Raw genomic sequence first — 109,879 nt, 5'->3', positions numbered from 1 at the left:
ACTGCGCCTTTTTCCCGTATTCATTACGCCCTCCTGAGAATCGGTCAGAAGGTGTAAACCTTATTCAGGACGGGACACGGGCACAAAAAAGGGCGCCGATTCAGCGCCCTTTCTTTTTGCTCAAGCCTTCTCTACTTCAAGAATCAGCTCGGCATGTTGCGCGCGTAGAAGATCTCGAGCATTTCGTGTTTCACACGCTCGGTCACCTGGGCACGCTGTTCCGTCGACAGGTTGCTGGTAGCGTCGCCGAACAGGTAGTTATCCAGTTCGAAGTCCTTGAGCAGCATCTTGGTGTGGAACATGTTTTCCTGATACACGTTCACGTCGGTCATCTGGTAACCGTCGCGGGTATCGTCGGAAAGGTAGTTCTGGATCGAGTTGATCTCGTGATCGATGAAGTGCTTCTTGCCTTCGACATCACGGGTAAAGCCACGAACGCGGTAATCCACGGTGACGATATCCGACTCGAACTGGTGAATCAGGAAGTTGAGCGCCTTAAGCGGTGAAATGACCCCGCACGTCGACACGTCGATATCCACACGGAAAGTTGCAATACCGTCCACCGGATGGATTTCCGGGTAGGTGTGCACCGTGATGTGGCTCTTGTCGAGGTGGGCCAGGATGATTTCGGGTATCGGACCCGGCGACTCTTCGATCTGGCTCTCGGTGGGCGTCACCGGTTCCTCGGAGATCAGAATGGTCACGCTGGCGCCTTGGGGATCGTAATCCTGACGGGCGATGTTCAGGATGTTGGCACCAATGATATCGACAACTTCCGTGAGGATCTGCGTGAGACGTTCGGCGTCGTACATCTGGTTGATGTATTCGACATACGCCTGCTGGTCTTGCGGGGTTTCCGCGTAGCAGATGTCATAGATGTTGAAGCTCAAGGTCTTTGTCAGGTTATTGAACCCATGGAGCTTGAGTTTGCTTTTCACCGTTTAAAAACTCTCTGTGTATGCGGCCCGGCCGCGTGATCAAGCATGCCCGTCAGATGCGAACAACGCACCTGCGTAGGACGGTTAACACCTCTTCGCGATGGCGATTTTGGTTGTCTGTTCGGGTGGGTGACCTGTCGACCGACCGATCACTGCCCTGAAAAAAGTGGCGCATTATGCAGACCTGGGCCAGTGATCGCCAGAGTCTGCACTGCTTTTATGATAGTTGAATGTCGATTCAACCCAACTCGATGATTTCGTAGTCGTGGGTGATGGCAACGCCGGCCGCACCGAGCATGATCGAGGCCGAGCAATACTTCTCGGCCGACAGCTCGATAGCGCGCTTGACCTGGGCTTCTTTCAGCGCCCGGCCCTTGACCACGAAATGCATGTGGATCTTGGTGAAGACTTTCGGATCTTCAGTCGCGCGCTCGGCTTCCAGGAACGCCTCGCAACTTTCCACGGCCTGGCGAGACTTTTTCAGAATGCTGACCACGTCGAAATTGCTGCAACCACCAACACCGAGCAGGAGCATTTCCATCGGCCGAACGCCCAGGTTACGACCACCGGCCTCGGGCGGACCGTCCATGACCACCACGTGACCGCTGCCGGATTCACCGAGGAACATGGCTTCGCCAGCCCATTGGATGCGTGCCTTCATCGCCCAGACTCCACTGTAAAAAAAGGGTCGCCAGCTTAGCACAGGGCCTTCGATTGGCAGCCGCCGGCTTGAGCGCCTGCACGACGCCATCGTGATTGATAAATTCTCGAATAACGACGGAATGCGTCTGGTAAGCTGGCGCCAAATCACTGACGCCCGACCCGCCTTTGAGCGATCGTCATCCGCGGCACATAAAAAAAACACACCACACCGTGAAGTCTTTTCGGGATACAACCATGGTTGCTGTTACCCCAACACCCAAAATCAAGAACCTCGACAAACTGTTGATGCATTGCCAGCGCCGTCGCTACCAGGCCAAGAGCAACATCATTTGCGCCGGCGATCGTTCCGACACCTTGTTCTTCATCATCAAGGGTTCAGTGACCATCCTGATCGAGGATGATGATGGGCGGGAAATGATCATCGCCTACCTCAACGCAGGGGACTTCTTCGGGGAACTGGGGCTGTTCGAGCAAGCAGGCCATGAGCAGGAACGCAGCGCCTGGGTTCGCGTCAAGGTCGAGTGCGAAGTGGCCGAGATCAGCTACTGCAAATTCCGCGAGTTGTCCCAGCAAGATCCGGACATTCTGTACGTGCTCAGCGGTCAGATTGCCCAACGCCTGCGCAATACCACCCGCAAGGTCGGCGACCTGGCGTTCTTCGACGTCACGGGCCGGGTTGCCCGTTGCCTGCTGGAGTTGTGCAAACAACCCGACGCCATGACCCACCCTGACGGTATGCAGATCAAAGTCACCCGCCAGGAAATCGGGCGCATCGTCGGTTGCTCGCGGGAAATGGTCGGGCGCGTGCTCAAGGACCTGGAAGAGCGCAACCTGGTCGACGTCAAAGGTAAAACCATGGTCGTGTTCGGCACCCGTTAAGCGGGTAGCATTTCGGCCAGCATCTCCCGGTACAGACTGTCCAGGCGCTCGACCGCATGGGGCGCGGCGAAGTGTTCGTGCAGGGCGATGTGACTCTGCGCTCGCACCCGCTGCTCCAGGCCGCAGACTTCGTTGAAGCGGTTTACCGCCGCCACCATCGACTCGCGTTCGTCGTCCAGCAACAACGCCCCATGCACCAACCCGACCGGACGTTGCCCGCCCTTGCTCTGGCGCCAGCGCTGAGCCGTGCCAACCATCTTGCGCCCGTCGAGATTGACGTTGAAACGCCCGTCACAGAAAGCGCCCTCGACTTCACCCAGCGATGCATGGCCACCCAATTCCGTCAGCAACTGGCAAATCGGATCGCACAACCGCCGATAAGCCGTTTCGATACGCCCATGATCCCCTTCACTGCGCGGCGGCGCGTAGACCAGTGCGATGTTGATGGTCGCCGCCGACTGTGGCACCGGTTCACCACCGGTTTCGCGCAGCAGCACCGGCCAGCCATTCGCCGCCGACGCCTGGCATGCCACGTCGAACCCCGGCAAGCGACTCAAGCGCCTGGGCATGACCAGCGCACGATCACTCGGCTGCCAAAACAACAAGCCGAACTCCTGGGCGCCGGCACACACCGTCGCCAACAGGTCCTGCTCAGCTTGCAGGCCGGCTTCGACGGTCAAGGCAATGGGTTGAGTCATGGCAGTGAGAATCCTTGTCTGTGGCTACAAAAAAGCCGGCATCGCCGGCTTCTTGATTGAGTCAGGTTCAGTCGAGTGTAGAGCCGCTGACGGGCACGCCACGCTCCGGAAAGAACAAGCGCTGCAGTTCAGCGCCCGGATTCTCGGCGCGCATGAAGGCTTCGCCCACCAGGAACGAGTACACCTCGCTGATTTCCATCAGCTCGACATCGGCGCGGTTGAGGATGCCACTTTCGGTGATGACCAGGCGATCACGCGGGATGCGCGGCAACAGGTCAAGGGTGGTTTCCAGACTGACGTCAAAGGTGTGCAGGTTGCGGTTGTTCACCCCGACCAGCGGTGTATCGAGCACTTTCAATGCCCGCTCCAGCTCATCACCGTCGTGAACTTCCACCAGCACGTCGAGCCCCACACCTTTGGCGACAGAGGCGAGCTCGGCCATTTTCACGTCGTCCAGCGCGGCAACGATCAACAGCACGCAATCGGCGCCCAGTGCGCGGGCTTCAACGATCTGGTACGGATCGATCATGAAGTCCTTGCGGATGACCGGCAGCGTGCACGCGGCGCGAGCCTGTTGCAGGTAGATGTCCGCGCCCTGGAAGTAGTCGATATCGGTGAGCACCGACAAGCAGGTCGCGCCGCCCTTCTCATAGCTGCGGGCAATTTCTGCCGGTACGAAATTCTCGCGAATCACGCCCTTGCTGGGTGAAGCCTTCTTGATTTCGGCAATCACCGCTGGTTGCTTGAGCCTGGCCTGGGCCAGCAATGCCTGGGCAAAACCACGAGGCGCATCCGCGGCCTTGGCCAGCACTTCGACCTCGGCCAGTGTCACGCGCGCAATGCGCTCGGCCACTTCCTCAACTTTGCGGGCAAGAATCTTTTCCAGCACCGTCGGTATACTCATGCCTCATTCTCCATTCTGAATACCGCGGTAAACGCACCCAATTCTTCAAGCTTTTCTCGTGCAAGGCCCGTATGCAGAGCGTCGTGAGCCAGGGCCACGCCCTCTCTCAGGCTACTCGCATGATCAGCCGCGTACAGGGCGGCACCGGCATTGAGCACGATCATTTCTGCGGCTTTCTGTCCATTCTCGGTTTTGCGGCGCCCCAGCGCATCGCGGATCAGTTCCAGCGAGGCTGCCGGGCTTTCCACCGCCAGGCCGTGCAGGCTCTGGCTCTTCATGCCCAAATCCTCTGGTTCGACCCAGTACTCGCTGATCCGGTCGTCTTTCAGTTCCGCGACAAAGGTCGGGGCTGCCAGGCTGAACTCGTCCAGGCCGTCCTTCGAGTGCACCACCAGCACATGTTTGCTGCCCAGGCGTTGCAAGACCTCGGCCAACGGCCGGCACAACGCCTGACTGAACACACCCACGACCTGATGCTTTACACCGGCCGGATTCGTAAGCGGGCCGAGCATGTTGAACAGTGTGCGCAGACCCAGATCGCGGCGTGGACCTGCGGCGTATTTCATCGCACTGTGATGGGATTGGGCAAACATAAAACCAATACCAACGTTGTCGATGCAGCGTGCCACTTGCACAGGCGTCAGGTTCAGGTAGATCCCGGCTGCTTCCAGCAGGTCGGCGCTGCCGCTCTTGCCAGAAACTGCACGGTTACCGTGCTTGGCGACGGTGCAACCGGCTGCGGCCACCACAAAGGAGGAGGCGGTCGAAACGTTGAAGATGTTCGCACCGTCGCCGCCAGTGCCCACTACGTCGACAACGCCGTCGAGGGTTTTCAGCTCGACCTTGTCTGCCAGTTCGCGCATGACCGATACCGCACCGACGATCTCGTCGATGCTCTCGCTTTTCATCCGCATGGCCATCATGAACGCGCCAATCTGCGCATCCGAGCATTGCCCGGTCATGATTTCGCGCATCACATCGCGCATTTCCTCAGTGCTCAGGTCCAGATGGCCGACGATACGGCTCAGGGCAGTCTTGATATCCATGGAAAGTCCTTAGCGCGTGCCGCCGGTTTGTTTGAGGAAATTGGCAAACAGTTCATGCCCTTGCTCGGTGAGAATCGACTCAGGGTGAAATTGCACCCCTTCGATGTTCAAGGTCTTGTGGCGCAGGCCCATGATTTCATCGACCGAGCCATCTTCGAACTGGGTCCAGGCGGTCAGCTCCAGGCAATCGGGCAGGGTTTCGCGTTTGACAATCAACGAATGATAACGGGTAACGGTCAGCGGACGGTTAAGCCCCGCGAACACACCCTTGTCCTCGTGGAATACCGGACTAGTCTTACCGTGCATCACTTGGCGGGCCCGTACCACGTCTCCACCAAACGCCTGGCCGATGGACTGATGCCCCAGGCAGACACCGAGGATTGGCAGCTTGCCGGCGAAATACTTGATGGCTTCGATCGACACGCCGGCTTCGGTCGGGGTGCATGGGCCAGGGGATACCACGATACGCTCCGGCTTGAGCGCTTCGATCTGGGCAATGGTGAGCTCGTCGTTGCGCACGACCTTGACCTCGGCGCCTAGCTCGCCAAGGTATTGCACAACGTTGTAGGTAAAGGAGTCGTAGTTATCAATCATCAGCAACATGGCTGGAACCTCTTGAATTCACTGACTTTTAAGACAGCCTTCGAATGATTGACCCGCAGTCACGCTACACACGGTCAGTTGCTGGCATTCAGCAAAAGCGGTCGTTCATACGGGTAAAGAAGGCAAAACGGTACAGGTCCGGCCAGGCCGGCAGAGAAAGTTCAGGCGCGCCAACGCCAACGGGCGTGTGCCTTGACGACTTGATCCAGGAGTTTGCTGACGATCAACACGGGGAAGGTCTCATTCATACGTTCCAGCACAGTAACTTAGCTGAGCAGAGGGTGCAATATGGCGCAGCGCACGCAACGGATGCGGCCTTTGGCCATAGCAAAAGCGCAAAAGTTTTTGGTACTGTCGTTTCGTTCAATACAACAATAAATAAACGGACTTGATCATGATCAAACAGACGCTGTTTGTACCGCTGGCGGGTTGTCTTCTTGCAATGGCCTGCGCCCAGGCGAATGCCGCCCCAACCCCTTTCTCGAACTTCATTGTATTTGGCGACAGCCTCAACGACGCGGGGCAATTTGCCGACTCGGGCGGCCCGGCAGGCGCGACACAGCGCTTCACCAACCGCACAGGCCCGACTTACAAGGACGGCACCGGGGAAGAGCGCTCCGCCAACTCGACACAGTTGCTGGGGGGCAAACTGGGGTTTTCCGCCGACGACACGGCGGCCTCGACCTCGGCCACCCGTGCCAGCCAGGGCCTGCCAGACGGCAACAACTGGGCCGTTGGCGGCTACCGTACCGACCAGATCCTTGACTCGATCACCAGCACATCAAGCGCCGGCGAGCGCACCAAGCCTGGCTATCTACCGACCAACGGCTTTCGCGCCGACCCGAACGCGCTCTACTACCTCTCCGGTGGCGGTAACGATTTCCTTCAAGGCCGGGTACTCAATCCAGTACAGGCCAGTGCCGCCGCCGATCGACTGGTCGACAGCGTGCAAACCCTGCAAGGTGCAGGCGCCAAGTACATCATGGTCTGGTTGCTGCCAGACATCGGCCTGACGCCGGCCATCAACGGCAGTCCGCTGCAGGCCTTTACCTCCCAGCTCAGCGCCCAGTTCAACAGCGAACTGGTACGGCAACTGCAAACTGTCGACGCCGAGGTCATTCCCCTCAATATTCCAGTGCTGCTCAATGAGGCCTTTGCCGATCCGGCGCAGTTCGGCCTGGCCACTGACCAGAACCTCACTGCCACCTGCTTCAGCGGCATCGGCTGCACGGAAAACGCCACATACGGCATCAACAGTGCCACCCCCGATCCCAGCAAGCTGATCTACAACGACTCGGTGCACCCGACCGAAGCCGGACAGCGCCTGATTGCCGACTATGCCTACTCCCTGCTGGCGGCCCCCTGGGAACTGACACTGCTGCCAGAAATGGCCCACGGGACACTGCGCGCGCATCAGGATGAATTGCGTAACCAATGGCAGGCGGACTGGGAAAACTGGCAGGGTGTCGGCCAATGGCGAGCCATCGTCGCCGGCGGTGGCCAGCACCTGGATTTTGACGATCAGAACAGCGCCGCCAGTGGTGACGGCAACGGCTACAACCTGAACATCGGTGGCAGCTATCGCCTTAACGACGCGTGGCGCGTAGGTGTCGCGGCCGGCTTCTATCGCCAGGACCTGGAGGCCGGCAACAACGATTCGGACTACAAGCTCAACACCTACATGGGCACCGCATTCGCCCAGTACCAGCAAAACCGCTGGTGGGCCGACGGCGCCCTGACTGCTGGGCATCTGGACTATGACAGCCTCAAACGCAAGTTCGACCTGGGCGCCAACCAGCGAGGCGAAAAAGGCGATACCAGCGGTACCGTGCTGGCTGCCAGCGGCCGAATCGGTTACGACATCGCGCAACAGGCAAGCAGCCCTTGGCACCTGTCGCCGTTCGTCAGCGCGGACTTTGCCAAGGTCGAAGTCGATGGCTACTCGGAGGACGGTAACGACGCCACGGCCCTGACCTACGACGACCAGAAGCGTAACTCAAGACGCCTGGGTATCGGCCTGCAAGGCAAGTATCAGTTCACCCCGAAAACCCAGGTGTACGGCGAGTACGCCAACGAACGCGAGTATGAAGACGACACCCAGGACGTGACCATGAACCTCAACAGCCTCCCGGACAACCATTACACCCTGGAAGGCTATACCCCGCAGTCCCATACCAACCGCCTGAACCTGGGCGTCAGCCACAAACTGACCGCCGACCTGGCGTTGCGTGCCGGCTACAACATCCGCAAGGATGACGACTTCACCCAGCAAGCCATCAATGTAGGGCTCGCACTGGACTTCTGAAGCGACGGGCAATAAAAAACGCTGCCTCCTCGCGGGGGCAGCGTTTTTTTATGGTCACAGCTTTTGTGGCGAGGGCGCTTGCTCCCGCTGACCTGCAAAGCAGGCCCATCGTGGCGACTGCTTCGCAGCCGAGCGCGAGCAAGCTCGCTCGCCACAACAAGCTCTCTTACCGCAGGATCAGCCTTGCGGTGTTTGTTCGGCCAGGGCCACTGCGCGGAACATCGCGCGGCGCTTGTTCAGGGTCTCTTCCCATTCCAGCGCAGGCACAGAGTCGGCAACGATGCCGCCTCCCGCTTGCACATGAAGCTCGCCGTTCTTGATCACGGCGGTACGAATGGCAATGGCAGTATCCATGTTGCCGTTCCAGGCGAAATAGCCCACCGCACCACCGTAGACACCCCGCTTGACCGGTTCCAGTTCGTCGATGATTTCCATCGCCCGAATCTTCGGTGCGCCCGACAGCGTGCCAGCCGGCAGAATCGCCCGCAGCGCGTCCATTGCCGTCAAGCCGGCTTTCAGTTGCCCGGTGACGTTGGACACGATGTGCATCACGTTGGAATAACGCTCGATCACCATTTTCTCGGTGAGTTTCACCGAGCCGATTTCCGAGACGCGACCGGTGTCGTTGCGGCCCAGGTCAATCAGCATCAAGTGCTCGGCGATTTCCTTGTCATCCGACAGCAGGTCTTCTTCCAGCGCCTGATCCGCCTCCTCGTTGGCGCCCCGTGGGCGAGTGCCAGCAATCGGGCGCACGGTGATCAGGTTGTCTTCGACCCGCACCAGCACTTCCGGTGAACTGCCAACGACGTGGAAGTCGCCGAAGTTGAAGAAGTACATATAAGGCGTCGGGTTGAAGCAGCGCAGCGCACGGTACAGATCGATCGGCGCGGCCTTGAAGTCGATGGACATCCGTTGCGACGGCACCACTTGCATACAGTCACCGGCGAGGATGTACTCCTTGATGGTGTCCACCGCACGCTCGTAATCATCCTGGGTGAAGCTGGAGCGGAACACCGGGTCCGCCGCCTGCTGCTGGCTGAAATCCAGGCCACGGCGCGGGGTAATCGGTTGACGGAGTTTTTCCAGCAACTCCTCAAGACGCGCCTGGCCTTGCTCAAAGGCGCTTTCCTGCGAAGGATCCGCCAGCACGATCGCGTGCATCTTGCCGGCAAGGTTGTCGAACACCACCACTGCGTCGGACACCATCAGCAGAATATCCGGCACCCCCAGCGGATCCGGGTTCGGGCACTTGCCCAGGCGCTTCTCCACGTAACGCACGCAGTCGTAACCGAAGTAGCCCACCAGACCACCGTTGAATCGCGGCAGACCGGCGATGGTCGGCACGTTGTAACGGGCTTTGAACGCTTCGACGAACGCCAGCGGGTCTTCGACATCGTGGCTTTCCACCTCAACGCCATCAACGGTCACGCTGACATGGTGATCATGCACCCGCAGCACCGTGCGACACGGCAGGCCGATGATCGAGTAACGGCCCCATTTCTCTCCGCCCTGTACCGATTCCAGCAGGTAGGAGTTGGGCTGATCGGCCAGTTTCAGGTAGATCGACAGTGGTGTATCGAAGTCGGCAAGGGTTTCGCAGGCCAGCGGGATACGGTTGTAGCCGGCAGCGGCCAAACGCAGGAATTCTTCGCGGATCATGAGGTGCCTCGTGGCGTGAGGGTCAAACAGTCAGGTGTGCAAACGCGCCGGATAGCCGGCCAGGATCACGTCAGGCGCGCCAACGCCAGCGGGCCAGAGCCTTGATGACTTTCATCCAGAGTTTGCGAGTGACCACCACGATGGAATTTCCAGGAGGGGATTGAACAGCGTCGGGCAACGTTATCTCAGCGGCCGGGTCCAGGCAACCGGGAATTAGCGTGCGCAGATCGTCGATCACCAGTGCCGGCGATTCTTCGGCAATCGGCCGGCCATGGTTATAGCCGTAGCTCAACGCCACACACTGCACGCCCGCCGCCTTGGCCGCCTGCACGTCGCTGCGCGAGTCACCGATGAACAAGGATTGCGAGGCCGGGACGTTGGCCATTTTCATCACGAAAAACAGCGCGGCCGGATCGGGTTTTTTCTGCGGCAGGGTGTCACCGCCAATGATCCACTTGAAGTAGCGGCCGATTTTCATCTGGTCCAGCAGTGGCGCGACAAAGCGCTCCGGCTTGTTGGTGATCAACGCCATCTCGACGCCCTGTTTGTATAACCACTTCAGGGTGTCGCGTACGCCGGGGTAGACCACCGTCAACTCATGGCCGTCCGCGTAGGCCTCCATGAAAATCGCCAGGGCGTGCTCGGCCTCGCCATCATCGACGCGGCTGTGGTCGATACTACCCGCCAGCGCGCGCCGCACCAGCACCGGCGCACCGTTGCCAACCCACTCGCGCACCGCGGCCAGACCGGCCGGTTCACGCCCCAGTTTGAGCAGCATGTTATCCACAGCCACTGCCAGGTCCGGGACGGAATCGATCAAAGTGCCATCCAGATCGAACATCACCAACCGCGGCAGGCGCCCCGGGAACAGCTGCTCAAACCCGCTCATGGGCGAGCCAGGGCCAGTTCGGAGCGCATCTTCTCAATCACTTCCTGGTAGTTCGGCGCGTTGAAGATCGCAGAACCGGCCACGAAGGTGTCGGCGCCCGCCGCAGCGATTTCGCGAATGTTGTTCACGTTCACGCCACCATCGATTTCCAGGCGGATATCACGGCCCGACGCGTCGATCAGTGCACGGGCTTCGCGCAGCTTGTCGAGGGTCGCCGGAATGAACGTCTGCCCGCCGAAGCCTGGGTTGACGCTCATCAGCAGGATCATGTCGACCTTGTCCATCACGTACTTGAGCACGTCCAGCGGGGTCGCCGGGTTGAACACCAGGCCCGCCTTGCAACCGCCTTCGCGGATCATTTGCAGGGAACGGTCGACGTGGGTCGAGGCGTCCGGGTGGAAGGTGATGTAGGTCGCGCCGGCTTCGATGAAGTCACCGATGATGCGGTCTACCGGGGAGACCATCAGGTGCGCGTCGATCGGCGCGGTCACGCCATACTTGCGCAAAGCCGAACAGACCATCGGCCCGATAGTCAGGTTTGGCACATAGTGGTTGTCCATGACATCGAAGTGAACGATGTCGGCACCCGCGGCCAGAACGTTGTCCACTTCTTCACCCAGGCGGGCGAAGTCGGCGGAGAGAATCGACGGAGCAATTGCGAAGGGCTGCATGACGCACCTTTTTTGAGCAGGATCACGATGGCGCGCATTGTATACCTCATGCTTTGACGCGCACACCGTGAGTGCAATGATCAGTAGGCAGCCCGGTAAATCTTCTCGATATCAACAACGCTCAACTGGCGCGGATTGTTGCGCATCAATCGCTCGATTCCCGCGGCCTCCACGGCCATCGCCGGGATCGCGTCCTCCGGCACCCCGAAACTGCGCAAGCCTTGAGGGATCTCCACTGCGGCACAGAGTCGCGCCATGGCCTCAACCGCCTGGTCCGCCGCTTCCTGCACACTCAAGTGCGCCGTCTTCACGCCAAATGCCTCGGCGATGTCCTGCATACGTTCCACACAGGCCATCTTGTTCCAGGTCATGACATGGGGCAGCAACAGGGCATTGCTCACACCGTGGGCAATGTTGAAACGCCCACCCAGCGGATACGCCAGGGCATGCACCGCGCCGACACCCGCGTTGCCGAAGGCCATGCCGGCCATCAGGCTGGCGGTAGCCATGTCCTCACGGGCCTGCAGGTTCGAGGGGTTGGCATAGGCCTTGGGCAACGCATTGGCGATCAACCTGATTGCGCCAATGGCCAAGGCGTCGGTAATGGGCGATGCGTTGACCGACAGATAGGACTCCACCGCGTGCACCAACGCATCAACACCACTGGCGGCGGTCACGCTGCGCGGGCAGGTCAGGGTCATTTGCGGGCTGACCAGGGCCACATCGGGCAACAGGTAATCGCTGACGATGCCTTTTTTGAGTTGCGCCACCTTGTCGGACAGGATCGCCACATTGGTGACTTCCGATCCGGTACCGGCGGTGGTCGGGATGGCGATCAGCGGTGGACCCTTGCGTGGCACCTGGTCGACACCGAACAGATCCTCAAGCGCCCCGTGATAACCGGCGTAGGCCGCCACGCTTTTGGCGATGTCGATGGCACTGCCGCCACCCAGGCCGATCAGGCCGTCATGCCCGCCTTCGCGATAGACGCGCATGCAGTCTTCGACGATGGCGATTTCCGGGTCGGGTAGCACCCGGTCGAAAATTTCGAAGGTACGCCCACCCAATTGGGCCAACGCCAGCTCGACCGTACCGGATTTGACCAGTGCCGCATCGGTAACAATCAATGGGTGATCGACATCCAGGCGGGTCAGCTCAGCGGCCAGTTGCTCGATGGCGCTCGTGCCGGTGAGCAATTTGTGAGCGATTTTGAAAGAGGAAAGACTCATGTGCGCAGCCTCTTATAGATAGGGGAGCTGGGCACAATAGTAGCTATGGATTCGGGTTTGTCTGTTATTCAGCCAATGAATGGGCGGATGCCCTGCTACCCGTGGCGAGGGAGCTTGCTCCCGCTGGGCTGCGAAGCAGCCCTAAGAGAGCGCCTGCTGCGCAGTCGAACGGGAGCAAGCTCCCTCGCCACAAAGCAATCCGTCAGGCCTGGGCCGTACGCAATTTCTCGCTACGCCCACGCAACCACTCCAGGGTCAGCAACAGGATCACCGAGAAAGCGATCAGCAGCGTCGCGGCGGCGGCGATGGTCGGGCTGAGGTTTTCACGGATGCCGCTGAACATCTGCCGTGGCAAGGTCGCTTGCTCGGGGCCGGCGAGGAACAGCGTCACCACCACTTCATCGAACGAGGTGGCGAAGGCAAACAGAGCGCCGGAAATCACGCCAGGCGCGATCAGCGGCAAGGTTACTCGACGGAATGCCGTCAGTGGCGAAGCTCCCAGGCTGGCCGCTGCACGCACCAGGTTGTGGTTAAACCCCTGCAAGGTGGCCGACACTGTGATGATCACAAACGGTACACCCAGCACCGCATGCACCACGATCAGCGAGAAGAAGCTGTTGCCCAGGCCCAGTGGAGCGAAGAACAGGTAGCTCGCCACACCGATGATCACCACCGGCACCACCATGGGCGAAATCACCAGCGCCATCACCAGCGCCTTGCCGGGGAAGTCACCACGGGTCAGGCCGATCGCCGCCAGCGTACCGAAGACCATCGCCAGAACGGTGGCCGCCGGAGCAACGATGATGCTGTTCTTCAACGCCCGCATCCATTCGGCGGAGGCGAAGAAGTCCTGATACCAATGCAACGAGAAACCTTGCAGCGGGTACACCAGGAAACTCCCCGAGTTGAACGACAACGGGATGATGACCAGTACCGGCAGAATCAGGAACAACAGGATCAGCCCGCAGAGAATGCGCAAGCTGTAGAACCACACCCGCTCGACGGGCGACATATACGGACTCAGCATTTCGATTCTCCCCTTAGCTCAGGCGCAGGCGGCTCGCGCCTACCAGCCAGCTGTAAATCAGATAGAGCACCACCGTGGCCAGTAACAGCAGCCCACCGAGCGCGGTCGCCATGCCCCAGTTGATGCTGGTGTTGGTGTAGAACGCGACGAAGTAGCTGACCATCTGATCGTTCGGACTGCCCAGCAGCGCCGGGGTGATGTAGTAACCAATCGCCAGGATGAACACCAACAGGCAACCGGCACCGACACCGGCATAGGTCTGCGGGAAGTACACCCGCCAGAAGCTGGCGAACGGATGGCAACCCAGGGAAATCGCCGCACGCATGTAGGTCGGCGAGATCCCCTTCATCACGCTGTAGATCGGCAGAATCATGAACGGCAACAGGATGTGCACCATCGAGATGTAAACCCCGACGCGGTTGAATACCAGTTCCAGCGGTTTATCGATGATGCCCATGGCCATCAAGGCGCTGTTGATCAGGCCACCGGACTGCAGCAAGACAATCCACGCCGCCACTCGCACCAGAATCGAGGTCCAGAACGGTAGCAGGACCAGAATCATCAGCAGGTTGCTTTGCCGTGACGGCAGGTTGGCCAGCAAGTAGGCCAGGGGATAGGCCAGCACCAGGCAGATCGCGGTGATGACCAGGCCCATCCAGAAGGTTCGGGCAAAGATATCGAGGTAAATGGCTTGATCGGGAGTTGCCGGAGCGATTTCGCCCAGATCGTCGATCCGATGGTCGACTGCCGCCAACAGGTAATAAGGGGTGATGCTGCTGGTGTTGCGACGGACGGCCTGCCAGTAGGCCGGATCCCCCCAACGCTCATCCAGGGCTTCGAGCGCTTCCTTATAAGAAGCCGGCTCGGTCTTGAACGGCAGCGCGCGGGCGGTTTTGGTCAGCAGGCTGCGATAGCCGGCCAACTCCATGTTCAGTCGCTTGGACAGATCGCCCAGGGTTTGATGCTTGCGGGCTTCAGCCAGGTCTTCGCTGGCGGCCTTGTAGACCGGATCCGCCGGCAGGCCTCGGCCATCCCAGGACGCAATGGCGGCCACAGTACGCGGCATGCCACCGACCACTTCCGGGTTACCGACACTTTTGTAGAGCAGCGCCACGATCGGCACCAGGAACACCAGCAACAGAAACAGCACCAGGGGGGCGATCAGGGCTTGCGCCTTCCAGCGGTTGACCCGCTCGGCACGCGCCAGGCGCTGCTTCAAGGTGCTTTGGGTGCCCTCGTTCAAGGGAACGGCGATGGCCATGGCGAACTCCGAAATTCTTGGATCAATCGTTAATGTGGGAGCGAGCTTTTGTGGCGAGCGAGCTTGCTCGCGCGCCACAAAAGCTCACCCCCGCAGGTGGGCGAGCCCACCTGCACAGGGTGGTGGTTACTTCGCAGCCCACGAGTTGAAGCGCTGCTCCAGTTGCTCACCGTTGTCAGCCCAGAAGCTGACGTCGATCTGCACCTGATTGGCGATGTTTTCCGGAGTGGTCGGCATGTCTTTCAGGACGTCCTGAGCCAACAGCGGTACGGCTTGGGTATTGGCCGGGCCGTAAGCGATGTTTTCCGAGTAGGTCTTCTGCTGCTGCGGCTGCACCGAGAAAGCGATGAATTTCTTCGCGGCTTCGGCGCGGGTTTTGTCCAGGCCTTTTGGAATGGCCCAGGCGTCAAAGTCGTAGATGCCGCCGTTCCATACCACTTTCAGGTTGCTTTCTTTCTGCACGGCAGCGATTCGACCGTTGTAGGCCGAGCTCATGACCACGTCACCGGAAGCCAGGTACTGCGGCGGTTGCGCGCCGGCTTCCCACCACTGAATGCTTGGCTTGAGCTCATCGAGCTTCTTGAAGGCGCGGTCCTGACCGTCCTTGCCGGCCAGCACTTTGTAGACGTCCTTCGGTGCAACACCGTCGGCCATCAAGGCGAATTCCAGGGTGTACTTGGCCCCTTTACGCAGCCCACGCTTGCCCGGGAAGTTCTTGGTGTCCCAGAAATCGACCCAACTGGTCGGTGCGGTTTTCAGCTTGTCGGCGTTGTAGGCCAGCACGGTCGACCACACAAAGAAGCCCACGCCACATGGCTGGATCGCGCCCTTGACGTAGTCTTCGGTCTTGCCGAATAGCGCAGGGTCCAGTTGCTCGAACATGTCTTCGTCACAACCACGGGACAGCTCAGGCGACTCGACTTCTACCAGGTCCCAGGACACGCTCTTGGTGTCGACCATGGCTTTGACCTTGGCCATTTCACCGTTGTACTCACCGGCGATGATCTTGCCATGGCCCGCGGCTTCCCAAGGTGCATAGAAGGCCTTGGCCTGTGCCGCCTTGTTCGCGCCACCAAACGACACCACGGTCAGGTCCGGGCCCGCCGCCATCGCGTGCGCCGCACCCAGCATGCCCACGACCAGGGCGGTGAATTTCAGGGATTTCGACATTTATTGTTCTCTCCACGTGCAGGGTTGGTGAAGCAGGGGGCGATCAGTTCGCCTCTAGAAGTGGGTCAAGCGCACGAACGTGCTCGACCTGCCAGCCAAGCGGAACCACGTCTCCAACGGCCAGCGCCGGATCCAGCTCGGCGATGGGCTGTTTCACGAAGAAGTCGGTCTTGCCACAGACTTCCAGGCGTACCCGGACGTGGTCGCCCAGATAGATGAATTCCGCCACCCGCCCGGAGAAGCGGTTGACGCATGACTCACTGGAGCCGTTGAGGCTCACGCGCTCCGGACGAATGGACAAGGTCACCGGCTCGCCGGTCTTGCCGACATTCACCGCCAGCGCTTCCACTTTCTCACCACGCCCCAGCTCGACCACGCAGCGGTCGCCGTTCTGGCTGTGCAGACGGCCGTTGAGACGATTGTTCTCACCGATGAAGTTGGCGACAAAGGTATTCTTCGGCTCTTCATACAACATGCGCGGTGGGGCGATCTGCTGGATTTCGCCTTGGTGGAATACCGCGACGCGGTCCGACATGGTCAGGGCTTCGCCCTGGTCGTGGGTCACATAGACCACCGTCACGCCGAGGCGCTGGTGCAGGTGTTTGATTTCCATCTGCATGTGTTCACGCAGTTGTTTGTCCAGTGCCCCCAGCGGTTCATCCATCAGCACCAGTTGCGGCTCGAACACCAACGCCCGGGCCAGGGCCACACGCTGTTGCTGGCCACCGGAGAGCTGCGCCGGATAACGCTGGGCGAACTTATCGAGTTGAACCATGCCCAGTACGCGCTTGACCCGGTCGCTGACGTCGCTTTTGTTCAACCCGCGAACGGTCAGCGGGAACGCCAGGTTCTCGGCCACCGTCATGTGCGGGAACAATGCGTAGTTCTGGAACACCATGCCGATGTCGCGCTTGTGCGGCGGCACGTTGTTGATCGAACGGCCGGCCAGCAGGATCTCGCCCGCCGTCGGCGTTTCAAAGCCGGCGAGCATCATCAGACTGGTGGTCTTGCCGGAGCCGGACGGCCCGAGCAAGGTGAGGAATTCGCCTTTGCGAATGTCCAGGTTGAGGTCTTTGACGATCAGGTTCTCGCCGTCGTAGCTCTTTTGCACGCCACGAAAGCTGACCAGTACATCATTCGCCCCAGCGCTTGAATCAACCTCGCTCATACCCGCACCTTTGTATTCTTTATATGTAGGACTGCTGAGGACTAAGCCTAGTGGAGCCTTAAGACCACGCAAATCGGGGCGCAGGAGAGAATCGCCTCAGCCGGATGGAAGGCTGGGGGTAGGGATTGCCCTACAAGGATGGCGCGTTTTGACAAACGCAGAGGCCGGCTGTCAGCTACAAGCCGCAAGAATGGGCAGCCGCGATATCGCCAGCTGTCGTAAATGGATATGTCACGCTGCTCCCACATCGGAGAACCCGTGGAGCGGTTGTGTCAGAGGAGTTTATGTTCCATCGCGTACTTCACCAGTTCCGCCAGGGAGGTGATGTTGAGTTTCTGCATCAGCCGCGCCTTGTGGGTACTGATGGTCTTGCTGCTCAACGCCAGTTGCTGGGCGATATCGTTGACGTTGGCCCCCTGCGCCAGGCGCTCGAACACCGAGAACTCACGCTCTGACAGCAGCGAATGCAACGGCCGCGAATCCGTCAGGCCGACCTCGAAGACCATGCGGTCCGCCAGTTCCGGATCAATGTAACGCCCCCCCGACGCCACCTTGCGGATAGCGGTCAATAGCAGCGCCGGGTCGCTGTCCTTGGTGGCATAGCCGGCAGCCCCCACCTTCAATGCCCGGGCAGCCATTTGCGCCTCGTCATGCATCGACAGCACCAGAATGGCCGGTGGATTGTTCAGCGCGCGAATCCGCGGGATGGCCTCCAGCCCATTGACGCCTGGCATGGAGATATCGAGCAGCACCACTTCGCAGGGAACGTGACGCAAGGTATCCAGCAGTTGCTCGCCATTACTCGCCTCCCCCACCACAAGCAAGTCCTTGGCCAGGCCGATCAACTGCTTGATGCCCTCACGGACGATGGTGTGGTCTTCGGCTACCAGTACACGGATCACAGATTTCTCCAGAAAAAACAGCGTCAGGCTTCAAGCAACGGTACGCGGACCTTGAGGGTTGTGCCTTCACCCGGCTCGCTGTCCAGGATCAACTGCCCTCCCATGATCAACACCCGCTCACGCATGCCTACCAACCCAAAAGACGTTGACCTGCCCGTAGGGGCGACAAAACCTATACCATCATCGCTGATCGTCAGGCATAACTCGTCGTCTTCCAGCACCAGCGTCAGCTCTACAGTATGCGCCTGAGCATGGCGCATGACATTGGTCAGTGCTTCCTGCAGTATCCGGAACAGGCCAATGGCCTTGGCATCGCTGAGGCTCGGCAGATTATCCGGTACCTGCACCAGGCACGGTATATGCGTGCGCGCTTCGAAGCGCCGAGCCTGCCACTCGATCGCCGAAGCGATCCCGGCGTCGAGAATCGGCGGACGCAATGCCGTGGCGACGTCGCGCACCAACTGGAACAGCTGGGCGATCAGGCGCTTCATGCTATTGAGGCGCTCCCCCAAGCCCGGATCCAGATCGGCGTAGGCCAGTTCACACATCGATGTTTCCAGCTTGAGCACGGTCAGCATCTGCCCCAGCTCATCGTGAACCTCGCGAGCAATCCGCGCTTTTTCCTCTTCGCGAACACTTTCCAGGTGCGCCGACAGCTCACGCAATTGCTCCCGCGAACTGGCCAGCTCCAGTTCGATGCGCTTGCTCTCGCTGATGTCCCAGACAATGCCGTCCCAGACAAAGGCACCGTCGTCGAGGCGGCGGGTGATGGCTTTGATTTCCGCCCAGCGCTGCTGGCCCTGGCGGGTGACGATTCGCCCCTGCCACGACCAGTCGCTGTCGGTGTCCAGGGCGTGGTCCTGGGTCTGGTGATAACTGGCCTTGTCATCCGGATGCACCAGGCTGCGCAGGCCCATGTCGCGATGGCTCAAGGTCGCGGGCGAGTACCCCACCAGGCTTTCGCTGCCTTCGCTGATGTAGGCAAAGTCGATTTGCCCGGTCACTGGCGCCCGCTCCAGCCGAAACACCAGCCCGGGAACGTTGGCGGCGATCCCCTGCAACCGTGCCTCGCTTTCTCGCAAGGCGGCCAAGGCCCGACGCCGCTCGGTGACATCATTGAGGTAAACCACCAGGTATTCGCTGTCGCGAAAGCGCAGGAAACTCAACGACACGTCGGCCGGCAAAATACTGCCATCGGCGCGCACGCAGTTGGTTTCGAAACTTTGTGCCCCCTCTTCACTGGCCCGGGCACGCTTCCAGAGGTTCAACCAACGATCCATGTGCAGGCCGGGTTCAAAGTCGATCAGCGGCCGATCGATAACGCCGCCCGGTGCATAACCAAGCATGTTCTCGGCGGCACGGTTGGCGTAACGCACATGACTGTCCCAATTGACCCAAAGGATTCCGACGGTACTTTGATCGATTGAAAACTGGGTCAGGCGCAACGCTTCTTCGCTGGCTTCGCGCCGTGCAATGTTCTCCCTAGCGGCCAGCAAGCGCTGCTCCAACAGGTGTTGCTGACGACGCTGCCAGATCACGATGGCCATGGCACCGAGCACCATCACCACCAGCAGCAGGCAGAGGTTTTGCCAGAACCCCGGTGACTCCGACAACTGCGGGTACTTGGGTTGTAGCCAGCGTGCGTGCAGTTGCTCCAGATCCTTGGCCGGTATCGCATGCAACGCACTTTCGACAATGCCGGCCAACTCCGGCCAATCGCGACGCGTCGCGACCCTCAACAACTGCGGCAGCCCGATATCGCCAACCACGACCAACCCGGCAAACTCAGGTTCGGCAGACAACCGACTCAGTTGGGCCTCATCGACGATGGCATAGCGCGCCTGCTGAGTCAGCAGCAACTGCAGGGCCTGACGCTCCAGCGGTACGCCTTGCAGGTTGAGATTGGCGTAATTGCTGCGCAAATAATCGGCGATTGCACTCGGCATTCGCACCGCGACCCGCGATTGACTGTCGAGTTTTTCCAGCTCCACCGCCCCTGCGGTTTTCTGCTCGCCCACCACCAGTTGCGGCACACGCATGTAGGGGTCGGTGAATTGCCACAGCCGCAAGCCTGCAGGGGTTTGCGTCAGGCCAGGGGCGACGTCGACCTCACCTTCGCGCGCCGCGGCCTCCAGTTGCGTCAGATCGGAAAAATGACGCCAGGTCAGCTCGACGTTCAGTGCGCCGGCCAACCACTGCATCAACTCGATATTGGCCCCGGACAAACGCTGCAAGCGCCGGTCGTACTGGGCATAAGGCGCTTGCAGGACCACCCCCACACGCAACTCGCCGTGCTGCGCCAGCCATTGACGCTGGTCACTGCTCAGCGGTACGACGCGCGCAGGTGGTACGGCGATCGCCCACGCCATCAAGGGAAGCCAACAACAGCCGATAACCAACAGGCAGCGAAAACGCATCATCCGAAGTCTCACACACTGACAAATACTGACCAACCCATTAGGCTGCCGGGATTACTTCTGGCCTGGAATATCCGATGCCCCCTGTCTACCGCTCGGCACTGCCAGCATTGTGCCTGTCGCTGATACTGCCTTGTGCCTTTTCAGTTCAGGCTGCCGACCCGGCGCCCGCGACACCTGAAAAAACAGCCGAAGAAAAAACCCTGGAGCGCCAGCCACTGCCTGAGCGTAGCCAAGAAGACGCTGCCGCTCTCGAGCGCACGGTCCCCGCCCAGGAGCAACAACGGTTGCAGGCGGGCAGCGAGACCTTTCTGGCACTCTGGAAACCGGCCAACACCAGTGACCCCAAGGGTGCCGTGATTATCCTCCCGGGCGCTGGTGAAACGGCTGACTGGCCTCAAGCAATCGGTCCTTTGCGGCAAAAGTTGCCCGATGCCGACTGGGGCAGCCTGAGTCTTACCCTGCCAGACCTGCAAAGCAATGCCCCACAGCCACGTATCGTCGAGGCCCCACCACCCGCCGCCGAGACGCAGAGCAAGGACGCCAGTACGGCGGCGCCCATCGAACAAGTGGCAGGAGGCGAAGGGGACATTGCCGATCGCCCGATCGCCGAAACCGGTGAAGAGCGACTCAAGGCCGATGCCGAGCGGATCTACGCACGCATCGATGCCGCGATTGACTTCGCCGAGCAACAGAGTGTGCGCAGCATTGTCTTGCTAGGCCACGGCACTGGGGCCTACTGGGCCGCACGCTACCTGAGCGAAAGACAACCGGCACAGATTGATAAGTTGGTGATGATTGCGGCCCGGGCACCTGCTCCGCGGCCCGACTTGAGCGAACTGACGACCCAGCTGAAGCTGGCAACGCTGGACCTCTACTACAAGGACAAAGTGACCGATCAGAACGCGGCCCAGGAGCGTTTGAAGGCGAGCAGGCGCCTGAAAGAGTCAACCTTCAGGCAAATCCCCCTCAAGACACTGCCGGGGAACAGTGCGGCCCAGCAGGAGCAACTGTTCCGCCGCGTGCGTGGCTGGTTGAGTCCACAGAGTGCACAAAGCTGATCGAGCCCGGACCTCACCACCGGTCGACCTTCAGGCCGCTCGATTAACGGAAGTCTCGCCGCTGACGAATCAACGTGTAAGCGTTGTGCAACTCCCGGGTCTTTTCTGTCGCCTCGCGAACCTGAGACGGCGTCGCGCCACTGCCGGCGATTTTATCCGGATGGTGGCGACTGAGCAGGCGACGATACGCACGCTTGATCTGTGATGGCTCACTGGTGACAGACACCCCCAGCAGGCGCATCGCCTCCTGATACGCCTCGCCACTGTTGGGCCGCGCTCGCTTGTGCGGCTCGTAGTCACTGGCCAGCGCCCGCACCTGTCCAGGCGTGCAGCCCAGCCATTTACCCCACAATGCAATCAGGTCGCGCTCGGCGGTTCCGGCTCGCCCGTCCGCCCAGACCATTCGCCAGCACGCGCGCAAGACCCCCTCTGCCGCATGAGGCTGGGCCCGCAGCCGCCGCAAATAACCGCGCAAGCGATCATGCCCGGACTTGCCCCGATTGAACGCGGCGATCGCCCGTTGCTGCGCAAAATCGTTCATTTCCAGTGCCCGCATTTCCTGACGCGCCTGGTAGATATGGCTATCCACCACCCGACCGTCACTCTTGGCCAGACGCCCGAGCAACACAAACAGCAGTTCATCGTTACGCAACATCGGGCGACCGCCCAGTTGCTCACGTAACTGCCCCAGGCTTTGCAGTTGCAGGCGCCGGTCCAGCGCCTGTCCCAACAAAGCCCCGAGCATGGCCCCCGGGATACTGGCTATGGCAAAGCCAGCCCCGGCTCCGATCAGAGTCCCTGGCCACAGCATCTCAGCGGCTCGCTTGCAGCAAATGTTCAACTTCGGCCAGACGCTCGTGCGTGCCCACGTCGACCCAATGCCCCTGCAGTCGCTCCCCCGTCACCTGCCCTTGGGCCATCGCCTCGCGCAACAACGGCGCCAGCTTGAAGGCGCCCTCCCGGCAACCGGCAAAGAGCTTCGGATGCAGCACCGCGATGCCACTGTAAGTCAGGGTTTGTGCGTCCGCCCCGGCGTCATGCACCTGCCCCTCGACCAGACTGAAATCACCCCGCGGGTGGTGGGCCGGATTGTCGGCCAGCACCAGGTGAGCCAGCCCTGCCAGCGGTTCACGCAAGGCGGCGAAGGCGTAATCCGTCCAGATATCACCGTTGACCACCACAAAGGCTTCCTCTCCCAGCAGTGGCAACGCACGGAATATCCCGCCGCCGGTTTCCAGCGGTTCGCCTTCAGGCGAATACTGAATCTTCAGGCCGTAGCGAGAACCGTCGCCCAGATAGTCTTCGATCTGCTGCCCCAACCAGGCGTGATTGATCACCACCTCGCTGAAACCGGCTGCCGCCAGTGCCCGCAGGTGATACTCGATCAATGGCATCCCCCCCACGCGCACCAACGGCTTGGGCGTGCTCAGCGTCAACGGGCGCATGCGTTCGCCTTTGCCGGCCGCCAGAATCATTGCCTTCATGCAGAGACTCCCACCGAGGTGCGCAGGCTCGTCAGCAATGTGTTCAGGTCAGCCAGTTCAGGACGACGAGCCAGCACGGCCTCTATATAAGCAAAGAACCGGGGCACGTCCGTGAGGTAACGCGGCTTGCCATCGCGGTGGCAGATGCGGGCGAAGATCCCAATCACTTTCAAATGCCGCTGCACACCCATCAGATCGCTGGCACGCAGGAAGTCTTCGAAGTCCGGTTGAACCGGGATCCCGACACTGCCAGCTTGTTGCCAGTAGCTTTCCAGCCAGTCGCGCACACGTGCCTCGGGCCAACTGAGGAAGGCGTCCTTGAACAGGCAGGTCACGTCATAGGTCACCGGCCCGTACACCGCGTCCTGGAAATCCAGCACGCCCGGGTTCGGCTGACTGATCATCAGGTTGCGCGGCATGTAGTCGCGGTGCACCAACACTTTCGGCTGGGCCAGGGCACTGTCGATCAACAGGTCGCTGGCACGCTGCCAGAGTGCCTGCTGAGTGGCATCGAACTCGATACCCAACTCCCGCTTCACATACCACTCGGGGAACAGTTCCAGTTCGCGGCGCAGCAGTGCCACGTCATAACTGGGCAGCGGTGCAGCCATCGGCAACTGTTGGAAGGCCAGCAATGCCTGCAGCGAATCCTTGAACAAATCGTCGGCATTTTCGCCGTTGATCACGTCCAGATAGGTCTGATTACCCAGGTCGTTGAGCAAAAGAAAACCGCGATCAAGATCCTCTGCATAGATTTTCGGCACATTGATGCCGGATTTCGCCAGCAAAACGGCGATGTCCACGAAGGGCTTACAGTTTTCCTGAGGAGGTGGAGCGTCCATCACGACAAAGCTCCTGTCGCCGCCTTCCCAGCGGAAATACCGACGGAAGCTCGCGTCGCTGCTGGCCGCGGTCAACGTGGCCTGGGGTACGTCCCCCCATCCTTGGGCGGCAAATACAATTGCCAATTGCTCATCGAGCCAAACTTTCAGGTGTTGCAAGCGTACATCTTGATCAGGCATTACAAGGGTCTCCGACGGCGCTAGCCGTCAAGCGGGTCATGCTTTATTATCCAGCATCTTTTTCAGACCATCGAGAGGCGTGCGGCCCACACCGCGGGCAGATGGCACGCAGGAAGCCCGGACTAATAAGATGGCATTGAAATCCCCCGCGTTTCGTAAAAAATTTCCGTTGCTTGTGACCGGCACTCTGCTGGCCATGCAACCACTAGCCACTTCCTTCGTGGTCGCCGCGGAACAGTATGACTGCTCAGTCTCTGCTTCGGGTGCCTGGGATTGCGCGCCGAAAACCAACGCGGCTCAACTGCCGCCGCGCCCTGTGCATGATGCCAGCGCGGTCAGTTCGAACAACGAATCGGCAGCAGACAGCACAACTGAAGGCGCAACCGCCGACAAGCCGGTATTGGTCACCGAAGCCGAGGGCCGTGGCCTGAAGTCGCGCAGTGCTGACTACAGCCACCTCGACTGGGTTCCGCGTGAGCAGCTCACTGCGGCGCAACTGGCCGAAACAGGCCCTTATTGCGCGGGCGGCTATGTCGAACCGACACGTCCTGGCATGAATGACACGACGGCCAAGAGCGACGCCCCCACCTTCATCGGCGCCAAAGCCTCCCGCTACCAGCAGGAAGAGCAGATTGCGACCCTTGCCGGTGACGTGGTCATGCGCCAGGGCAGCATGCAGGTCGAGGCCGACGAGGCCAGCCTGTACCAGGCCGAGAACCGTGGCGAGCTGAGCGGCAACGTGCGCGTGCGCGACAACGGTGCACTGATCGTTGGCGATCACGCCGACGTACAGCTCGATACCGGTGAAGCCAAGGTCGACAACGCCGAATACGTGTTGCACAAGTCCCGCATTCGCGGCAGCGCGCTGTACGCCAAGCGGGCCGAGAACGCGATCATCCGCCTCAAGGATGGCACCTACACCTCGTGCGAACCGGGCAGCAACGCCTGGCATCTCAAGGGCAACAACATCACCTTGAACCCGGCAACCGGCTTCGGCACCGCGACCAACGTGACGCTGCGGGTCAAGGACATCCCGGTGATGTACACCCCGTACATCTACTTCCCGATCGATGATCGCCGCCAGTCCGGCTTCCTGCCGCCGACCATCGGCAGCGGCAGCGATACCGGCATGCTGCTGGTCACACCGTATTACTTCAACCTGGCACCCAACTACGATGCCACGTTGTATCCGCGCTACATGAGCAAGCGCGGCCTGTTGATGGAAGGCGAATTCCGTTACCTGACCGAATCCAGCGAAGGCCAGTTCGGCGCGGCCTATCTGGACGACCAGGAAGACGAGCGCAAGCTGCAGTCCGACTACGAAAAAACCCGCTACATGTACAACTGGCAGCACAAGGGCGGCCTGGACTCGCGCGTCCTGACCGAGGTCGACTACACCAAGATCAGCGACCCTTACTACTTCCAGGACCTGCAGACCGATCAGTTGGGTGTCAAGAGCGTTTCCGACTACGTGAACCAGCAAGGTGCGGTCAGCTATCGTGGCGATACCTACACCGCACGCCTCAACGCCCAGGCTTACGAGCTGGCATCGGTGTCCAACACCACGCCTTATGATCGCCTGCCGCAAATCACCTTCAACGGCTTCCTGCCACAACAGCCGGGAGGGTTGAACTTCGCCTATCAGACAGAGCTCGTGCGGTTTGATCGGGATTTGCAGACCGGTACCTACATCAATCAGAACGGTGATCCGGAAAGCCGACTCGACAACAACGTTCAAGGTCTGGCGCGATCCAACGGTAATCGTCTGAATCTGGCACCGACCATGAGCCTGCCGCTAAACGCGACCTATGGCTACGTGAAGCCTACGCTGAAGTATCAGTACACCCAGTACGACCTGGATCTTGATCAGAAAGGCCAAACATCTTTGCTTCCAGGTGAATCCTTCGACAGTACGCAAAAACGCGGCGTACCGATCTCCAGCATCGACAGCGGCCTGTACTTCGATCGCAACACCCAGTGGTTCGGCAAAAACTACCGCCAGACCCTGGAGCCGCGCCTGTTCTACCTCTATGTGCCTGAGGAAGACCAGACCGACATTCCGGTGTTCGATACCAGCGAATACACGTTCAACTACGCCTCGCTGTTCCGCGACAACCGCTTCTCGGGCTCCGACCGCGTCGGCGACGAAAACAAGCTGTCGCTGGGCGTGACCAACCGTTGGATCGAAGACAACGGCTTCGAACGCCAACGCGTCAGCGTTGGTCAGGCCATGTACTTCAAGGACCGCGAAGTTCAGCTCCCGGGTATCGAAGCCAAAGACCGTGCGGATGCCCAGTCGAATGTTTCGCCGTACGCTTTGGAATACGAATACCGCTGGAACCGCGATTGGCGTACCACGGCTGACTACAACTGGGACCCGGACAGCCACAGCCCGCGCTCGGGCAGTGCGATGTTCCACTACCAGCCTGAAGACAACCCGAACAAGGTGATCAACGCCGGCTATCGCTATCGCAACGACCAGGTGATCTACGACCAGAATACCGGTAAATGGCAGATCGGCGGCGACTACGGCACTCCGGGCCAGCCTGGCTACGTGAAGGACTACTACAAGATCGAACAGCACGACTTCTCGGTCATCTGGCCAGTCGTGCCGCAGTGGAATGCCATCAGCCGCTGGCAGTACGACTACAACCGCAACCGTACCCTGGAAGCCTTCGGTGGCTTCGAGTACGACAACTGCTGCTGGAAACTGCGCCTGATCAACCGTTACTGGGTTTCGTATGACGAGTTCAGTCAAGAAGCTCCGGAAAACGAGAAAGGCGACCACGGCATTTTCCTCCAAATTGTTCTGAAGGGACTCGGTGGCGTTACTGGCGCCAAGGTAGAGAGCTTCCTCGACAAAGGCATCCAAGGTTATCGTGAACGTGAAGACCAAGCTTTCTGATTGTCTGCGCCCGCTGATGCTGGGCGCGCTGTTCCTGAGCACCGCGGCTAGCGCCGCGGTGCAGTCCATCGACAAAGTGGTGGCCATCGTCGACAACGACGTGGTCATGCAAAGCCAACTGGACCAGCGGGTTCGCGAAGTTCAGCAAACCATCGCCAAGCGCGGCTCGGCCGTTCCACCGGCCGGTGTCCTGGAGCAACAGGTGCTGGAGCGCCTGATCGTCGAGAACCTGCAATTGCAGATCGGCGAGCGCTCCGGCATCCGTATTACCGATGAAGAACTGAACCAGGCAATCGGCACCATTGCCCAGCGCAACAACATGACCGTGGATCAATTCCGCGCCGCCCTGTCCCGCGACGGCCTGTCTTATGAAGACGCTCGCGACCAGGTTCGCCGGGAAATGATCGTCAGCCGTGTGCGTCAGCGTCGTGTGGCCGAGCGCATCCAGGTGTCCGAGCAGGAAGTGAAGAACTTTCTTGCCTCCGACCTCGGCAAAATGCAGCTATCCGAAGAACTGCACCTGGCCAATATCCTGATTCCAACCCCGGAAAGCGCCAACTCCGAAGCGATTCAGAGCGCTGCACGCCAAGCCATGGAGATCTACCAGCAACTCAAGCAAGGCGCTGATTTCGCCCAGTTGGCCATTGCCCGCTCGGCAAGCGACAACGCTCTGGAAGGCGGCGACATGGGCTGGCGCAAGGCCGCTCAACTGCCACCGCCGTTCGACCGCGAACTGAGCGCCATGGCGGTCGGTGACGTGACCCAACCTGCACGCACGCCAGGCGGTTTCATCATCCTAAAGCTGCTGGCCAAGCGCGGCGGTGGTAATCAGGTGCGTGACGAAATCCACGTTCGCCACATCCTGATCAAACCAAGCGAAATCCGTAGCGAAGCAGAGACCAAGCGCCTGGCGCAGAAACTCTACGAGCGCATTGAAGCGGGCGAAGACTTCGCCGAACTGGCCAAGAGCTATTCGGAAGACCCGGGCTCCGCCCTTAATGGCGGCGACCTGAACTGGATCGACCCGAACGCACTGGTGCCGGAATTCCGCGCCGTGATGGACAAGACCCCACAAGGTCAACTGTCCCAGCCATTCCAGAGTCCTTACGGCTGGCATGTCCTGGAAGTCCTTGGCCGTCGTGCCACCGACAGCACCTCCCAGGCTCGCGAGCAACAAGCAATGACAGTACTGCGTAACCGCAAGTACGACGAAGAGCTGCAAACCTGGCTGCGTCAGATCCGTGACGAAGCCTACGTTGAAATCAAGCTCCCTGGCGTCGACCAGGCGGCGAAGTGAAACCTCAACGCTTCGCTCTGACACCCGGCGAGCCGGCCGGCATAGGTCCAGACCTGTGCCTGCTGCTCGCCTCGCAAGCCCAGCCGCACCCCCTGATTGCCATTACCAGCCGCGACCTGCTCCTTGAGCGGGCCACGCAGCTGGGCGTGGTCGTCAACCTGCTGAGCGTCACGCCTGACCACTGGCCGGACGCGCCTGCGCCAGCCAACAGTCTTTACGTCTGGGATACTCCGCTCAACGCCAAGGTCGTCGCCGGACAACTGGACAAGGCCAATGCGGCTTTTGTTCTGGAAACCCTGACCCGGGCCGGCCAAGGCTGCCTGGACGGAGACTTCGCCGGGATGATCACCGCCCCGGTGCACAAGGGCGTGATCAACGAATCCGGTATCGCCTTTTCGGGTCATACCGAATTCCTGGCGGACCTGACCCATACCGCCCAAGTGGTGATGATGCTGGCCACCCATGGCTTGCGCGTCGCACTGGTGACCACGCACCTGCCATTGCGGGAGATTGCCGACGCCATCACCCCTGAGCGCCTGGAGCGGGTCACGCGGATTCTACATGCCGACCTGCAGCAAAAATTCGGCATCGCCCAGCCACGCATCCTCGTCTGTGGGCTCAACCCCCACGCCGGCGAAGGCGGACACCTGGGCCATGAAGAAATCGACATTATCGAACCCACCCTTGAGCGTCTGCGCGGTGAAGGCATGGACCTGCGTGGCCCCCTGCCCGCCGACACTCTGTTTACCCCCAAATATCTGGAGCACTGTGATGCAGTGCTGGCGATGTACCATGACCAGGGCCTGCCCGTGCTGAAGTACAAAGGCTTCGGCGCAGCAGTCAACGTGACCCTTGGCCTGCCGATCATCCGCACCTCAGTCGACCACGGCACCGCCCTGGACCTGGCTGGCAGCGGCAAAATCGATACCGGCAGCCTGCAAGTCGCCCTGGAAACCGCCTACCAGATGGCCGAGACCCGTTTATGACCGAGCACTACCAACACCGGGCGCGCAAGCGCTTCGGCCAGAACTTCCTGCACGATGCCGGTGTTATCGACCGTATCCTGCGCTCCATTCACGCCAAGGCCGACGACCGTCTGCTGGAAATCGGCCCGGGCCAGGGCGCACTGACCGAGGGTCTGCTCAACAGCGGCGCCCAGCTTGATGTCGTGGAGCTGGACAAGGACCTGATCCCGATCCTCAACCAGCAATTCGCCGGCAAGAGCAACTTCAACCTGCATCAGGGCGACGCACTGAAGTTCGACTTCAACAGCCTGAATGCCGCCCCCAACAGCCTGCGCGTAGTCGGCAACCTGCCCTACAACATCTCCACGCCGCTGATTTTCCACCTGCTGAACAACGCAGGCATCATCCGCGACATGCACTTCATGCTGCAAAAGGAAGTGGTCGAGCGCCTGGCTGCAGGCCCGGGTGGTGGTGATTGGGGTCGCCTGTCGATCATGGTTCAGTACCACTGCCGGGTCGAACACCTGTTCAACGTCGGCCCGGGCGCGTTCAATCCGCCACCGAAAGTCGACTCGGCCATTGTTCGCCTGGTGCCGCACGCCGTACTGCCACACCCCGCCAAGGACCATCGCCTGCTGGAGCGCGTCGTTCGCGAGGCGTTCAACCAGCGCCGCAAGACCCTGCGCAATACCCTCAAGGCCCTGATGAGCAGCGCCGAAATCGAAGCCGCCGGCGTCGATGGCAGCCTGCGCCCGGAACAGCTCGACCTGGCAGCCTTCGTGCGCCTGGCCGACAAACTCAGCGAACAGGTCGCCGAGAATCCAGCCGACATCTGACCGGCCTGAAGCGTTATCGGGTAGGAACCAGGCGCCCGGTCTGGTTTACTACCCGATACTTGGCCTAGACTGATCCACATCAGTCACGCCCCGCGTCCCGCTTTGCTTTTAAGGCCTTTTTGCATGTCCGATCCTCGTTATCAGGTCGACGTCAGCGTCGTCACTCGCTTTCTGGCAGAACAGTCGCAACCCGAGCACAACCGCTTTGCCTTTGCCTACACCATTACCGTACAGAACAACGGCCTGCTACCGGCCAGGTTGCTCTCACGGCACTGGGTGATCACCGATGGCGACGGGCATGTCGAAGAGGTTCGCGGTGCCGGCGTGGTTGGCCAGCAGCCGCTGATCGAGCCCGGCAAGAGCCACACCTACAGCAGCGGCACCGTGATGACCACCCGCGTTGGCAACATGCAAGGCAGTTATCAGATGCTCGCCGACGACGGCACCCACTTCGACGCCATCATCGCGCCATTCCTCCTGGCCGTACCCGGAGCCTTGCACTGATGGCGACCTACGCCGTCGGCGATCTCCAGGGGTGCCTCGAGCCGCTGCAATGCCTGCTCAAGCGTGTCGCCTTCGACCCGGCAAAGGACCACTTGTGGCTGGTCGGGGACCTGGTGAACCGGGGACCGCAATCGCTGGAAACCCTGCGCTTCCTCTATAGCATCCGCCAATCGCTGGTGTGCGTACTGGGCAACCACGACCTGCACCTGCTGGCGGCCGGGAAAAACATCGAGCGCCTGAAGAAAGCCGATACCCTGCGCGAAATCCTCGATGCCCCGGACAGCAAGGACCTGCTTGAGTGGCTGCGCCAGCAAAAACTCCTGCACTACGACGAACAACGCGACATGGTGCTGGTGCATGCCGGCATACCGCCGCAATGGTCGCTGCGCAAAGCCATCAAGTACGCCACCGAAGTCGAGACCGCACTGCGTGACGACAACCTGTTCGCCCCGTACCTGGACGGCATGTACGGCAGCGAACCGGCAAAATGGGACAACGACCTCAAAGGCGTGACCCGTTTGCGGGTGATCACCAACTATTTCACCCGCATGCGCTTCTGTACCCGCGAAGGCAAGCTTGACCTCAAAAGCAAGGAAGGCATCGACACCGCCCCGCCCGGCTACGCCCCCTGGTTCAAGCACAAGGAGCGCAAGACCCGCGGCCAGAAGATCATTTTCGGTCACTGGGCGGCACTCGAAGGCCAATGCAACGAACCCGGCATCTTTGCCCTCGACACCGGTTGCGTCTGGGGTGGCGCCATGACACTGATGAACATCGACACCGGCGAGCGTCTGAGTTGCAAATGCGACGAACACGGCCACCTCGCACCGCCTGTCGCCTCACCTATCCCCGAACCGTTGTCGGCCAGCGCCAAGCGCTAGGCTGGCTCCCAGCCAGGCCACAGGAGCCCACCATGAGCGAATTCAAACGCATCCCCCCCGAACAAGCCCAGGCTCTGCGAGAGCAAGGCGCGGTGGTGGTCGACATCCGCGACCCGCAGACCTATTCCGCACTGCATATCAGCGGCTCAAAGCACCTGGACAACCATTCGATCTCGGATTTCATCCGCGGTGCCGACCTCGATGCACCCACGGTAGTGGTCTGCTATCACGGCAACTCGAGCCAGAATGCCGCCGCCTACCTGATCAGCCAGGGCTTCTCCGACGTCTACAGCATGGATGGCGGCTTCGAACTGTGGCGCACGACCTACCCTTCGGAAACGGCGCAAGGCACGTCCGAATAATTTTTTTCAGTGCTGCAGCCCACGTCTGCCGTGGGCTGACGGACGGTCATTTACAACAAATTACGCATTGCCCCTTTACCTCCCCGATTCCGAACTATCCTTAGGCTCAGGCCATCCAAAACAGGGGAGAGCCGGTACACCGGCGTGCGGGTCATCGGGAGTAACCTTTCAGGGTTGATAGCTTTGAAGGTGTTCTGGGGGGGTAAAAAGCAGCTGCACTTTCAGTTGCTTACCAGCATCGACTGATCCGGCGCCGGCTCCACGTATCGAGCGAGGTGTCGTCATGAGTATTTTTAGCCACTTCCAACAACGCTTCGAGTCCACACGCCAGGAAGAACTCACGCTGCAGGAGTACCTGGAGCTGTGCAAGCAGGACCGTAGCGCCTACGCGTCCTCCGCCGAGCGTCTGCTGTTGGCCATCGGTGAGCCGGAATTGCTGGACACCTCGACCAACTCGAGGCTGTCGCGCATCTTTTCCAACAAGGTGATCCGTCGTTATCCGGCCTTTGAAGACTTCCACGGAATGGAGGAATGCATTGACCAGATCGTTTCCTACTTCCGCCACGCCGCCCAAGGCCTGGAAGAGAAGAAACAGATCCTCTACCTGCTCGGCCCCGTCGGTGGCGGCAAGTCGTCCCTGGCCGAAAAGCTGAAACAGCTGATCGAGAAAGTCCCCTTCTATGCCATCAAGGGCTCTCCCGTATTCGAGTCGCCACTGGGGCTGTTCAACGCCACCGAAGACGGCGCGATCCTGGAAGAGGATTTCGGCATTCCACGGCGCTACCTGAACACCATCATGTCGCCTTGGGCGACCAAGCGGCTTGCCGAGTTTGGCGGTGATATCAGTCAGTTCCGGGTGGTCAAGCTCTACCCTTCGATCCTCAACCAGATCGCCGTCGCCAAGACCGAACCGGGTGACGAAAACAACCAGGACATCTCGGCACTGGTGGGCAAGGTCGATATCCGCAAACTCGAAGAATTCCCGCAAAACGACGCCGATGCCTACAGCTACTCGGGCGCACTGTGCCGGTCCAACCAGGGCCTGATGGAATTCGTTGAAATGTTCAAGGCACCGATCAAGGTGCTGCACCCACTGCTGACCGCCACCCAGGAAGGCAACTACAACAGCACCGAAGGCCTGGGCGCGATTCCGTTCACCGGGATCCTGCTGGCGCACTCCAACGAATCGGAGTGGCACACCTTCCGCAACAACAAGAACAACGAAGCCTTCATCGACCGGATCTATATCGTCAAGGTACCGTACTGCCTGCGGGTCACCGACGAAGTGAAGATCTACGACAAGCTGCTGTTCAACAGCTCCCTGGCCAAGGCTCACTGCGCACCCGACACCCTGAAGATGCTCGCCCAGTTCACCGTGCTCTCGCGCCTCAAGGAGCCCGAGAACTCGAACATCTACTCGAAAATGCGCGTGTATGACGGCGAGAACCTCAAGGACACCGATCCGAAGGCCAAGTCGATCCAGGAGTACCGCGATACGGCCGGCGTCGACGAGGGCATGAACGGTCTTTCGACCCGTTTCGCCTTCAAGATCCTGTCCAAGGTCTTCAACTTCGACCCGCACGAAATCGCCGCCAACCCGGTGCACCTGCTCTACGTGCTCGAACAACAGATCGAACAGGAGCAATTCCAGGCGGAAACCCGCGAACGCTATCTGCGCTTCCTGAAGGAATACCTGGCACCGCGCTACATCGAGTTCATCGGCAAGGAGATCCAGACCGCGTACCTGGAGTCCTACAGCGAATACGGGCAAAACATCTTCGACCGCTATGTGCTGTATGCCGACTTCTGGATTCAGGACCAGGAGTACCGCGACCCGGAAACCGGCGAAATTCTCAACCGCGTCGCCCTCAACGAAGAGCTGGAGAAAATCGAAAAACCGGCGGGCATCAGCAATCCGAAGGATTTCCGCAACGAAATCGTCAACTTCGTACTGCGCGCCAGGGCCAACAACAACGGCAAGAATCCGACCTGGCTCAGCTACGAGAAGCTGCGGGTGGTCATCGAGAAGAAAATGTTCTCGAACACCGAGGATCTGCTGCCGGTCATCAGTTTCAACGCCAAGGCCAGCAAAGAGGACCAACAAAAACACAACGACTTCGTTACACGGATGGTCGAGCGCGGCTACACCGACAAACAGGTACGGCTTCTGTCCGAGTGGTACCTGCGGGTCCGGAAATCGCAATGAGACAGCTGCAAGCTACAAGCCACAAGCTGCATGAGAAAAGCGCGTAAACCCGAGAGCCGGGTAACTGCTTCTACTTGCAGCTTGTCGCTCACAACTTGAAGCTGCCCGGAGGGCCCCTATGAGCTATGTGATCGACCGACGCCTCAATGGCAAGAACAAGAGCACGGTAAACCGCCAGCGGTTTCTGCGGCGTTACCGCGACCACATCAAAAAAGCCGTTGAGGAGGCCGTGAGCCGGCGCTCCATTACGGACATGGAGCACGGCGAGCAAATCAGTATTCCCGGGCGCGATATCGACGAGCCGGTGCTTCACCATGGTCGCGGCGGTAAACAGACCATCGTGCACCCCGGAAACAAGGAGTTCACGACCGGCGAGCACATTGCCCGCCCACCGGGAGGTGGGGGTGGCCGTGGTCCGGGCAAGGCCGGCAATTCCGGCGAAGGCATGGACGAGTTCGTATTCCAGATCACCCAGGAAGAGTTCCTCGAATTCATGTTCGAGGACCTTGAGCTGCCCAACCTGGTCAAACGCAACCTCAGCGGCACCGATACCTTCAAGACCGTGCGCGCCGGTATCAGCAACGAAGGCAACCCGTCACGGATCAACATCATCCGCACCCTGCGCTCAGCCCATGCCCGGCGAATCGCCCTGTCGGGCAGCAGCCGGGCAAAACTGCGCGAAGCCAAGGACGAACTGGCACGCCTCAAACAGGAAGAACCGGACAATTTCGGCGATATCCAGAAAATCGAGGCTGAAATCGAACGCCTGAGCGCGCGCATTAATCGTGTGCCGTTTCTCGACACCTTCGACCTCAAGTACAACCTGCTGATCAAGCAACCCAACCCCAGCTCCAAGGCGGTCATGTTCTGCCTGATGGACGTCTCCGGTTCCATGACCCAGGCGACCAAGGACATCGCCAAGCGGTTCTTCATCCTGTTGTACCTGTTCCTGAAACGGAACTACGAAAAGATCGACGTCGTGTTCATCCGCCACCACACCAGCGCCCGGGAAGTCGACGAAGAAGAGTTCTTCTACTCTCGTGAAACTGGCGGCACCATTGTCTCCAGCGCCCTGAAACTGATGCAGGAGATCATGGCCGAGCGCTATCCGAGCAACGACTGGAACATTTATGCCGCCCAGGCCTCCGATGGCGACAACTGGAACGATGACTCGCCAATCTGCCGTGACATCCTGATCAACCAGATCATGCCGTTCGTGCAGTATTACACTTATGTAGAGATCACTCCGCGCGAACACCAGGCCCTGTGGTACGAGTACGAGCGTATCGCCGAAGCCTATTCCGACACCTTTGCCCAGCAGCAGCTGGTTTCGGCCGGAGATATCTACCCGGTCTTCCGTGAACTCTTCCAGCGCAGGTTAGTGACATGACCGCCAAAGAGCAGAAACGCCAACCCATTTCCACCGGCTCCGAATGGACGTTCGAGCTGATCCAGGCCTACGACCGCGAAATCAGCCGTCTAGCGGCCCGCTATGCGCTGGACACCTACCCCAACCAGATCGAAGTGATTACCGCCGAACAGATGATGGATGCCTATGCGTCCGTCGGCATGCCACTGGGTTATCACCACTGGTCCTATGGCAAACACTTCCTTAGCACGGAAAAGTCCTACAGCCGTGGCCAGATGGGGCTGGCCTACGAAATCGTGATCAACTCCGACCCGTGCATTGCCTACCTGATGGAAGAAAACACCATCTGCATGCAAGCGCTGGTGGTGGCCCATGCCTGCTATGGCCATAACAGCTTTTTCAAAGGCAACTACCTGTTCCGCACCTGGACCGATGCCAGTTCGATCATCGATTACCTGGTTTTCGCCAAGCAGTACATCATGCAGTGCGAGGAGCGCCACGGCATCGACGCCGTGGAGGACCTGCTGGACTCCTGCCACGCCCTGATGAACTACGGCGTCGACCGCTACAAGCGCCCTTACCCGATCTCAGCCGAAGAAGAGCGACGCCGGCAAAAGGACCGCGAAGAGCACCTGCAAAAGCAGATCAACGACCTGTGGCGAACCATTCCCAAAGGCGCCGGCAAGTACAGCGAGAAAGACAACGCACGCTTTCCGGCCGAACCGCAGGAGAACATCCTCTATTTCATCGAAAAACACGCCCCGCTGCTGGAGCCATGGCAGCGGGAGATCGTGCGGATCGTGCGCAAGATCGCACAGTACTTTTATCCACAGCGCCAGACCCAGGTCATGAACGAGGGCTGGGCAACGTTCTGGCACTACACCCTGATGAACGACCTGTACGACGAAGGCCTAGTGACCGACGGCTTCATGATGGAGTTCCTGGCCTCGCACACCAGCGTGGTCTTCCAGCCCGGGTTCGATAGCCCGTATTACAGTGGGATCAACCCCTACACCCTGGGCTTCTCCATGTACCGCGACATCCGCCGCATGTGCGAGGAGCCGACGGAAGAAGACTACCGCTGGTTCCCGGAAATCGCCGGGACCGACTGGCTGTCAACCATCAAGTTCGCCATGAGCAGCTTCAAGGATGAGAGTTTCATCCTGCAGTACCTGTCACCGAAGGTGATCCGCGACCTCAAACTGTTCAGCATTCTCGATGACGATCAAAAGGACGATCTTCTGGTACCCGCCATCCATGACGAGGAAGGCTACCGCACCATTCGTGAAACGCTGGCAGCCCAATACAACCTGGGCAACCGCGAACCCAACATACAGATCTACAGCATCGACCGCCGCGGCGATCGCTCGCTGACCCTGCGCCATCAACAACACGACCGCAAACCACTGGGAGACTCCACAGACGAGGTCCTAAAGCACCTGCACCGCCTCTGGGGCTTCGATATCCACCTGGAGACCCTGCAGGGCGACCAGGTGATGAAAACCCACCACGTGCCCCCCAGGGGCGAGCACAGCGAGGGCGATTACGGTCGCCTCGACCTGGCCGTCATTCACCTTTGAACCTTCCAGAACCTCCGGAAGTTCGACACAAGGGTTATCCTGTCGAGCTAACGGAGGTTTTTTATGCAGATTTATAAAGTCGGCGGCGCGGTCAGGGATCGCCTGCTCGGCAAGCCTGTCACCGACATTGACTGGGTTGTGGTCGGTGCCAGCACTGAAGAGATGCTCGCCAAGGGCTTTCGCCCGGTCGGAGCCGATTTCCCGGTCTTCCTGCACCCTGAAAGTGGCGAGGAATATGCCCTCGCCCGCACCGAGCGCAAAAGCGGGCGCGGTTACGGCGGCTTCACCTTTCACGCCAGCCCCGAAGTCACCCTGGAAGAAGACCTGATTCGCCGCGACCTGACGATCAATGCCATGGCCGAAGACGACCAGGGCCAACTGACCGACCCCTATCATGGCCAGCGCGATCTCGAGGCACGCATACTTCGCCATGTTTCCCCCGCATTCGCCGAAGATCCCTTGCGAGTCCTGCGCGTTGCCCGTTTCGCCGCCCGCTACGCCGGGCTCGGTTTCACGGTCGCACCCGAAACCCTCGAACTGATGCGCCAACTCAGCGAATCAGGCGAACTTGAGGCACTGACTGCCGAACGCAGTTGGAAAGAAATATCCCGCGCCCTGATGGAAAACCAGCCTCAGGTATTCATCCAGGTACTCAGGGACTGCGACGCACTGAAGGTGCTGATGCCCGAGGTCGATGCGCTGTTCGGCGTGCCGCAGCCTGAAGCCCATCACCCGGAAATCGACAGCGGCCTCCATACCCTGAGCGTTCTGGAACAGGCCGCCGCACACAAACAGCCGCTGACCGTGCGCTGGGCCTGTTTACTGCATGACCTTGGCAAAGGCCTGACACCCGAGAGCGAATGGCCCAGGCACATCGCCCATGAACACAAGGGACTGAAACTGATCAAGGCCGTCAACGAACGCTTCAAGGCCCCGCGCGACTGCCAGGAACTGGCGCTGCTGGTGGGGGAATACCACACCCACGGCCATCGCGCCCTGGAGCTGAAAGCCTCGACGTTGCTGGAGTTGCTGCAAAGCTTTGATGTGTATCGACGGCCGCATCGATTCGAGGAGTTCATTGCGGCCTGCGAAATGGACGCACGAGGCCGAAAAGGTCTTGAGCAGAGAAGTTATCCACAAGCCGATTACTTGCGAGGTGCAGCCACGGCCGCACGCGGCGTGGCGGTCCAACCCTTGCTGGAACAGGGGTTCAAGGGCCCGGAGCTGGGCGAGGCCATCAAGCGCGAGCGGCTCAAGGCGTTGAAGGCCTACAAGGAGGCGCTTGCCTGAAAACATCGCGGGCAAGCCCGCTCCCACAGGTACGGCGCACACCTTGTGGGAGCGGGCTTGCCCGCGATAGCGTCAGTCAGGTCACAGCAAATTCAAAGGCGTCAACTGCTCGCCACGCCACGCAAACGCCACCGGCGCCAACACCTGGTCAATCTGCGCTTCACCCCACAAGGTCGCGAAGCTTTTGCCGACACCCGGATGCACCCTGTCCGGCGCAATCAGCGACAGCGGCCATAACACAAAGGCATTTTTCAGTATTTCCGCTCGCGGCAGGACCAACCCATCGAAATTACCCACCAGATCGCCATACAGCAGCACGTCGATATCCAGCGGCAAGCCCTTGCGATCCGGGGCGTACCGACCATTGTCGGCCTCGATGAACTTCAATCGCCGATCCAGCTCCATCAAGGGCAGATCGGTGAACGCAGACACCACGAAATTGAAGAACGGTCCGCTCTTGATCCCGACCGGCTGGCTTTCGAACACCGCCGAGCAGCGGATATCCACCAGGAAGCCCGACAGCGCTTCCAACCCAGCCCGCAGATGAGCTTCGCGCTCGACATTACTGCCGAGCCCGAGAAATACCTGAGTTAGCGACATCCGCGCTCGATCTCCACGCCTACGCCCGTTGCAGCCGGGATGGCGCCTGGCTTGGTCAGCTTGAGACGCATCCAGGTGATCTTGAACTCGCCCATCAAGACTTCCGCCAAACGCTCGGCAAAGGTCTCCACCAGTTGGTAGCTGGACTGCTCGGCGAACGCCTGGATACGCGATGTGACACTGGCATAGTCGAGCGCCAGGGTCAGGTCATCACCCGCCGCTGCCGGACGGTTGTCCCAGGCAAAGCTCAGGTCAAGACGCAGGCACTGGCGGATGCCGCGCTCCCAGTCGTAGGCACCAATCACCGTGTCGACTTCCAGGCCCTCGATAAACACTCTGTCCAAGCACTTTTCTCCGCAGCACGACAAGGGCGCAATGCGCCGTTAGAATCAGGGCGTCCTCGCCCGGAATAGTTAGCATGTTTTGGTTACTGGCGATCCTCGCCTACCTGCTTGGCTCTCTGTCCTTCGCCATTTTGCTCAGCCGCCTGACCGGTAACCCCGATCCGCGAATGAGTGGATCGGGTAATGCCGGCGCCACCAACATGTTACGCCTGGCGGGCAAAAAACTCGCCGCCCTCACCTTGCTGGGCGATCTTTGCAAAGGCTTGCTGCCCGTACTGATTGCCGGGGTGGCAGGCCTTTCGATTCAACAACAGGGTTGGATTGGCGTCTGCGCCGTCATCGGCCACCTGTTTCCGCTGTACTTCTGCTTTCGCGGCGGCAAAGGCGTTGCAACGGCCGCCGGCATGCTGCTGGGGCTATACCCGCCAGCGGCACTCCTGGCCATTGGCGCCTGGCTCCTGACCTTCTACCTCACCCGCACCAGCTCGCTGGCCGCCCTCATCGCCACGCCCCTGACCCTGCCACTACTGGCCTGGCAGGAACCGGCAGCGTTACTGCCCATGAGCGCATTGACGGCGCTGATCGTCTGGCGCCATCGCGGCAATCTACGCGACCTGTTTGCCGGGCGCGAACGGCATTTCTAACGACCGCGGGTGAATATCGCTCACGTGCGACGGTCCGTTACAACGGTGACAGCTGCTCCATCGGCCAGCGGGCCTGAACACTGATCGCCAGGCTTTCGTGCTGGCCAGCCTGCAATCGCTGGCAACCGGCAAATGCGATCATCGCGCCGTTATCGGTGCAGAACTCCGGGCGTGCGTAGTAAACGTCGCCCTTCATGTCGCCCAGCATTTTTTCCAGGGAAGCACGCAAGGCCTTGTTGGCACTCACGCCACCCGCAATCACCAGGCGCTTGAGACCCGCCTGTTTCAGGGCGCGCTTGCACTTGATGGTCAGAGTCTCCACCACCGCCTGCTGGAAGGCCAGCGAGATGTCGCAGCGGGCTTGCTCGCTGTCGTCCCCGGCGCTGACGCACTGCTGCCAGGTGTTCAAGGCAAAGGTTTTCAAGCCGCTGAAACTGAAATCCAGACCCGGCCGATCACACATCGGGCGCGGAAAGACGAAACGCCCGACAACGCCTTGTACGGCCAGGCGCGCGATTTCCGGACCACCCGGATAATTGAGCCCCATCATCTTCGCCGTCTTGTCGAAGGCTTCGCCGGCGGCATCATCCAGGGTCTCCCCCAGCAACTCGTATTGACCGATACCATCGACCCGAACCAACTGCGTATGCCCACCCGACACCAACAAAGCGACGAACGGGAACTCGGGCGGTTGCGGCTCCAGCATCGGCGCCAGCAAATGCCCTTCCATGTGGTGCACGCCCAAGGCCGGGATACCCCAGGCAAACGCCAGCGCCTGGGCGCAGGAAGCCCCCACCAGCAAGGCACCGACCAGGCCGGGACCCGCGGTGTAGGCGATGGCATCGATCTCGGTCGGCACGCAGTCCGCTTCGGCCAACACCTGACGAATCAAGGGCAGCATGCGCTTGACGTGATCCCGTGATGCCAGCTCCGGCACCACGCCACCATAGGCGCGATGCAGATCGATCTGACTGAACAGCGCATCGGCCAGCAGGCCTTTTTCACTGTCGTAAAGTGCGACGCCGGTTTCATCGCAGGAGGTTTCTAATCCCAGTACTAGCATGGGTTTGCGCCTTGTTTAGGCTGAATTCGAAGGCGCGCATAATAGTCGCCGCGGGATGCCCCGACCAGCGCTTTTCGATCAGAGGCTTTGCATTCCGAGCGTTGAGGGGTTAACATCCGCAACCCTTAAAAACCGACGTCTTCAAGTGCTCTTTTGCCGCGAGGATGTTGACCCCGGTAATGAATGAAGGTAGCTCTGGATGCCAGCCGTCAAAGTTAAAGAGAACGAACCCTTCGACGTAGCTCTGCGTCGTTTCAAGCGCTCCTGCGAAAAAGCCGGTGTACTGGCTGAAGTTCGTAGCCGCGAATTTTACGAGAAGCCAACTTCTGAGCGTAAGCGCAAAGCAGCAGCTGCTGTTAAGCGTCACGCTAAGAAAGTTCAGCGCGAGCAGCGCCGCGCCGTTCGTCTGTACTAATACGCAGACGACCGTAGCAAGCTTCTGCCAAGCCCGGCCCTCAGCCGGGCTTATGGCATTTGCGGATATCGCTTGATGCTTCACCGTCGAAGCCGCAGACGCGACCGAGACAAATCTGCTTCACACGTCAGACCTGGCTCTTTTGCCAGCAGTGCACGTCTCTTCTGACGAGCCTTCCAAGGCTACTGACGAGCACACCCTACTGATTCTATCGACGATCAGCCCAAGGCACCCTCTTGCGTGCCTGATTTTGAGCTATCCGAGGCCTGTCACCGGGCACCGCCGGATTCAGCGCAACACTTTCGAACAGTCGAATACTGATTGGTACTAACCTCAGTGGATTTTCGGCAGATACACTCCCCGACAGCGAATACGCAGACGATACCTGGTCGAGCCGCACATCCGCCGCGCCTCAAAACCATGACCCGGCACCGTTCGCCCTTCGCGTGGGCCAATCATTCAGACGCAGTGATGACGAGAACGCCATGGCCGGGCTAATTCCCCAGAGCTTTATTGACGACCTTCTGAACCGCACCGACATCGTCGACGTGGTCAGCTCTCGCCTGCAAATGAAAAAAGCCGGCAAGAACTACACCGCCTGCTGCCCGTTCCACAAGGAAAAAACCCCCTCCTTCAGCGTCAGCCCGGACAAACAGTTCTACTACTGCTTTGGCTGCGGCGCTGGCGGCAATGCCCTCGGCTTCATCATGGACCACGACAACCTGGATTTCCCCCAGGCCGTCGAAGAACTGGCCAAAGCCGCTGGCATGGAAATACCTCGCGAAGAAAGCGGTCGTCCGCACAAGCCGCGACAACCGACCGACTCGCCGCTCTACCCGCTACTGACCGCCGCCGCCGACTTTTACCGCCAGGCCCTGAAAAGCCACCCGGCGCGCAAAGCGGCTGTCGACTACCTGAAAGGGCGCGGCCTGACCGGCGAAATCGCTCGCGATTTCGGCCTCGGCTTCGCCCCTCCGGGCTGGGACAATCTGTTCAAGCACCTGAGCAGCGATACATTGCAACAAAAAGCCATGATCGATGCTGGCCTGCTGATCGAAAACGCCGAAACCGGCAAGCGCTACGACCGCTTCCGTGATCGCGTCATGTTCCCGATCCGCGACAGCCGCGGGCGCATCATCGCCTTTGGCGGCCGGGTACTGGGCGACGACAAACCGAAGTACCTGAATTCACCGGAAACCCCGGTATTTCATAAAGGCCAGGAACTCTATGGCCTGTATGAAGCCCGCAAGACCAACCGCAACCTCGACGAAATCATCGTCGTCGAGGGTTACATGGACGTTATCGCCCTGGCCCAGCAAGGCCTGCGCAATGCCGTTGCCACACTGGGCACCGCAACCAGCGAAGAACACCTCAAGCGACTGTTCCGCGTCGTGCCCAGCGTGCTGTTCTGCTTCGATGGCGACCAGGCCGGCCGCAACGCCGCATGGCGCGCACTCGAAGCAACGCTGTCGAGCCTGCAGGACGGCCGGCGCGCGCGCTTTCTGTTTCTGCCCGAAGGTGAGGACCCGGACACCCTGGTCCGCTCCGAAGGCACCGATGCCTTCCGCGCGCGCATCAATCAGCACGCCCAGCCCCTGGCCGATTACTTCTTCCAGCAACTGACCGAGGAAGCCGACCCGCGCTCGCTCGAAGGCAAGGCCCACATGGCCACCCTCGCCGCACCGCTGATCGACAAAGTACCTGGCGCCAACCTGCGCACACTGATGCGCCAGCGCCTGACTGAAATTACCGGCCTCACCAACGAAACCGTGAGCCAACTGGTACACAACGCCCCGCAGGATGCGCCGCCGGCCTATGACCCGGGCATCAATTACGACGCCATGCCGGACTACAGCGACTACCACCAGCCGCAAGCGCAAGACATGTATGCGCCGCAGCAAGAGTGGACGCCCAAGAAAACCGGCGCCGGCGGCAAGAAATGGGACAAGAAACCCTGGGACAAGAACGGCAAGCGCGGCGGCGATCGCGACCAACCACGGGCACCACGAGTGCCGGCAGCCGTAGAGCCACCTACACTGGCAGCCTTGCGTACGCTACTGCATCACCCGCAACTGGCTAAAAAAGTCGAGGACGCCGGGCACTTCGCTGCCGAGGATCACTCCAACACTCAATTGCTGGTAGCACTACTGGAAGCCGTACAGAAGAATCCCAAGCTAAACTCATTTCAGTTGATTGCACGCTGGCATGGAACCGAACAGGGTCGCTTGCTCAAGGCATTGGCAGAAAAGGAATGGCTGATTGAGGGAGATAACCTTGAACAACAGTTTTTCGACACCATAACTAGCTTGTCAGCCCGCCAACGCGAGCGAAATCTGGAACAACTACTCAGGAAAGCACGTCAAGGCGAACTGAGTAGCGACGAGAAAAATCAACTGCGCGACCTTTTAAGTCGCAATGTTTCCGCATCAAGCCCGACCTCAACTGGCGCGTGAGGTCATAGCTCAGGTATAATCCTCGGCTTGTTTTTTGCCCGCCAAGACCTTCAGTGGATAGGGTGTTATGTCCGGAAAAGCGCAACAGCAGTCTCGTATCATCGAGTTGATCAAACTGGGTCGTGAGCAGAAGTATCTGACTTACGCAGAGGTCAACGACCACCTGCCGGAGGATATTTCAGATCCGGAACAGGTGGAAGACATCATCCGCATGATTAATGACATGGGGATTCCCGTACACGAGAGTGCTCCGGATGCGGACGCCCTTATGCTGGCCGACGCCGATACCGACGAGGCCGCTGCGGAAGAAGCAGCGGCTGCGTTGGCAGCGGTCGAGACCGACATCGGTCGCACCACCGACCCTGTGCGCATGTACATGCGTGAAATGGGTACGGTAGAGCTCCTCACACGTGAAGGCGAAATCGAAATCGCCAAGCGTATTGAAGAGGGCATCCGTGAAGTGATGGGCGCAATTGCGCACTTCCCTGGCACGGTTGACCACATTCTCTCCGAATACACTCGCGTCACCACCGAAGGTGGCCGCCTGTCCGACGTCCTGAGCGGTTATATCGACCCGGACGACGGCATTGCGCCGCCTGCTGCAGAAGTGCCACCGCCTGTCGACGCCAAGGCCGCGAAAGCGGACGACGACGCCGAAGAGGACGACGCTGAAGCCAGTGACGACGAAGAAGAAGCCGAAAGCGGTCCGGATCCGGTCATCGCAGCCCAGCGTTTTGGCGCTGTGGCCGACCAGATGGAAATCACCCGCAAGGCGCTGAAAAAGCACGGTCGCAACAACAAGGCAGCGATTGCCGAGTTGTTGGCCCTGGCCGAGCTGTTCATGCCGATCAAACTGGTACCGAAGCAATTCGAAGGCCTGGTCGAGCGTGTTCGCAGTGCCCTGGATCGCCTGCGTCAGCAAGAGCGCGCAATCATGCAGCTCTGCGTTCGTGATGCACGCATGCCGCGTGCAGACTTCCTGCGCCAGTTCCCGGGCAACGAAGTCGACGAAAGCTGGAGTGATGCCCTGGCCAAAGGCAAAAGCAAATACGCTGAAGCCATTGGCCGTCTGCAGCCGGACATCGTCCGTTGCCAGCAGAAGCTGACCGCGCTGGAAACCGAAACCGGTTTGACCATCGCTGAAATCAAGGACATCAACCGTCGCATGTCGATCGGTGAGGCCAAGGCCCGCCGCGCGAAGAAAGAGATGGTTGAAGCCAACCTGCGTCTGGTGATCTCGATCGCCAAGAAGTACACCAACCGTGGCCTGCAATTCCTCGATCTGATCCAGGAAGGCAACATCGGCTTGATGAAAGCGGTAGACAAGTTCGAATACCGTCGCGGCTACAAGTTCTCGACTTATGCCACCTGGTGGATCCGTCAGGCGATCACTCGCTCGATCGCCGACCAGGCCCGCACCATCCGTATCCCGGTGCACATGATCGAGACGATCAACAAGCTCAACCGTATTTCCCGGCAGATGTTGCAGGAAATGGGTCGCGAACCGACCCCGGAAGAGCTGGGCGAACGCATGGAAATGCCTGAGGACAAGATCCGCAAGGTATTGAAGATCGCTAAAGAGCCGATCTCCATGGAAACCCCGATCGGTGATGACGAAGACTCCCATCTGGGTGACTTCATCGAAGACTCGACCATGCAGTCGCCAATCGATGTCGCTACCGTTGAGAGCCTTAAAGAAGCCACTCGCGAAGTACTCTCCGGCCTCACTGCCCGTGAAGCCAAGGTCCTGCGCATGCGCTTCGGTATCGACATGAATACCGACCACACCCTTGAGGAAGTCGGTAAGCAGTTCGACGTTACCCGTGAACGGATCCGCCAGATCGAAGCCAAGGCGCTGCGCAAGCTGCGCCACCCGACGAGAAGCGAGCATCTGCGCTCCTTCCTCGACGAGTAACCCCAAGACCCCCGGCCCTGCCGGGGGTTTTGCTTTCTACAGATTTAATCCTCCCCGCACCCCACCTCCCCCCGCCAGCGCGTCTACACTCGAATCATCCCCCCGAGCCATAACGAGACCGTTATGCCCAGAATCCCGGCCGTACTTTTACTGTCGCTGATAACCTGGACCGCAACGGCTGGCGCGCTGTCTCTTACAGACGAAGAACGTCGCTGGCTTGCGGCTCACCCTGAATTGCGCCTGGGGGTAGATGCCTCCTGGCCACCCTTTGAGTACCGCGATGAACAGGGCCATTACCAGGGGCTGGCGGCCGATTACATCAACGTCATACGCAATCGCCTGGCAATCAAGGTCACCCCCGTCGAACCCGTCAGTTGGACCGAAGTACTGGACCAGGTCAAACGCGGCAAGCTGGACCTCCTGCCCGGCATCATGTCGACCCCCGAGCGCCAGACCTATCTCTCGTTCACGCGGCCCTACCTGGACTTTCCCATCGTCATCCTGGCCCATGTGGGCAGTGCGCAACCGCGCAACCTTGATGACCTGTACGGCTTGAAGATCGCCGTGGTGGAAAACTACGCCCCCCATGAGCTGCTGCGTACGCACCACCCCGACCTCAATCTGGTGCCCATGCCCAACGTCAGTTCAGCCTTGCAGGCCTTGGCCACCGATGGGGTGGATGCGGTCGTGGGCGATCTGGCCTCAAGTGTCTGGAGCCTTCGCCAACTCAAGCTTGAAGGCCTCTACGTCAGCGGCGAAACACCCTATCGCTACCAACTGGCGATGGCGGTACCTCGCAACAACACCGTATTGGTCGGCATACTGGATAAAGTGCTGGCCGACATGACCCCGGGCGAAATCAGCTCCATCCAGGAACATTGGGTAGGCAACGTCCTCGATCACCGGACCTTCTGGGTCGATCTATTGAAATACGGCCTGCCCGGCATACTGCTGCTGGTCATCGTCCTGGCCGCGGTGATTCGCATCAATCGGCGTTTGAGTTCGGAAATCGCACGCCGGGTCAATCTGGAGCAGGAATTGCGCTCCAGCGAATATCATTACCGCGGGCTGGTGGAGAGCCTTTCGGCCATTGCCTGGGAAGCGCGCATCAGCGATTTCACTTACAGCTACGTCTCGCCACATGCCGAAGACCTGCTCGGCTACCCCCTCTCCCACTGGCTGATTCCGGGCTTTTGGCGCAACATCATCCACCCTGCCGACCTCACCCGCGCCCAAAATTTTTGCGACCACGAACTCCTCGCCGGACGCGATCACAGCCTGGACTACCGAGTCATCACCGCAGACGGCCGCTGCCTCTGGGTGCGAGACATCGTCAGCCTGATCGAGCACGGCCATGAACCGGTGATGCGCGGGCTGATGATCGACATCAGCGAAGCCAAACGCACCGAGGAAGCCTTGCGCCTCTCCGAGCAGAAATTCGCCTCGGTATTCCAGCAATGCCCGGACATCCTGGTGATCGCGCGCCTGGTGGATGGCTGCCTGCTCGAGGTCAACGAAGCGTTCGAGGAGCAGATTGGTCTAAGCGCCGCCGAAGTCATCGGCCGAACCGCCACCGAGTTGAACATATGGGGCATCGCTGGCGTAGGCCCAGGGCTGTTGAAACGCTTGCAGGCGGGCAGCATTCGCAACCTGGAAATGCCTTTTCGCCGCAGCAATGGCCAAGTGTTCACCGGCCTGATCTCCGCCGAACCCTTTGAACTCGATACCACGCCGGCGCTGGTCGTGGTGGTACGCGACATCAGCCAGCTCAAGGAAACCCAACAGCAACTGCAAACCTCTGAAGAAAAGTTCGCCAAAGCCTTCCATGCCTCCCCCGACGGTCTGCTGCTGTCGCGGCTCAGCGACGGGCTGCTGATTGAGGTCAACGAAGGATTCAGCCGCATTACCGGCTTCAACAGCGCGATGTCACTGGATCGCTCGACCCTCGATCTCGGGATCTGGGTCAACCTGAACGAACGCAGGAAAATGCTCGACCTGCTCAAGCGCGATGGCTTTGTCCGTGACTTCAGTTGCCATATCCGGCGCAACGATGGGCAGATCCGCCTCTGTGAGATGTCGAGCCGGCCGCTGCCGATCGGCAACGAGGAATGCATGCTGACCATCGCGCGTGACATCACCGAACGACACCTGATGCAGGAAAAGCTGCAACAGGCCGCCACGGTATTCGAGAGCACGGCAGAAGGTGTTCTGATCACCGACACACAACAGCACATCAGCGCCGTCAACCGCGCCTTTACCGAGATCACCGGCTACAGCGAGACCGAGGCACTGGGTCATACCCCCCGGCTACTCGCCTCAGGTCTGCACGACAGCGCCTTCTACGCGGCCATGTGGCATCAACTGACCGCAGAAGGGCATTGGCAAGGCGAGATTTCCAATCGGCGCAAGAATGGCGAGCTGTACCCCAGCTGGCTGACCATCAGCGCCGTGCGCAACAAGGACCGCTTCATCACCCACTTTGTGGCGGTATTTGCCGACATCTCGAGCCTCAAGCACGCCCAGGCGAAACTCGATTACCAGGCCCACCACGACCCGCTCACCGGCCTTCCGAACCGTACGCTGTTCGAGAGCCGGCTGCTCACGGCCCTCAACGGCCAGCAAGAACGGGGCGGCCAGGGTGCCGTGCTATTCCTGGACCTGGACCGTTTCAAACACATCAACGACAGCCTTGGCCACCCCGTCGGCGACCTGCTGCTCAAAGGCATCGCCGTGCGCCTCAAGGAGCAACTGCGGGACATCGATACCGTCGCGCGCCTGGGCGGTGACGAATTCATCATCCTGTTGCCCGGCCTGCAGCAAGCCAGTGACGCCGACCATATCGCCAACAAGCTGTTGAACTGCTTCGCCGCGCCGTTCCAGGCGGGTGAGCACGAGTTCTTCATCAGTGCCAGCATCGGCACCAGCCTCTACCCCAGGGACGGCAGCGACGTGGCCACCCTGGTCAAGAACGCCGATGCCGCAATGTACCGCTCTAAGGCCAAAGGCCGTAACCGGGTCGAAAGCTATACCCGCGATCTCACCGCGCAGGCCAGCGAGCGAGTCGCGCTGGAGCATGAACTGCGTCGCGCCATCGAACGCAATGAACTGACCCTGTGCTATCAACCAAAAATCAGCCTCAACCACACACGCCTGGTAGGGGCTGAAGCACTGATTCGCTGGCACCACCCCAACTTCGGCGACGTGCCCCCCGAGCACTTCATCCCGCTGGCCGAAGAAAACGGCATGATCATGCAGATCGGTGACTGGGTACTCGAGCAGGCCTGCCTGCAGCTGAAGGAATGGAATGCGTGCTATGAAAGCCTCGGCTCGCTGTCGGTCAATCTAGCCGGTGCGCAATTGCGCCAACCCAACCTGCTGGGTCGCATCGAACAACTGCTCAAGGACAACCACCTGAAGCCCGGCTTGCTGCAGCTGGAAATTACTGAAAGCTTCATCATGAGCCAGGCCGAAGAAGCCCTGGAAGTCCTGCATCAGCTCAAGCAGCTGGGTGTACAACTGGCGATCGATGACTTCGGCACCGGCTACTCCTCACTGAGCTACCTCAAACGCCTGCCTCTGGATTTCCTGAAAATCGACCAGTCCTTTGTCCGAGGCCTACCGGACGACCCCCATGACGTCGCCATCGTCCGGGCAATCATCGCCCTTGGCCGAAGCATGCAGTTGACCATCATTGCCGAAGGCGTCGAAACCCAGGCGCAGCAGCAATTCCTGACGGCCGAAGGTTGCGAGCAGATCCAGGGCTACATCGTCAGCCTGCCGCTGCCACCCGATGAATTTGCCGCAACCTTTCTTCGTATCGCAGTTTCAGACTTTTCGGATAGCACAGCCGAGAAACCGTCGCTATAATCCGCGACCTACTGAGGGCCTATAGCTCAGTTGGTTAGAGCAGAGGACTCATAATCCTTTGGTCCACGGTTCAAGTCCGTGTGGGCCCACCAAATCCGAAAGCCGCGCATTGCGCGGCTTTCGCGTTTCCGGCTCAAATTTTCTGCGTGAAAATGTATGCCCCCTCCAGCCAGGGGCGCACTCGTTATGCGAAGCATTCTTTAGCAGATAACCCATCCCGGACACGACGTTAAGTCTTGGCCCAGCATGAACTGGCGCCAGCCCGTCGCTGCATGGGTACGGCCGACGGTCGTCATGTAACCCGCTGCCGGTGCCCACTTCAGCCCCCGGGTTTCTGAACATCAGCGTGTTGACGCTCCTATGCCAACAGGACCGAGCCGCTGGCGAAACAGTCGGAGCGCACAAAAATCAAAGGCGACGGCTGGTGATTGCCATCATTGGCAGACCCAAATGCAGGTGATGCACCCAGCACACCGATGGGCGTTGCCATACGACCAACCACACCATGGACATTCTCGATTTCGTTACCCATGAGCCCCATCACTGGCTTAACAATCAGCCTTCCATGTCTTTGTTTTTCTCAAGATCACGTGACAACATATCGCTACTTCCTTTATCCGCTTTTCCGTAACGAAGCTCACGCAATTCCTCGCGAGTAGGCTGATACTCATCCTCATCAACTAGAAATCGATACAACTTACTAGCCTTCAGAAACTCAACAAACTTTCTCATGCGCCAAAACCCTTAAAAAACGATGCCACATCCGAAAAAGTAAAACAGTCATCACATGAATTATCGGAGTTGCGGCTTCTTGCAGCCCCCATTCACTGTGCCATGCTGGAAAGTTTCAAACTTGCCGTTCAACCTGACTGAAACTTCACTTACAACTAACTCGCCGATGACAGGTAAATTCTCTAATCTTACCGTTTCACCCGCACAATCAACCTGCCTCATGACTGATGACTCCAACATCCCCTCATCAGCGCTTCCACACCGAAACTAAAAATACCCAGAAATCGACATAATGACAGTGACACAATGAGCCTTTCATTCGGGCGACGCTATAGATACCACACTTCTACCCCGCCTCATGAAACCAACGAACTGGATTTATTTTCTTACCAGTTACAATATTTCAAAACGAAAATACAGCAAGCTCCAGCACCACGTAAAACTGTAAAAAATCCAAGTTCCATGGAGACTAGCCGCTTGACTTTAACGAACACCTCGCAGGCACAAGACCCGCCTCGCCCGTATTCGTCAGTCACCATCGACGTGCCAACTACAGATTAGACGGCAGGAAGGTTTTCCCCCGGCGGTAGGGCATTCTTGGCCGAACCTAGGTAACGCACGCAGCTTTCAAATGGAGTATGATAAAATGTTTCCGAAACATCATCATGAATGACAAGTGCCTGCGATTGAAAATCACACCTGAATTGAGACATGCAAAATTCTGCGGACAAGGTGAAAAAGCCAATGACGTTTGACCTAGCGAAGGGCTCAAGAAAAGGACCCGTTTTTATTGTAGCCTCCGGAAGTTCGGCACGTGACTTCCCGATTGAACGTTTTTCGGAATACCCTACCATCACCATGAATGGTGCAGTCTCATTGCTTGTAGAAAAAGGGCTGCAGCCTTCTTTCTATATCTGTTCTGATGTCAGTTTTCCAGTAGAGCAACCTTTACTATACGCACAGGCACTGGAGCATAGCGAAAACATTGTATTGGCGGGTTCATTATCTCGCGCCAATATACTTAGAAAGAACGTATTCAGACTTTCCAAAGCGCCGACATCTTCGCTGCTCCGCTCTCTTTTAAACCCGGAAAGATCTCACGTCCGAAACAGTAGATTTCAATTCGGAAGCCAGCGTTCAATTGGATTCAGCAAAGACTTGAGTACGGGCTACTTTGACGCACGAACAGTTGCATACATTGCCATGCAACTTGCTTACCACTTAGGTTTTAGCAAAGTATTTTTGGTCGGGATTGATTTAAACCCCAGCGCCGGCCGCTTCTATGAAAAAAATGAACAGGCTGTCTCGCCCTGCAACCTGGACGCTGCTTTACAGCGCCGAATACTGCCTTCACTGCGCCTGATGTCGGAACATGTCGTCAATGAAAGCTTCAAGGTCTACAACCTGTCTGCAACTTCTAAAATCCCAACCAGCGTATTCCCTAAAATCAGCTTGTCGGAGTTGAGCGATATATTAGCCGCAGAGAGCATCTGAGGTTAGATCCGAGCACGCCAGCCCCTCAGTCTTTTCCCTCGATTTGCGACCACAATACCGTTCGGTCAGATTGGGGTTGGTTGCATTCATTGCGATTTGCTAGATTCGACCATTGCCGCCGGTAGCGACTGAGCGCAAGACGCGACGCCTCGCCGGGCATCCGTCGCGTCATGCTTCATGGATCAATAAAAAATATAAGCATAATCAATGGCATAACAATCGGACACCCGACATGGAAGCAGCTCAGGAACGCCCATTAGTTGACTCCAGGTTGGGTCATACGAGTGATCTCGACGAGTGCCGCAACAGCGAAATCGGTGCCGTGTTCATTATCGCCTCGGGGAGTTCGGCCAAAGATTTTCCGGTCGAAGAGTTCGCCCACGTTCCGATGATCACCATGAACGGTGCCATTTCGCTGTTCATTGGCACAAACATCAAGCCGTACTTCTACATTTGTACGGACATGGGTTTCCCCAAGCAGCAACCCGAGCTCTTTTCCCTGGCGATGAACATCAGCCAACGCGTCGCCTTATGGACAGAACATGTGCGGCGAACGGGGACTCGGCCCACAGGAAAGCTCTTTGCGTTAAAACGGGCCCCGAAGAAAACCTGGCGCGATTACTTCTTCAGAAGCAACAAGAACCTGGTGCACAAGCATTCGCTTCTGAGTCATCGCGCCAGAAGCGTCGGCTTCAGCAAGAACCTGAGCGACGGCGTCTTCGATGCCCGCACGGTGGCGTACCTGGCCCTGCAACTTGCCCACCACCTGGGTTTCAGCAAGGTTATCCTGGTCGGGTTTGATCTGACCCCGGCCATGGGGCGTTTCTATGAGAATAACGATTCCGTGTTGTCACCTTGCAGGCTGGATGAGCACTACCACACCCGAATTCTGCCGTCATTGAAGTTGATGTCGAAGAAAGTCATGGGCGATCGTTTCTCGGTCTACAACCTGTCCAAAACCTCCAGGATTCCTGAGAGCGTCATTCCCAGGATCGATCTTCAGGCATTGAGGTCGCTTCTCGGGTGAAGCGTGTGGCATGACGCTCGTTGCACACCCTGCCCGCGGGCACTCGCATCCCCCCATCAGCCTGTAACATGCGGCCCACTGAAGTGTGCCGCCGGAGACCACCTTGCCTGACACCCGCCCTCTCGCCCTCGATGAAATCGATCGCCAACTGATTGCAGCCCTGCAGATCAATGCCCGTGAAAGCGTGGCCATGCTCGCTCGGCAACTGGGCATCGCCCGCACCACCGTGACGTCAAGGCTGGCACGCCTGGAGAAGGCCAAGGTGATCACCGGTTATGGCGTACGCCTGGGCCAGCGTGTGGTCGACGGTGGCTTGCAGGCTTATGTCGGGATCACCGTGCAACCGCGCTCCGGCAAAGAAGTGCTGCGCCGGCTCAGTAGCATGGCGCAGGTCCAGCAACTCTGCGCGGTGAGTGGCGAGTTCGATTACGTTGCCTGGCTGCGCACTGACTCACCGGAACAGCTCGATCAATTGCTTGACCAGATTGGCAGCGTCGATGGTGTGGAAAAGACCACCACGTCGATCATTCTCAGCAGCAAGATCGATCGCGGACAGCCAGTCTGACCACTTATCTCGTCAGATTGACTCGAAGACATGCAAAACGACGACACTTTGCGTCTTATTAACGTGCGCTACGCTCCCTAGAATGGCGACAGTCTTTTCTATACTCAGCACTTGTGTGCACGTCGCCAGCAAGGTCCGCCATGAACAAGAACAATCGCCATCCTGCAGACGGTAAAAAACCAGTCACCATCTTCGGTCCCGACTTCCCTTTCGCCTTTGACGACTGGATCGAGCACCCGGCCGGCCTGGGTAGCATTCCAGCGCACAACCACGGCACGGAAGTGGCCATTGTCGGTGCCGGTATCGCAGGCCTGGTGGCCGCTTATGAATTGATGAAGCTGGGCTTGAAACCGGTCGTCTACGAAGCCTCGAAAATGGGCGGCCGTTTGCGCTCCCAAGCCTTCGAAGGTGCCGAAGGGATCATCGCCGAGCTGGGTGGCATGCGTTTCCCGGTGTCCTCCACCGCGTTCTATCACTATGTCGACAAACTCGGTCTTGAGACCAAACCCTTCCCCAACCCCCTGACCCCGGCCTCCGGCAGTACGGTCATCGACCTGGAAGGCCAGACCCACTACGCACAGAAGCTCGCCGATCTTCCTGCCCTGTTCCAGGAAGTCGCCGACGCCTGGGCCGATGCGCTGGAAGACGGTTCCCGCTTTGGCGAGATCCAGCAGGCGATCCGCGACCGCGACGTCCCACGCCTCAAAGAGCTGTGGAACACCCTCGTGCCGTTGTGGGACGACCGCACGTTCTACGACTTCGTCGCCACCTCCAAAGCCTTCGCCAAGCTGTCGTTCCATCACCGCGAAGTCTTCGGTCAGGTCGGCTTCGGCACCGGCGGCTGGGATTCGGACTTCCCGAACTCGATGCTGGAAATCTTCCGCGTGGTGATGACCAACTGCGACGACCACCAGCACCTGGTAGTGGGCGGTGTGGAACAAGTGCCACTGGGCATCTGGCGCCATGTCCCTGAGCGTTGCGCTCACTGGCCGCAAGGCACCAGCCTGAGCTCCTTGCACAAGGGTGCGCCACGCACCGGGGTCAAACGGATCGCGCGCGCTGCCGATGGCCGCTTCAGCGTCACCGACAACTGGGGCGACACGCGTGAATACGCGGCGGTGCTGACCACCTGCCAAAGCTGGTTGCTGACCACCCAGATCGAATGCGAAGAGTCACTGTTCTCGCAAAAGATGTGGATGGCCCTGGACCGCACCCGCTACATGCAGTCCTCGAAAACCTTCGTCATGGTCGACCGCCCGTTCTGGAAGGATAAAGACCCGGAAACCGGCCGCGACCTGATGAGCATGACCCTCACCGACCGTCTGACCCGTGGCACCTACCTCTTCGACAACGGCGACGACAAGCCCGGGGTGATTTGCCTGTCATACTCGTGGATGAGCGATGCGCTGAAAATGCTGCCGCAACCGATCGATAAACGTGTGAAGCTGGCACTCGATGCCCTGAAGAAGATCTACCCGAAAGTCGACATCGCGGCCCGCATCATCGGCGACCCGATTACCGTGTCCTGGGAAGCCGACCCGCACTTCCTCGGTGCATTCAAAGGCGCCCTGCCCGGCCACTATCGTTACAACCAGCGCATGTATGCGCACTTCATGCAGCAGGACATGCCCGCGGACCAGCGCGGGATATTTATCGCCGGGGATGATGTGTCCTGGACGCCGGCCTGGGTCGAAGGCGCTGTACAAACCTCGCTCAACGCGGTCTGGGGCATCATGAATCACTTTGGCGGTACGACTCACGCCGAAAACCCGGGCCCGGGCGACGTGTTCCATGAGATCGGGCCGATTGCCCTGCCCGAGTAAGAGGAGTCCGAGATGCGTGTAGCCCTTTACCAATGCCCACCGCTGCCACTGGACGTTGCCGGCAATCTGAAACGCCTGCAGCGACTTGCAACAGAGGCTGGGGATGCCGAGCTGTTGGTGTTCCCGGAGATGTACCTGACCGGCTACAACATCGGCGCGGAAGCAGTCGGCGCATTGGCCGAGGCGCAAGACGGTGCATCGGCGCAACACATCGCCAACGTTGCCAGGGCCAATGGCATTGCCATTGCCTATGGCTACCCGGAGCGCGCCGAGGACGGGCAGATCTACAACGCGGTGCAGTTGATCGACAGCCAGGGCCTGCGACTTGCCAACTACCGCAAGACCCACCTGTTCGGCGAACTCGACCACTCGATGTTCAGCGTCGGACCGGATGAGTTTCCGTTGGTCGAGCTCAATGGCTGGACGCTGGGCTTTTTGATCTGCTACGACCTGGAGTTCCCGGAAAACGCCCGACGCCTGGCACTGGCTGGTGCCGAGCTGATACTGGTGCCGACGGCGAACATGATTCCCTACGACTTCATTGCCGACGTCACCGTACGTTCACGGGCCTTCGAGAACCAGTGTTACGTGGCCTACGCCAACTACTGCGGCAGCGAAGACCAGATCCACTACTGCGGCCAGAGCAGCATTGCCGCGCCGGATGGCGGCCGTATCGCTCAGGCCGGGCTGGATGAAGCGCTGATCGTTGGCACCTTGGACCGGCAGTTGATGGTCGATTCACGCGCCGCCAATCGCTACTTTCTCGACCGTCGGCCAGAGCTCTACGGCGAGCTGAACAAGCGCTGACTCAAGGTTTTCGCTAGCATGAGCGCTTCTTTGTAGCGGAAGTGCTCATGCCTGCGCCGACCCCTCTTCACCCTCACACCGAAACCCTGGCCAACGGCCTGCGGGTTTCACTTCGTCATGCGCCCGGCTTGAAACGCTGCGCGGCTGTCTTGCGGGTCGCCGCCGGTAGCCACGATGCCCCACGGGCCTGGCCTGGCTTGGCGCACTTTCTCGAACATTTGCTGTTTTTGGGTACTGAACGGTTTCCCGCGGACGACGGGCTGATGGCCTACGTACAACGGCATGGCGGCCAGCTGAACGCACAAACCCGTGAGCGCACCACCGACTTCTTCTTCGAACTGCCTGTGCATGTCTGCGCCGCAGGGCTGGAGCGCTTGTGCGACATGCTCGCCCATCCACGCCTGAGTCCCGACGATCAATTGCGGGAACGGGAAGTGCTGGAGGCCGAGTTCATCGCCTGGTCCCTGGACGCAGCGGCGCAGCAACAACAGGCGCTGCTCAACGCGCTTTCAGCCGATCATCCCTTGCGCGACTTCCATGCTGGCAACCGCAACAGCCTGGCCGTAGAGCAACCGGCGTTCCAACAGGCACTGCGTGCCTTCTATCAGCGTTTCTACCAGACCGGTCAAATGACCTTGAGCCTGGTCGGCCCACAGCCTGTGGATGAGTTGCGCAGAATTGCCCAACGCTTGAGCGCCGACCTCAACGTCGGTGAGGCACAACTGCAAAGCCTCCCGACCGCCTTGATGGCCAGCCCAACGGGCCGCTATCAACAGATCGACGAACGTCGACTCAACCTGGTATTTGCGTTCGAAGCCTTGCCCACGGCATCCCGTGAGGCACTGGATTTCCTCTGCACCTGGCTCAATGCCGCCAAGCCCGGCGGCTTGCTTGCCGAGTTACGCCATCGCCAATTAATCGACCACCTGAAGGCCGTGCCGGTGTACCACTTTGCCGGGCAAGCCCTGCTGCATGTCGAGTTCAAACTGAGCAGCCCCAACGCGCAACCTGCGGCAATAGCCGAGTTGTTCAACGACTGGCTGCATCACTTCAGCCAACAGGCCGACTGGCCTGGACTGCGCGAAGAATATGCCCTTGTACAACGGCGAAAAGCTGAATCCAGCCAGGCCCTGGCGCTAGCCCGACGGGACAGTGAGCAACTGGAGCCACAGCTGTCGGACTTAGGCGTTGCGGCCTTGAAGGCGATCTTGCGACACATGAATCCAATGCCTGCGCAGCACCCGACGATCGCCTGGCAATTGCCTCCGGCCAATCCATGGCTGCGCAGCGTCGACGAACCAGCGCCAGCCGGATTGATCCGGGGGCAGACCAGTGCTCACCGGGGCTTGCGCACCTTCGCCCAGGACCGCACACGCGGCCGCCGTGAGCGTTCGTCCATGCAGTTCAGCCCTGCGCCGACGGATACCGGCGGCGAAGCGGCGATATCCCTGCGCTGGCGCCTCGATTCAACGCCGCCAGCCAACTTCCAGCCGGTACTCGACCGCAGCCTGCAAAGCCTGCGCGACGACGCGCTGCAAGCCGGTGTCGAACTGTCCTTCAGTGAAATGGGCAATCAATGGCGGCTGAGGTTGAACGGCTGGCACGAGCCGATGCCCGCGATTTTCGAACAGGCGCTGCACTGCCTGGCCAACCCCGCTGCCCACGCCTGGCACAGCATTGATAACGCGACTCCCCTAATCGCGATTCGGCAAATGCTCAAGGCGCTGCCCGCCCACTGCCTGGGCCATGACTCACAACCGGCATCGCCGCCTGGCACGGTGGACGACCTGCTCCGAACCTGGGCCAGCGCGCGCTGGGACGGACTGGCGGCTGGCTTTTCGCCAACGGCTCAAACCGCAATCACCCGCGCATTGAGCCGAGCCCCCGGGATTCCCGACAGCGAGCCGACAGCGCCACAGTCGATTGCCGGGCAACGGCTTTGGAGCGAGCTAGCGGGCACCGCCAACGAGCACGCGCTGCTGCTGTTTTGCCCGGCGCCCACCCAGGCACTGGCCGACGAAGCCGCATGGCGCATGCTGGCTCACCTGTGCCAGATGCCCTTCTACCAACGCCTGAGGGTCGAGCTGCAATTGGGCTATGCCATATTCAGCGGTATTAGACAGATCAACGGGCAGACCGGATTGCAGTTCGGGATACAGTCGCCGCAAGCGTCGGCGAAAGCATTGGCTGAACAGGTGGAGTTGTTCCTCAAGCAACTGCCTGAGCTCATAGCGGCGATTGATGATCAAGTGTTGGCCCATCAGCAACAGGTCCTGACTGAACAACTCGACGAGCGTGCGATGCCACTGGCCCAGGCCTTTGAACTTCAGTGGCAAGGCAAACTGGCAGGCCATTCGTCGGATTACCTGCCGCAGTTACAACAGGCCATATTGCGACTGGATCACGCAACGCTACTCGACGCGGCAAGCCGGTTGATGCGCGCAGAAGGTGGCCGTAGGTATCTGGCAACGGGATCATTACCGGAGCTGTAACGGGCTTTCTTCGACAGATATCTCCAATTTGCAGAAACGTTTCAGTAACATAGGCCCGACAAGCATCCGAACACCTCCTGCCGGAGGTGGACTATATGTATAGAGCCCAATCCGAAGGAGCGTTTTTATGACCTGGTCCAAACCTGCCTACACCGATCTGCGGATCGGCTTTGAAGTCACCATGTACTTCGCCAGCCGTTGATTCTGCCTGCGGGGAGAAGATGCGGTTCAACGCCTCGGCCCGTCCGGGGCGTTTTTATTTTCAGCGTTGATGGGGTGGAGCGGTCATGTTTGTCCAGATTCTAGGGTCCGCCGCTGGCGGTGGTTTTCCGCAGTGGAACTGCAACTGCGTGAACTGCGCGGGTTTTCGCGATGGCAGCCTACGGGCCACGGCACGGACCCAGTCATCCATCGCCATTTCCGATGACGGTGTGAACTGGGTGCTGTGCAATGCCTCTCCCGACATCCGTGCACAGCTCCAGGGTTTTGCACCCATGCAGCCCGGCCGGGCACTGCGCGATAGCGGGATCAGCGCAATCATCCTGATGGACAGCCAGATCGACCACACCACCGGCTTGCTCAGCCTGCGCGAAGGTTGCCCGCACGCCGTGTGGTGCACCGACATGGTCCACGAAGACCTGAGCACCGGCTTCCCGCTGTTCACCATGCTCAGCCACTGGAACGGGGGGCTGAACTGGAACCGCATCGAGCTCGACCAGAGCTTCACCATCCCGGCCTGCCCGAACCTGCGGTTCAACCCGCTGCCATTGCGTAGCGCGGCACCGCCCTACTCGCCGCACCGCTTCGACCCACACCCAGGCGACAACATCGGCTTGATCGTCGAAGACCTGCGTACGGGCGGCAAGCTGTTCTATGCGCCGGGGCTGGGCAAGGTCGATGGGCCGCTGCTGGAGATCATGGCCGGCAGCGACTGCCTGCTGGTGGATGGCACCCTGTGGGACGACGACGAAATGCAGCGCCGTGGCGTTGGCACCCGCACCGGCCGGGAAATGGGCCATCTGGCGCAAAACGGCCCGGGGGGCATGCTCGAGGTACTCGAGCAGTTGCCCAGCCAGCGCAAGGTGCTAATCCACATCAACAACACCAACCCGATCCTCGATGAGGACTCAGCCCAGCGCGCCGAACTGGCTCGGCGCAATGTTGAAGTGGCGTATGACGGGATGAGCATCGAGCTCTGACAGCGCAGCGCCAGACCGCTGCGTGGTCTGGTGCGGGCAAGCCCGGCAAAAACACCACACCTCTACGGTTGATCCCCGGAGAACCGCAATGACCCATACACCGCTGTCCCCCACCGAATTCGAAGCCGCCCTGCGGGCCAAGGGCGCCTACTACCACATCCACCACCCCTATCACGTGGCGATGTACGAAGGCCGGGCGAGCCGCGAGCAGATCCAGGGCTGGGTCGCCAACCGGTTTTACTACCAGGTGAACATCCCCCTGAAAGACGCCGCGATTCTGGCCAACTGCCCGGACCGCGAGATCCGTCGCGAGTGGATTCAGCGCCTGCTTGACCACGACGGCGCGCCCGGTGAAGACGGCGGCATCGAAGCCTGGCTGCGCCTTGGCCAAGCCGTCGGCCTGGATCCCGATCAACTGCGCTCCCAGGAACTGGTGTTGCCTGGAGTGCGTTTTGCCGTGGATGCCTACGTCAACTTCGCGCGCCGCGCCTGTTGGCAGGAAGCCGCGAGCAGCTCCTTGACTGAACTGTTCGCCCCACAGATCCATCAATCACGCCTGGACAGCTGGCCGCAGCACTATCCCTGGATCGATCCGGCCGGCTACGCATATTTCCGTACACGCCTGGGCCAGGCGCGACGCGATGTCGAACACGGCCTTGCGATCACCCTGCAGCACTACACCACCTATGACAGCCAGCAGCGCATGCTGGAAATTCTCCAGTTCAAACTGGACATACTTTGGAGCATGCTCGATGCCATGAGCATGGCCTATGAACTGAACCGCCCGCCTTATCACAGCGTGACCGGGCAGCGGGTCTGGCACAAAGGGATCGCCTTATGAGTTTCGACCGCAGCAAGACCCCTAGCTGGCGTCCCGGCTATCGTTTCCAGTACGAGCCGGCCCAGAAAGGCCACGTACTGCTGTACCCCGAAGGCATGATCAAACTCAATGAAAGCGCCGCGCTGATTGGAGGTTTGATCGACGGGCAGCGGAATGTCGCGGCGATCATTGCCGAACTGGACACCCGGTTCCCCGGCGTGCCCGAGCTCGGTGACGACATCGAGCAATTCATGGAGGTCGCCCGTGCACAGCACTGGATCGAACTCGGCTGATCACGTGGCCATGCCGGCGAAGCCTGAGACTGGCCTGCCGCTGTGGCTGCTGGCCGAACTGACCTACCGCTGCCCGCTGCAATGCCCGTATTGCTCCAATCCGCTGGATTTCGCCGAACAAGGCAAGGAGCTCAGCACCGAGCAGTGGCTCAAGGTGTTTCGCGAAGCCCGGGAAATGGGCGCGGCGCAGCTGGGGTTTTCCGGTGGCGAGCCACTGGTGCGCCAGGACCTCGCCGAACTGATCGGTGAGGCCCGCAAACTGGGGTTCTACACCAACCTGATCACTTCGGGGATAGGCCTCACCGAGCAGAAGATCGGCGATTTCAAGAAGGCCGGGCTCGATCACATCCAGATCAGCTTCCAGGCCAGCGACGAGCAGGTGAACAACCTGTTGGCCGGCTCGAAAAAAGCCTTCGCGCAGAAACTCGAAATGGCCCGCGCCGTGAAAGCCCACGGCTATCCGATGGTGCTGAACTTCGTCACCCATCGGCACAACATCGACAGGATCGACCGCATCATCGAGCTGTGCATCGCTCTGGAGGCCGACTTCGTCGAACTCGCCACCTGCCAGTTCTACGGCTGGGCCCAGCTCAACCGCGTCGGTCTGCTGCCGACCCAGGAACAGCTGGTACGCGCCGAACGCATTACCAACGAGTACCGTGCCAGGCTCCAAGCCCAAGGGCATCCGTGCAAACTGATCTTCGTCACGCCCGACTATTACGAAGAGCGCCCCAAAGCCTGCATGAATGGCTGGGGCAGCGTCTTCCTGACCGTTACCCCGGATGGCACCGCATTGCCGTGTCACGGCGCCCGACAACTGCCGGTGCAATTTCCCAACGTGCGCGATCACAGCATGCAGCACATCTGGTACGACTCGTTCGGCTTCAACCGCTTTCGCGGTTACGACTGGATGCCCGAGCCGTGCCGCTCCTGCGACGAGAAAGAAAAGGACTTCGGCGGCTGCCGCTGCCAGGCCTTCATGCTGACCGGTGACGCCAGCAACGCGGATCCGGTGTGCAGCAAGTCAGCCCATCACGGCGTGATCCTCAAGGCCCGCGAAGAAGCCGAACACGCCACCCAGACCATCGAACAGCTGGCCTTTCGCAATGAACGAAACTCACGCCTCATCGTCAAGGGCTGACTCTTTGAGCGCCCTCAAAGCCGTGGCCGCCGGCATCGACTTCGCAGACTTGCGCATCGGTGCCCATGGCCTGTTCTGGAACGAGTACCGCCCCGACGACGCCGCCTGCCGGATCTGGCATTGGCGTGACAACGCGGCGCACTGCCTGACGCCGATCGGGTTCAGCGTGCGCAGCCGGGTCTATGAGTACGGCGGAGGTTCGTTCTGCCTGAGCGATGAGGACGTGGTCTTCGTCAATGAAGCGGACCAACAGCTTTATCGGCAATCGCTGACCGGTGAAACGCCGCAGGCCCTGACATCGGGTCAGTGTCGATATGGCGACCTGCAATTCGCCAACGGGCAAGTGCTGGCCGTCGAAGAGCAGTCCAACCAGCATCGCCTGGTCGCCATCCAGCTGGCGGACGGTCGACGCCAAGTGCTGGCCGAAGGCGCCGACTTCTACAGCGCACCGACCCTGAGCCCCGATGCCCGGCGCCTGGCGTGGATCGAATGGAGCCGCCCCCATCAACCCTGGACTGCCACACGCCTGATGGTTGCCGAGCGCGACCACAGCGGCCGATTTACCAAGCCTCGTTGTGTCGGCGGTGACGCTGATGAAGAGGCCCTGCAACAACCGCGTTTCGATCAGGCCGGTCGCTTGTACTGCCTGACCGATCGCGACGGCTTCTGGCAACCGTGGGTCGAAAGCGAATCAGGCTTGCAGCCACTGCCCAGTGCCGCCGCCGATCACGGCCCCGCGCCTTGGCAACTGGGAGGCTGTACCTGGTTACCACTGGATCGGGAGCATTACCTGGCGAGCTGGACGGTGGACGGCTTTGGACGTCTGGGTATGCGCACCGGAGAGTGCGTTCAAGACCTCACCGGCGACTACAGCCGCTTTCGCAACCTGGCGCTGGATGACCGGTTTGTCTACTGCATTGCGGCCTCCACCACCGCCCCTTCAGCGGTGCTTGCCATCGACCGCGACAGTCATCAGGTCAAGGTGCTGGCCGGTGGCGTTGCGTTACTGCCCGCTGCACACATCAGCCAGCCACAGACTCTGCGTTACCCCAGCGGCACAGGCGAGGCCCACGGGTTCTTTTATCCAGCCTTGGGCGATGTCGCCAATCCGCCGCTGGTGGTGTTCATCCATGGCGGCCCCACCTCGGCCTGCTATCCGATGCTCGACCCGCGCATTCAGTACTGGGCACAGCGGGGTTTCGCCGTCGCCGACCTCAACTATCGAGGCAGCAGTGGCTACGGCCGGGCCTATCGACAGGCCTTGCACTTGCGCTGGGGTGAGGTGGATGTAGAGGACGCCTGTGCCGTGGTCGGCTACCTCGCGGAGCAAGGCTTGATCGATCGCAATCATGCGTTCATTCGTGGCGGCAGCGCAGGCGGGTATACCACGCTCTGCGCCCTGGCGTTCCATGACATATTCCGTGCGGGGGCCAGCCTGTACGGGGTCAGCGACCCGGTGGCCCTGGGCCGTGCGACCCACAAGTTCGAAGGCGATTATCTGGATTGGTTGATCGGCGACCCGCTCAAGGACGCCGAACGCTACGCGGCCCGTACACCGCTGCTGCACGCCGGTAACATCCGCGTGCCCGTCATCTTCTTCCAGGGTGAACTCGATGCCGTTGTGGTGCCGCAGCAGACCCGCGACATGATCAAGGCGCTACACGACAACGGCATCGCTGCCCAGGCCCACTATTACCCCGACGAACGACACGGCTTTCGCAAGGCCACCAACCAGGCCCATGCACTGGAGCAGGAGTGGCGGTTTTATCAAGCGGTGATGAACCAACAACCGGACTGACCGCAGACACTGGCAATCGCTGCCGAGTCTGCGGGCCAACGGCTCAACGCTTGGCGATGATGTACACCGCATGCACGATACCCGGGATGTAGCCGCACAAGGTCAACAGGATGTTCAGCCAGAAAGCGCCGCCGAAACCCACCTGCAGGAACACACCCAGTGGTGGCAACAGAATGGCGATGATGATGCGGATAAAATCCATGGGGCAGCTCCTGAGAAAAGTTGGCTCCAATGAGCCATACACCTGATTGACCCGTAGCGCGTGACAGGGTTCCACGCAACTCCGGCAAGATGCCACTATTGATGCGCAGCGGGATGCCTCAGGCCAGTATCTCCAACCCGTGTTTCTGCACGATGCTCAGCAGCTTGAGGGCCATGCCGCTGGGGTGCTTGTCGCCCGCCTCCCACTGTTTGACCGTGGAGGCGCTGGTGTTCAGACTCGTAGCACCGAACAGAGCCCTGAAAATCGTCGAGACAAAAAAACGCCCCATGCCAAAAAGATCAGGCATGGGGCGACGCGTTATACCGCGAGACGGTTCTGGTATTAGGAAAGTGCCGCAGGCTTCAGACCGCGATGCCCCTGCGGCATTGAAGTTGAGCGGTGTGTACCCGGGAAAATGCTCGCGCCAGGCGCAGGAGCATTTCGTCGATGTTGGCCTTGCTGACCGTGAGTGCCGGCGTCAACAACAGACAGTCGGGCTGCGGGGCGCTGAGCAACAACCCTTCGTAGCGCGCGGCTTTCACCACGGAGGCAGCCGAGTCGTCACTGAGCGTAAGCCCCCAGAGCAGCCCTTGCCCTCTTGGCTCGCCGTGTCCATAACGGTTGGCCAGCCGATTCAAGCCTTCGCGCAGGTGTTGTGCGCTGTCGCGAACATGCTCGAGGAAGCCATGATTGAGTACGCTGTCGAGCACCACCAGACCGGCCGACGCCATCAGGGGATTGCCATGATGGGTACCGTCCAGTTCGCCCGGCTCAAAACAACAGGCTTTGCCGCGCGCCAGCAAGGCTGCCACCGGTACTCCGCCGCCCAGGCCCTTGCCCAAGGCGATGATGTCGGCACGCACCGCATACTGCTGTTCGGCGAGCAGACTGCCGCAACGGCCGATCCCGGTGTGTACTTCGTCGAGAATCAGCAAAATACCCAACTCACGGCACAAGCGCTCGACGCCCTTGAGGTAATGCACCGTCGCCGGCACAACACCCGAAGTGACCTGGATCGGCTCCAGCATGATGGCCACGGTCTGCGCATCCACCGCCGCATGCAGCGCGGGCAAGTCATTGAACGGAACCTGAGCGAAGCCCGGGAGCTGTGGCTCAAAGCGATTGCTCTGACAGTCCGACGCGGACATTGCCGCCAGGCTGCGACCATGACAGCTACCGCTGGCGGTAATGATTCGCGAAGCCCCACCGCGATGCAGTTGACCCCATTTACGCGCCAACCTGATCGCTGCTTCGCAGGCCTCACTGCCGGTGTTGAGCAGATAGGCCTGGTCACTGCCCGTACTCAGACACAGCCGCTCAGCCAGGTTGAGCTGACCACGGTTGAGTAACCCCGACCCGGGATTGATAAGCGCCTGGGCCTGGGCGGCGATGGCCTTGACCAGCGCCGTTGGGCTGTGACCGAGACTGTTGGCCGCCGCGCCTTGCGTGAAATCCAGGTAAGCGCGGTCGCTGCTGTCCCACAACCAGGAGCCCTGGCCGCGGACGAAAACCTGCGGGGGGCGCTCGACACTCGTCATCAGGCACTCACTGGAGGGGTTATCGCCCCTGGGTGGTTGAACAGGGTCCGCAGTCAGGTCATCAAGACTCGGCTGAGGGCGGCGCAGATTGAACGGGTTCATGCCCGCAGTCCCTCCAGCGGCAAACCCAGCAAACGCGAGGACCAATTCTCCACGCGCCCAGTGCGCATACGTTTGATCGCAAGGTCGCGCCAGCGCGAGGACAGCGCCGGGCAATCGACCAGTTTTTTCAAACCGGCATGTTCCAGCGGTTCGCGATAAAAACTGCGCAAGGCCCAGGCCACGGTCAGGCCGGGATAGCTGCGTTGAATCAGCTCGAACGGTTGGTCGCCGCTGACAAATCCGGGCTTGAGCACCCGATAGAACCAACCACAGCGGCCTGTGTCCTGAGCCAACTGCGGCAGGATCGGCACACCCCAGCGATGGCTCAACCGATAGCACGGCGAACGCGGCTGGCTGACCTGCAGCAAGGCACCCCCCCAACGAAACAGGTCGCCCAGGCACACGTGCTCTTCGGTGAGCCCCCGGGTCGAAAGGTTTTCACCGAAGGCCGGCGCGCACCAGTCGATCTGTGGATAACGTTTACGCCAATAGGTGTAGTGCTCGGCCGGGTAGTGATGCAGCGCGCGCTCGGGACCGGTATGAAAGCGCGGATCGCCGTGCTCGTCGCTGCCCAAACCTTGCGGCCACAACCAGAGCCGGTTGGCAATCCGCTCTTTGTCGGTATCGCTGACCAAACCCTGTCCGAGGTTTTTTGCCTTGCCTATGTAAACACCATCAACGTAAACGGTATTCATCGCGCTCTCTGGCCCTGTAAGCCTTGTGAATGCGGTTAGACTAGGCTTCTGTCAGGCGCTGAGCCATTTCGATTTTCCAGCTTTTTCGATAAGAAATACTTATGGATTTTAAGCAACTGCGTTATTTCGTCGCGGTGTATGAAGAAGGCCATGTCGGGCGGGCCGCGGAACGCTTGTCGATCTCCCAGCCGGCACTGTCACAGCAGATCCGCCAACTGGAACAACACCTTGATGTGAGCCTGTTCGAACGCAGCAGTAAACGCCTGCTGCCCACCCTGGCCGCCCACACCCTGTACAACCATGCCCTGCCCCTGCTCGACGGCCTGCAACGGGCACGCGAGGCATTGGGTAACTTCAAGGGCCAGGCCCTGCGGACATTGGCCATCGGCGTGCTGCAAACCGTTCATACCAGCCTGGTGCCAAAAATGCTCGAACGGGTGCGCACGGCACAGCCGCACCTGGTGGTGCAGATCTACGAACTCACCGGGCTGGAAATCGAGCGTCGATTGCTCAACGGCTCACTGGACATCGGCATCAGTTATTTACCGCCACGCCAACCGGGGCTGCATGGCGTGTTGCTGTACGAAGACGAACTGACCCTGGTTATCCCTGCCGATCACCCGTTGCGTGAATTCAAGAAAGTCTCCATGAGCCAGGCGGCCGAGTTGCCGATGCTGCTCTTGGGCGAGGAGTTTCAGATCCGGCAGATCTGGCAGGGACAACTGGCCAGTCTCGGACGACGCCCGCAGGTACAGGCGGAATTGAACAACATGGCCGGCATTCTCGACAGTTTGCCCCATACCCGGCTGGCCACGGTCCTGCCCGGTCGCTCGCAACAGGAACACGGCAACAAGGCGCTGCTGTGGAAACCCTTGAGTGAACCGCGAGTGCCGCTGAAAATCGGCTTGGTGTGTCGTGATGTGCAGCGCCAGCAAGCCACCCTGGAGCTGCTGCGTAACCTGCTGGAAGACGTGATGAGCAGTCCGGAGGGACGCTTGGCAAGCCCGACGGTACTGGATGTACAGGCCTGAGGCGCAAAAACACAAATCGCAGGCAAAAGAAAACCCCGCCGAAGCGGGGCTTTGCAGACTGTTTCCCTGACATCCATTTCACTCCACCGTCCTGGCAGAATCCTACGTGTCCGTGTTGTTGCTTTGCGCTTCCTGCGCGACGTCCATGAGCAGTAGATTAGCTGTGGATCCAATTTACCGATAGGAGAGAAAGACAGCACGCTATGTAAGCAAATGCTTACATGGCGTTACACCCTTCAGAATTGCGCGGCATCCAGCAAAAACAGCGACTCGCTACCCGCCTTGACCGACGCACTCAGGGAGTGAATCCGCGGCAGCAGACGGGCGAAATAGAACCGCGCAGTCCCCAGTTTGCTGGCGTAGAAATCGTCCTGCGCTTCTTTGCCGAAGGCGGCCTTGGCCATCAGCGCCCACATGTAAGCGTAGGACACATAGCCGAACACCTGCAGGTATTCCACCGACGCGGCACCGATTTCGTTCGGGTTGCCCTTGGCGCGATCCAGCAACCAGGCCGTCAGTTCGTCCAGCGTCTGCACTGCATCGTTCAACGGTTGGGTGAACTCGGCCAGATCGGCACTGGCGGTTGCAGTGAAATGACGGATCTCGTCAGCGAACAATTGGTAGTACGCACCGCCGCTACCGACGATCTTGCGCCCGACCAGGTCAAGGGCCTGAATGCCGTTGGTGCCTTCGTAGATCTGGGTGATACGCACATCGCGCACCAGTTGCTCCTGGCCCCACTCGCGGATGTAGCCGTGGCCGCCAAACACCTGCTGGCCATGCACCGTGGTTTCCAGCCCCAGGTCGGTGAGGAACGCCTTGGCGACCGGGGTCAGCAACGCCACCAACTCTTCGGCACGCTTGCGAGTGACCGGGTCTTCGCTGAACTTGGCGGTGTCCAGTTGCATGGCCACGTAGGTGGAGAACGCACGGCCGCCTTCGTTCGAAGCCTTCATGGTCAGCAGCATGCGACGTACGTCCGGATGAACGATGATCGGGTCAGCCACCTTGTCCTTGTTCTGTGCGCCGGTTGGCGAACGGCTCTGCAAACGATCACGAGCATATTCGACCGCGTTCTGGTACGAGCGCTCGCCCGTGGCCAGGCCCTGAATGCCCACGCCCAGACGCTCGTAGTTCATCATGGTGAACATGGCCGCCAGGCCTTTGTTCGGCTCACCCACCAGGTAACCCACGGCTTCGTCGAAGTTCATCACGCAGGTCGCGGAGGCCTGGATGCCCATCTTGTGTTCGATCGAGCCGCAGTTGGCCGGGTTACGCGCGCCGAGGCTGCCATCGGCATTGACCATGAACTTGGGCACCAGGAACAGCGAAATGCCCTTTGGCCCCGCTGGCGCGTCCGGCAGCTTGGCCAGCACCAGGTGAATGATGTTTTCGGTCAGGTCATGTTCGCCACCGGTGATGAAGATCTTGGTGCCGCTGACCTTGTAGGAACCATCGGCCTGAGGTTCGGCCTTGGTGCGGATGATCCCCAGGTCGGTGCCTGCATGCGGCTCGGTCAGGCACATGGACCCGGCCCAGACACCGGCGTACATGTTTGGCAGGTAGGCGGCTTTCAGTTCTTCGCTGGCGTGGGCGTTGATCGACAGGCAGGCACCGGCCGTCAGCATCGGGTACAGGCCGAACGACAGGCTGGCCGAGTTGACCATTTCCTCGACCTGGGCCGAAACCGCCTTGGGCATGCCCATGCCACCGAAGGCCGGGTCACCGCCCACGCCGACCCAACCGCCTTCAGCGTAAGTCTGGTAGGCCTGCGGGAAACCGGCTGGCGTGGTCACGGCTCCGTCACTCCAATGGCAGCCTTCTTCGTCGGCCGCACGGCTCAGGGGCGCAATGCTTTTGCTGGTGACTTTGCCGGCTTCCTCAAGGATCGCCTCGACAGTCTCGGCATCAACGGTGTCGGCCAGGGCGGGCAGTTCAGCCCAAAGCTTGGCTACCTCGAAAACTTCATTGAGGACGAAGCGCATATCGCGCAGGGGCGCTTTGTAGTCAGCCATGGCAAACCTCGCAGGAACGTGAAAAAGTGATTCATAGGATCGGGTTTCAACAAGTCCTTGAGTGTACCCGAACAACTTTTACGACACATAGGGTCAACTTGTGACTTGTTTGTAATTTTTAGTCACTAGCGAAATATTGTAGGCCTGCCACGCCCATCATCACTCAACCCGCAGCGCCCGCCATGCGCACCGCGCCACGACGACTCTGACCGAAGGCCATCACGCAGTTACGCCCCGCCCCCTTGGCGTTGTAGAGCGCCTGGTCGGCAGACTTGAGCACTTCTTCCGGGGTTCGCTGCTCCAGCCGCTCGGCAACGCCGATGCTCACCGTCACCGATACGCTTGACGCACTGGCACCGGAGCGACGCTGGCGACCTTGCTGATCGTCCTGCGGGCGGTTTTCCTGGTTACGCAACTGAATGTTGTAGTCGGCAATCGACTCGCGCATGACCTCCAAATGCGGCAGGCATTCCTCCAGGGTCCTGGCCGCGAACACCAGGGCAAACTCCTCGCCCCCGTAACGGTAGGCCCGACCGCCACCGCCGATTTTCGACAGTTTGCTGGCAACCAGGCGCAGCACCTGGTCGCCGACGTCGTGGCCATGGGTGTCGTTGAATTTCTTGAAGTGGTCGACATCACTCATCGCCAGCACATAGTTGCGCCCCAGGCGCTGCAGCCGCTCGTTCAAGGCGCGGCGTCCCGGCAGCCCGGTCAGCTCATCACGAAAGGCCATTTGATAGGCCTCATGGGCAACGGCGGCCGCGATCATCAACATGACCTGACTGCACATGATGTTGAGGGTGAACGGCAGGATGAAGGTTTTGGGCAGCATCCAGAACAACCCGAGCAGGCCCACCAATTGCGCTGCATGCAAGGGCCGTGGATTGCGCCAGTACTGGTAGGCCAGCAGCATGAAGGCGGCGATGAACACCGGATACGAGAGCTGGATCAGGCTCATCCAGGTGCCATGCAGCGCCGGCCAGCGTATTTCCGCCAACCACGCCAGCAGCGCCTGTGGATAGCTTTGCTCCAGCGCCAGGGCAACGCTGCCAAAGGCCAGCAGCACGGCAAACCGCGCAACCATGTCCTGGAACAGGTGGGTGCGCTCCTGCCACGCCGCGAACAGCCCGTAGAGCAGCGGCAACAACAAGCAACAGAGGTGGAACACCACGGCGGCGTCCTCGCGGACCTTGCCGAAATCACGGTAGTAATCGGTCTGGGTGTCGAGCAGAAAGTAGGCGATGTACACCGTGACCATCAAAAACAGTTCACGCTGACGGCGGTAAACCGCGCAGTACGCACCACCGAGCAGCAGCACCAGAGTCGGCAGCACGTTGAACAGCGAAGTGAAGAAGACGTTGAGATCCTTGACGTAGGCAGCTGCAAGCCCCGCAAGTAACAGCAGCAATGAAGGTATGAAGTGACTCAAGCGTGCAGCAGAAGAACGCGGCAAGGGTAAAGCTCCGGCCCGGCAAATCAGTAGATGGCATTGTGCCATCAATCCTGACAATTAAGCACATGCAATGTGACGTGCATCACATTGCCTACTCTTTAACGGCAGCCAAAACGTTCTGCTTAGCGTTTTAGTCGGGAATTTTCATCGAGCTCCTCCAGACATGAAAAAGCCGCTGTTCCCGAAGGAGCAGCGGCTTGTTGAAGGACTGCCTAAGGCTTAGTAGCCCAGTGCGAAGTCTTCTTCTTTCATGTCCATCAGGTTGTTGGCGCCCGACAGCATGGTTACAACGTGAGTGCGGGTACGCGGCAGGATGCGCTGGAAGTAGAAGCGCGCAGTCTGCAGCTTGGCGGTGTAGAACGCCTCTTCAGTGGTACCGGCAGCCAGTTTCTCGGCAGCCAGACGCGCCATGTCCGCCCAGAAGTAGGCCAGGCAGGCGTAACCGGAGTACATCAGGTAGTCAACGGAAGCAGCACCGACTTCTTCGCGGTCTTTCATCGCGGCCATACCGACCTTCATGGTCAGCTCGCCCCACTCTTTGTTCAGTGCAGCCAAAGGCTCGACGAACTCTTTGACGGCTTCGTTGCCTTCGTTGGTCTGGCAGAACTTGTGGACGATCTTGGTGAAGCCTTTCAGGGCCTCGCCTTGAGTCATCAGCACTTTACGACCCAGCAGGTCGAGTGCCTGGATACCGGTGGTGCCTTCGTACAGCATGGAAATACGGCTGTCGCGAACGTTCTGCTCCATGCCCCACTCAGCGATAAAGCCGTGGCCGCCATAGATCTGTACGCCATGGTTAGCCGATTCGAAACCGACTTCGGTCATGAAGGCCTTGGCGATTGGCGTCATGAAGGCCAGCAATGCATCGGCTTTCTTCTTCTCTTCTTCATCCACGCCGTACTTGACGATGTCGACTTGCTTGGCAGTGAAGTAAACCATCGCACGGTTGCCTTCGGCGAACGCCTTCATGGTCAACAGCATACGACGTACATCCGGGTGCACGATGATCGGGTCAGCGGCTTTGTCCGGCGCTTTCGGGCCAGTCAGGGAGCGCATTTGCAAGCGATCGCGAGCGTATTTCAGGCCGCCCTGGAAACCGATCTCGGCGTGGGCCAGACCTTGCAGAGCCGTACCCAGGCGGGCGGTGTTCATGAAGGTGAACATGCAGTTCAGGCCTTTGTTCGCCGGGCCGATCAGGAAACCGGTGGCCGCGTCGAAGTTCATCACGCAGGTGGCGTTACCGTGGATACCCATTTTGTGTTCCAGGGAACCACAGGTCACGGCGTTGCGTGCACCGATGCTGCCATCGGCGTTCGGCAGGAACTTGGGAACGATGAACAGCGAAATGCCTTTGGTACCCGCCGGTGCATCCGGCAGGCGGGCCAGCACGATGTGGACGATGTTGTCGGCCATGTCGTGTTCACCGGCCGAGATGAAGATCTTGGTGCCGGAAACCTTGTAGGAGCCATCTGCCTGAGGCTCGGCCTTGGTGCGCAGCATGCCCAGGTCGGTGCCGCAGTGCGGTTCGGTCAGGCACATGGTGCCGGTCCATTCGCCGGATACCAGCTTGGTCAGGTAAGCCTCTTGCTGCTCTGGCGTACCGTGCTCGGAGATGGTGTTCATCGCGCCGTGCGACAGGCCCGGGTACATGCCCCACGACCAGTTGGACTCGCCAACCATCTCGCTCACGGCCAGACCCAGGGACTCCGGCAGGCCTTGACCGCCGTGCTCGACGTCGTGCGCCAGGCTTGGCCAGCCGCCTTCGACAAATTGCTTGTAGGCCTCTTTGAAGCCAGTCGGGGTCTTAACGCCAGACTCGCTCCAGGTGCAGCCTTCGGTGTCACCCACGCGGTTCAGCGGAGCCAGCACCTGCTCACAAAACTTGGCGCCTTCCTCGAGAATGGCGTCAACCATGTCCGGGGTAGCGTCCTGGCAAGCCGGAAGGCTCTGATAATGCGCTTCGTAGCCGAGCAGTTCGTCACGAACGAAGCGAATATCACGCAAGGGGGCCTTGTAGTCAGGCATAGCGATAAACCTCTGCTGATGTAACCGGGAATGAACGACCGTGATGATTTGTTGTGACGGTCAAACAGTTGTTTGAAACATACGTTTACGCCGAAATCTTGTCAAGCATCGATCTTTTGCCGTTCGTCATCAGTCGCGGGAAAAGCACGCGCGCACAGGCGTGCACCCGGTGCGCAAAGCAACAGAACGTGTAGGAAAGATTAGTTGAACGGCAAGGACATGCCCGACAGAACGCCGTGCAGACAGCGGCGTCAGGGCAAAGGACTCAGCGCGGGATCAGGCGTACGTATCGATCAACGTACCGAGCATTTCGTCAGACGCCTTGGCGATATTGACGCCCAACTCTGCCTGGAGCTTGCCTTGAAACATTTCGACTCTATTACTGGCCAGATCCGATTGCTGGCTGCGGTCAACCGAGCGCAGTCGGTCGACTTGAGCGTCGGAGGACTGGCTGCTCACCGCGCGCTCGACCGTGGTATTGGCGATCTGGCCGGCAGTCTGATCGATGCGGTTCAACCCGGCATTGATCGTACTCAGCCCGGCATAAAACGCGCTGTTGCCCGAAATTTCCAAGGGAAGACTCCATCCTGCAAAAGTGGTCGGTCCTCATTGAAGCAGAGCCACCGGCAAAACACCCGACAAAAACACTAACGGCACAATGCCTTGTCATAGGCAAAGCCTAGTCCAGCAAGTCCAGCTCAAGGTACTCCGCCACGGCTTCCGCGGTGACTACCTTGAGTTTCGGTACTTTGCCCAGGCACGGCGCTGGCAGGCGCTCGGCCAGGGTCGCCAGGTTTTCTTCCAGCCGGGATGTCCTGGGCTCAATGATGTTGGCCACCCAGCCGGCCAGTTGCAAACCGTCCCGGGCAATCGCCTCGGCGGTCAACAACGCGTGATTGATGCAGCCCAGCCGCACGCCGACCACCAGGATCACCGGCAGACCGAGCGCCATCGCCAGATCCGACAGGTTGTCCTGGTCCGCCAATGGCACCCGCCAGCCACCCGCGCCTTCAATCAAGGTGAAATCGGCCTGCTTGTCCAGGATATGGCGCATAGGCACCAGCAACGACTGAACCGTCAGCGCAACGCCCGACTCACGCGCCGCCAGATGGGGGGCGATGGCTGGTTCAAAGGCCATTGGATTGACTTCGGCATAGGTCAGCGGCACTGAGCATTGGTCCAGCAGTGCCAGTGCGTCGGCGTTGCGCAGCCCCTTGGGCGTCACATCGCAGCCCGACGCCACGGGTTTGCCAGCTGCCGTACTCAATCCAGCTAACCGCGCCGCCTGAAGCAGGCCGGCGGCAATGGTGGTCTTGCCGACATCGGTATCGGTACCGGTAATAAAATAGGCTGCGCTCATCAAGGTTTCTCCAACACGGCGTAGACCACCTGGTAAGTCGCGGGGAGTCCTTGCGCCTGACGAAACTGCTCATAGGCATCGATCAATCCCTTGATCCGCGCCCGGCCTGTCAGCCCACCTGGCCGACCCGGATTAAGATTATGCGCGCCCAAGGCTTTCAGTTCATGGGTCAGGCTGCGCACATCAGGATAGTGCAGCACATGGGGACAACTTTGCAGGCTCAAGACCTTGAGGCCGCTGTCCGCACACAGCTGTTGATAGGTACTGAACTCCCGGAAACGGTTGACGTGCACCAGGCCATCCACCTGCCGCCAACTGTCACGCAGCTCATACAGGGTTCCCACGCACAGGCTGGCGAACGCCAGTACACCGCCGGGCCTGAGTACGCGATTGGCCTCGCTCAGCACCGACCTGAAATCGGCGCACCACTGCACCGCCAGGCTGGAAAACAGCAAGTCGCAGCTGGCGTCCTGCAGCGGCAGACGCTCGGCATCGCCAGCGATGAAATGGCTCGCGCCGCCCAAGGGCCGGGCGTGATTGAGCATGCCTTCGGCAATGTCCAGTGCCAGCCCTTCGCCTGTGGTGAAGCGTTGCCCCAGCGCGCGACTGAAATACCCGGTGCCGCAGCCCAGATCCAGCCAGCGGGTTGGCGAGCAGTCCGCGGGCAAGCGCGCCAGCAACTGACTGCCCACCGTGCGCTGCAACTCGGCAACGCTGTCGTAACTGGCCGCCGCCCGGGAAAAGGACGCCGCGACCTGGCGCTTGTCCGGCAAACCGCCGGGCAGGTTGGGAAGAGACAAATCAGTCATCACCGCACTCATGCAAAAAAGCCTGGATGGCCCCCGCCACACCGTGGGGGTCCTCCAGAAGAAACGCGTGACTGGCCTGTTCAATCAGACCAATTTCGACATCGGGAAGCAGCGCCAGCAGTTCACCGGCCGCTTCGGCCGGCACCAGCCCATCGAGACCGGCGAACAGATGCAACTGTGGCCCGCGAAAGGCTTGCAAGGCTTGCCGGGTGTCCAGTTGCGCGAGCAGTTCCAGCCCGCTCATCAGCACCTGTGGCGAGGTGTTCGGCGCACCGCCCAGTAACAACCGTGACAGCCCGCGTGGGTCTTGAGCGCCTTGGGCACAGAGCAAACTGAAGCGCTTGAGGGTGGTACGCGGATCGGCACGGCATCCGGCCAGAAACCCGTCGAAGGTTTCTGCCGGCATCGCGCTCGCCCATTGGGGGTGGGCCACGAATGAGGGATTGCTCGCCAGCGTCAGCAAACCGCAACAACGTTCGCCGCGTCGCGCCGCCAGCTCGGCAGCCAGCATCCCACCCAGCGACCAGCCACCGAGCCATGCATCTTGCGCCAGGCTTGAGTCCAGTTCGTCGAGCCATTCATCAAGGTCGCCCGAGACCAGCTCCGGCAGCGGCTCGATCTCGACCCGCAGATGTTCGTCCAGCCCCTGCAACGCAGCTGCCAGCGGTTCCAGTGGCGAAACACCGAGCCCCCAACCGGGCAACAGAATCAGTCGATCACGCATGGTTCGACACCGCTCCCAGTTGCTGAACACAATCGGCCAGACCCTCTAACAATAGCTGGACCTGCGCCTCGCTGTGGGCCGCCGTGAGGGTCACGCGCAAACGGGCACTGCCGGCGGGCACGGTCGGTGGACGAATCGCCGTCACCATCAGGCCACGCTCGCGCAGCATCTGAGAAAAGCGCACGGCCCGACCGGCGTCGCCGATCATGATCGGCTGGATCGGTGTGGCGCTGTCCATCAACTCAAGGCCGATCTGCTCGGCGCCTTTGCGGAACTGGGCAATCAGCACCTTCAAATGCTCGCGCCGCCAATGCTCGCTGCGCAGCAGCTCCAGGCTTTTCAGCGTCGCACAAGCCAGCGCCGGTGGCTGACTGGTGGTGTAGATGTACGGCCGGGCGAACTGGATCAGGCTCTCGATCAGATCATCACTGCCAGCAACAAACGCCCCCGCCGTGCCAAAGGCCTTGCCCAAGGTGCCGACCAGCACTGGCACGTCTTCCATGCTCAAGCCGAAATGCTCGACGATGCCAGCGCCATGGGCGCCCAATGGGCCGAAGCCATGGGCGTCATCGACCATCAGCCACGCACCCTTGGCCTTGGCCTCCCGGGCCAGCGCCGGCAGATTGGCGATATCCCCGTCCATGCTGAACACCCCGTCCGTCACCACCAGCGTGTTGCCGGTGGCCTTTTCCAGACGCTTGGCCAGGCTCTCGGCGTCGTTATGCAGGTAGCGATTGAAACGCGCGCCCGACAACAACCCGGCATCCAGCAACGAGGCGTGATTGAGCCGGTCCTCAAGCACGGTATCGCCCTGCCCGACCAGCGCGGTGACCGCACCGAGGTTGGCCATGTAGCCGGTGGTGAACAGCAACGCCCGCGGGCGACCGGTCAAGTCCGCCAAGGCCTCTTCAAGGGCATGGTGCGGGCCACTGTGACCGATCACCAGATGCGACGCCCCACCGCCAACACCCCAGCGGGCCGCGCCGGCGCGCCAGGCTTCGATCACTTGCGGGTGATTGGCCAGGCCCAGGTAATCGTTGTTGCAGAACGCCAGCAACGGCTGGCCGTCAACCACCACTTCCGGGCCCTGGGGGCTTTCGAGCAGCGGGCGATGGCGATAGAGGTTTTCGGCACGACGGGCAGCAAGGCGCGCCGCGAGATCGAAAGACATGCAGGCCTCGAGTGTCAGATCACATAAATCAAATGAACGCGATCCCTGTAGGAGCGAGCGCGCTCGCGATGAACTCAAGAGCAACGCGCTTACCCAGAAAACACGCGTTATCGTTAACGTTCATCGCGAGCCAGCTCGCTCCTACAAGGGTTGTGCATTCCAGACGATCAAACAGCGGCGTTGTAGAACTGCTCGCTACTCTTCTGCTCGACCAGCGCTTGCTCGATCGCCGCCTGATGCACTTCATCGGCGTGCTCTTCGCGGGCTTCAGGCAGGATCCCCAGGCGCGAGAACAGTTGCATGTCCTTGTCCGCTTGCGGGTTGGCGGTGGTCAGCAGTTTTTCGCCGTAGAAAATCGAGTTGGCGCCGGCGAAGAACGCCAGGGCCTGCATCTGCTCGTTCATGGCTTCACGGCCAGCCGAGAGGCGCACGTGGGATTGCGGCATCAGGATACGGGCTACCGCGAGCATGCGGATGAAGTCGAACGGGTCGACGTCGTCGGCATTTTCCAGCGGAGTACCAGCCACTTTCACCAGCATGTTGATCGGCACCGACTCCGGATGCTCCGGCAGGTTGGCCAGCTGGATCAACAGGTTGGCGCGGTCGTCCAGCGACTCGCCCATGCCCAGGATACCGCCGGAGCAGATCTTCATCCCCGACTCACGGACGTAGGCCAGGGTTTGCAGGCGCTCGCTGTAGGTCCGGGTAGTGATGATGCTGCCGTAGAACTCCGGCGAGGTGTCGAGGTTGTGGTTGTAGTAGTCCAGGCCGGCCTTGGCCAGGGCTTCGGTCTGGTCCTGATCCAGGCGACCGAGGGTCATGCAGGTTTCCAGGCCCATAGCCTTCACGCCTTCAACCATCTTCAGCACGTAGGGCATGTCTTTGGCCGACGGGTGCTTCCAGGCCGCGCCCATGCAGAAGCGGGTCGAACCGATGGCCTTGGCGCGAGCGGCCTCTTCGAGGACCTTCTGCACTTCCATCAGTTTTTCTTTTTCCAGACCGGTGTTGTAGTGACCGGACTGCGGACAATATTTGCAATCTTCCGGGCAAGCACCGGTCTTGATCGACAGCAAGGTCGATACCTGGACCCGGTTGGCATCGAAATGCGCACGGTGCACCGTCTGCGCCTGGAACAACAGGTCATTGAAAGGCTGAACGAACAGCGCTTTAACTTCGGCCAAAGACCAATCGTGACGCAATTTGGCGGTGATGCTGGCGCTCATCGGCTCATTTCCTTTCTTATGCTTGACACACGTCTGGAACAACGGAGATCTCGCAGACGTGACACGGATGTTTCCGCATATTTAAGGAAGACTCATGCACTGTCAACCACGACACGGAAAGCAGGTTTACATCTGGTTAAAAAACAAACAGACCTGCTTGCTCTGCGACGAGCCTACCGACGCCTGCCACCCCCTCTGCATACCCTGCGAAACCGAACTGCCCTGGCTGGGCGATCATTGCCAGGTCTGCGCCCTGCCGCTGCCCATGGCCGATCTCACCTGCGGCCAGTGTTTGCGGGCTCCACCCGCCTTCGAGCAGGTCATCGCGCCCTGGGTCTACGGCTTCCCGGTGGACACCTTGATTACTCGTTTCAAACACAGCGCCAAATGGCCATTTGGCCGCTTGCTGGGTGAAATTCTCGCTCAATCCCTGCAACATCGTTTCAATGAAGGCCTCCAGCGCCCCGATGCGCTGGTGCCCGTGCCCCTGGCCCGTAAACGCCTGCGCGAACGCGGATTCAATCAAGCGGCAATGCTCGCCCGCTGGCTCAGCGACAACCTGCACATCCCAATGGATGAAACGCTGTTGATACGCCCCCAGAACACCACCGCGCAGCAGGACCTGGACGCCAGGGCCCGCAAACAGAACTTGCGCAACGCCTTCGCGCTGATGGCCGGCGCAGCGGTCAACGGTCGTCACCTGGCGCTGGTCGATGACGTACTGACCACCGGCGCCACTGCACACAGCCTGGCAAGACTGCTGCGCAAGGCGGGCGCAGCGCGGGTCGACGTCTATTGCCTGGCCCGCACGGCAAAACCCGGCGAGCTGGCTTGACTCCCATGCGCCAAGCCGCCAACGTCGACACCATCATTACCGTTCGCAGCGCACATCATGTCCTTGCCCACCCTGTTGTCCCAGCACATTGTCCGTCGCCCACAACGTATTGCCTTGCTGCAACACATCGCCGAACAAGGCTCGATCACCCGTGCCGCCAAAAGCGCCGGGCTGAGCTACAAAGCCGCTTGGGATGCGATCGACGAGTTGAACAACCTCGCGCAAAAGCCACTGGTGGAGCGTAGCGTCGGCGGCAAGGGCGGTGGTGGCGCCCGGCTGACGAGTGAAGGCGAACGGGTGTTGCGCCTGTACCAGCGCCTGCAAGCCTTGCAGGCACAGGTGCTGGAGGCCGCGGAGGAGGCCAGCGACCTCGATCTGCTCGGGCGGCTGATGCTGCGCACCAGTGCGCGCAACCAACTCCACGGCAAAGTCACCGGCATCGACGCTCAAGGGCGCAACGATCTGATCACGCTGACACTGGCGCAAGGATTGACCCTGCATGCACAGATCACCCACGACAGTACCCAGCGGCTGGACCTGCAAACCGGCACCGAAGTGGTGGCCTTGATCAAGGCGGGCTGGCTGCAGTTGCTCGCCATCGAACAACCTTCAATCCCTGGGCACAACTGCCTGAGCGGAACCATCAAGCAGATTCTAGATGCCGAAGATGGCCCCAGTGAGGTACGGATCACCCTGCCCAACGGCCAAACGCTCTGTGCACTGGCCGAGCCGCTGCATCTCGCAACCCTTGGGCTGAAGGTCGACAACGCCGTTCAGGTACAGTTCTCTCCCTCCAATGTCTTACTCGGCACACCGCTGTGACCGGCACGGCGAGGCTTTTCGTGAGCGCGGCTAAACGCTGATCGCGCACTGCAACATTTGTGTCATCAACGCCCCTTAAGGTGTCTGCCAAAACCAGCAGGGAGCCTGACGTGAACCTATTAGAAGAAAACCAAGCCACCGACCTCGAAAAAATCGTCGGCCTCAGCCGCCGTGGTTTTATCAGTGCCGGTGCGCTGTGCGGCGCCGCGATGTTTCTGGGCGGCAACCTGCTGAGCCGTAGCGTACTGGCGGCCAGTGTCAGCGCCGCGTCGAGCAAGCTGCTGGGCTTTGACAGCATCGCCGCCGCCACCAGCGACACCATCACGCTGCCATCCGGCTACACGTCATCGGTATTGATCAGTTGGGGCCAGCCGCTACAGAAAAACGGCCCGGCCTTCGACCCCAGCGGCCAAGGCAGCGCCGAGGCGCAGGAAGTCCAGTTTGGCGATAACAACGACGGCATGAGCCTGTTCGCCTTCCCGGACGACGACACCCGCGCACTGATGGCCATCAACAACGAATACACCAACTATCGCTATCTCTACCCCCACGGCGGCATGCCGCAGTCGGCTGAAGAAGTCCGCAAGGCCCTGGCCTGCGAAGGCGTGTCGGTGATCGAAGTGCAGCGTAAGGACGGCCAATGGCACTTTGTCCAAGGCTCGCGCTATAACCGCCGGATTCACGGCAACGCGCCGATTCGCGTCGGCGGCCCGGCAGCCGGTCATGAGCTGCTCAAGACCAGCGCCGACCCCAAGGGTGAGAAGGTCCTGGGGACGTTCCAGAACTGCGCAAATGGCAAGACGCCATGGGGCACTTACCTGACCTGTGAAGAGAACTTCACCGACTGTTTTGGCAGCAGCAACCCGCAACAGGCATTCGATGCCGCGCAAAAGCGCTATGGCGTCGTGACGGCCAGCAAAGAGATCAACTGGCATCAGCACGACCCGCGCTTCGACCTGGCGAAAAACCCCAACGAGCTCAACCGTCACGGCTGGGTGGTGGAAATCGACCCGTTCGATCCGCAATCGACCCCGGTCAAGCGCACCGCCCTGGGCCGCTTCAAACACGAAAACGCGGCCCTGGCCGAAACCCATGACGGTCGTGCCGTGGTGTACATGGGCGATGACGAGCGCGGCGAGTTCATCTACAAATTCATCAGCCGCGACAGGATCAATCACAAAAACCCCAAGGCCAACCACGACCTGCTGGACCACGGCACGTTGTACGTCGCCCGTTTTGATGCCGGCGACAGCAATCCTGATCACCCCAAGGGCCAGGGCCAGTGGGTCGAACTGACTCATGGCAAGAACGGCATCGACGCCAGCAGCGGCTTCGCCGACCAGGCCCAGGTGTTGATTCATGCACGGCTGGCAGCCAGTGTGGTCGGCGCCACGCGCATGGACCGCCCCGAGTGGATCGTCGTCAGCCCCGCCGACGGCCAGGTCTATTGCACCCTGACCAACAACGCCAAGCGCGGTGAAGAAGGCCAGCCAGTGGGCGGGCCGAACCCGCGGGAGAAAAACCTCTACGGGCAGATTCTGCGCTGGCGCACCGATCGCGACGACCACGCCTCGCTGACCTTTGCCTGGGACCTGTTCGTCGTGGCCGGCAACCCGGGCGTCCACGCCGGTACACCGAAGGCCGGTTCGTCGAACATCACTCCGCAGAACATGTTCAACAGCCCGGACGGCCTGGGCTTCGACAAGGCTGGTCGCTTGTGGATCCTCACCGACGGTGACTCCAGCAACGCCGGGGACTTCGCGGGCATGGGCAACAACCAGATGCTGTGCGCAGACCCTGCGACCGGCGAAATCCGCCGCTTCATGGTCGGCCCGGTCGGTTGCGAAGTGACGGGCATCACCTTCTCGCCGGATCAGAAAACCTTGTTTGTCGGTATTCAGCACCCCGGTGAAAACGGCGGTTCGACCTTCCCCGAGCACCTGCCCAATGGCAAGCCGCGTTCGTCGGTGATGGCCATCCGGCGTGAAGACGGCGGGATCGTCGGCGCCTGACAGGCCTCGTCGCGGGTAAACCTCGCGCCTACGAAGCCTGTGTAGTGGATTGTTCCCACGCTCTGCGTGGGAATGACTCACCGGGCGCTCTGCGTCCGCTTTTGTGACGCGCAGCGTCCCTGGCTGCATGTTCCCCCGGCAGAGCGTGAGGAACGATCCCACTAAAGCCTCTCCGTCTGCGCTACCATGCTTGGCCGGACGCGGCAGCCTGCTGCGCGCAGGAGTCAGCATGTCTCACCCGTTTGAAACACTTACCCCCGATCTGGTGCTCGATGCCGTTGAAAGCATCGGCTTTCTCAGCGACGCCCGCATCCTGGCACTGAACAGCTACGAAAACCGCGTGTATCAGGTCGGCATCGAAGATGGCGAACCGCTGATCGCCAAGTTCTACCGCCCGCAACGCTGGACCAACGAAGCCATCCTCGAAGAACACCGTTTCACCTTCGAGCTGGCCGAATGCGAAGTCCCGGTGGTCGCACCGCTGATCCACAACGGCGAAAGCCTGTTCGAACACGCGGGTTTTCGCTTCACCCTGTTCCCCCGTCGCGGCGGCCGTGCGCCGGAGCCGGGCAATCTCGATCAGCTCTATCGCCTTGGTCAATTGCTCGGCCGCTTGCATGCCGTGGGCGCCACCCGCCCCTTCGAGCACCGCGAAGCACTGGGGGTGAAGAACTTTGGGCATGATTCGCTGACCACCCTGCTCGAGGGCGATTTCGTACCGCGCAGTTTGCTGCCGGCCTACGAATCAGTGGCTCGTGACCTGCTCAAGCGTGTGGAAGAGGTCTACCAGGACACCCCGCATCAAATTATCCGCATGCACGGCGACTGCCACCCCGGCAACATGATGTGCCGCGATGAGATGTTCCACATCGTCGACCTCGACGACTGCCGCATGGGCCCTGCCGTCCAGGACCTGTGGATGATGCTCGCCGGTGATCGCCAGGAATGCCTCGGCCAACTGTCGGAACTGATGGACGGCTACAGTGAATTCCACGACTTCGACCCGCGCGAACTGGCGCTGATCGAACCCCTGCGCGCCCTGCGCCTGATGCACTACAGCGCTTGGCTGGCCCGGCGCTGGGATGACCCGGCGTTCCCCCGCAGTTTCCCGTGGTTCGGTACGGAGCGTTACTGGGGCGACCAGGTGCTGGCGTTGCGTGAACAGCTGGCGGCGCTGAATGAAGAGCCGTTGAAATTGTTCTGATTCACCCTGAACGCCTGTGGGAGCGCCGCCCGGCTCGCTCCCACAGGCGTTCACAATTGCCCAACCCATTTGGGCAGGACACAGCCTGACAAACCTCCTTACAATCACCACTTTGTTAGCTGCCTAAGCAAGGACTTTGCATGCAAGCCGCCAACCCGCGCCACGGGTACATATTGGGCCTGAGTGCCTACATCATCTGGGGATTGTTCCCGCTCTACTTCAAAGCCATCGCCGCCGTGCCCGCCGTGGAGATCATCATCCATCGCGTGCTCTGGTCGGCGCTGTTCGGCGCTTTGCTGTTGATGGTCTGGAAACACCCGGGCTGGTGGCGTGAACTGCGGGAAAACCCGCGCCGCCTGGCGGTCCTGGCCCTGAGCGGCACACTGATCGCGGCCAACTGGCTGACCTACGTCTGGTCGGTGAACAACGGGCGCATGCTCGAAGCCAGTCTCGGTTACTACATCAACCCGCTGGTCAACGTGCTGCTGGGCATGTTGATCCTGGGCGAACGCCTGCGACGCATGCAGTGGATTGCCGTCGGGCTCGCAGCGACCGGGGTCGCGCAGCAAGTCTGGCAAGTCGGTAGCCTGCCGTGGGTATCGCTGGCGCTGGCACTGACCTTCGGCTTCTACGGGCTGATCCGCAAGCAGGCGCCAGTCAAGGCCTTGCCGGGCCTGGTGGTGGAAACCTGGATGCTGGTACCGATTGCGCTGGCCTGGCTGCTCTTCAACCCGACCGCCAGCAGCGCCCAGACCGAGTTCTGGACCACCTCCGAAGCCTGGTGGCTGGTGGCCGCAGGTCCGGTCACGCTGGTGCCGCTGGTCTGCTTCAACGCCGCCGCACGGCACCTGCCCTACACCACCCTGGGCTTCCTGCAGTACCTGGCACCGACCCTGGTGCTGCTGCAAGCCGTGTTGCTGTTCGATGAACACCTGTCGTCCAGCACCCTGGTGGCTTTCATGTTCATCTGGGCCGGCCTGGCGGTGTACAGCGTCGACGCCTGGGTGAGTTTGCGCCGCCGCAGCTGATCAAAAAACGCACAAACCCTTGCAGGCCACAGCCGGTGTGGCCTGCAAGCATCCTTCCCAAGGTTATCCACAACGTGATCCCCGCCGTTTGTGCACAAGCCCTTGGAACTGCTGCTTTTTTGAGCAATTACCGAAGAGCCGCGGCCCGCCTGGGCCAGCGGGCGATCTCTACAGGTTATCCACAGGCGGGTGCAGGTTTTACCTGAATAACTTCGACGCGTTACGTTTCGCTGCGCAATACCAACTCCACCATCAGGTCATCGGCGAGGGTTTCCAGCCGCGACTGCAGCACGTCCAGGGACAGGGTCAACGGCACCGCAAGGATCGCTTCGGCGTGAAACAACGGTTCACTGCTCATCGGTGCCGGCCGCACTTCGGTGACCAGGCGTTCCAGATTGACCCCCTGCTCACTGAGCAAGCGGGTGATATCACGCACGATCCCCGGCCGGTCATTGCCCACCAGCTCCATGGCGATCGGCTTCCAGGTGCAGGACTGTTCGATACTGCTCTCGGCAATCAGCACCCGGATCCCTTGTGCTGACAACCCTTGCAGGGCGTCCACCAACTCGTCATAGGCCTCGGCTGGCACGCCCACCCGCAGGATCCCGGCAAACTGCCCGGCCATCCGCGACATGCGACTCTCCAGCCAGTTGCCGCCATGCTCGGCGATGCACTGGGCGATGCGCTCGACCTGGCCGGGCTTGTCTGGAGCGAAAACGGTAAGTACGAGGTGGTCCATGGCTCAGCCCTCTTGTCATGACTTTTGTTCTGGAAGACCAAGTATAGGCAAGGGTCAACATTCAGCGCAGCACTGCCTTTGTGGCGAGGGAGCTTGCTCCCGTTCGGCCGGTCCGCGCTCGAGCGAAGCAGTCGCCAGACGGGCCGGTACAGTATTTGCGGGGAAATTCGGGGCCGCTCCGCGCCCCAGCGGGAGCAAGCTCCCTCGCCACAAAAGTAATGCTCCATAGCAGCACGCAGAATATTATGTGTACAAGTTTTTAGATTTATCTGGAACAATCCGATAGTTTTTTGAGAACATCCAGTTCCCCGACGTGACTGCAATGCGTCACGGGGTCGCAGAACGACGTAATTAGTCTAATTTTCACAACCGCAATTCATCATGTAGTATGCCGCAGCGCGCACTACATAACGCTGGATCGATGTCCGCCGCAGGCACGTTCGCAACCCTGAAAGCCCTGTCAGCAAGGCCTCAAGCCGTTGATTGGTCCCAACCCAGCCGCCCGCAATGGCATGTACTGGTAGATGGGTTTGTGGTTTAAATGGCCAGAGGCTTCATTGTTAATTTGAAGAGCTGAAAAGCGAAATAGCTGAGCAGAGTGAGGCAAGCAATGACTGAACACGTTCAAGTCGGTGGCCTGCAGGTCGCCAAAGTCCTGTTCGACTTCGTGAACAACGAAGCCATTCCCGGTACCGGCCTCACCGCCGATAAGTTCTGGGCCGGTGCCGACAAGGTCATTCACGACCTGGCCCCGAAGAACAAAGCCCTACTCGCCAAACGCGATGACTTCCAGGCGCGTATCGATTCCTGGCACCAGTCTCGTGCGGGTGTTGCGCATGACGCGCATGCCTACAAAGCCTTCCTGCAAGACATCGGTTATCTGCTGCCAGAAGCAGCCGATTTCCAGGCCACGACGCAAAACGTCGATGACGAAATTGCCCGCATGGCCGGCCCGCAACTGGTGGTGCCGGTGATGAACGCCCGCTTCGCCCTCAATGCTTCGAACGCCCGCTGGGGCTCGCTGTATGACGCGCTCTACGGCACCGATGCCATCAGCGAGGCCGACGGCGCGGAAAAAGGCAAAGGCTACAACAAGGTTCGCGGCGACAAGGTCATCGCGTTCGCCCGTGCCTTCCTCGACGAAGCGGCGCCATTGGCGGCCGGCTCCCACGTCGATTCCACCGGCTACAAGATTGTTGACGGCAAGCTGGTGGTCTCCCTTAAGGGCGGCAGCAACAGCGGCCTGCGCAATGACGCGCAACTGATCGGCTTCCAGGGTGATGCGGCAGCTCCGATCGCGATCCTGCTGAAAAACAACGGCCTGCATTTCGAAATCCAGATCGACGCCAGCACCCCGGTCGGCCAGACCGATGCCGCCGGCGTCAAAGACATCCTGATGGAAGCCGCGCTAACCACCATCATGGACTGCGAAGACTCCGTCGCCGCCGTCGATGCGGATGACAAGGTCGTGATCTACCGCAACTGGCTGGGCCTGATGAAGGGCGACCTGTCGGAAGAAGTCGCCAAGGGTGGCCAGACCTTTACCCGCACCATGAACCCTGACCGCAGCTATACCACCGTCAACGGCGATGAAGTGACCCTGCACGGTCGCTCGTTGTTGTTCGTGCGCAACGTCGGTCACCTGATGACCATCGACGCGATTCTCGACAAAGACGGCAACGAAGTGCCGGAAGGCATCCTCGATGGTCTGGTCACTTGCCTGGCAGCGATGCACAACCTGAACGGTAATACCACACGCAAAAACACCCGTACCGGCTCCATCTATATCGTGAAGCCGAAGATGCATGGCCCGGAAGAAGCGGCGTTCACCAACGAGCTGTTCGGTCGCATCGAAGACGTGTTGGGCCTGCCACGCAACACTCTCAAAGTCGGGATCATGGACGAGGAGCGTCGTACCACGATCAACCTCAAGGCCTGCATCAAGGCGGCGAGCGAGCGTGTAGTGTTCATCAACACCGGCTTCCTCGACCGCACGGGCGATGAAATCCACACCTCCATGGAAGCCGGCCCGATGGTGCGCAAGGCCGACATGAAGGCTGAGAAATGGATCGGCGCCTATGAGAACTGGAACGTCGATATCGGCCTGAGCACCGGCCTGCAAGGTCGCGCGCAAATCGGTAAAGGCATGTGGGCTATGCCTGACCTGATGGCCGCCATGCTCGAGCAGAAAGTCGCTCACCCACTGGCCGGAGCCAACACCGCCTGGGTGCCATCGCCGACCGCGGCCGCGCTGCACGCGCTGCATTACCACAAGGTTGACGTGTTCGCCCGTCAGGCCGAACTGGCCAAGCGCGCTCGCGCCTCGGTGGACGACATCCTGACTATCCCGCTGGCGGTGAACCCGCAGTGGACCGCCGAACAGATCAAGAACGAACTGGACAACAACGCCCAGGGCATTCTCGGTTACGTGGTGCGCTGGATCGACCAGGGTGTAGGGTGCTCGAAAGTGCCGGACATCAATGACGTCGGCCTGATGGAAGACCGTGCGACGCTGCGTATTTCCAGCCAGCACATCGCCAACTGGCTGCGCCATGGCGTCGTGACTCAGGACCAGGTCATGGAAAGCCTCAAGCGCATGGCGCCGGTGGTTGACCGCCAGAACGCCAGCGACCCGCTGTATCGCCCGCTGGCACCGGACTTCGGCAGCAACATCGCCTTCCAGGCGGCCGTCGAACTGGTGATCGAAGGGACTAAACAGCCAAACGGCTACACCGAGCCGGTCCTGCACCGTCGCCGCCGCGAGTTCAAGGCCGCCAACGACCTTTGAGTAAGCACCCGCGCCGGACATGAAAAAGCCCTGATCGACAGATCAGGGCTTTTTCGTTTGCGGACCGCGCTGCGCTAATCATCGGCCACAAGTCTCACACTAAGACTCCACACCCAACTCACGCCGGACAACCGCCAACAACTGTTTGGCGTCGATCGGCTTGAGCAGAAAGTCCACCACACTCAAATGCATGGCGGCAATCGCGTCCTTCACATCCGCGTCACCGGAAACGATGATGACCGGCAAAGCCACCGCTACCGACTCGCGAACCCGTCGAATCAGCTCCAGACCATCGATTTTCCCCATTCGCAAGTCGGTAATCATCAGACCGATCGAGGGGGTCGTCTGCAACAGTTCAAGCGCCGCTTCACCACTGCCCGCGGTCATACAGCGAATGCCGCCCCGAGTAAAAATTTCCGCAAGCAGTTCGCGCGCATCCTTGTCATCATCGACAATCAGTACCGGCGCTGAGGGCAAACTCGGCTCAAGCATGATGGAACTCAGTACTTCACGCTCGGCATCGCTCAAAATATCGTGGTCGGACATAAGTCTCTCTACATAATCAGATCATTCCCCTAGCACCATGGTCGGACATCGCTAAGCAGAGCTCGAATGTGCGCTTCGTCGGGTAGCTTCCCACGCCACTAGCACACGGTTTACGCACTTATAGCTTAGGGTATTTACACAACAACGCCTCGTGCGTCACCCCCTAGACTTACGTCCAATGGGCACTCGACGCGCGGGGGCCGACCATGGCTGACACTCCGACAACAACAAATCGAAAAAGTCTGCGGTCATGCTCATGAGTAAAACGGACGCCTTCACTGAAGCCGGGAAGACGGCAGTGTTGCAGAACATCCAGGGCACCTTACAGTTCCTGCAACGGTTCCCGCCGTTCAATCAGATGGAATACGCGCACCTGGCCTACCTGGTGGAGCAATGCCAACTGCGCTTCTACGGCCCGGGTGACAGCATTATCAAGCCTGCCGATGGCCCTATCGAGCACTTTTACATCGTCAAGCAAGGACGCGTGGTGGGCGAGCGCCCGCACACGGCCAAGGGCGGCACCGAAACCACCTTCGAGATCACCGCCGGCGAGTGTTTCCCCCTTGCCGCACTGCTCGGTGAACGCGCAACCCGCACTGAACACCTGGCCGCCGAAGACACTTTCTGCCTGCAACTGAACAAACCGGCCTTCATCAAACTGTTCGCCCTGTCCGGCACCTTCCGTGACTTCGCCCTGCGCGGCGTCAGCAGCCTGCTGGACCAGGTCAACCAACAAGTCCAGCAAAAAGCCGTGGAAACCCTCGGCACCCAGTACTCACTCAACACTCGCCTCGGCGAACTGGCCATGCGTCACCCGGTGACCTGCGGCCCGACCACCCCGCTGCGGGTCGCCGTGACACTCATGCACGAGCAACAGGTCGGCAGCATCGTGGTGGTCGATGAGCAGAAAACCCCACTGGGAATCTTCACCTTGCGCGATTTGCGTCATGTGGTGGCCGACGGTATCCGTGATTTTGACCACCCCATTGAACAGCACATGACCCACGCGCCGTTCTACCTGACACCGGACCACAGCGCCTTTGACGCCGCCATCGCCATGACCGAGCGGCATATCGCCCACGTTTGCCTGGTCAAGGATCAACGGCTGTGTGGCGTGGTGTCCGAGCGTGACCTGTTTTCCCTGCAACGCGTGGACCTCGTGCATCTGGCGCGCACCATTCGCAATGCGCCACGGGTAGAGCACCTGGTGGCCATGCGCGGTGAAATTGGCCAACTGGTCGAGCGCATGCTTGCCCACGGTGCGTCCTCGAGCCAAATCACCCAGATCATCACCCTGTTCAACGATCACACCGTGTGCCGGGTCATCGAACTGACGCTGGCCGAAAAGGGCGACCCCGGCATCCCGTTCAGTTGGCTGTGTTTCGGCAGCGAAGGCCGCCGCGAGCAGACCCTGCACACCGATCAGGACAACGGCCTGCTGTTCGAAGCCCGCGACGCGGCCCACGCCGCCGAGATCCGCGGCAAGCTGCTACCCATCGCCCAGCAGGTCAACCAGAGCCTGGCCCTGTGCGGCTTTACCCTGTGCAAGGGCAATATCATGGCCGGCAACCCCGAGCTGTGCTTGTCCCGTGCCGAGTGGGCGCGGCGTTTCGCGGCGTTCATTCGCGAAGCGACACCGGAAAACCTGCTGGGCTCGAGCATCTACTTCGACCTGCGCGTGGTCTGGGGCAACGAACACAGCTGCGAGCAATTGCGCCGCGGGATTCTCGACCAGGTCGCCGACAACCGGTTGTTTCAGCGCATGATGGCCGAGAACGCCTTGCGCCAGCGTCCGCCGGTGGGACGTTTGCGCGAGTTCGTGCTGGCGAAGAAGAACGGCGAAAAAGCCACCCTCGACCTCAAGGTTCAGGGCCTGACCCCCTTTGTCGACGGCGCCCGCCTGCTGGCCCTGGCGAACGGGATTGAAACCAGCAATACCCAGGAACGCTTCCGCCAACTGGTGGCCAAGGAAGTCATCGATCCGCTGGACGGCGCCGCCTATGAGGAGGCCTACCACTTCATCCAGCAAACCCGCATGCAGCAGCATCAACGACAGACCCGCGAGAACCTGCCCTATTCCAACCGGGTCGATCCGGACAGCCTGAATCACCTGGACCGGCGCATCCTGCGTGAATCCCTGCGCCAGGCCCAGCGCCTGCAAAGCAGCCTGAGCCTGAGGTACCAGCTATGAGCCTGTTCTCCTGGCTGCGCCCTGCCGGCCCGACGCTGACCGCCGAACAGCAACGACAACTGGACCAGTTGCCCGACGCCCCGACACTGCGCGACTGCAGCCTGCGCGAGCAACGCTGGGTAGTGGTCGACCTGGAAACCACCGGATTGAACCTGAACAAGGATGTAGTGCTGTCGATCGGTGCGGTGGTCATCGAGGACGGCGCGATCGATTTCAGCCAACAGTTCGAACGCACCTTGCAGCGCAACGACCACAAGCTCGGGCCCAGTGTGTTGTTGCATGGCCTGGGGCCGAGTGCGATTGCCGCGGGCTGCGACCCGCAGGAGGCCTTGCTGGATTTCATGGCGTTCGTCGGCGACAGCCCGCTGCTGGCGTTCCACGCACCGTTCGATCAACACATGCTCGGCCGCGCCCTGAAGGACAGCCTGGGCTACCGCTTGCAGCATCCGTTCCTGGATGTGGCCGACATGGCCCCCCTGCTCTGTCCGCAAGCGCACATCCGCGAAGCCGGGCTGGATGACTGGATCGACTGGTTCAAGCTGCAAGTTTTCGAGCGCCACAACGCCAGCGCCGATGCCATGGCCACCGCCGAACTGGCGTTGATCCTGTTCAGCCGGGCACGGGCCCAGCAGATTCACAGCCCGCTGAATCTGCAACAGCGCTTGAGCCAGTGGAAACGCCGGCAGCAGCGCCAATCCTTTTAGGTGAACCCCGATCGCACATTGGGGACGCTTTGCACCCCAGCGCGAGCAAGCGCCCTCGCCACGGAACATGCACGCTCACCGAGCGTTACCCGACCAACGCCAATTGCGCCGGGCCTTGGCCTCTGACACAATCGCGAATAATTCTCGTTAGTTTAAACGTTTATTCGGTGAAGCCCCTTGTCGTCAGTCCAAAGCCCTCACAGTGAGCTCGTTGGTGCGTTGTATCGCGACCATCGTGGCTGGCTATTGGCCTGGCTACGGCGCAATGTCGCTTGTCCGTCGAAGGCCGAAGACCTGAGCCAGGACACCTTTGTCCGCCTGCTCGGTCGTGAAGAGCTCAAGGAACCCCGTGAACCCCGGGCGTTTCTGGTGGCCATCGCCAAAGGCCTGTTGTTCGACCATTTCCGCCGTGCAGCGCTGGAACAGGCCTACCTCACCGAATTGATGCTGATTCCCGAAGCCGAACAACCCTCGGTGGAAGAACAGCAACTGATCCTCGACGACCTCAAGGCCATCGACCACCTGCTCGGCAAGCTCTCGAGCAAAGCCCGCGCCGCCTTCCTCTATAACCGCCTCGACGGGCTTGGCCATGCCGACATCGCCGAACGCCTGGGGGTGTCTGTTCCACGGGTCCGGCAATACCTGGCCCAGGGCATTCGCCAGTGCTATGTGGCGCTGTACGGCGAGCCGGTATGAACCCGGTCAACTCAAGGCCGGTCTCGGCGCGGGTACTCGACGCTGCCATTGCCTGGCAACTGTCCCTCGACGCCGGTAACGGCAGTCCGATGGAGCGCGAAGCGTTCGCCAGATGGCATGCGGCCGATGAAGAGCACGCCCGCGCCTGGCAGCAACTGGGCATGCTCGATCAACGCTTCAGCGTCGCCAACGGTCCGGCCCGCGCTGCCCTGATGCAGTCGCGGGACAGCATTCGACGCCGGGTACGCAATCTAGGCAGCGGCGTGGCCAGCGTGATGCTGGTGATTGGCCTGAGCCTGTTTGCCGGCGAACGCTACCTGCCCATCGGCTATTGGCTGGCCGACCAGCGCACCGCCACGGGCGAGCAGCGCACCCTGCACCTGGCCGATGGCACGGTGATCAACCTCAACACCCACAGTGCGCTGGACGTGCGTTTCGATGAGCAACAGCGACGAATCGTCCTGCAGGACGGCGAGATCCTCATCGAAACCGGCCATAACGACGCACGTCCGTTCATCGTCGAAACCCGCGATGGGCAAATGCGCGCGCTCGGCACGCGGTTCCTGGTCAAGCGCGAGGAGGAAGGCACGCGCTTGAGCGTGCTGAAATCCGCGGTGGCGGCACGAGCGGACGCCAGCACCGAGGAGAAAATCCTCCAGGAAGGCCAGCAAGTGCTGATGCACCGCGATGGCCTGGGCCCGCTGACGGCACTCAACACCGGGGCTGACGCCTGGACCCGGGGCATGCTGGTGGTCGACAACGCGCGCCTGGAAGACCTGGTGCGCGAACTCGGCCGCTACCGTCCGGGCCACCTCGGCGTCGCCCCGGAGGTCGCCGACCTGCGCATCACCGGCAGCTTCCCGCTGCACAACACCGACCTGGCATTGACCGCCCTGCTGCCAACCCTGCCGGTACAGATCGAGCAGCACACCGCGTGGTGGGTGACGGTGGTGGCAAAGGCCGATACCCAACCGTAAGCCAATCCCCATTCACTGTGGCCAATTTCCTCCTTGTGGCGAGGGAGCTTGCTCCCGCTCGGTTGCGAAGCGACCGTAAACCGGCTCTGCGCTTATCTGGCGGGCCAGGGTGACCTGCGCAGGGGCCGCTGAGCGGCCCAGCGGGAGCAAGCTCCCTCGCCACAGGGTGCAAGCCTTAACCCTTGATGTGCAGCGCGGCATTACGTGAATCGAAATTATTTTCATCCAGCCCTATCACTTTTCCAATCTCGTCCGGCACATAGGCAATTGAGAAATATTTCCATTCAGGAGCCGCCGTATGCCCCGTTCGCTAGACACCTTGTTGCGCCCCGGCCTGTTGGCCATGGCGATTGCCTTCTGCGTGCCGTTGACCAGCACTGTGCTGGTCGCCGCCGAACAGGTGTCCAGCGTTCGCGCCTACAACCTGCCAGCCGCGCCATTGGCCAGCACCCTGAACCAGATCGCCAGCCAGGCCGGCCTGGCCCTGAGCCTGAACCCGTCGCTGGCTGCCGGTAAGACCTCGTCGCCGGTCAACGGCCAGTTCGACGCCACCGGCGCCCTGAACCAGGCCCTGCGTGGCACCGGCCTGCAACTGGAACAAAGCAGCGCCGGGACCTACAGCCTGGTGGCCGTGCCCGAGGGCGTGCTGGCCCTGCCGGAAACCGCTGTGATTGGTGTCGGAGACAGCGAAAGCGCCTGGGGGCCGGCCGCCGGTTTCGTGGCCACTCGCACCGCAGCCGGGACCAAGACCGATACCGCCATCGTCGAAGTCCCCCGCTCGATGAGCGTGATCACCCGCGAGCAACTGGATGATCGCCAGGTGCTCAACCTCAATGACGCCCTGCGTTACACCGCCGGCGTACAGAGCAGCGGCTACGGCTCCGACTCCCGTGCCGACTGGCTGCGCGTGCGTGGCTTCGACCCGAGCCAGTTCCTCGACGGCCTGCCGCTGCCCAAGGGCTCGTTCGCCAACCCGAAAATCGAACCCTGGAACCTGGAGCGCATCACCGTGCTGCGCGGCCCGGCCTCTTCGGTCTACGGTCAAACCCCGCCAGGCGGCATGCTCGACATGGTCAGCCGTCGTCCACAGGCCGAAAGCGCCCACCAGATCGAAGCCCAGACCGGCAGTAACGAACACAAACAGATCAACTTCGACAGCACCGGCAAGGTCGATGACGAAGGCCAGTTTCTCTACCGCGTCAGCGGCGTCGTGCGCGACAGCAACTCGCCGATCGACCATATCCCGGACAAGCGCTACAACATCGCGCCGAGCCTGACCTGGAACATCAATGACGACACCAGCCTGACTTTCCTGTCCCAGTACACCCGCGACGATACCGGCATCACCGGCCAGTTCCTGCCGCTGCAGGGCACCAAGCTCGGCTCGCCGGCCGGGGATATTTCCCATCACAAGAACCTCGGCGAGCCGGACTGGGATTTCTACGACCGCACCTATTACGCCCTGGGCTATGCCCTTGAACACCGCATGAACGACGTCTGGCAATTCCGCCAGAACCTGCGCTACACCAAGAGCGACCTGGAGTTCCAGGCGGTGAACGTCGCCACCATGAACACCGTCGACGAGGAAGGCAACGTCAACCGCGAGTCGGGCATCGTCAACGAGGACATCAGCCAGTTCGCGGTCGACAACAACTTCCAGGCCGACTTCAGCACCGGCGCCATCGGTCACACCCTGCTGCTGGGCCTGGACCACCAGCGCTCCAACACCAACTACCAGTGGCTGTATGGCATGGGTGTGCCACCGATCAACGTCAACAACCCGATCTACGGCGGCGACATGTCCAACGTCACCTACTTCGCCATGCAGGACTACAACCAGAAGACCCAGCAGACCGGCGTGTACATCCAGGACCAGATGGCCCTGGATAACTGGCGCCTGACCCTCGGCGGTCGTGAAGACTGGGTCCACACCGGCACCACCTTCTATAACAACAACAATGTCACCAACACCCAGCGCGACAAGGCCTTCACCAGCAACATTGGCCTGAGCTACGTGTTCGACAATGGAGTGACCCCTTACGTCTCCTACACCGAGTCGTTCCAGCCGAGCATCGGCGCCGCCGTCTCCGCCACCGAGTCGTTCGAGCCGACCGAAGGCCGCCAATACGAACTCGGGGTCAAGTTCCAGCCGGTGGGCAGCAAGACCCTGCTGACCGCCGCGGTCTACGACCTGCGCCAGGAAAACGTGAGCGTGACCGAAGGCAGCATCACCCGCCAGGTCGGCGAACTGCAGGTTCGCGGCCTTGAGCTGGAAGCCACTTCAGAAGTCACCGACAACCTCAAGCTCATCGGTTCCTACACCTACACCGACACCGAAATCCGCAAGGGCCTGGAAGCCGAAGTCGGCAACCGGATGGCACTGATCCCGGAAAACCAGGCCACGCTGTGGGCCGACTACACCTGGCACGCCGGTGCGCTCGACGGTTTCGGCGTCGGTGGCGGGGTACGCTACGTCGGCGACACGTATGGCAATACCACCAACACCGATGTGGCCCACGTCAGCTCCTACACCATCTATGACGCCTCGGTGCATTACGACCTCGGCCGCCTGGATAACACCCTGAAAGGGGTCACAGTCGCCGTCGAAGCCAAGAACCTGTTCGACAAGGACTACCTGGCCAACTGTGATGGCTACTGGTGCTACTACGGCGACGAACGCAACGTAGTGGCCAGCGTCAACTACAAGTTCTAAGCCACACACCGTGATTGAAGGGCCGCCCGTCCGGCCCTTTTGGCATTTGGATGACCGATGAAAAGCAAAACCATCCGCCGCTGGTCCTTTATCCACACCTGGACCAGCCTGATCTGTACCGCATTCCTGCTGATGCTGGCCCTGACCGGCCTGCCGCTGATCTTCCATCACGAGATCGATCACCTGCTGGGCGATGCCCCCGAACTCAAGCAGATGCCGGCCGACACCCCGCACCTGGGCCTGCAGCAGCTGGTACGTGCCGCCGAGGCCCACCGCCCCGGAGAGGTCATGCAGTACTTTGGCTGGGATGAGGAGGACCCCAACGGCGTGGTCGCCATCATGGCCAGGACCGCTGGCACTGAACCCAATTCGTCCCACACCTTCATGCTCGACGCCCGCACCGGCGAAGCCGTGGAAATGCCGTCGGCCAACGGCGGGCTGATGATGGTCATGCTGCGCCTGCACGTGGACATGTTCGCCGGGCTGCCGGGCAAGTTGCTGCTGGCGTTCATGGGCATTCTGTTCGTGATGGCGATTGTCTCGGGGACGGTGCTGTACCTGCCGTTCATGCGCCGCCTGGAGTTCGGCACCGTGCGCCAGGACAAATCCACCCGCTTGCGTTGGCTCGACCTGCACAACCTGATTGGCGTCGTGACCCTGACCTGGGCGCTGGTGGTGGGCGTCACCGGCGTCATCAGCGCCTGCACCGACCTGATCATCGCCGCCTGGCGCAACGACAGCCTTGGCGCAATGATCGAACCCTATCGCGGCGCCCCGCCGCTGACCCAACTGGCACCGGCCAGCCGCCTGATCGACATTGCCAAAGCAGCGGCGCCGGACATGCAACCCGACTTCATCGCCTTCCCCGGCACGCGTTTCTCCAGCGAGCATCACTATGCGGTGTTCCTGAAAGGCAGCACCCACCTGACCTCGCACCTGCTGACCCCGGTATTGATCGATGCCAGCACCCTGCAAGTCACCGCCATCGGTGAACGGCCGTGGTACATGGACGCCATGGGCATGTCTTCACCCCTGCACTTCGGTGACTACGGCGGCATGCCGATGAAGATCCTCTGGGCCGTGCTGGACGTACTGACCATCATTGTCCTCATCAGTGGCCTGTACCTGTGGCTGGTGCGGCGCAAAGCGGCAAAACCGGTGGCCGTTGAAGCGGAGGTCGCGGCATGAGACCGAGGCAGTCGAACTTCTGGAAAGTCTTCGCCACGCCAACCGTCATCGCCCTGCTCAGCGCGGCGGGGTTGTTCTCAGCGCTGCTGGGTGATGACATCTGGGACGGCTTGAGCTGGATCGGCTTGGGCGTGCCGGCCGTTTTGGGACTGCGGGGGTTGTTGCGTAGGAGTTGAAATCTACTGTGTTTGAACGGCCCGCTCCCATAGCTGACCTTGGCTGAAAACAAAATAGATAAACAACCGCTAGCCCTGTGGGAGCGGGCTTGCCCGCTAAGGCGATTTCACAGGCGCCATCAACCCCCTCGCCAGCCACGCCGGAACTTACTAGGCTAAGCCTCTGCTCCCCGATGATCGCCGAGGAATGCCCATGTCCGCCCCCAGCATGACCCTGTTCCACAACCCTGCCTCGCCCTACGTGCGCAAAGTGATGGTGCTGTTGCACGAAACCGGTCAACTGGACCGCGCGGCCCTGCAACACAGCCAGCTCAGCCCGGTCAGCCCCGACGCCGCATTGAACCAGGACAACCCGCTGGGCAAGATCCCGGCGCTGCGCCTGGCCGACGGCAATGTGCTGTACGACAGCCGGGTGATCCTCGACTACCTTGACCAGCAACACGTCGGCAACCCGCTGATCCCTCGTGAAGGCAGCGCCCGCTGGCGGCGCCTGACCCTGGCTGCACTGGCCGACGGCATCATGGACGCCTCGGTGACGATCCGTTACGAACTGGCCCTGCGCGCCCCGGAAAAACACTGGGACCAGTGGCTCGACGCCCAACGCGACAAAATCCGCCGCGCCCTCGCGGTGCTGGAAGCCGACGCCATCGCCGAACTGACCAGCCATTTCGACATCGCCGCCATCAGCGTCGCCTGCGCCCTGGGCTACCTGGACCTGCGCCACCCGGATCTGGAATGGCGTGACGCCCATCCGCAACTCAGCGCCTGGTACGCGCAAGTCAGCCAGCGGCCGTCGATGCTGGCGACTGTGCCGAAGGTGTGAAGCCGGCAAGACCCAGTACCTAGCAGTTCTGCTAGTAGGCAACACCTGAAAAAACTCCGATGCTGAAGGTCCAGCTTTTTGGACCCTGCACGGAGCCCAGTCGATGCCCTCCTCATCTCGCCTGACCGAGTTGTGTCGCTACCACTACGACCCGCTGGACCGCCAGGCCGGTTGCACCCTCACACTAGTGCAGCCGGCCACCCTCCAGCGCTTTTACTGCAAAAGCCGCTTGGCCACTGAAATCCACGGCGCAGTCCAGACCAGTCTGTTCCAGCACGATGATCAGCTGTTGGCGCAACAACGGCACCAGAACGACAAAGTCGATACCACACTCCTGACGACCGATCAGCAGCGCTCGGTATTGAGCGCGCTCGACACGATCCGCCCCCATCCCCTCGCTTATACCCCCTACGGCCATCGCCCGGCAGAAAACGGCCTGCTCAGCCTGCTCGGTTTCAACGGCGAACGGTCGGACCCGGTAACCGGGCATTATCATTTGGGTAATGGCTATCGGCAGTTCAATCCGGTGTTGATGCGGTTTAACAGCCCGGACAGTTGGAGTCCGTTTGGTCAGGGTGGGTTGAATGCCTATGCGTACTGTGATGGAGAGCCGGTGCTTGGGAGTGATCCAACGGGGCACTTTAACCCTTTTAAAGCTATTAGAAGCTTTGGGAAGGGTACTGCAAATCTCTTTGGCCTGAGAGTTTCAGGGAAAGAGCTGCGTGCAGCAGCCGCACTCAGATCCAACAGTTCAACTGCTGGAACATCAAATTCCACAGCCTCACTCAATCAGGCCAATAACACTGGCACCGAAGCTTATCTAAACAACATAGCTAACCAACTAAGCCCCGAGGAGAATATGCTAAATTTTAGACTTGAAAAACAACACCAGAGCATCAAAAGCACACACCATCAGGCGCCACCAACCCAAACACCTAAATCAACCACGCCAAGCGCAGAGCAATCATATAAAGAATACATATCAACCGCACCTAATGAAGAGCTTATAAATTCACATCACGAGCTACTCGACTCAATTAAACTTGGAGCATTTCCACGAGAACTCAAGATATCTATTGCAATGGAAAATGAGATTATTCGGCGTTTCGCCAGTAAATAATCCAACTCACCACACCGGCCTATTTGGAGCGCTGTTGATGCTCACTTCCCCTCGCGAAACCACTCTGTGCCGCTACCACTACGACCCGCTGGATCGCCAGGCCGGTTGCACCCTCACGCTATTGCAGCCGGCCGTCATCCAGCGCTTTTACTGCAAAAGCCGCTTGGCCACTGAAGTGCAGGGCGCCGTCCGGACCAGTCTGTTCCAGCACGATGATCAGCTGTTGGCGCAACAGCGGCACCAGAATAGCAAGCTCGACACCACACTCCTGGCGACCGATCAGCAGCGCTCGGTACTGAACGCACTCGACACGACCCGCCCCCATCCCCTCGCCTATACCCCTTACGGCCATCGCACGGCAGAAAGCGGCCTGCTCAGCCTGCTCGGCTTCAACGGCGAACGGCCGGATCCGGTGACCGGGCATTATCATTTGGGTAATGGTTATCGGCAGTTCAACCCGGTGTTGATGCGGTTTAACAGCCCGGACAGTTGGAGTCCGTTTGGCGAGGGTGGGTTGAATGCCTATGCGTATTGCGCAGGAAACCCGATTAGTAAGAAAGACCCATCCGGTCACGTTTTAGTAAAGGCAATGCTTTTTGATGAGATCTTCTCAAACAGCTATTTACTTACAAAAAGTCCAGACTTAGGAAAAGCACAGCTTTTAAATTCAGTACAAAAAACAGTGAACCGTTTCGGTGGAGAGGAGCACTTGAAAATATTGGCCAACGCAAATAAAAACTCTCCCGACGCCATTATCGCCAGGGCAATTCCCCGACCCAAAAAAATCACTCAGCTGGAGGACTTCAAGGTGGGAGAAGACCCAGAACAATTCCTGTACAAATCAGACCGACAGATCAGAAAAACCTTAAAAAATAGAAACATAAGTGAAGAAATACTAAAATCGGAAAATGGTTACACCCAACACTTAAGCGAGAGCGAACTAAGAAACTGGAAACTAGACCGACGCGACAATCAACTAGAGCTAGAGCGCGTTATCTCAAATATACTGAGACTTCGCACAGCCGGACCGAGTCGTTTTAGTGACAGTTTCAATGCAGACGACTGGTTGACCGTTGTCTCCAGAATAAGAAGTTCATAAAGGTGTTTAGCCAGCTCTGTACCCCAACGCTGATCCTCCCTCAATCCCAACGACCTACTCACACGCCACCTCCACCTTGCCTCGCCCAATCCCATACCAATCCAATCTGCGCGTCAGCACCATGAATACGCCCAGCAACCCGAACAACAGCAACGAGCCCATCAACAGCGCGTAATCCTCGGCACTCAACAATCCGTAAAGCAGCCCATACAACGCCGCCAATCCCGCCGAAAAACTCAAGCCATGCACCGCACTGCGCAATACGTGGCAGACATAAAACCCGATCAGCAACACACAAGCGCTGGCCGACAACAGGTACGCCAGGGCAAACCCGATGTGCTCGGACAGCGACAACAGCAACAAGTAGAAGAACGCCAGCGCCACGCCGACCAGGGCGTATTGCACCGGGTGCACCGCCAGGCTTTTCAGCACTTCGAAGAGGAAGAAGCCGGCGAAGGTCAGCACGATGAACAGCAGGGCGTATTTGATTGCCCGCTCGCTCTTGAGGTACTGGTCCACCGGGTCGATGAAGCTCACGCCGAAGCTGCGGCTTTTGAACTCTTCGCAACTGTCGCGGGCAACACAGTTGCTCAGTGCTTCTTCCAGGTTGGTGGAGAAGAACGAGGTCTGCCAGTTGGCCGTGAAGCCTTCAGCGCTGATCGCTCGTTGGGCCGGCAGGTAGTTGCCGATAAAGCTGGGGTGGGGCCAGTTGGCGGACACCGTCACGTTGCTGGTCCTGCCCACCGGGGTGATCTGCAACTGGCCGGTGCCCTGCAAGCGCAGGTCGAACGCGAAGGTCAGTTCATTGGCTTTGCGAACGTCCAGTGGTGCCAGCGTGACATGCACCCCCTCCCCCAGCCATTCCTCTTGGGTGCCCGGTACAAAGTCCAGGCGCTGGCCATCGAGTTCCAGTTGCAGCGCGTTTTCGATGCCGCGGATATCACTGATGCCCACGGCCAGATAGGGCGAATCAAACGTGTAGTCGGCAAAGTCTTCCTCGATCCCCAGGCGCTCCGGGATCGAAAAGTGCCCGCTGATGCGGTTATCCGCATGGAACAACCGCGCCTCGTAGATGCCACGGGCACGCAGTTCGGTTTGCACCTGCCCCCCAAGTTCGAAACGCTCCGGCAGGAAATACAGGCGCCCGCGCTCCAGGCTGGTTTCCTGATAACGCGCGTTGGTTTTTTCGTTGCGTTTCCAGGTACGCACCACCTTGCGGTACGGCACCACCATCACCGGTCCGCTCAGTTGCTGGCTGTAACTGGAGCTGCGGGCGATGTCTTCGAGGACGCCGTCGCGCAGTTGCTGGCGGTCGTCAATCATGCCGCTGATCATCAATAACGGAATCAGCAATAACAGAATCAATAGGGCAATCGCCCCGAGTTTCAAGGCCAGGCTGCGGTTCATGGGGTCTCTCCCTGTTCGAATGAGGGAGAGTCTGGGTGACGAGTGTGGGGGTTTTATGGAGGCCATGTGGAGACTGTGTGGAGAACACTCGCCTCAATGAGCCACACGCAGGGGGTCAGGGAAGCTGCAGTGTGACTTCCACGCCGCCCGGCACATTGCCGATGTGCATGCCCCCGCCATGCAACTTCACCACCTCTTCGACAAAGTTAAGCCCCAGCCCGGTGCTTTTACGTCCACTGTCCGGGCGCGGCAGTGAGTAGAAACGCTCGCTCAATCGAGGCAAGGCGTATTCGGGAATCGGCTCGGCCTGGTTGAACACCTTGAACGCAAGCTGATCGCCGTGCCGCTCTGCACTAAAGCGCAACACGCCCTCGACCGGGCTGAAGTCCAAGGCGTTTTCCAACAAGTTGGCCAACGCCTGACGCAGTAAAAACGGCTCGCCCATCACGTTCAAATCCGCTGGAATCTGTAGGTCGACCCGCAATTGCTTACGCTCGATTCGCGCCTGCTGGGCGCAGAGCAGTTCCTCCACCAGTGCCGCCAGCGGTACCGGCACACGCGCCTCCAGACCCTGGCGCTGCTCAACTTGGGCCAGGTTCAACAAGCGCTCGATCAACTGCTGCATCCGCGCGCTTTCGCTGTCGATGTTGCTAACAAAACGCTGTTGCTGCGCCGCCGGCATTTCTCCCTGCAGCAACTCGGCGGCGCCGCGAATCGCCGCCAGCGGGCTCTTCAATTCGTGGGTCAGGGTATGCACATAACGCTCGACGTAGGCCTTGCCCTCCAGTTGCGTGCGCATGTGCTCCACGGCCGTGGCCAACTGTTCCAGTTCACCACCGCGATAGTGCGGCAACTGGGCCCGCCGGCCTTCGCTGATGGCCTGGGCGTAGCCGGTCAAACGCCGCAACGCCCTGCTCAACCACCACGACAGCGCCGCGCCGAACAGCAAGCCCAGGCCGATCAACCCGGCGCCGTACCACAGCAAGCGACGCTCGGTGCGGTCGACGTAGGGCTGCAAGGAACTGTTGGGCTTGGCCACGGTGACTACGCCGATGATCTGGCCGTTGTCGCGAATCGGCGCACCGACGTGCATCACCGATGAGCCGGGGTCGTCGGCGATGCTGCGGGTCGAGCGCGCACCGTATTGACCGCGCAGGGTCAGGTAGACATCGTTCCAGCGTGAATAGTCCTGGCCCAGCGCCGTGCCGCTGGAGTCCAGCACCACGATGCCCTTGGCGTCGGTGACGTAGATACGGTGATTGACCTGGTTCTTCGGCAAGCCCCAGATGCTCGCCGCCGGTTGCCGCTCGCCATAGGCCTTGAGCAACTCGGGCCAGCGGTTCTGATTGAGGGTGCCGGCCTTGAAGTCGTCGCGCAGGATCTCGGCCATCAGGTTGGCGGTGTCCACCAGGGTTTCTTCGGTGGACTGGCGCACGCCGGGGCGAATCTCTTCCATCACGGTGCTGAGCACGAAGTAACCGGTCAGGCCGACGAACAGCACATAGACCAGGAAGATCCGGATTCCCAATGGCATCAGCTGTGCCCTGGGCTGTAGCTGTAACCGAGGCCACGGTGAGTCTGGATCGGCTCGGCGTTGGCCGCCACCAGGCGCAACTTGGCACGTACGCTTTTGATGTGGCTGTCGATGCTGCGCTCGTACCCGGCATCGGCGGCCACCCCGAGCGCATCGAGCAATTGCTCGCGGCTGAACACCCGTTCGGGTTGTTCCAGCAAACACTGGAGCAATCGGAACTCATGCCGGGTCAGGCTCAATGGCTGACCACGATAGCTGATCACCACCCGCTCGCCGTCGACCTGAAACAACGCACTGGTGGACTCGATCCCCGGACGCGGCGCCACGCGCTTGAGAATCGCCCGCACCCGCGCCGTCACCTCACGCGGGCTGAATGGCTTGACCACGTAATCGTCAGCGCCGATCTCCAACCCCACCACCCGGTCGATCTCTCCATCGCGGGCACTGAGAAACATCACCGGCACCTCGCTGAAACGCCGCAACTGCTTGCAGGTTTCAAAGCCGCTGATGTCCGGCAAGCCGATGTCCAGAATAACCAGGTCGGCCGGTGTCACCCGTTGATGCTCAAGCGCGGCAGCCCCCAGGCTCAACCACGTGGTGGTGAACCCCTCGCCTTGCAACGCATACACCAGGGTATCGGCAATCGCCGCTTCGTCTTCGACAATCAGGATATGAGGCATGGCATCCAGGCCCGGCAATTGAATGGACGAACGGTGCCCCAAGGCGCAGTCGTCGTCAATCCGACACGGGTAATCAGCGGCGAGGTCTGTAGTACCTAGCAGTTCTGATAGTAGGCAAAGGCTGAAAAAAACCGGATGCTGGTCATCCTGTCATTCGGAACTTGCACGGAGATCAGCCAATGCCTGTTTCCCACCGCGCCACCGTACTGAGTCGGTACAGCTATGACCCGCTGGATCGTCAGACCGATTGCACTCTCCGCACGCTGCCCACCCTCCAGCGCTTCTACTGCAAAAGTCGCTTGGCGACTGAGATCCAGGGCACGCTACGGACCAGCGTTTTCCAGCATGACGATCAGTTGCTGGCACAGCAGCGGCAGCAGGACGGTAAAGTCGATACCGCCTTGTTGGCGACGGATCAGCAACGATCGGTGTTGGGTGCATGCGGGTTAACCGGATTTCATCTTCTCGCCTACAGCCCCTACGGTCATCGCCCGGCGGAAAACGGAATGCTCAGCCTGCTCGGGTTCAATGGCGAACGGCCGGACCCGCTGACCGGGCACTATCATTTGGGGAATGGGTATCGGCAGTTCAATCCGGTGTTGATGCGGTTTAACAGTCCGGACAGTTGGAGTCCGTTTGGGAAAGGCGGATTGAATGCGTATGCGTATTGCGATGGGGATCCACGGAATGGGATAGATCCTACTGGCCACTTTAACGTTGCGGACTTTATTAAAACTATCAGCAAAGCAGCTAAGACACACCATACACCACGGACGCCGATATCAAAATCAACCAAGTATGTCATCCATAAAACTGCCGGCACACTGGGCGGCGATCAAAATATTATGAAGTTAGCGAACGAAGCCAATAAGACTCCTGAATTATTTTTGCTTGAAAAAACCATTGAAGGACGCATAGCCAAAACTGACAAAATCTTTAAGCGCACGCCTCCCCAAAGAAATATAAAAGATATGGAAGAGATCATTGAAAATCTAAAGGAAACGGAAAATATCTATCTTGATATTTTAGTAGGAACAAGAGAAGGCAAATTCAGGCCAAAAGATATGAAAGACATACTATATAAAAGTCAAATAAGTCTAGGTAGTATGAATTGGGATTTGCAACAAGCGAAGAAACAAATCCGCGACCTGTGAGGTATGATCAGGTATCGAAACACTACGCAAGCCCAATTTCTCGCATATCGCGTCAAAACCCTACAAAATTGCGCATCCAGTATTTACACAAACAAGGTAACTAAAACGCGAGGCCCGAAAGCAGTGATCAAAAAGGCCTCGCGTAAAATCGGTGAGTGCTCAAAAGTCAGTAAACAAGCAACCTGATTGGCCCTTTATATCCGCGGATATCCGTGAAATCCCACAACCAGGACCTCCAGCCAAATCAACAATCCGGCTTATCCGCCGTAAACCGCCGCGCCGGATTCACCGCCGCGCCAAACTCACGCAACGCCTTGGCCCCGATCAGCAACGGATAATTAAAGCTGCTGCGGTCAGTCAGGTTGACCTCGACGGTGCGTTTGACATCCCCCAGGCACAGCTCCAGATCGACCACCGGACGCTTGGTGGGCTCGATCACTTCATTGTCATCCTCGTCTTCTTCGGAGCGGGTCTTGATCTTGCTGATCCGCGCCACCTTGTGCTCGTAGACCTTGTTGCTCGCATCCTTGGTCGCCAGGCGGAAGCGTACCCACTCTTCGCCATCGCGGGTGAAGGTCTCGATGTCCCTGGCCGACAGCGAGGCGGTCAGTGCGCCGGTGTCCATCTTGGCCTTGAGCACTTCACCGCCGATTTCCGGCAGCTGGATGTATTCGTAGCGGCCATACAAGGTCGGCTCGGCGGCCATGACTGGCAGGGCCAGGAGGGATAACAGTGCGAGGACGGATTTCACGTGATGGGGTTCCTTGAGGAGTGGGCAGCGGAATTTTAGACAGTCAGTCAGCAATTCGTTCGCTCTTCAGACCGCTTTCGCGGGCAAGCGAGAACACCGCTAAAACCAGATCATCGGCGCAGCATACCCGCACAAAGGTGAAACATTCGTCGGCCCCCACATTTGGCCTGCGCGTCGAAGCTGCTTATCATGGCGCGCCCAAAAATTGCCAAGAGTCATTTATGCGCCGCCTGCTCACCGGCTGTTTCGTCACCCTGCTACTGCTGCTCAACACCCTGGTCCTGATCGGGCCGTTGCTGGTGTTTGCCCTGTTCAAACTGCTCCTGTCGGGGCGTTATCGCGACTATGCCAGCGCGGCGGTGATGTGGATCGCCGAGACCTGGGCCGAAATCGACAAGCTGATTTTTGCCCTGTGCATCCCCACCCAATGGGACATTCGCGGGGGCGAAGGCCTGCGGGTCGACACCTCCTACCTGGTGGTCAGCAATCACCAGTCCTGGGTCGATATCCCGGCACTGATCCAGACCCTCAATCGGCGCACACCGTTCTTCAAGTTCTTCCTGAAAAAGGAGCTGATCTGGGTGCCGTTCCTGGGCCTAGCCTGGTGGGCACTGGATTACCCATTCATGAAGCGCTACAGCAAAGCCTTCCTGGCCAGACACCCGGAGCTGCAAGGCAAGGACCTGGAGATCACCAAAGCCGCCTGCGAGCTGTTCAAGCGTCAGCCGGTGACCGTGGTCAACTACCTGGAAGGCACGCGCTTCACCTTGGCCAAACGTAGCGCCCAGCAATCCCCCTTCAAGTACCTGCTCAAGCCCAAGGCCGGTGGCGTGGCGTTTGTATTGGCGGCAATGGGCGAACAGCTGGACGCCATCCTCGACGTGACCGTGGTGTATCCACAGGCGAAGATTCCGGGGTTCTGGGATTTGATCAGCGGCGCGGTGCCACGGGTGATCATCGACATCAAGACCCGCGAGCTGGACCCGGCACTGTGGCAGGGTGACTACGAAAACGATCCGGCGTTTCGGGAAGAAATCCAGAACTGGGTCAACCAGCTCTGGACCGAGAAAGAAGCACGCATCGACGCCTTGCGCGCCGAGCGTCGCTGAATCAGCTACCGGCGCCCCAGATACCGCCCAGGCTCTGCAGCAACGTACCGGCCACACCCTGTTGGCCCAGGAACTGCAGCAGGATTGGGGCAAACTGGCCGACCATGCCACTGTCCATGCCCAGTGCGCTGAAGGCGGTGTTCAGATCGTTGGAGTCCTTGACCGTGCCCAGGGCATTGTCCAGGCCGGCCGTTTTGCCGGACGAACCCAGCAAGCCCGCCAGGGCGCCCAGCTCACCGCCACCCGCCAGCTTTTCGATCCCCGGCACGCTCTTGGCCAGCTCCGAATAGTCAGTGGTGCTGAGCTGGTTCTTCGCCAGGCCCAGCATCGCACTGGTGCCGCCAATCGCTTGTTCCGGCGTCACATTCAGCGCGCTCAAGGCGCTCAGCAAACCGACGGCCTGCGAGGTCGGCGCCGTGGCTGCAGCCTTGTCGCCACCTTGCATGCCCGATACTGCACCCGCTACATCGTTCAGGCTGAAACCGGCGAAGACCGGGTTGGCCGCCAGAGTCATGAGCGAAGCCAAAGCAAAACCGCGTGAAATCTTCATCGAAACCAACTCCTGAACTCTCAAAGGTGCCCTTCATGGGCGACGAACCGCCATTTTGACTGAAACCGGCCCGGGATTGTTCCGCGTTCACCCATCCATTTTCAGCGCTGAGATGCATAAGGGCCGTGGCACCCGCACCAGCAGCCGATGAATGGCACGACCGCCCAGGCTGAACTAGCCTGTGAGCACTGTGCCCATTACCCGCCCGCGCACCGCTTTCGCCTGGAGAATGACCATTTCCACCGCCAACGCCGATTCCCTCAGCCAACTCCTGGCGCAATGCTCACTCGGTGACCGCCGTGCGTTCGAGACTCTGTATCGCAGCGCCGCACCGCGTCTGCATGGCGTGGCCCTGCACTTCATGGGTAACAAGGCGTTGGCCGAAGACGTGCTGCAGGAAAGCTTCGTGCGCATCTGGAACAACGCTTCGCGTTATCAGGCGCAGGTGTCGGCGCCGATGGCCTGGATGATCAACATCACCCGCCACCAGGCCATCGACCAGCTACGCAAACACCGCGACCGGCGCCTGACCGATCAGGAGGAACAGGCACTGGCCGACAATGCGCCTTCAACCCAGGAGTCTTTCAGTAGCGACCGCGAAACCCATGCGCTGAACCGCAGCCTGGAGACCCTGGATGACAAACAGCGCCAGTCGATCAGTGCGGCCTACTTTCAGGGGTTGAACTGCCGGGAACTGGCCGAGCACCTGACCGCGTCCCCGGGTTCGGTCAAGTCCTCGGTTCGCCGTGGCATGGAACGCCTGCGCAGGTGCCTGGAATCATGAACATTCACAATCGCCGCCTGCGCCGAGCGCTGGCCGCCGACTACGCCATTGGTCTGATGTCGGTGCCCGCGCGCCGGCGTTTCGAACAGTGGTTGCTGGACGACGCCGAGCTGCGCAACGAGGTGGCCAAGTGGCAAGCAAGCCTGGCCCTGCTCAATGAACCCCTGGTGGCCGTCCCGGTGCCGGACCGGGTGTGGGCCACCATCAACGCGCGCATCGAACCTCAACACCTGCACGTACCGGCCAAACGCCCGTTCTGGAACGGGTTACGCATCACGGCGGCGGTCTGCTCGCTGTTGGTGGCGCTGACCCTGAGCCTGCTTTACCACCGCGACAACGCCCGCTACAGCGCCACCTTGCTCGACGCCAGCGCCCAACCGGCCCTGCGCATCCAGGCCCATGACGACTACCTGCAGGTCGATCCCCTGACCCTCCCTGCCATCGCCCCCGGGCGCAGCCTGGAACTGTGGGCGATCCCGGCCGATGGCAACCCCCTCTCAATGGGCATGATCCCGATGGATGGCCAAGGCCGGGTTGAATTGAGCGATGAACAACAGGCCCTGCTGGGTACACCGATTGCACTGGCGGTCAGCCTGGAGCCAGAGGGTGGCTCACCCACCGGGCAACCGACCGGGCCGGTGTTGTATCAAGGGGCGTTGGCGGGGTTGTAAGGCACAAAATTGATCATTCCCATGCTCCGCGTGGGAATACCGCCCGTGACGCTCTGCGTCACCTCCCGCCGCCGACCCTAACAGTTCTGCTAGTACACAACCCCGCTCGCTTGGGCCACAGTAAAACCCTGAATTACCGCGTCCTTCAGGGAGCCCCGCCCATGCAGCCCCACCGCCAAACCCTGCTCTGCCGCTACCACTACGACGCCAAGGATCGCCTGGTCGATTGCACCCCAACGGCACAGCCCAGCAGCCAACGCTTCTACCTCAAGGACCGCCTGGCGACCGAAATTCAAGGCGTGTTACAGCGTTCGATCATGCAGCACGAAGACCAACTGCTGGCGCAGCAACAACGCCAGAACGGCACGCAGGAAACTCGCTTGCTCGCCACTGATCAGCAACGCTCGGTGCTGGCCATCCTCGACGCCACCCGCCCCCATCACCTCGCCTACACACCTTACGGTTATCGCACCCCGGAGAACGGCCTGCTCAGCCTGCTCGGCTTCAACGGCGAACGGCCAGACCCGGTGACGGGGCATTATTTGTTGGGCAATGGTTATCGGGCGTTTAACCCGGTGTTGATGAGGTTCAACAGCCCGGACAGTTGGAGTCCGTTTGGGGAAGGGGGGTTGAATGCGTATGGATATTGCATGGAGAACCCAGCGAACCGGACTGATCCAACCGGGCACTTCAGCATTCCAATGCAGAAACTCCTGAACCCGATAGCAGAAGCAGGCAGAGTTTTTTCATCACGAATGGCTCGTGTCGATCGTGCGATTTCGGTCGTGAAGAAAGATTTCACAAGCGATCTCATTTCGCAGCCACTCCAACTCTCATCAAGGATAAACAGCTTGGACTATCCGAATACTGGGCAATTCTCCTATCGGCGTTCTACCTCACCCGATAGTCCACGTGTCTCATCCGCTTCGTCAAGCTATGCGCCTTCGCTAAGCAGCAGGAAGAGCTCTTTCATCGACCCCACAGCAAAACTTGGGCCTCGCGCTCCTCTCCCTAGAGGAGTCAAGTCTAAAACAGAATGGAGCTACCCCGAACCAGATTACTCGCACGATAATATTTATGAAACGCTGCAACCCATTGACGCTCACGACCTTGTCAGTCGTTCAATTTACGAACTCGACATGAAGCTATCGAAAGAAAATAAGATTTTAGACTTGCTAACCTCACCGCAAGCTCGTGAGATTAAGAATATCAGCGCCGTAATCAACAATATTCGGCTCGGGTAGCATGATCCAAATCAGTCGAATATGTCCCTGCGATTACACTATAAAAAACGGCGACCCCAAGGTTGCCGTTTTTGTTCGCGTGAAGCCTTACACCGCACTAAACAACTTATGCGGATCAATCACAAACTTCTTCGGCACACCCGCATCGAATTCGCCATAGCCACGTGGCGCGTCATCCAGACTGATCACCTCGACGCCCACGATGTCGGCAATATGAATGCGGTCCCACATGATCGCCTGCATCAACTGGCGGTTGTACTTCATGACCGGGGTCTGGCCGGTGTGGAAGCTGTGGGATTTGGC

Annotated in this window: 96 protein-coding genes, 1 tRNA gene and 2 pseudogenes; 54 read left to right on the top strand and 45 right to left on the bottom strand. The window is 60.1% G+C overall.

What is annotated here, in order from left to right; all coding sequences use genetic code 11:
* Positions 1–143: 143 nt before the first annotated feature.
* Positions 144–938 (bottom strand): adenosylmethionine decarboxylase, encoded by a 795-nt coding sequence (speD, locus tag AC3WQN_RS14205; RefSeq protein ID WP_095147229.1) that lies wholly within the window; start codon positions 936–938, stop codon positions 144–146.
* A gap of 238 nt (positions 939–1,176) precedes the next feature.
* A complete protein-coding gene (locus AC3WQN_RS14200) occupies positions 1,177–1,599 on the bottom strand; it encodes an OsmC family protein (protein WP_005792019.1) in 423 nt (140 codons plus the stop codon).
* A gap of 236 nt (positions 1,600–1,835) precedes the next feature.
* On the opposite strand from AC3WQN_RS14200, the gene crp reads away from it, so the two are divergent.
* Positions 1,836–2,480: a cAMP-activated global transcriptional regulator CRP gene (gene crp, locus AC3WQN_RS14195; RefSeq protein WP_103401161.1), complete on the top strand. Its 645-nt coding sequence runs from the start codon at positions 1,836–1,838 to the stop codon at positions 2,478–2,480.
* Here the strand turns inward: crp and AC3WQN_RS14190 are convergent.
* The 4 genes from AC3WQN_RS14190 to AC3WQN_RS14175 form a co-directional block, all read right to left on the bottom strand.
* Positions 2,477–3,178: a lipoate--protein ligase family protein gene (locus AC3WQN_RS14190; RefSeq protein ID WP_095147230.1), complete on the bottom strand. Its 702-nt coding sequence runs from the start codon at positions 3,176–3,178 to the stop codon at positions 2,477–2,479. The two genes, crp and AC3WQN_RS14190, sit on opposite strands and share 4 nt — an antisense overlap.
* 67 nt (positions 3,179–3,245) lie before the next feature.
* Positions 3,246–4,082 (bottom strand): indole-3-glycerol phosphate synthase TrpC, encoded by an 837-nt coding sequence (gene trpC / locus AC3WQN_RS14185; RefSeq protein ID WP_103401160.1) that lies wholly within the window; start codon positions 4,080–4,082, stop codon positions 3,246–3,248.
* Positions 4,079–5,128: an anthranilate phosphoribosyltransferase gene (gene trpD, locus AC3WQN_RS14180; RefSeq protein ID WP_103401159.1), complete on the bottom strand. Its 1,050-nt coding sequence runs from the start codon at positions 5,126–5,128 to the stop codon at positions 4,079–4,081. The genes trpC and trpD overlap by 4 nt, the downstream gene beginning before the upstream one ends.
* A 9-nt stretch (positions 5,129–5,137) precedes the next feature.
* Complete coding sequence (locus AC3WQN_RS14175; RefSeq protein WP_095082960.1) at positions 5,138–5,731, bottom strand: aminodeoxychorismate/anthranilate synthase component II; 594 nt, start codon at positions 5,729–5,731, stop codon at positions 5,138–5,140.
* A 394-nt stretch (positions 5,732–6,125) separates the two neighbouring features.
* Here AC3WQN_RS14175 and estP point away from each other — a divergent pair, with 394 nt between their 5' ends.
* Positions 6,126–8,036 carry an esterase EstP gene (estP, locus tag AC3WQN_RS14170; protein WP_103401158.1) on the top strand — a complete coding sequence of 637 codons (1,911 nt, stop codon included), beginning with the start codon at positions 6,126–6,128 and terminating at the stop codon, positions 8,034–8,036.
* A 177-nt stretch (positions 8,037–8,213) separates the two neighbouring features.
* Here the strand turns inward: estP and trpE are convergent, their stop codons facing one another.
* The 10 genes from trpE to AC3WQN_RS14120 form a co-directional block, all read right to left on the bottom strand.
* Positions 8,214–9,695: an anthranilate synthase component I gene (trpE, locus tag AC3WQN_RS14165; protein WP_103401157.1), complete on the bottom strand. Its 1,482-nt coding sequence runs from the start codon at positions 9,693–9,695 to the stop codon at positions 8,214–8,216.
* A 70-nt stretch (positions 9,696–9,765) separates the two neighbouring features.
* Complete coding sequence (locus tag AC3WQN_RS14160; RefSeq protein ID WP_095147236.1) at positions 9,766–10,584, bottom strand: phosphoglycolate phosphatase; 819 nt, start codon at positions 10,582–10,584, stop codon at positions 9,766–9,768.
* Complete coding sequence (gene rpe / locus AC3WQN_RS14155) at positions 10,581–11,255, bottom strand: ribulose-phosphate 3-epimerase (RefSeq protein WP_095082952.1); 675 nt, start codon at positions 11,253–11,255, stop codon at positions 10,581–10,583. The genes AC3WQN_RS14160 and rpe overlap by 4 nt, the downstream gene beginning before the upstream one ends.
* A gap of 80 nt (positions 11,256–11,335) precedes the next feature.
* Complete coding sequence (locus AC3WQN_RS14150) at positions 11,336–12,484, bottom strand: iron-containing alcohol dehydrogenase (RefSeq protein ID WP_103401156.1); 1,149 nt, start codon at positions 12,482–12,484, stop codon at positions 11,336–11,338.
* Positions 12,485–12,686: 202 nt separating this feature from the next.
* The gene (locus tag AC3WQN_RS14145) at positions 12,687–13,511 is read right to left on the bottom strand and encodes an ABC transporter permease (protein ID WP_095147238.1); all 825 of its coding nucleotides are present in this window, start codon (positions 13,509–13,511) and stop codon (positions 12,687–12,689) included.
* A gap of 13 nt (positions 13,512–13,524) precedes the next feature.
* Positions 13,525–14,772 carry an ABC transporter permease gene (locus AC3WQN_RS14140; protein ID WP_095147239.1) on the bottom strand — a complete coding sequence of 416 codons (1,248 nt, stop codon included), beginning with the start codon at positions 14,770–14,772 and terminating at the stop codon, positions 13,525–13,527.
* Positions 14,773–14,898: 126 nt separating this feature from the next.
* Positions 14,899–15,942, bottom strand: a complete 1,044-nt coding sequence (locus AC3WQN_RS14135) for an ABC transporter substrate-binding protein (protein ID WP_103401155.1) — start codon at positions 15,940–15,942, stop codon at positions 14,899–14,901.
* Between the two features lie 43 nt (positions 15,943–15,985).
* Positions 15,986–17,110, bottom strand: coding sequence for an ABC transporter ATP-binding protein (locus AC3WQN_RS14130; protein ID WP_103401154.1), 1,125 nt, complete (start codon positions 17,108–17,110; stop codon positions 15,986–15,988).
* A gap of 272 nt (positions 17,111–17,382) precedes the next feature.
* Positions 17,383–18,012 carry a response regulator gene (locus tag AC3WQN_RS14125; protein WP_008051638.1) on the bottom strand — a complete coding sequence of 210 codons (630 nt, stop codon included), beginning with the start codon at positions 18,010–18,012 and terminating at the stop codon, positions 17,383–17,385.
* A 23-nt stretch (positions 18,013–18,035) separates the two neighbouring features.
* Positions 18,036–20,432, bottom strand: a complete 2,397-nt coding sequence (locus AC3WQN_RS14120; protein ID WP_103401153.1) for a PAS domain-containing sensor histidine kinase — start codon at positions 20,430–20,432, stop codon at positions 18,036–18,038.
* A 74-nt stretch (positions 20,433–20,506) separates the two neighbouring features.
* Here AC3WQN_RS14120 and AC3WQN_RS14115 point away from each other — a divergent pair, with 74 nt between their 5' ends.
* Positions 20,507–21,490, top strand: coding sequence for an alpha/beta hydrolase family protein (locus AC3WQN_RS14115; RefSeq protein WP_103401152.1), 984 nt, complete (start codon positions 20,507–20,509; stop codon positions 21,488–21,490).
* A 43-nt stretch (positions 21,491–21,533) separates the two neighbouring features.
* Here AC3WQN_RS14115 and AC3WQN_RS14110 read toward each other — a convergent pair whose 3' ends face one another.
* Genes AC3WQN_RS14110 through AC3WQN_RS14100 form a run of 3 tightly spaced genes read right to left on the bottom strand, consistent with a single transcriptional unit; the run spans position 21,534 to position 23,996 of the window.
* Positions 21,534–22,301, bottom strand: coding sequence for a TerB family tellurite resistance protein (locus AC3WQN_RS14110; protein ID WP_103401151.1), 768 nt, complete (start codon positions 22,299–22,301; stop codon positions 21,534–21,536).
* 1 nt (position 22,302) lies between these two features.
* Entirely contained in the window at positions 22,303–22,974 is a 672-nt protein-coding gene (gene murU / locus AC3WQN_RS14105) for an N-acetylmuramate alpha-1-phosphate uridylyltransferase MurU (protein WP_103401150.1), read from the bottom strand.
* Positions 22,971–23,996: an aminoglycoside phosphotransferase family protein gene (locus AC3WQN_RS14100; protein ID WP_103401149.1), complete on the bottom strand. Its 1,026-nt coding sequence runs from the start codon at positions 23,994–23,996 to the stop codon at positions 22,971–22,973. The genes murU and AC3WQN_RS14100 overlap by 4 nt, the downstream gene beginning before the upstream one ends.
* Positions 23,997–24,126: 130 nt before the next feature.
* Between AC3WQN_RS14100 and AC3WQN_RS14095 the strand changes: the two genes are divergently transcribed.
* The 11 genes from AC3WQN_RS14095 (at position 24,127) to AC3WQN_RS14045 (ending at position 38,191) form a co-directional block, all read left to right on the top strand.
* The gene (locus AC3WQN_RS14095) at positions 24,127–26,901 is read left to right on the top strand and encodes an LPS-assembly protein LptD (protein WP_103401148.1); all 2,775 of its coding nucleotides are present in this window, start codon (positions 24,127–24,129) and stop codon (positions 26,899–26,901) included.
* Positions 26,882–28,198, top strand: a complete 1,317-nt coding sequence (gene surA / locus AC3WQN_RS14090; protein ID WP_141234474.1) for a peptidylprolyl isomerase SurA — start codon at positions 26,882–26,884, stop codon at positions 28,196–28,198. The genes AC3WQN_RS14095 and surA overlap by 20 nt, the downstream gene beginning before the upstream one ends.
* Positions 28,195–29,184: a 4-hydroxythreonine-4-phosphate dehydrogenase PdxA gene (gene pdxA / locus AC3WQN_RS14085; protein WP_103401147.1), complete on the top strand. Its 990-nt coding sequence runs from the start codon at positions 28,195–28,197 to the stop codon at positions 29,182–29,184. The genes surA and pdxA overlap by 4 nt, the downstream gene beginning before the upstream one ends.
* Positions 29,181–29,999 carry a 16S rRNA (adenine(1518)-N(6)/adenine(1519)-N(6))-dimethyltransferase RsmA gene (gene rsmA, locus AC3WQN_RS14080; RefSeq protein WP_095082923.1) on the top strand — a complete coding sequence of 273 codons (819 nt, stop codon included), beginning with the start codon at positions 29,181–29,183 and terminating at the stop codon, positions 29,997–29,999. The genes pdxA and rsmA overlap by 4 nt, the downstream gene beginning before the upstream one ends.
* Before the next feature lie 123 nt (positions 30,000–30,122).
* Positions 30,123–30,503, top strand: coding sequence for a Co2+/Mg2+ efflux protein ApaG (apaG, locus tag AC3WQN_RS14075; RefSeq protein WP_103401146.1), 381 nt, complete (start codon positions 30,123–30,125; stop codon positions 30,501–30,503).
* Positions 30,503–31,384 carry a symmetrical bis(5'-nucleosyl)-tetraphosphatase gene (locus AC3WQN_RS14070; protein ID WP_103401145.1) on the top strand — a complete coding sequence of 294 codons (882 nt, stop codon included), beginning with the start codon at positions 30,503–30,505 and terminating at the stop codon, positions 31,382–31,384. Before apaG ends, AC3WQN_RS14070 begins: the two co-directional genes overlap by 1 nt.
* Before the next feature lie 32 nt (positions 31,385–31,416).
* Positions 31,417–31,746, top strand: coding sequence for a thiosulfate sulfurtransferase GlpE (glpE, locus tag AC3WQN_RS14065; RefSeq protein WP_103401144.1), 330 nt, complete (start codon positions 31,417–31,419; stop codon positions 31,744–31,746).
* A 283-nt stretch (positions 31,747–32,029) separates the two neighbouring features.
* On the top strand, positions 32,030–33,952 hold the full coding sequence (locus AC3WQN_RS14060) for a PrkA family serine protein kinase (protein ID WP_095082915.1): 1,923 nt from the start codon (positions 32,030–32,032) through the stop codon (positions 33,950–33,952).
* Positions 33,953–34,070: 118 nt separating this feature from the next.
* Positions 34,071–35,342 (top strand): YeaH/YhbH family protein, encoded by a 1,272-nt coding sequence (locus AC3WQN_RS14055; protein ID WP_095147252.1) that lies wholly within the window; start codon positions 34,071–34,073, stop codon positions 35,340–35,342.
* Positions 35,339–36,901 (top strand): SpoVR family protein, encoded by a 1,563-nt coding sequence (locus AC3WQN_RS14050; RefSeq protein ID WP_103401143.1) that lies wholly within the window; start codon positions 35,339–35,341, stop codon positions 36,899–36,901. Before AC3WQN_RS14055 ends, AC3WQN_RS14050 begins: the two co-directional genes overlap by 4 nt.
* 63 nt (positions 36,902–36,964) lie before the next feature.
* Positions 36,965–38,191, top strand: a complete 1,227-nt coding sequence (locus AC3WQN_RS14045; RefSeq protein WP_103401142.1) for a multifunctional CCA addition/repair protein — start codon at positions 36,965–36,967, stop codon at positions 38,189–38,191.
* Positions 38,192–38,272: 81 nt separating this feature from the next.
* Here AC3WQN_RS14045 and folK read toward each other — a convergent pair whose 3' ends face one another.
* Both folK and folB read right to left on the bottom strand, forming a co-directional pair.
* Positions 38,273–38,791 carry a 2-amino-4-hydroxy-6-hydroxymethyldihydropteridine diphosphokinase gene (gene folK / locus AC3WQN_RS14040; protein WP_103401141.1) on the bottom strand — a complete coding sequence of 173 codons (519 nt, stop codon included), beginning with the start codon at positions 38,789–38,791 and terminating at the stop codon, positions 38,273–38,275.
* The gene (gene folB, locus AC3WQN_RS14035) at positions 38,782–39,135 is read right to left on the bottom strand and encodes a dihydroneopterin aldolase (RefSeq protein ID WP_103401140.1); all 354 of its coding nucleotides are present in this window, start codon (positions 39,133–39,135) and stop codon (positions 38,782–38,784) included. The genes folK and folB overlap by 10 nt, the downstream gene beginning before the upstream one ends.
* A gap of 74 nt (positions 39,136–39,209) precedes the next feature.
* Here folB and plsY point away from each other — a divergent pair, with 74 nt between their 5' ends.
* A complete protein-coding gene (plsY, locus tag AC3WQN_RS14030; protein WP_103401139.1) occupies positions 39,210–39,779 on the top strand; it encodes a glycerol-3-phosphate 1-O-acyltransferase PlsY in 570 nt (189 codons plus the stop codon).
* A 37-nt stretch (positions 39,780–39,816) separates the two neighbouring features.
* Here the strand turns inward: plsY and tsaD are convergent, their stop codons facing one another.
* Positions 39,817–40,842: a tRNA (adenosine(37)-N6)-threonylcarbamoyltransferase complex transferase subunit TsaD gene (gene tsaD / locus AC3WQN_RS14025; RefSeq protein WP_103401138.1), complete on the bottom strand. Its 1,026-nt coding sequence runs from the start codon at positions 40,840–40,842 to the stop codon at positions 39,817–39,819.
* 199 nt (positions 40,843–41,041) lie between these two features.
* On the opposite strand from tsaD, the gene rpsU reads away from it, so the two are divergent.
* The 5 genes from rpsU (at position 41,042) to AC3WQN_RS14000 (ending at position 49,584) form a co-directional block, all read left to right on the top strand.
* Positions 41,042–41,257 carry a 30S ribosomal protein S21 gene (gene rpsU, locus AC3WQN_RS14020; RefSeq protein ID WP_002551877.1) on the top strand — a complete coding sequence of 72 codons (216 nt, stop codon included), beginning with the start codon at positions 41,042–41,044 and terminating at the stop codon, positions 41,255–41,257.
* A 485-nt stretch (positions 41,258–41,742) separates the two neighbouring features.
* Positions 41,743–43,710: a DNA primase gene (gene dnaG, locus AC3WQN_RS14015; RefSeq protein ID WP_103401137.1), complete on the top strand. Its 1,968-nt coding sequence runs from the start codon at positions 41,743–41,745 to the stop codon at positions 43,708–43,710.
* Between the two features lie 67 nt (positions 43,711–43,777).
* Positions 43,778–45,625, top strand: a complete 1,848-nt coding sequence (gene rpoD, locus AC3WQN_RS14010) for an RNA polymerase sigma factor RpoD (protein WP_103401136.1) — start codon at positions 43,778–43,780, stop codon at positions 45,623–45,625.
* A gap of 123 nt (positions 45,626–45,748) precedes the next feature.
* Positions 45,749–49,492 (top strand): bifunctional diguanylate cyclase/phosphodiesterase, encoded by a 3,744-nt coding sequence (locus AC3WQN_RS14005; RefSeq protein WP_103400653.1) that lies wholly within the window; start codon positions 45,749–45,751, stop codon positions 49,490–49,492.
* Between the two features lie 15 nt (positions 49,493–49,507).
* Positions 49,508–49,584, top strand: a tRNA-Ile gene (locus AC3WQN_RS14000).
* Positions 49,585–49,850: 266 nt separating this feature from the next.
* On the opposite strand, the gene AC3WQN_RS13995 is transcribed toward AC3WQN_RS14000, so the two are convergent.
* Both AC3WQN_RS13995 and AC3WQN_RS13990 read right to left on the bottom strand, forming a co-directional pair.
* Positions 49,851–50,024, bottom strand: a complete 174-nt coding sequence (locus AC3WQN_RS13995; RefSeq protein WP_158248607.1) for a hypothetical protein — start codon at positions 50,022–50,024, stop codon at positions 49,851–49,853.
* A 23-nt stretch (positions 50,025–50,047) separates the two neighbouring features.
* Positions 50,048–50,224 (bottom strand): hypothetical protein, encoded by a 177-nt coding sequence (locus AC3WQN_RS13990; protein ID WP_158248608.1) that lies wholly within the window; start codon positions 50,222–50,224, stop codon positions 50,048–50,050.
* Between the two features lie 711 nt (positions 50,225–50,935).
* Between AC3WQN_RS13990 and AC3WQN_RS13985 the strand changes: the two genes are divergently transcribed.
* From AC3WQN_RS13985 to AC3WQN_RS13930, 12 genes are all read left to right on the top strand, one after another.
* Positions 50,936–51,718 carry a WaaZ-like lipopolysaccharide core biosynthesis protein gene (locus AC3WQN_RS13985; RefSeq protein ID WP_256587303.1) on the top strand — a complete coding sequence of 261 codons (783 nt, stop codon included), beginning with the start codon at positions 50,936–50,938 and terminating at the stop codon, positions 51,716–51,718.
* A gap of 232 nt (positions 51,719–51,950) precedes the next feature.
* A complete protein-coding gene (locus AC3WQN_RS13980; protein ID WP_103400654.1) occupies positions 51,951–52,745 on the top strand; it encodes a WaaZ-like lipopolysaccharide core biosynthesis protein in 795 nt (264 codons plus the stop codon).
* Positions 52,746–52,848: 103 nt separating this feature from the next.
* Positions 52,849–53,310 (top strand): Lrp/AsnC family transcriptional regulator, encoded by a 462-nt coding sequence (locus AC3WQN_RS13975; RefSeq protein WP_095147263.1) that lies wholly within the window; start codon positions 52,849–52,851, stop codon positions 53,308–53,310.
* A 140-nt stretch (positions 53,311–53,450) separates the two neighbouring features.
* The gene (locus tag AC3WQN_RS13970; RefSeq protein ID WP_103400655.1) at positions 53,451–55,133 is read left to right on the top strand and encodes a flavin monoamine oxidase family protein; all 1,683 of its coding nucleotides are present in this window, start codon (positions 53,451–53,453) and stop codon (positions 55,131–55,133) included.
* 12 nt (positions 55,134–55,145) lie between these two features.
* Positions 55,146–55,940: a carbon-nitrogen hydrolase family protein gene (locus AC3WQN_RS13965; protein WP_103400656.1), complete on the top strand. Its 795-nt coding sequence runs from the start codon at positions 55,146–55,148 to the stop codon at positions 55,938–55,940.
* 47 nt (positions 55,941–55,987) lie between these two features.
* A complete protein-coding gene (gene pqqF / locus AC3WQN_RS13960; protein WP_103400657.1) occupies positions 55,988–58,432 on the top strand; it encodes a pyrroloquinoline quinone biosynthesis protein PqqF in 2,445 nt (814 codons plus the stop codon).
* Between the two features lie 127 nt (positions 58,433–58,559).
* The gene (gene pqqA, locus AC3WQN_RS13955; protein ID WP_003194766.1) at positions 58,560–58,634 is read left to right on the top strand and encodes a pyrroloquinoline quinone precursor peptide PqqA; all 75 of its coding nucleotides are present in this window, start codon (positions 58,560–58,562) and stop codon (positions 58,632–58,634) included.
* A gap of 85 nt (positions 58,635–58,719) precedes the next feature.
* Complete coding sequence (gene pqqB / locus AC3WQN_RS13950) at positions 58,720–59,631, top strand: pyrroloquinoline quinone biosynthesis protein PqqB (protein WP_103400658.1); 912 nt, start codon at positions 58,720–58,722, stop codon at positions 59,629–59,631.
* Positions 59,632–59,719: 88 nt separating this feature from the next.
* The gene (pqqC, locus tag AC3WQN_RS13945; RefSeq protein WP_103400659.1) at positions 59,720–60,472 is read left to right on the top strand and encodes a pyrroloquinoline-quinone synthase PqqC; all 753 of its coding nucleotides are present in this window, start codon (positions 59,720–59,722) and stop codon (positions 60,470–60,472) included.
* Positions 60,469–60,744 (top strand): pyrroloquinoline quinone biosynthesis peptide chaperone PqqD, encoded by a 276-nt coding sequence (pqqD, locus tag AC3WQN_RS13940; RefSeq protein WP_103400660.1) that lies wholly within the window; start codon positions 60,469–60,471, stop codon positions 60,742–60,744. The genes pqqC and pqqD overlap by 4 nt, the downstream gene beginning before the upstream one ends.
* Positions 60,745–60,754: 10 nt before the next feature.
* Positions 60,755–61,885 (top strand): pyrroloquinoline quinone biosynthesis protein PqqE, encoded by a 1,131-nt coding sequence (pqqE, locus tag AC3WQN_RS13935; protein ID WP_178081910.1) that lies wholly within the window; start codon positions 60,755–60,757, stop codon positions 61,883–61,885.
* On the top strand, positions 61,851–63,683 hold the full coding sequence (locus tag AC3WQN_RS13930; RefSeq protein WP_103400662.1) for a S9 family peptidase: 1,833 nt from the start codon (positions 61,851–61,853) through the stop codon (positions 63,681–63,683). Before pqqE ends, AC3WQN_RS13930 begins: the two co-directional genes overlap by 35 nt.
* A gap of 43 nt (positions 63,684–63,726) precedes the next feature.
* Here AC3WQN_RS13930 and AC3WQN_RS13925 read toward each other — a convergent pair whose 3' ends face one another.
* From AC3WQN_RS13925 to AC3WQN_RS13910, 4 genes and pseudogenes are all read right to left on the bottom strand, one after another.
* Complete coding sequence (locus AC3WQN_RS13925) at positions 63,727–63,885, bottom strand: YqaE/Pmp3 family membrane protein (protein ID WP_003228885.1); 159 nt, start codon at positions 63,883–63,885, stop codon at positions 63,727–63,729.
* Between the two features lie 118 nt (positions 63,886–64,003).
* Positions 64,004–64,129, bottom strand: a pseudogene (locus AC3WQN_RS13920) (helix-turn-helix domain-containing protein); the annotation flags it as partial.
* Positions 64,130–64,247: 118 nt separating this feature from the next.
* The gene (locus AC3WQN_RS13915) at positions 64,248–65,525 is read right to left on the bottom strand and encodes an aspartate aminotransferase family protein (protein WP_103400664.1); all 1,278 of its coding nucleotides are present in this window, start codon (positions 65,523–65,525) and stop codon (positions 64,248–64,250) included.
* Positions 65,522–66,220 (bottom strand): MOSC domain-containing protein, encoded by a 699-nt coding sequence (locus AC3WQN_RS13910; RefSeq protein ID WP_103400665.1) that lies wholly within the window; start codon positions 66,218–66,220, stop codon positions 65,522–65,524. The genes AC3WQN_RS13915 and AC3WQN_RS13910 overlap by 4 nt, the downstream gene beginning before the upstream one ends.
* A gap of 101 nt (positions 66,221–66,321) precedes the next feature.
* Here AC3WQN_RS13910 and AC3WQN_RS13905 point away from each other — a divergent pair, with 101 nt between their 5' ends.
* The gene (locus AC3WQN_RS13905) at positions 66,322–67,251 is read left to right on the top strand and encodes a LysR family transcriptional regulator (protein WP_095147161.1); all 930 of its coding nucleotides are present in this window, start codon (positions 66,322–66,324) and stop codon (positions 67,249–67,251) included.
* 236 nt (positions 67,252–67,487) lie between these two features.
* Here AC3WQN_RS13905 and AC3WQN_RS13900 read toward each other — a convergent pair whose 3' ends face one another.
* The 9 genes from AC3WQN_RS13900 to bioB form a co-directional block, all read right to left on the bottom strand.
* Positions 67,488–69,266 carry an acyl-CoA dehydrogenase C-terminal domain-containing protein gene (locus tag AC3WQN_RS13900; RefSeq protein WP_095081319.1) on the bottom strand — a complete coding sequence of 593 codons (1,779 nt, stop codon included), beginning with the start codon at positions 69,264–69,266 and terminating at the stop codon, positions 67,488–67,490.
* A gap of 163 nt (positions 69,267–69,429) precedes the next feature.
* A complete protein-coding gene (locus AC3WQN_RS13895) occupies positions 69,430–70,719 on the bottom strand; it encodes a GGDEF domain-containing protein (RefSeq protein WP_103400666.1) in 1,290 nt (429 codons plus the stop codon).
* 219 nt (positions 70,720–70,938) lie between these two features.
* Positions 70,939–72,744, bottom strand: a complete 1,806-nt coding sequence (locus AC3WQN_RS13890; RefSeq protein WP_103400667.1) for a phenylacyl-CoA dehydrogenase — start codon at positions 72,742–72,744, stop codon at positions 70,939–70,941.
* 276 nt (positions 72,745–73,020) lie between these two features.
* The gene (locus tag AC3WQN_RS13885) at positions 73,021–73,317 is read right to left on the bottom strand and encodes a pyrroloquinoline quinone biosynthesis protein PqqE (RefSeq protein WP_103400668.1); all 297 of its coding nucleotides are present in this window, start codon (positions 73,315–73,317) and stop codon (positions 73,021–73,023) included.
* A 106-nt stretch (positions 73,318–73,423) separates the two neighbouring features.
* Positions 73,424–74,104, bottom strand: coding sequence for a dethiobiotin synthase (gene bioD, locus AC3WQN_RS13880; RefSeq protein WP_103400669.1), 681 nt, complete (start codon positions 74,102–74,104; stop codon positions 73,424–73,426).
* A complete protein-coding gene (bioC, locus tag AC3WQN_RS13875; RefSeq protein ID WP_103400670.1) occupies positions 74,104–74,913 on the bottom strand; it encodes a malonyl-ACP O-methyltransferase BioC in 810 nt (269 codons plus the stop codon). The genes bioD and bioC overlap by 1 nt, the downstream gene beginning before the upstream one ends.
* Positions 74,906–75,637, bottom strand: a complete 732-nt coding sequence (locus tag AC3WQN_RS13870) for an alpha/beta fold hydrolase (protein WP_095081331.1) — start codon at positions 75,635–75,637, stop codon at positions 74,906–74,908. The genes bioC and AC3WQN_RS13870 overlap by 8 nt, the downstream gene beginning before the upstream one ends.
* On the bottom strand, positions 75,630–76,808 hold the full coding sequence (gene bioF, locus AC3WQN_RS13865) for an 8-amino-7-oxononanoate synthase (RefSeq protein WP_103400671.1): 1,179 nt from the start codon (positions 76,806–76,808) through the stop codon (positions 75,630–75,632). Before bioF ends, AC3WQN_RS13870 begins: the two co-directional genes overlap by 8 nt.
* A 167-nt stretch (positions 76,809–76,975) precedes the next feature.
* A complete protein-coding gene (gene bioB, locus AC3WQN_RS13860; protein WP_095147169.1) occupies positions 76,976–78,031 on the bottom strand; it encodes a biotin synthase BioB in 1,056 nt (351 codons plus the stop codon).
* 94 nt (positions 78,032–78,125) lie between these two features.
* Between bioB and AC3WQN_RS13855 the strand changes: the two genes are divergently transcribed.
* The 5 genes from AC3WQN_RS13855 to rarD all read left to right on the top strand — a co-directional run bounded on the left by AC3WQN_RS13855 (position 78,126) and on the right by rarD (position 83,932).
* Positions 78,126–78,866, top strand: coding sequence for a ComFC family protein (locus AC3WQN_RS13855; RefSeq protein WP_103400672.1), 741 nt, complete (start codon positions 78,126–78,128; stop codon positions 78,864–78,866).
* Positions 78,867–78,923: 57 nt separating this feature from the next.
* Positions 78,924–79,688, top strand: a complete 765-nt coding sequence (locus tag AC3WQN_RS13850; protein WP_103400673.1) for a TOBE domain-containing protein — start codon at positions 78,924–78,926, stop codon at positions 79,686–79,688.
* Between the two features lie 110 nt (positions 79,689–79,798).
* A complete protein-coding gene (locus AC3WQN_RS13845; protein WP_103400674.1) occupies positions 79,799–81,700 on the top strand; it encodes a PhoX family protein in 1,902 nt (633 codons plus the stop codon).
* Positions 81,701–81,929: 229 nt separating this feature from the next.
* Positions 81,930–82,904: a serine/threonine protein kinase gene (locus AC3WQN_RS13840; RefSeq protein WP_103400675.1), complete on the top strand. Its 975-nt coding sequence runs from the start codon at positions 81,930–81,932 to the stop codon at positions 82,902–82,904.
* 140 nt (positions 82,905–83,044) lie between these two features.
* A complete protein-coding gene (gene rarD, locus AC3WQN_RS13835; RefSeq protein WP_103400676.1) occupies positions 83,045–83,932 on the top strand; it encodes an EamA family transporter RarD in 888 nt (295 codons plus the stop codon).
* Between the two features lie 220 nt (positions 83,933–84,152).
* Here the strand turns inward: rarD and AC3WQN_RS13830 are convergent, their stop codons facing one another.
* The gene (locus tag AC3WQN_RS13830; RefSeq protein ID WP_103400677.1) at positions 84,153–84,671 is read right to left on the bottom strand and encodes a glycine cleavage system transcriptional repressor; all 519 of its coding nucleotides are present in this window, start codon (positions 84,669–84,671) and stop codon (positions 84,153–84,155) included.
* Positions 84,672–85,281: 610 nt separating this feature from the next.
* Between AC3WQN_RS13830 and AC3WQN_RS13825 the strand changes: the two genes are divergently transcribed.
* Positions 85,282–87,459, top strand: coding sequence for a malate synthase G (locus AC3WQN_RS13825; RefSeq protein WP_103400678.1), 2,178 nt, complete (start codon positions 85,282–85,284; stop codon positions 87,457–87,459).
* 99 nt (positions 87,460–87,558) lie between these two features.
* Here the strand turns inward: AC3WQN_RS13825 and AC3WQN_RS13820 are convergent, their stop codons facing one another.
* Positions 87,559–88,005 (bottom strand): response regulator, encoded by a 447-nt coding sequence (locus AC3WQN_RS13820; protein ID WP_103400679.1) that lies wholly within the window; start codon positions 88,003–88,005, stop codon positions 87,559–87,561.
* 250 nt (positions 88,006–88,255) lie between these two features.
* Between AC3WQN_RS13820 and AC3WQN_RS13815 the strand changes: the two genes are divergently transcribed.
* The 10 genes from AC3WQN_RS13815 to AC3WQN_RS13770 all read left to right on the top strand — a co-directional run bounded on the left by AC3WQN_RS13815 (position 88,256) and on the right by AC3WQN_RS13770 (position 99,692).
* A complete protein-coding gene (locus tag AC3WQN_RS13815) occupies positions 88,256–90,196 on the top strand; it encodes a DUF294 nucleotidyltransferase-like domain-containing protein (protein WP_103400680.1) in 1,941 nt (646 codons plus the stop codon).
* Positions 90,193–90,900: a 3'-5' exonuclease gene (locus AC3WQN_RS13810; protein WP_103400681.1), complete on the top strand. Its 708-nt coding sequence runs from the start codon at positions 90,193–90,195 to the stop codon at positions 90,898–90,900. The genes AC3WQN_RS13815 and AC3WQN_RS13810 overlap by 4 nt, the downstream gene beginning before the upstream one ends.
* 177 nt (positions 90,901–91,077) lie before the next feature.
* On the top strand, positions 91,078–91,596 hold the full coding sequence (locus tag AC3WQN_RS13805; RefSeq protein ID WP_095081354.1) for an RNA polymerase sigma factor: 519 nt from the start codon (positions 91,078–91,080) through the stop codon (positions 91,594–91,596).
* A complete protein-coding gene (locus tag AC3WQN_RS13800; RefSeq protein WP_103400682.1) occupies positions 91,593–92,573 on the top strand; it encodes a FecR domain-containing protein in 981 nt (326 codons plus the stop codon). Before AC3WQN_RS13805 ends, AC3WQN_RS13800 begins: the two co-directional genes overlap by 4 nt.
* 298 nt (positions 92,574–92,871) lie before the next feature.
* Positions 92,872–95,286: a TonB-dependent siderophore receptor gene (locus AC3WQN_RS13795; protein ID WP_103400683.1), complete on the top strand. Its 2,415-nt coding sequence runs from the start codon at positions 92,872–92,874 to the stop codon at positions 95,284–95,286.
* A gap of 57 nt (positions 95,287–95,343) precedes the next feature.
* Positions 95,344–96,474 (top strand): PepSY-associated TM helix domain-containing protein, encoded by a 1,131-nt coding sequence (locus AC3WQN_RS13790; RefSeq protein WP_103400684.1) that lies wholly within the window; start codon positions 95,344–95,346, stop codon positions 96,472–96,474.
* Positions 96,471–96,650 carry a hypothetical protein gene (locus AC3WQN_RS13785; protein WP_103400685.1) on the top strand — a complete coding sequence of 60 codons (180 nt, stop codon included), beginning with the start codon at positions 96,471–96,473 and terminating at the stop codon, positions 96,648–96,650. The genes AC3WQN_RS13790 and AC3WQN_RS13785 overlap by 4 nt, the downstream gene beginning before the upstream one ends.
* 193 nt (positions 96,651–96,843) lie before the next feature.
* Positions 96,844–97,473 carry a glutathione S-transferase gene (locus AC3WQN_RS13780; RefSeq protein ID WP_103400686.1) on the top strand — a complete coding sequence of 210 codons (630 nt, stop codon included), beginning with the start codon at positions 96,844–96,846 and terminating at the stop codon, positions 97,471–97,473.
* 103 nt (positions 97,474–97,576) lie between these two features.
* Entirely contained in the window at positions 97,577–98,593 is a 1,017-nt protein-coding gene (locus AC3WQN_RS13775; RefSeq protein WP_103400687.1) for an RHS repeat-associated core domain-containing protein, read from the top strand.
* Positions 98,594–98,630: 37 nt separating this feature from the next.
* Positions 98,631–99,692 carry an RHS repeat-associated core domain-containing protein gene (locus AC3WQN_RS13770; RefSeq protein WP_103400688.1) on the top strand — a complete coding sequence of 354 codons (1,062 nt, stop codon included), beginning with the start codon at positions 98,631–98,633 and terminating at the stop codon, positions 99,690–99,692.
* A 54-nt stretch (positions 99,693–99,746) separates the two neighbouring features.
* Here AC3WQN_RS13770 and creD read toward each other — a convergent pair whose 3' ends face one another.
* The 3 genes from creD to creB form a co-directional block, all read right to left on the bottom strand.
* Complete coding sequence (gene creD, locus AC3WQN_RS13765; protein WP_103400689.1) at positions 99,747–101,099, bottom strand: cell envelope integrity protein CreD; 1,353 nt, start codon at positions 101,097–101,099, stop codon at positions 99,747–99,749.
* Between the two features lie 115 nt (positions 101,100–101,214).
* Positions 101,215–102,633 carry a two-component system sensor histidine kinase CreC gene (gene creC / locus AC3WQN_RS13760; RefSeq protein WP_103400690.1) on the bottom strand — a complete coding sequence of 473 codons (1,419 nt, stop codon included), beginning with the start codon at positions 102,631–102,633 and terminating at the stop codon, positions 101,215–101,217.
* Positions 102,633–103,313, bottom strand: a complete 681-nt coding sequence (gene creB / locus AC3WQN_RS13755) for a two-component system response regulator CreB (RefSeq protein ID WP_103400691.1) — start codon at positions 103,311–103,313, stop codon at positions 102,633–102,635. Before creB ends, creC begins: the two co-directional genes overlap by 1 nt.
* Positions 103,314–103,492: 179 nt before the next feature.
* Between creB and AC3WQN_RS13750 the strand changes: the two genes are divergently transcribed.
* Entirely contained in the window at positions 103,493–104,467 is a 975-nt protein-coding gene (locus AC3WQN_RS13750) for an RHS repeat-associated core domain-containing protein (RefSeq protein ID WP_103400692.1), read from the top strand.
* 244 nt (positions 104,468–104,711) lie between these two features.
* Here the strand turns inward: AC3WQN_RS13750 and rloA2 are convergent, their stop codons facing one another.
* Entirely contained in the window at positions 104,712–105,218 is a 507-nt protein-coding gene (gene rloA2, locus AC3WQN_RS13745; protein WP_103400693.1) for a retropepsin-like aspartic peptidase RloA2, read from the bottom strand.
* 221 nt (positions 105,219–105,439) lie between these two features.
* Between rloA2 and yihG the strand changes: the two genes are divergently transcribed.
* On the top strand, positions 105,440–106,327 hold the full coding sequence (gene yihG / locus AC3WQN_RS13740; protein WP_103400694.1) for a 1-acylglycerol-3-phosphate O-acyltransferase, YihG family: 888 nt from the start codon (positions 105,440–105,442) through the stop codon (positions 106,325–106,327).
* Between the two features lies 1 nt (position 106,328).
* On the opposite strand, the gene AC3WQN_RS13735 is transcribed toward yihG, so the two are convergent.
* On the bottom strand, positions 106,329–106,877 hold the full coding sequence (locus AC3WQN_RS13735) for a DUF2780 domain-containing protein (protein WP_103400695.1): 549 nt from the start codon (positions 106,875–106,877) through the stop codon (positions 106,329–106,331).
* Between the two features lie 229 nt (positions 106,878–107,106).
* Here AC3WQN_RS13735 and AC3WQN_RS13730 point away from each other — a divergent pair, with 229 nt between their 5' ends.
* From AC3WQN_RS13730 to AC3WQN_RS13720, 3 genes are all read left to right on the top strand, one after another.
* Positions 107,107–107,661 (top strand): RNA polymerase sigma factor, encoded by a 555-nt coding sequence (locus tag AC3WQN_RS13730; RefSeq protein ID WP_103400696.1) that lies wholly within the window; start codon positions 107,107–107,109, stop codon positions 107,659–107,661.
* Positions 107,658–108,332, top strand: coding sequence for an anti-sigma factor (locus AC3WQN_RS13725; protein WP_103400697.1), 675 nt, complete (start codon positions 107,658–107,660; stop codon positions 108,330–108,332). The genes AC3WQN_RS13730 and AC3WQN_RS13725 overlap by 4 nt, the downstream gene beginning before the upstream one ends.
* Before the next feature lie 161 nt (positions 108,333–108,493).
* Positions 108,494–109,576, top strand: coding sequence for an RHS repeat-associated core domain-containing protein (locus tag AC3WQN_RS13720; RefSeq protein ID WP_256587305.1), 1,083 nt, complete (start codon positions 108,494–108,496; stop codon positions 109,574–109,576).
* Between the two features lie 87 nt (positions 109,577–109,663).
* Here the strand turns inward: AC3WQN_RS13720 and AC3WQN_RS13715 are convergent.
* Positions 109,664–109,879 (bottom strand): annotated as a pseudogene (locus AC3WQN_RS13715) (formaldehyde dehydrogenase, glutathione-independent); the annotation flags it as partial.

This window comes from Pseudomonas sp. FW300-N1A1, from assembly GCF_058789115.1.
Note: the sequence above shows the minus strand (reverse complement) of the source record. Positions and strands in the feature narration are given on the sequence as shown.

Bases quoted from the DNA above. Each gene is read 5' to 3' on its own strand.
- AC3WQN_RS14200 (WP_005792019.1), bottom strand. From the start codon at position 1,599: ATGAAGGCACGCATCCAATGGGCTGGCGAAGCCATGTTCCTCGGTGAA.
- crp (WP_103401161.1), top strand. From the start codon at position 1,836: ATGGTTGCTGTTACCCCAACACCCAAAATCAAGAACCTCGACAAACTG.
- AC3WQN_RS14190 (WP_095147230.1), bottom strand. From the start codon at position 3,178: ATGACTCAACCCATTGCCTTGACCGTCGAAGCCGGCCTGCAAGCTGAG.
- trpC (WP_103401160.1), bottom strand. From the start codon at position 4,082: ATGAGTATACCGACGGTGCTGGAAAAGATTCTTGCCCGCAAAGTTGAG.
- trpD (WP_103401159.1), bottom strand. From the start codon at position 5,128: ATGGATATCAAGACTGCCCTGAGCCGTATCGTCGGCCATCTGGACCTG.
- AC3WQN_RS14175 (WP_095082960.1), bottom strand. From the start codon at position 5,731: ATGTTGCTGATGATTGATAACTACGACTCCTTTACCTACAACGTTGTG.
- estP (WP_103401158.1), top strand. From the start codon at position 6,126: ATGATCAAACAGACGCTGTTTGTACCGCTGGCGGGTTGTCTTCTTGCA.
- trpE (WP_103401157.1), bottom strand. From the start codon at position 9,695: ATGATCCGCGAAGAATTCCTGCGTTTGGCCGCTGCCGGCTACAACCGT.
- AC3WQN_RS14160 (WP_095147236.1), bottom strand. From the start codon at position 10,584: ATGAGCGGGTTTGAGCAGCTGTTCCCGGGGCGCCTGCCGCGGTTGGTG.
- rpe (WP_095082952.1), bottom strand. From the start codon at position 11,255: ATGCAGCCCTTCGCAATTGCTCCGTCGATTCTCTCCGCCGACTTCGCC.
- AC3WQN_RS14150 (WP_103401156.1), bottom strand. From the start codon at position 12,484: ATGAGTCTTTCCTCTTTCAAAATCGCTCACAAATTGCTCACCGGCACG.
- AC3WQN_RS14145 (WP_095147238.1), bottom strand. From the start codon at position 13,511: ATGCTGAGTCCGTATATGTCGCCCGTCGAGCGGGTGTGGTTCTACAGC.
- AC3WQN_RS14140 (WP_095147239.1), bottom strand. From the start codon at position 14,772: ATGGCCATCGCCGTTCCCTTGAACGAGGGCACCCAAAGCACCTTGAAG.
- AC3WQN_RS14135 (WP_103401155.1), bottom strand. From the start codon at position 15,942: ATGTCGAAATCCCTGAAATTCACCGCCCTGGTCGTGGGCATGCTGGGT.
- AC3WQN_RS14130 (WP_103401154.1), bottom strand. From the start codon at position 17,110: ATGAGCGAGGTTGATTCAAGCGCTGGGGCGAATGATGTACTGGTCAGC.
- AC3WQN_RS14120 (WP_103401153.1), bottom strand. From the start codon at position 20,432: ATGATGCGTTTTCGCTGCCTGTTGGTTATCGGCTGTTGTTGGCTTCCC.
- AC3WQN_RS14115 (WP_103401152.1), top strand. From the start codon at position 20,507: ATGCCCCCTGTCTACCGCTCGGCACTGCCAGCATTGTGCCTGTCGCTG.
- AC3WQN_RS14110 (WP_103401151.1), bottom strand. From the start codon at position 22,301: ATGCTGTGGCCAGGGACTCTGATCGGAGCCGGGGCTGGCTTTGCCATA.
- murU (WP_103401150.1), bottom strand. From the start codon at position 22,974: ATGAAGGCAATGATTCTGGCGGCCGGCAAAGGCGAACGCATGCGCCCG.
- AC3WQN_RS14100 (WP_103401149.1), bottom strand. From the start codon at position 23,996: ATGCCTGATCAAGATGTACGCTTGCAACACCTGAAAGTTTGGCTCGAT.
- AC3WQN_RS14095 (WP_103401148.1), top strand. From the start codon at position 24,127: ATGGCATTGAAATCCCCCGCGTTTCGTAAAAAATTTCCGTTGCTTGTG.
- rsmA (WP_095082923.1), top strand. From the start codon at position 29,181: ATGACCGAGCACTACCAACACCGGGCGCGCAAGCGCTTCGGCCAGAAC.
- apaG (WP_103401146.1), top strand. From the start codon at position 30,123: ATGTCCGATCCTCGTTATCAGGTCGACGTCAGCGTCGTCACTCGCTTT.
- AC3WQN_RS14070 (WP_103401145.1), top strand. From the start codon at position 30,503: ATGGCGACCTACGCCGTCGGCGATCTCCAGGGGTGCCTCGAGCCGCTG.
- glpE (WP_103401144.1), top strand. From the start codon at position 31,417: ATGAGCGAATTCAAACGCATCCCCCCCGAACAAGCCCAGGCTCTGCGA.
- AC3WQN_RS14060 (WP_095082915.1), top strand. From the start codon at position 32,030: ATGAGTATTTTTAGCCACTTCCAACAACGCTTCGAGTCCACACGCCAG.
- AC3WQN_RS14055 (WP_095147252.1), top strand. From the start codon at position 34,071: ATGAGCTATGTGATCGACCGACGCCTCAATGGCAAGAACAAGAGCACG.
- AC3WQN_RS14050 (WP_103401143.1), top strand. From the start codon at position 35,339: ATGACCGCCAAAGAGCAGAAACGCCAACCCATTTCCACCGGCTCCGAA.
- AC3WQN_RS14045 (WP_103401142.1), top strand. From the start codon at position 36,965: ATGCAGATTTATAAAGTCGGCGGCGCGGTCAGGGATCGCCTGCTCGGC.
- folK (WP_103401141.1), bottom strand. From the start codon at position 38,791: ATGTCGCTAACTCAGGTATTTCTCGGGCTCGGCAGTAATGTCGAGCGC.
- plsY (WP_103401139.1), top strand. From the start codon at position 39,210: ATGTTTTGGTTACTGGCGATCCTCGCCTACCTGCTTGGCTCTCTGTCC.
- tsaD (WP_103401138.1), bottom strand. From the start codon at position 40,842: ATGCTAGTACTGGGATTAGAAACCTCCTGCGATGAAACCGGCGTCGCA.
- rpsU (WP_002551877.1), top strand. From the start codon at position 41,042: ATGCCAGCCGTCAAAGTTAAAGAGAACGAACCCTTCGACGTAGCTCTG.
- dnaG (WP_103401137.1), top strand. From the start codon at position 41,743: ATGGCCGGGCTAATTCCCCAGAGCTTTATTGACGACCTTCTGAACCGC.
- rpoD (WP_103401136.1), top strand. From the start codon at position 43,778: ATGTCCGGAAAAGCGCAACAGCAGTCTCGTATCATCGAGTTGATCAAA.
- AC3WQN_RS14005 (WP_103400653.1), top strand. From the start codon at position 45,749: ATGCCCAGAATCCCGGCCGTACTTTTACTGTCGCTGATAACCTGGACC.
- AC3WQN_RS13995 (WP_158248607.1), bottom strand. From the start codon at position 50,024: ATGGGTAACGAAATCGAGAATGTCCATGGTGTGGTTGGTCGTATGGCA.
- AC3WQN_RS13990 (WP_158248608.1), bottom strand. From the start codon at position 50,224: ATGAGAAAGTTTGTTGAGTTTCTGAAGGCTAGTAAGTTGTATCGATTT.
- AC3WQN_RS13985 (WP_256587303.1), top strand. From the start codon at position 50,936: ATGCAAAATTCTGCGGACAAGGTGAAAAAGCCAATGACGTTTGACCTA.
- AC3WQN_RS13980 (WP_103400654.1), top strand. From the start codon at position 51,951: ATGGAAGCAGCTCAGGAACGCCCATTAGTTGACTCCAGGTTGGGTCAT.
- AC3WQN_RS13970 (WP_103400655.1), top strand. From the start codon at position 53,451: ATGAACAAGAACAATCGCCATCCTGCAGACGGTAAAAAACCAGTCACC.
- AC3WQN_RS13965 (WP_103400656.1), top strand. From the start codon at position 55,146: ATGCGTGTAGCCCTTTACCAATGCCCACCGCTGCCACTGGACGTTGCC.
- pqqF (WP_103400657.1), top strand. From the start codon at position 55,988: ATGCCTGCGCCGACCCCTCTTCACCCTCACACCGAAACCCTGGCCAAC.
- pqqB (WP_103400658.1), top strand. From the start codon at position 58,720: ATGTTTGTCCAGATTCTAGGGTCCGCCGCTGGCGGTGGTTTTCCGCAG.
- pqqC (WP_103400659.1), top strand. From the start codon at position 59,720: ATGACCCATACACCGCTGTCCCCCACCGAATTCGAAGCCGCCCTGCGG.
- pqqD (WP_103400660.1), top strand. From the start codon at position 60,469: ATGAGTTTCGACCGCAGCAAGACCCCTAGCTGGCGTCCCGGCTATCGT.
- pqqE (WP_178081910.1), top strand. From the start codon at position 60,755: ATGCCGGCGAAGCCTGAGACTGGCCTGCCGCTGTGGCTGCTGGCCGAA.
- AC3WQN_RS13930 (WP_103400662.1), top strand. From the start codon at position 61,851: ATGAACGAAACTCACGCCTCATCGTCAAGGGCTGACTCTTTGAGCGCC.
- AC3WQN_RS13925 (WP_003228885.1), bottom strand. From the start codon at position 63,885: ATGGATTTTATCCGCATCATCATCGCCATTCTGTTGCCACCACTGGGT.
- AC3WQN_RS13915 (WP_103400664.1), bottom strand. From the start codon at position 65,525: ATGAACCCGTTCAATCTGCGCCGCCCTCAGCCGAGTCTTGATGACCTG.
- AC3WQN_RS13910 (WP_103400665.1), bottom strand. From the start codon at position 66,220: ATGAATACCGTTTACGTTGATGGTGTTTACATAGGCAAGGCAAAAAAC.
- AC3WQN_RS13905 (WP_095147161.1), top strand. From the start codon at position 66,322: ATGGATTTTAAGCAACTGCGTTATTTCGTCGCGGTGTATGAAGAAGGC.
- AC3WQN_RS13900 (WP_095081319.1), bottom strand. From the start codon at position 69,266: ATGGCTGACTACAAAGCGCCCCTGCGCGATATGCGCTTCGTCCTCAAT.
- AC3WQN_RS13890 (WP_103400667.1), bottom strand. From the start codon at position 72,744: ATGCCTGACTACAAGGCCCCCTTGCGTGATATTCGCTTCGTTCGTGAC.
- bioD (WP_103400669.1), bottom strand. From the start codon at position 74,104: ATGAGCGCAGCCTATTTTATTACCGGTACCGATACCGATGTCGGCAAG.
- bioC (WP_103400670.1), bottom strand. From the start codon at position 74,913: ATGACTGATTTGTCTCTTCCCAACCTGCCCGGCGGTTTGCCGGACAAG.
- AC3WQN_RS13870 (WP_095081331.1), bottom strand. From the start codon at position 75,637: ATGCGTGATCGACTGATTCTGTTGCCCGGTTGGGGGCTCGGTGTTTCG.
- bioF (WP_103400671.1), bottom strand. From the start codon at position 76,808: ATGTCTTTCGATCTCGCGGCGCGCCTTGCTGCCCGTCGTGCCGAAAAC.
- bioB (WP_095147169.1), bottom strand. From the start codon at position 78,031: ATGAGCGCCAGCATCACCGCCAAATTGCGTCACGATTGGTCTTTGGCC.
- AC3WQN_RS13855 (WP_103400672.1), top strand. From the start codon at position 78,126: ATGCACTGTCAACCACGACACGGAAAGCAGGTTTACATCTGGTTAAAA.
- AC3WQN_RS13850 (WP_103400673.1), top strand. From the start codon at position 78,924: ATGTCCTTGCCCACCCTGTTGTCCCAGCACATTGTCCGTCGCCCACAA.
- AC3WQN_RS13840 (WP_103400675.1), top strand. From the start codon at position 81,930: ATGTCTCACCCGTTTGAAACACTTACCCCCGATCTGGTGCTCGATGCC.
- rarD (WP_103400676.1), top strand. From the start codon at position 83,045: ATGCAAGCCGCCAACCCGCGCCACGGGTACATATTGGGCCTGAGTGCC.
- AC3WQN_RS13830 (WP_103400677.1), bottom strand. From the start codon at position 84,671: ATGGACCACCTCGTACTTACCGTTTTCGCTCCAGACAAGCCCGGCCAG.
- AC3WQN_RS13825 (WP_103400678.1), top strand. From the start codon at position 85,282: ATGACTGAACACGTTCAAGTCGGTGGCCTGCAGGTCGCCAAAGTCCTG.
- AC3WQN_RS13820 (WP_103400679.1), bottom strand. From the start codon at position 88,005: ATGTCCGACCACGATATTTTGAGCGATGCCGAGCGTGAAGTACTGAGT.
- AC3WQN_RS13815 (WP_103400680.1), top strand. From the start codon at position 88,256: ATGCTCATGAGTAAAACGGACGCCTTCACTGAAGCCGGGAAGACGGCA.
- AC3WQN_RS13810 (WP_103400681.1), top strand. From the start codon at position 90,193: ATGAGCCTGTTCTCCTGGCTGCGCCCTGCCGGCCCGACGCTGACCGCC.
- AC3WQN_RS13800 (WP_103400682.1), top strand. From the start codon at position 91,593: ATGAACCCGGTCAACTCAAGGCCGGTCTCGGCGCGGGTACTCGACGCT.
- AC3WQN_RS13795 (WP_103400683.1), top strand. From the start codon at position 92,872: ATGCCCCGTTCGCTAGACACCTTGTTGCGCCCCGGCCTGTTGGCCATG.
- AC3WQN_RS13790 (WP_103400684.1), top strand. From the start codon at position 95,344: ATGAAAAGCAAAACCATCCGCCGCTGGTCCTTTATCCACACCTGGACC.
- AC3WQN_RS13785 (WP_103400685.1), top strand. From the start codon at position 96,471: ATGAGACCGAGGCAGTCGAACTTCTGGAAAGTCTTCGCCACGCCAACC.
- AC3WQN_RS13780 (WP_103400686.1), top strand. From the start codon at position 96,844: ATGTCCGCCCCCAGCATGACCCTGTTCCACAACCCTGCCTCGCCCTAC.
- AC3WQN_RS13775 (WP_103400687.1), top strand. From the start codon at position 97,577: ATGCCCTCCTCATCTCGCCTGACCGAGTTGTGTCGCTACCACTACGAC.
- AC3WQN_RS13770 (WP_103400688.1), top strand. From the start codon at position 98,631: ATGCTCACTTCCCCTCGCGAAACCACTCTGTGCCGCTACCACTACGAC.
- creD (WP_103400689.1), bottom strand. From the start codon at position 101,099: ATGAACCGCAGCCTGGCCTTGAAACTCGGGGCGATTGCCCTATTGATT.
- creC (WP_103400690.1), bottom strand. From the start codon at position 102,633: ATGCCATTGGGAATCCGGATCTTCCTGGTCTATGTGCTGTTCGTCGGC.
- creB (WP_103400691.1), bottom strand. From the start codon at position 103,313: ATGCCTCATATCCTGATTGTCGAAGACGAAGCGGCGATTGCCGATACC.
- AC3WQN_RS13750 (WP_103400692.1), top strand. From the start codon at position 103,493: ATGCCTGTTTCCCACCGCGCCACCGTACTGAGTCGGTACAGCTATGAC.
- yihG (WP_103400694.1), top strand. From the start codon at position 105,440: ATGCGCCGCCTGCTCACCGGCTGTTTCGTCACCCTGCTACTGCTGCTC.
- AC3WQN_RS13735 (WP_103400695.1), bottom strand. From the start codon at position 106,877: ATGAAGATTTCACGCGGTTTTGCTTTGGCTTCGCTCATGACTCTGGCG.
- AC3WQN_RS13730 (WP_103400696.1), top strand. From the start codon at position 107,107: ATGACCATTTCCACCGCCAACGCCGATTCCCTCAGCCAACTCCTGGCG.
- AC3WQN_RS13725 (WP_103400697.1), top strand. From the start codon at position 107,658: ATGAACATTCACAATCGCCGCCTGCGCCGAGCGCTGGCCGCCGACTAC.
- AC3WQN_RS13720 (WP_256587305.1), top strand. From the start codon at position 108,494: ATGCAGCCCCACCGCCAAACCCTGCTCTGCCGCTACCACTACGACGCC.